Source organism: Escherichia sp. WS568 (assembly GCF_046486085.1).
GTDB lineage: Bacteria > Pseudomonadota > Gammaproteobacteria > Enterobacterales > Enterobacteriaceae > Escherichia > Escherichia coli.
This window is the reverse complement of sequence record NZ_JBJQMC010000015.1, coordinates 1-115343: the sequence shown is the minus strand read 5'-3', so window position 1 is coordinate 115343 and position 115343 is coordinate 1. Positions and strand designations below refer to the sequence as shown.

Genomic DNA, 115343 nt, shown 5'->3' with positions numbered 1-115343 from the left:
CATACATTGTATTATACTTAAACCCATAATTATACATAGAGCAATAAAATGATTACCGGGTGTGGTAATGATAAAGATAAGTTTCAGTGTGAAGCTTATCTTTACCCACACCCCCTGATTATTTTAGATTTAGAAGAACATTTCGCAATTCAAGGATAAAATTATGGACTCAACATTTAACATATACCAGGATATTCTCCCAGCATTCAACATGTATTCGGGACTAAAACCTTGCCATGAAAAAAATAACCAACCATTTGATATTAACACGGAAATTGAAACCATACAAAAACAAATTAATTATGATATAAATCATTTGAATGACGGTTTGATTAAGCGTGTACTGAATCTTTTTATTCACCTTATCTCTAATCCCGATAATCTCGAATTAACCTTAAATCGATATTCATCAACAACAGAGCAAATCATCGGCAGAACCAAAAGAAATAGTTTACATGAGTTTGAAGTTGGCGATCTAAAAATAATATTTAATCGACAAGATGATAATGAAAGCGTATTAACTATTAAACACAAAGATATAAGTCATGGTTGCAATGTTAAAACCGAGCAACTGCAGCAGTTTATTAAAATAATGGAACAAAAAGCGCAACTACCAATCTATATTGACAAGAACAATTTGAAAGAGAGTATTTTCTCTGTTTTGCGAAATGACCCACAGCACGTAGATAAAGAGCAATACCTTCCCTGTGATAAGTTTTTAACACATGCCTGCAAAAATTCAAATTCATTTGAAGTGAAATTAGATGCCACTCATCAATATCAACATCTGAATAACTTCATGATTTCTTTTGACCCAGTAGAAAATCAATTAACAATACGGGATAACAATAACGAGACTGAAACTATCTCGTTGACAAACTTACAATGGGAAAATGTGCTGCAATACTACAGAGAAAACCACCAGCAGCCAAATATAGCAGGATCACGAAATCTCACGGATAATATAGATAAAATTAAAAATACAATATCCACCTCTGAAATTATAGAGTGCGCCTCTCCTGAAATAAGAAGTAGCGTCCTGAACGATCTTTATAGCATTGCTAATTTCCTCCCGGACAAAAATCTGACACCAAATGAGAGCTGGAAAAGATTTTGCCATACATGCGAGCGCTTTTATGTTGCTCAGAAGAGTATCACTGGAGATAACAGTGAACGTCTTACGCGAAAAGTCTCTATCTCTGATGCAGGAATTACAATGACCTTCAAGATAGGTGATGTTGTCATCAATACTATTAGCACTGCTATCCCTGAAGATGAATCGGGTCAACGGTGTATAGAAGGGTTGAATTTAGCAGAGATGGATTTAACCGGCATAGACTTGTCGAAAATGGCGCTAAGGAATGTCAATTTTAATGGCAGCATTCTTAGAAATGCGGATTTCTCCGGTACGATCTGTGAAGGCGTGGATTTTACCGATTGTGATCTCCGTTATGCAACCTTTATTGACGCCTCATTAGAAAAAATCGATTTTCGTAAAGTTCGCCACTTGTTTAATATAAATTTTACAAATGCAAATCTACGGAACAGCAACTTCAGCGGAAAAGTTCTCACTGGCGTTAATTTTACTGGAAGTGACCTTAGTAACGCTTATCTTGAACACATAGATTTCACAAAAGTGATTTTCTTTCCGTCATTAATTATTGGAGCAGTATTTGATAATTCCAATCTATCAGAGAAAAATCTTTCAGACAAAGATCTTACTAATATTAGCTGCATGTATACCAATTTTACTAACGCTAATTTAACAAAATGCAAACTCTTAAATACAAACTTTTCGGCTGCAAAATTTGACAATACTAATTTCACTGGTACAAAAGGTTCTAATATTCTGTTTAACCATGCATGGTTGTTCAATACGATATTTATAGATACGATTTTTAAAAATGCCTGTTTTTTCAATGCCAAAGTGAATAATGTTTCTCTTAAGAAAGCATATATTTACAATGATAATATCGATAAAAAAGCCAATGACAGTACCGATAAACAAGCCAAGAACAGTACCGAGCAACAGGACAGTACCAGTTTTAATCAAGCCCGTTTAAAGAAAGAAGTGAATAGCAGTTTTTCCATTCCGGGTTTAACGTCTTATCAGCCAACGTATATAGTTGACGAGTAGTTCAATAATCACCCAAACAGAGTGAGTATGGCAGAGGATATAAATTGTTAACCGCCTCATCTATCATTCATGGATGAGGCGCATTTATCAGTCGATGTAAGCTGAAAATGTTCTGCCATCCAGAGACAACCGCCGCCCCCTGCGGCGTTTACTATTTCATCGCCCGCGTTAAGAATTCATTAAGCTTCATCCGTATACTCCTTATCTGTCGCACTGAATTTGACGAGAAAAAAGCAATAATAAGGAGCAACAAGTTGAAAAAGCGCATCACCTTTATCGTTTTTCTTTGCGCCATCGTGGCGGTAAGCCTGTTTTTTGTGCAATCCTGCGTCCGTAAAAGCCAGCATGTCGCAGGGTTTCAGAATTATCAGGCCACTATCGATGGTAAAGAGATTACAGGAGTAACTAAAAATATCTCCTCACTGACCTGGTCTGCGCAGAGCAATACCTTATTTAGCACTATCAACAAACCTGCAACCATCGTTGAAATGACGACCGAGGGTGACCTGATCCGCACCATTCCGCTCGATTTTGTTAAGGATCTCGAGACGATTGAATACATTGGTGATAATAAATTTGTCATCAGTGATGAACGTGACTACGCCATTTATGTGATTTCACTTAACGCTGAGTCGGAAGTAAGCATCCTCAAAAAAATTAAAATCCCATTGCAGGAAACACCAACTAACTGTGGCTTTGAAGGGCTGGCTTACTCCTCTCAGGACCATACCTTCTGGTTTTTTAAAGAGAAAAATCCGATAGAGGTCTACAAAGTAACCGGGCTATTGCGTAGCGATGAGTTGCATATCAGCAAAGATAAAGCGTTGCAGCGTCAGTTTACTTTAGACGATGTTTCTGGCGCGGAATTTAACCCACAGAAAAATACGTTGCTGGTGTTGTCACATGAGTCACGCGCCCTGCAGGAAGTGACCGTGACAGGTGACGTGATCGGCGAAATGTCGTTAACCAAAGGCAGGTATGGCCTTTCACACAATATCAAGCAGGCGGAAGGGATAGCGATGGATGCCAGTGGCAACATCTATATCGTTGGCGAACCCAATCTTTTTTATCGCTTTACGTCGACAAAATCACGATAACAGTCTGGCAGGTTCTCCTTTTTTGTTATTAACTTGTTAACTCAAAATAATACAAACAAGGAAGAACATGAATTCGACATCGCATCCCGTAGAACGTTTTTCTTTCAGCACCGCGTTATTCGGGATGCTGGTTCTGACCTTAGGTATGGGTTTAGGCCGCTTTCTCTATACGCCGATGCTGCCAGTCATGCTGGCGGAAGGCGAATTTTCCTTTAGCGAACTCTCATGGATCGCCAGTGGTAACTATGCCGGGTATCTGGCGGGGAGCCTGCTGTTTTCATTCGGCGCGTTTCATTTACCCTCACGCCTGCGCCCGTTCTTGTTAGCTTCCGCCCTCGCAACCGGATTATTAATCCTCGCGATGGCGTGGCTGCCGCCGTTTCTTCTGGTTTTCATCATTCGCTTTCTGGCGGGGGTCGCCAGCGCCGGGATGTTGATTTTCGGCTCAACGCTCATCATGCAGCATACTCGTCATCCCTTTGTCCTTGCGGCGCTATTTTCTGGTGTTGGCGTCGGCATCGCTCTGGGCAATGAATATGTGCTGGCAGGCCTGCATTTTGCCCTCTCTTCACAAACGTTGTGGCAAGGTGCCGGAGCACTTTCTGCCATTATATTGCTTGCTCTGGCGCTGCTCATCCCGTCGAATAAACACGTTATCCCGCCAGCGCCATTGGCAAAAATCGCGCAACAACCCATGAGCTGGTGGTTACTGGCGATTCTGTATGGTCTGGCGGGTTTTGGTTATATCATCGTCGCCACCTACCTGCCGCTCATGGCGAAAGACGCGGGCCAGCCTGTGCTGACGGCTCACCTCTGGACACTGGTCGGCTTGTCGATTGTCCCAGGTTGCTTTGGCTGGCTGTGGGCAGCCAAACGGTGGGGAGCATTACCTTGCCTGACCGCGAATTTGCTGGTGCAGGCGATCTGCGTGCTGTTAACCCTCGCCAGCAGCTCTCCTTTATTACTCATCATCAGCAGTATTGGTTTTGGCGGCACCTTTATGGGAACGACCTCGCTGGTGATGACCATCGCCCGCCAGCTTAGCGTGCCGGGAAATCTTAACCTTTTGGGCTTTGTGACACTCATTTATGGTATCGGGCAAATTCTTGGCCCGGCGCTGACCAGTATGCTCGGCAACGGAACGTCGGCCCTCGCCAGTGCCACGCTCTGCGGCGCGGCGGCGCTATTTATCGCAGCATTAATCTGCGGGATGCAAATATTCAAATTGCATACGAATGATTCTTAAGTAATTTAACGAATTTAACTTTTCAGTACATCACGTAAAATAATTAAAACATCCTTTTTCTTTGGAGGTACTCAGCCACCGCCGTTATTAATCCTGGTTTAGCAATTCCACGGCTAATTCATTATTTCTGGTCATATTATAGTCAGGATCGCATTATATCTCCGTGCTAGAAAAAACAAGTTTAATTCTGTTTTTTCACGGAAGGTCACTATGGCTTCAACAAATGCGCATCAAATAAAAAATAATGATCAAAACTCTTTATGTGGTCTGGGTGACAAAATACGCCGCCTGACCGCCGGAGTTTGTTTATTTACACAAATTTTTTTCCCCGTCATGGCGACGGCACAAAATGTGGTACACGCTAAGCCTCAGACGACAGTTTCATCTCCGTCCCCTCTAATAGAAAATAATACTGTGCCTTACACGCTTGGTGCGCTGGAATCAGCGCAAAGCGTTGCTGATCGATTCGGTATTTCACTGGAGGAGCTTCGTCGTCTTAATCAGTTCCGTACTTTTGCTCGCGGCTTTGATAACGTGCGCCAGGGTGAAGAGCTGGATGTTCCGGCAACAACCTTGCAGAAAAGTCATGAGCAACAAAATGCCGTACCGCCTGCGAATGGCGAAAACACGCTGGAGAATCAAATAGCCAGCACTTCGCAGCGAGTTGGCCCCCTGCTTTCACAAGATATGAATAGTGAGCAGGCCAGCGGCATGGCGCGTGGTTGGGCGTCTTCAGAAGCCTCAGGCGCGATGACTGATTGGTTAAATAACTTTGGCACTGCGAAAATCTCTCTGGGTGTGGATGAAGATTTCAGCCTGAAAAATTCGCAATTCGACTTCCTGCATCCGTGGTATGACACACCCGATTATCTGCTCTTCAGCCAGCATACCCTTCACCGAACAGACGATCGTACCCAGATCAACACCGGTTTGGGCTGGCGTCATTTCACCCCCAGCTGGATGTCAGGCATCAACCTGTTTTTTGACCACGACCTGAGCCGCTATCACTCCCGCGCGGGGCTTGGCGCAGAATACTGGCGTGATTATCTGAAGTTGAGCAGCAACGCTTATATCGGCCTGACCGGCTGGCGTAGCGCACCGGAATTGGATAATGACTACGAAGCCCGCCCGGCCAACGGCTGGGATTTACGCGCGGAAGGCTGGTTACCAGCCTGGCCACAACTGGGTGGAAAACTGGTCTATGAACAATACTATGGTGATGAAGTGGCGCTGTTTGACAAGAATGATCGCCAAAGTAATCCCCATGCTATTACCGCGGGCCTCAACTATACCCCCTTCCCGCTTCTGACTCTCAGTGCGGAACAGCGTCAGGGGAAACAAGGTGAAAATGACACACGTTTTGCCGTTGATCTGACCTGGCAACCCAGCAGTTCAATGCAGAAACAGCTTAACCCGGACGAAGTGGCCGGACGGCGCAGTCTGGCCGGTAGTCGTTATGACCTGATTGATCGCAACAACAACATCGTTCTGGAATATCGCAAGAAAGAGCTGATTCACCTGAGTCTGCAGGATCCGGTGAAAGGAAAGTCTGGAGAAATAAAACCGCTGGTTTCCTCGATACAGACCAAATATGCCCTGAAAGGCTATAACATCGAAGCCGCTGCGCTGGAAGCTGCCGGAGGTAAAGTCAGGACGTCTGGAAAAGATATCACGGTCACGCTGCCAGGTTACCGCTTCACTAACACTCCAGAAACCGATAATACATGGTCGATAGACGTTACCGCCGAGGATGTAAAAGGTAACCTGTCACGTCATGAACAAAGCATGGTCGTCATTCAGGCTCCGACATTAAGCCAGAAAGATTCTCTGTTATCCGTTAATCCGCTAACCGTAGCTGCAGATAAAAAATCGACGACCACATTGACCGTTACTGCACACGATTCCGACGGAACTCCGGTGCCGGGGCTGGCGCTGCAAACCCGCAGTGAAGGCGTTCAGGATATCACCCTGTCTGACTGGACAGATAACGGAGATGGTAGTTACACACAGATGCTGACCGCCGGAACGACATCAGGTTCAGTAACACTGACGCCGCAAATTAACGGTGAGAGTGCGGTAAAAGAATCCATCGTCGTTAATATCGTCCCTGTTGTCTCATCCCGCGACCATTCATCAATAACAATAGATAACGTATCGTATTATGCCGGAGACGACATCAAGGTTAGGGTGGAACTGAAAGACGACAGCAATCAACCGGTTGCTTATCAAAAAGAAGAATTGGTAAAAGCCGTTACTGTCGAAAACAGCAAACCTGGCGCCACGATTGTCTGGCACGAAGAGCAGCCGGGCGTTTATGCCGCGAATTATCCGGCCCATAAGCAAGGGACAGCACTAAGGGCACAACTTAGCCTTCACAACTGGAATGCTCCACTGCAATCGCATATTTATAACATTGAGGCAAACCAGAATAAGGCTCGCGTCGCCACATTATCAGCGACAAATAATGACGTTTACGCCGATAAAAAGACATTTAATACCCTCACGATCAACGTCACTGATGAGAGTGATAATCCCCTGACAAATCATCAGGTCACCTTTAAGAATGAAAAAGGAAGCGCTGAATTTGTCGAACCGCCGCAGCAAAATACGGATGCATATGGTGTTGCCACAATCAACATGGTAAGTCAGGTTGCGGAAGAAAATACGATTAGTGCCACGCTGCCAAATGGTTTCTCACAACGGATAATTGCGAAATTCGTTAGCGATTCGAGTACGCCAAAATTCAAACAACTGGTTGCCGATCCAGATACCATTATTGCTGGCAACAGCCAGGGCAGTACTCTGACCGCCACCGTCACAGACTTTCATAACAACCCGTTAAAAGATATGAAAGTGAATTTTGTGGCACCTGGTGGCTCGCAACTGGACAACACGACCGCCACAACAGACCAGTCCGGTATTGTGCGAGTGCACCTGACCAGTTCAAAAGCTGGTAGCTATTCCGTCGATGCCTCGCTTGAGGCGGATAAAAATATTCACCAGTCGGTCACGATCACCGTGGTCCCAAACAGGGAACAATCGGTAATGACCTTAAATGCCGGGTCGGGCAGTGCGATCGCTAACAATACAAATACCGTTATCCTGACAGCCAGTGTGAAAGATGTTTATGGACACCCGTTGCCGGATGAGGATGTGAAATTTACCTTGCCAGCCTCCATGACCGGGAACTTCACGCTAAGTAGTGAGACCGCCCGCACCGATGCAAACGGTGATGCCGTGGTTACATTGCGAGGCACAAAAGCGGGTGAGTTTACAGTTACGGCGACGCTGACCAGAAATAACACCGTTGCTCATCAGCAAGTCACTTTTATTGGGGATACAAACAGTGCGCAGCTCCAGCCGCTGACTGCCTCATTAAATACCATTGTTGCGGGTGACAGTACGGGGAGTACCCTGACGGCAACGATCCTGGACGCTTACCAAAATCCGCTTAAAGACCAGCTGGTCACTTTCCAGAGTAACGATGTCACTCTAAGTGGAACAGAAGTCACCACCAATACGCTGGGTCAGGCGACGGTAACAATGACCAGCAATATTGCCGGGCAACATAACGTCGTGGTGAGCCGGAAAGCGCAAGTCTCCGATAATAAAACGTTTAGTTTATCAGTGCTGCCGGATGAAAGTTCGGCGAAGGTAATAAGTATAACCGGAGCCGAAAAAACGATAACGGTTGGCGAAAACATCACGCTACGGATACTCGTCCAGGACGCGTTTAACAATGTAATATCAGGTCAACGCGTCAGATTAAGTGCGCAGCCAACAGCTAACATTACGATAGGCGATACGGCTTACACCGATAATAACGGTTATGCATACGTTAACCTTATTAGCACCCAGCCTGGGGTTTATCAGGTGACGGCAACGCTGGACAATAACAGTAGTAGTAAGGTTGACGTGAATGTGGCAAATGGCAAGCTCGAGTTAACATCATCGAAGCCAGAAACCACGGTCCATAACAGTGAAGGTATTACGCTTACCGCAACGGCGAGAAATGCGCGGGATGAATTGATGCCTGGGCAAATTATCACCTTTAGCGTAACGCCTGAAGGTGCAACGCTAAGCAATACAGGGGAAATCCTTACTGACCAGTCTGGTCAGGCCAAAGTGACGCTGACCAGTAACAAAGTGAATGTCTATACCGTTACGGCCACAATGGGCAAAGATGTTCCCGTTCAGAGCCAGGTAACGGTTGCGGTTAAGGCAGATGCTAAAACGGCACATGTTGTGAGCGTCGTGGCTTCTCCTGACACCATAACCGCCGACGGCGTTGATAGCAGCACCATCACGTCACGAGTAGAAGATGATTACGGATTCCCGGTTGAAGGTGTCGATGTTAGTTATGCCTTAGACACCAAAGGCAGCCCGGTAGTTAATATTCCAACTACGCGTACCGATCAGTCCGGGCAAGTCACGGCGACAATAACCAGTACATTGGCAGAAACCTTAATAGTCAATGTGCAAGTTCCTGGTACAGCCAACCAATCCGCAACCATTACATTGGTTGCCGGCACGGCCGATGAAAGTAAGTCAATTTTGAAATCCGACGTTGACACTCTGAAGGCTGACTACCAGCAGAGCGCAAAACTTACGCTAACATTGCAAGACAAGTACGGTAACCCGATAGTGACGTCTGATCATCTGGAATTTGTCCAGTCAGGCCCCTTCGTGAACTTTCTCAAGTTGAGCGATATTGATTACAGCCAAAGAAATTATGGCGAGTACACCGTGACTGTCACTGGCGGAAAAGAGGGAACAGCGACTCTCATTCCCATGCTGAACGGGGTTCATCAGGCAAACTTAAGCGTATCGCTGAATCTCATCCGCTCGATAAAAGAAATGTCCGGTCATGTCACTGCAAACAACCATACCTTCTCCACGGCTAAATTCCCGAGCGAAGGTTTTGCAGGAGCGTATTACACACTCAACAATGATAACTTTGAAGCGGGTAAAACCGTTGATGATTATATGTTTTCAAGTTCACAGAGTTGGGTGTCGGTCGATGCGTCAGGTAAGGTTTCTTTCGCAAATATCGGCGATCAAACGTCAGTCACAATAAGCGCTGTTCCCCGACAAGGAGGTACAACCTACCAGACCTTAATTAAGCTGAAAGGCTGGTGGGTGAATAATGGAAATCATACCAATATCTGGCTAGCTGCCAATGCGCTCTGTCATGCTAAAAATGATGGATATACTCTTCCTGCCATCACACATTTGACGTCTGGAGAAAACCAACGCACACAGGGATCGCTATATGGTGAATGGGGGAACGTTGGAGCGTTTTCCAGTAATTCGCAATTTACACAAGGTGCTTACTGGACAAGTGAATCTGATGATTACAATCGGCACTACTATGTGCAGATGCTAACGGGTATGACCGGAAGCGACGCTGATTCCAGCCCCCAACTGACCGCCTGCCGTAAATCACTTTAATTTCAGCAGGTTATTAAGGATACCCTTGTGCGAGGGTATCCTTTCCGACTGATAACAAACGCTACATTGCCTGATCCGCTGCGCTTATCAGTCCTATATAACCCCTGCAATATCTTGAATTTATTGTTTTTGTAACCCAGCCGGCATGAACGGCCACTCAAGAAACTCAACAGCAACCGTTGATGTCAGCCAGACCCCGTTTTCCGCTTGCCAGAAAGGGAGGCCTCGTTTCGCCATTTCCTGTGCTTTGACGGTTAAAATAACCGGCGATCCGTGTCTTGCTCCCACTTTGCGTGCCGTTGCTTCATCAGCAGAGAGATGTACGTAGTGACGCTCACCTGCAATCAGCCCCTGTTTTTTTATCTCGTCAAGGAAACGGCTTGCCGTACCGTGGTAGAGAAACTGTGGCGGTGTTTTTTCGGCAAAGGAAATAGCGACCTGCGAAGTCGAATGCCCCTGAACCGCGCGGATGCACCTACCATCACTGGAATAACTAAAACGCTTTTTATCGCTGGTGGCGACAACGGTATCCAGCAATGCACGGGTTAACCGCTTGCCCGCTTTTTGGGCACAAAGTATGAGCTTATCGATATCCGCCCATCCTTCACGGTCCAGTACGATACCAATCGACTCCGGTTTGTGTCGGAGGACAAAACTTAAAAACTTGCTCGTATCCGCCAGCTCTTTTTCGTTGTACTTTGCCATCTCGTTTTCGTCCCTGGATTTTCTGTTTTTATTTACTTATGTCATTGTCACTGGGTTTATGAATTTACTGCAATTCAATCCAGCGCAGAACCTTTTCCCTATAGCGTAATTTTTCCGCTATGCAAAAAACGCATAGCCAGAAACATACTTGCATTTTCCCCATACCCACATGGCTGATAAGGTTTTTCAGCTCCAGGAATTTTCCTGGCTCAAGCAACACACAAACACAAAAAAACAATGGGGATTGTTATGACACAACAAGGGGATGCTGTAGCCGGGGAGCTGGCGACAGAAAAAGTGGGTATTAAAGGGTATCTGGCTTTTTTTCTCACCATAATCTTTTTTTCCGGTGTTTTTTCCGGAACAGACAGCTGGTGGCGCGTTTTTGATTTTTCCGTTCTGAACGGATCGTTTGGGCAACTGCCTGGTGCGAACGGAGCCACCACCTCGTTTCGCGGGGCGGGTGGCGCGGGGGCTAAAGATGGCTTTCTCTTTGCGCTGGAGCTGGCACCGTCAGTCATTCTCTCTCTGGGAATTATCTCGATTACCGATGGTCTTGGCGGATTGCGCGCCGCGCAGCAGTTAATGACGCCCGTGCTAAAACCGTTGTTGGGCATTCCAGGGATCTGCTCGCTGGCGCTGATCGCTAACCTGCAAAACACCGATGCCGCCGCCGGTATGACCAAAGAGCTGGCGCAGGAAGGTGAAATTACCGAACGTGATAAAGTGATATTCGCCGCATATCAAACCAGCGGTAGCGCCATTATCACCAACTACTTCTCTTCCGGCGTCGCGGTGTTTGCCTTTCTGGGCACGTCCGTAATCGTACCTTTAGCCGTCATCCTGGTGTTTAAATTTGTCGGAGCCAACATTTTGCGCGTCTGGCTTAACTTCGAAGAACGTCGCAACCCAACGCAAGGAGCGCAAGCATGACAACTCAGGTCCGCAAAAACGTCATGGATATGTTTATCGATGGCGCGCGCCGTGGCTTTACTATCGCCACCACCAACCTGCTGCCAAACGTGGTGATGGCGTTTGTCATCATTCAGGCGCTGAAAATTACCGGCCTGCTCGACTGGGTGGGGCATATCTGTGAACCGGTAATGGCGCTGTGGGGATTGCCAGGTGAAGCGGCAACCGTCCTTTTAGCCGCATTAATGAGTATGGGCGGCGCAGTCGGTGTTGCCGCCAGTCTGGCGACCGCTGGCGCATTAACCGGCCACGATGTCACCGTTTTACTGCCCGCGATGTATTTAATGGGCAACCCGGTGCAAAATGTCGGTCGCTGCCTGGGGACAGCCGAAGTGAATGCCAAATATTACCCGCATATCATTACGGTCTGCGTGATTAACGCATTGCTGTCGATCTGGGTTATGCAGCTTATTGTTTAACAAGGAGTTACCATGATTGATTATACCGCAGCCGGTTTTACCCTGCTGCAGGGAGCGCATTTGTATGCGCCGGAAGATCGGGGAGTTTGCGATGTCCTCGTCGCTAACGGCAAAATTATCGCCGTTGCCAGTAATATCCCTTCTGACATTGTACCGGACTGCACGGTTGTCGATCTCAGCGGGCAGATCCTCTGCCCAGGTTTTATTGATCAACACGTTCATTTGATTGGCGGTGGCGGTGAAGCAGGTCCCACGACGCGCACGCCGGAAGTGGCGTTAAGTCGCCTGACGGAAGCGGGCGTCACGTCAGTGGTTGGTCTGCTGGGCACCGACTCTATCTCTCGCCACCCGGAATCCCTGCTCGCCAAGACCCGTGCGCTCAATGAAGAAGGCATCAGCGCCTGGATGCTGACCGGCGCTTATCATGTCCCTTCCCGCACTATTACGGGTTCCGTGGAAAAAGACGTGGCGATTATCGATCGCGTGATTGGTGTGAAATGCGCCATCTCTGATCACCGTTCTGCCGCACCGGACGTTTATCACCTGGCTAATATGGCGGCGGAATCCCGCGTTGGCGGTTTGCTTGGCGGTAAACCTGGCGTCACCGTGTTCCACATGGGCGACAGTAAAAAGGCGTTACAGCCTGTCTATGACCTGCTGGAAAACTGCGATGTGCCGATCAGCAAGCTGCTGCCGACCCACGTTAACCGCAACGTTCCGTTGTTTGAGCAGGCGCTGGAGTTTGCGCACAAAGGCGGCACTATCGACATCACCAGCAGCATTGACGAACCGGTCGCCCCTGCCGAAGGTATTGCCCGCGCCGTTCAGGCGGGTATTCCGCTGGCACGCGTCACCCTCAGCTCCGACGGCAACGGTAGCCAGCCGTTCTTCGATGACGAAGGGAATTTAACCCATATCGGTGTTGCCGGTTTTGAAACGTTGCTGGAAACCGTGCAGGTGCTGGTCAAAGACTATGATTTCAGTATCAGCGATGCCCTGCGCCCGCTCACCAGTAGCGTAGCCGGTTTCCTTAACCTGACCGGGAAAGGCGAAATTCTGCCAGGCAATGATGCAGACTTACTGGTCATGACGCCAGAATTGCGCATTGAGCAGGTATACGCTCGCGGCAAACTGATGGTCAAAGACGGCAAAGCCTGCGTGAAAGGAACGTTTGAAACGGCTTAAACGGTTGTCAGCCGCCCGAATGGACGTAGAATGCCCGCAAGGGCGGCTGACAGAGTAAAACGTAATGGATGGCTGTGGTGCGGTTTTGCATAATATTGAAACAAAATGGCTTTATGATTTTCTGACCCTGGAAAAATGCCGCAACTTTTCCCAGGCGGCAGTCAGTCGCAACGTCTCGCAACCGGCATTCAGCCGCCGCATCCGTGCACTGGAACAGGCGATTGGCGTTGAATTGTTTAACCGCCAGGTGACGCCGCTGCAACTCTCGGAACAAGGGAAAATCTTTCATTCGCAGATCCGCCATCTGTTGCAACAGTTAGAAAGCAACCTGGCAGAGCTGCGTGGCGGCAGCGATTACGCGCAACGTAAAATCAAGATAGCCGCTGCACACTCTCTTTCCCTCGGTCTGTTACCGTCCATTATCAGCCAGATGCCGCCGCTCTTTACCTGGGCGATTGAAGCCATTGATGTCGATGAAGCGGTCGATAAACTGCGTGAAGGGCAAAGTGACTGTATTTTTTCCTTTCACGACGAAGATTTGCTGGAAGCACCATTTGACCACATTCGCTTATTTGAATCTCAATTGTTCCCCGTCTGCGCCAGTGACGAACACGGAGAAGCACTTTTTAACCTCGCGCAGCCACACTTTCCGTTACTGAATTACAGCCGCAATTCCTACATGGGGCGATTGATTAATCGCACCCTGACGCGCCACAGTGAGTTAAGTTTCAGCACCTTTTTTGTCTCTTCGATGAGCGAGCTTTTAAAGCAGGTTGCCCTCGACGGCTGTGGGATTGCCTGGCTACCGGAGTACGCCATACAACAAGAAATTCGCAGCGGGCAGCTCGTTGTGCTTAATCGGGACGAACTGGTGATCCCGATTCAGGCTTACGCATACAGGATGAACACCCGTATGAATCCCGTTGCCGAACGCTTCTGGCGTGAACTGCGCGAGCTGGAGATTGTGCTTAGCTGACATTATTCTGCAGAACATGGAATTTTGACATTAACGCCGGATGGAGATTAATCCATCCGGCAAACGCATTTATTATCTTGAATAACTCAGGCCTTTGCTTCGTTGAAGCGCAGTAAACGGAAACCTGTAGAAGCATAGATCAACGCAAATATCATCGAGCAGAAACAGAATACACAGTACGGCAAGTAACTAAACGTCGGCACGCCTAGTGTTGTCGCCATATACAATCCGGCAGCTGACCACGGAATAATTGGCGCGCTCATGGTGCCAAAATCTTCCAGCGTTCGGGCTAAGACTAACGGTGATAAATTAAGATCTTCGAATTTCTTCATCATCAATTCAGATATAACAATCTTATTCAAACCATCAGAACCGGTAAGTAAGTTAATGATGATCGCTAAAACACCGCTTGCCAGAATAGCGCCAAAGGCACTTTTTATTTTGTTTGCCGCACTTTGTAATGTGACATCCATCATTCCTGTTCCCGTCAGGATGCCAGCAAACATCATGGCGCAGATAATAAATGACAGGAATCCGCCCTGATTATTCAGGCCGCCTTGTTCAAGCAGTTCTTTCACAGAAGGTAACAGCGTCGTTGAATCAGTGATCATCGTCAGACGGAAACCACTCATTGTGGCCTTAATACCTTCGGCCAGCGGGAAACCTTGATACAGCCATCCAACCAATACGGCCACGAACGCACTGCTTAATAATGCCGGTACTGTAGGCAAACGCAAAAAGGTAAAGCACAGAACAATAAGCATAGGCAGTAGCGGTAACAGACCAAACTTATATAACTCTTTGAGCTGTACCAGCATCTGCATGCTTTCTGGTGAAATAGAGCCCGTAGAAGTATGAATCATTCCCAGCCAGGTAAAAAACAGCAGGCTAATAATCGTTGATGGGATGGTCGTCCAGAGTAGATATTTAATCAGATCATAAAGTTTAGTTTTGGTTACCGCTGAAGTCAGGTTAGTGGTATCACTTAACGGTGAAAGTTTGTCGCCAAAATAAGCCCCGGTAACAATGGCTGCCGCCAGAATTGGAAGATCGGCATGTAAGCCGGAACCGATGCCCATTAATGCAACACCAATAGAAGCGACAGATCCCCATGATGCCCCGGAAACATAGGACAATACTGCGTTCAGAAAAAACGCTATAGCATAAAGCCATGCGGGCGCAACCAGTAACATACCGTAATAAACCAGCATCGGCAGTGTACCTGCATAGCTCCATGTCGCGACCATAAAGCCAACGAAAATAACGATAAGTACCGGTGCCATCACCGCCGAAATCTTATCGATAATAAACCCCTGGATTTCATCCCAGGTATATTTCAGCTTAGCCATTGCAATAATGCAGGAAAACGCCGCTGAAATTAATAAACAGACGCTGGCAGGCCAGCCCATAACACCGATGCCAACAACCAACACGATCATCATAAAAATGATCGGTGTAAGCGCGACATAAAAACTGGGTTTTTCTCTCATAACTTTATTCCCTGTTAAAAGACTTTTACGCCATTTTGCTGTAAGCGTTCCTGTACCGTCTGAATATCTACCTGTGAAACGGTAGTGTTATTTTTAATGGCAATAGCAGCGGCAGTCCCTGCACCTTCTCCAGTGACAATACAACACCCCATATTACGGATTGTCGCATAGGCGAAATTATCTGCATCGATTGCCCGTCCGCAAACCAACAGGTTTTCAACTTGCTGCGGAATCATTACGCCATAAGGGATTTGAAAATAGTTCGCTTCAAGAGGTAATTTAAGATGACCATTTCCATCTATAAACTCAGGGAATACCCCTATTGAATCCGCATGACGTCCCTCATTACAAATATCATTTTCCGTAAGCTGGACTCGCCCAATAATATGTCTTGATTCTCTTGTTCCCACCGTCATACCGAAATTTTTTAATTGTGCCTGTTCAAATCCTGGCTGGAATTGACGCAACGCTTCAATCGCCTGCATGGCTTGCTTGCGGCCTTCTATTTCTGCACGCGTCAGGTCAAAAACATCCGTACAATCGACGGCAGGGATGCTGACAACGTTCAAGTAATTCGCATCACCATACTCGGTGACCGTACTCCAGGAACCGCCTAACGTCACATCTTTTGGAATAATTCCTGCCGACTTTCCTTTCGCAAAGACTTTACCCAGATAAGGGCTAAACATATCGCGACAAGATTCATGAACATCATAAGACCAGTTTTTATTTTCTTCATCCGCCCCCCAGTCTCCATATTTAGGTTCCGTGCTCTTAATATTTTGCATGAACGCGTTTTTATTTATATTTGCGCAACTAAAAACGGTTGTCATACACATTAGCTCTTCGCGTTCACGCTTAATAAATGGTGCTCCGGCAAACCATGCAATATCGGCATCGCCAGTACAGTCAATAATGACATTCGCCAAAATAGCCTGACGACCAGATTTACTCTCTGTTATTACGCCGAGTAAATTATTGCCCTGCTTAATAACATCAACGGCGGTAATGTGTAGTACGCGGCGCACACCTGCCTGTTCAAGCATTGCATCCGCAACCAGTTTGAAACGCTCGGCGTTAATAGCCTGACTATTCGATTGCGGCTCAGGGCTGGACGCCCCCATTGATTTTGCCGTTTCTTCTATTTCGCGTGCCAGTCCACCTGACTCTACCGTATTTTCATGACGCCACCAGGCAATTGACTCGACGCCAGCCGTTGTCATCATTCCGCCAAAACAACCGAAACGTTCAATCAGCATAGTAGCTGCGCCTTCACGAGCGGCACTCATTGCTGCGGCAATACCCGATGGACCACCACCAACAACTAACACTTCCGTGGTTGCCAGTACAGGTATATTACGAGCGGGTTCCAGATAAAATTCCATACTTTATCTCCGTATTCAATAATTGAGTAAAACAATCCCCCGCGCTTATATAAGCGCGTTGATATTTTTAATTATTAACAAGCAACATCATGCTAATACAGACATACAAGGAGATCATCTCTCTTTGCCTGTTTTTTATTATTTCAGGAGTGTAAACACATTTTCCGTCTCCCTGGCTAATAACCACATTGGCATTTATGGAGCACATCACAATATTTCAATACCATTAAAGCACTGCATCAAAATGAAACACTGCGATATTAAAATTCTTTCAATTTGAAAAGCATCAATCTGCATGCTCAACATTTGGATAGAGATTATAGATTTTAAGCTTGCGCCATAATGTTGTACGACCAATTTTTAATACTTCAGCTGCTTTAGTTAGATTCCATTCGCAGACACGACATGTATGCTCAATAGCTTGCATCTCCAATTCTGCCAGTGAAGTAAGATGAGGGATATCATCGTCGCCACTACTGTTATTTTGTCGGATATCCAGAGGAATATTCTCTAATCCGAGGACAAGCCGATTGCAGTTAATAAATACCTTCTCCATTCGATTTTTGAACTCGGAGATGTTTCCAGGCCAACGGTACTCAAGCAGAACTGAATTTGCGTCAGGCGTGATTGTCATTTTTTTTCGAGTGCGCTCCTGATACTTATCAATAATATCGTCAATCATTTGCTTGAGATCTTCACGACGTTTGCGCAATGGCGGAATTTCAATTTCATTCATGGAGATCTCATAATATAGCTGTCGGCTAAAAGCCCCTTGTTGCACGTACTCACGTAAAGAACTACTGGTACATGTAATCAGGCGAAAGCGTACGGGGATCAAACGATGACTGTCTGAGCGAGTAACAAGCCCCGTTTTCAATACTTTCAATAAAACACTCTGAACTTCCCCTGATAGATATTCGACTTTATCCAGATATAAGGTGCCATTATGAGCCAGTTCAAATTTCGATGGCGAAGGACCAACATCAGAGCCAAGAAGTTCGTGTAAGATATTTTCTGGTGATAGCATCTGACAATCTACAGAAATAAATGGCCCATCACGTTGCTCGCTCTCATTATGTATTGCCATCGCCAAACTCAATTTTCCCACACCTTCTTCGCCATTGATCAAAATCGGAGAGATGGATTTAATTGCCCGGCGAGCGATAAGTAATACCTGCTTCATACCACCTGAAGCCGCATGTAAACTGTCAAAGGTAAAATTTGCATTAGTGCTTATTTGCTGTTGGGCTATTTTCCTGATTTTGTCTAATGGATGAAGAAAAAGCAAAAACGAACCATCGCTTAACGGGCGAAGGGTAACCATAAGTTCAATAAATTCGCCACGGCATTCGAGGACAATTTGCTTTTGCGATAGTTTGTTCCGTTGTGTAATTGCCTCATTCAAAATCGGCGGAAATACGAATCCTTTTCGGATGTTCTGACCAATTAAACTTTCTTTATCAATATTCAGTAGTGTTTGTGCTTGAGAATTAACCATCGTAATTAAAGAATGACTATTCCAACAAATAAAACCGTCATCCATGCATTCAATCACAGCATTATGCTGGCAAAGTACTTTGTTTATTAACTTTTGTTCATTCTCAATATAGATATAATTAGCGATTTCTGTTGCACATGAATATGATGTTTTTAATTTAACAAGCTCGGCGGTAGTTTCAATTATACATACAATGTATCCATGGATATTACCATAATAATCAATGACCGGAGCAGCGCTCATCGCATAACAATGTAGCTGTTCACTAAAATGTTCTGCTCCTTCCAGTTGTGTATATAAATTTGTTTCCCGACAAAGACTATATACATTGGTTCCAATGCCATCTTCGGCCCATGACATACCAGATTCAATTCCTAACTCTCGCAATTGACTGGAATAATCGCCTGCTGCATTCAACGATAGAACCCAGCCGTGTGGGTCAATGATCAAAAATGCCAACCGGTCGTCACCAGCCAGGGTGAAATGGTCTTCAACAACTCTTTGTGAAATTCTAATAAACTCTTCGTTACGAGAAAAAATCGTCTGCAATGTTTGCCCGGAAGCTTTGACAGGCGTGTTCCAGTGGCGAGGGTCACAATGCTTGAGACATTTTTGCCATGACCTCAGCATCACATGATTAGTCGAATTTGTCGCGACCCAACCATGCTTAACAAACATTTTCCATTTATTTTTTAGATCATTATGATACGACTCTTTATTCATTATAATAATATCCATTCAAGTCATTTTCAGAACTTGTATCAGAATGCTATGCCAGTAAGCTTGATCAAACGCAATAATATCTAGTCTGGATCATTACAAAAACAGACCTTATCAACAATGTAACCATACATACATTAGAAAGAATAACCGTTAAAGCAATAAAAAACGAATAATACATTAGATAAATTTTAAAAATGCCAACAACATCTGAAATCTTTGCGTTTGATATTTATCATTATTCAAACTGAAACAACACAGGCATACGAGTTGTTTCACTGTGAAACAGTGCAGCGAAATTTGTTCTGCCCTTTTATTTCCTCAAAGATATTTCGTCGTTAAATTCCAAAATTGACTGACTATTCAACTCAGCGTAAATATCAGGAGAAATAATGTATGGCGAGGATGCGTGCAATCGAAGCTGCAGTAGAAATACTGAAAAAAGAAGGCATTAGCGTTGCTTTTGGTGTACCCGGCGCAGCAATCAACCCACTCTATGCCGCGATGAAAAAATCAGGCGGTATTGATCATATTCTGGCCCGTCATGTTGAGGGCGCCTCGCATATGGCTGAAGGTTACACCCGCAGTCAGAATGGCAATATTGGCGTGTGTATTGGCACATCAGGCCCTGCGGGCACTGATATGATTACGGGGCTTTATTCCGCCTCCGCGGATTCCATTCCTATTCTCTGCATTACTGGTCAAGCTCCCGTAGGAAAACTTCATAAAGAAGATTTCCAGGCCGTCGATATTGAGGCTATCGCCACGCCAGTAACCAAAATGGCTCGCACAATTCTCGAAGCGGGTCAGTTGCCGGGGATATTCCAGAAAGCCTTCTGGGAAATGCGTTCAGGCCGCCCTGGCCCGGTTCTTTTAGATCTCCCTTTTGATGTTCAGATGACCGAAATTGAGTTTGATATCGATCTCTATCAGCCACTAACCCCCTGGCAACCTCAGGCAACACGGGCCCAGGCCGTACGCGCATTAGAAATGCTAAATGGCGCCGAAAAGCCCGTCATCATCGCTGGCGGTGGCATTATTAACGCCGAAGCGAGTGAATTGTTGCGTGAGTTTGTCGAGTTAACTGGCGTTCCCGTCATTCAAACCTTACGCGGTTGGGGCGCATTATCAGATGATCATCCCCTAATGATTGGTCGCATGGGATGTCAGGCGGGTCATCGCTATGGTAACGCCAGTTATCTGGCCTCCGATTTTGTTTTTGGTATCGGTAACCGTTGGGCAAACCGTCATACCGGAGCCATTGAGACCTACACCGAAGGCCGCAAATTCATTCATGTTGATATCGAACCTGCACAAATTGGCCGGATATTTGCGCCGGATCTGGGCATTGTTTCTGATGCTGAAAGCGCCTTAACGCTATTTATTCAGGTCGCCCGTGATATGAAGTCACGTGGAGAACTGAAAGACCGCAGTCGCTGGATTGCCGAATGTGCCGAGCGTAAACGCACAATGCTTCGTCGTTCAGACTTTGACTGCAATCCAATTAAACCGCAGCGCGTGTATCACGAAATGAATAAGGTTTTCGGACCGGAGACACGCTATATTTCGACAATTGGTCTGGCGCAAATCGCCGCAAACCAATTTTTACATGTTTACCGCCCACGCCACTGGATTAATGCCTGTCAGGCTGGGCCGCTAGGCTGGACAATGCCCGCAGCACTGGGCGCGGTAAAAGCTGATCCATCTGTTCCCGTTGTGGCAATATCCGGTGATTACGATTTTCAATTCTTGATTGAAGAATTAGCCGTCGGCGCACAATTTAATCTTCCGTATATCCATATTTTACTTAACAACGCTTATCTTGGTTTGATTCGTCAATCACAACGTGCATTTGATATTGATTATTGCGTTCAACTGTCATTTGAAAATATTAATGCTCCAGAAATTAATGGTTATGGCGTTGATCATAAAGCTGTGGTTGAAGGATTAGGATGTAAAGCGATTCGCGTATTCGCATCACAGGATATTGCGCCTGCACTGCAAGAAGCCCAGCGTTTGCGTGACGAATTTCACGTACCTGTTGTTGTGGAAATTATTGCTGAACGCGTGACTAATATCGCTATGGGACCTGACATTAATAAAGTCACAGAATTTGAAGAAATTCTCGATTTATAAGGAAACAGGATTATGGCAAAGTTTGCAGCAAATTTATCTATGCTCTTTACCGAGTATCCATTTATTGAACGTTTTGCACAGGCAAGTCACGCAGGATTCCACGGCGTTGAGTATCTTTTCCCCTATGACTTTTCTGCAGATGAGTTGGTTTCGCAACTGCATCAACATAATCTGACGCAGGTTCTGTTTAATCTTCCTGCGGGTAACTGGCAAGAGGGTGAACGGGGTATTGCATGTCATCCTGGTCGGGCAAAAGAATTTCAGGAGAGCGTTTCCAGGGCAATAGAGTATGCATTGGCCCTTAATTGTTCACAAGTTAATTGCCTTGCAGGAAAACATCCAGGTGGTTATTCGCATGAACAATGTCATGAAACACTGGTCGAAAATTTGCGCTATGCGGTAGATAAATTGGCTTCTCATGGGATAAAGTTAGTTCTGGAAGCCATTAATACAAAAGATATTCCCGGTTTTTTTGTTAACAATACCAGACAAGCTCTCAATATTATTCATGATGTAAAACATCCTGATTTGCGCTACCAATACGATATTTATCATATGCAAATCATGGAAGGGAATATTGCTACAACAATCAAAAACAACCTGAATAACATTGGACATATTCAATTAGCCGATAACCCTGGGCGTCATGAACCAGGGACGGGAGAAATTAATTACCCGTGGTTGTTAAATTATATAGACCAGATTGGTTATCAGGGATGGATTGGTTGCGAATATATTCCATCTACGACAACGACTGAAAGTCTACGCTGGCTAAAAAACGAGACTCAATTTTAATCCCTGAGGTATTTATCATGAATATTGGATTTATCGGCACCGGCATAATGGGTAAGCCGATGGCTTATAATTTACAACAAGCCGGACATACTCTTTATTTTTCAGCGCATTTTGAACCTGCACCGCAAGAGCTTATTGGTGAACGTGGCATTGTTTGCTCTACACCGCGTGAAGTCGCGCAGGAGTGTGAGGTCATCATCACCATGCTCCCTGATACCCCACATGTTGAGGATGTTCTTTTTCATCCCAACTATGGCGTAATACACGGTTTAAGCCACGGGAAAATTGTCATTGATATGAGTTCAATTTCCCCGGTTGCCACCAAAGCATTTGCACAACGTATTATCGCGGGAGGCGCGGAATATATCGATGCGCCCGTCTCTGGCGGTGAAGTTGGCGCGAAAGCCGGGACGCTTTCCATTATGGTTGGCGGATGTGAAGAGGTTTATTTACAGATCAAACCGATTCTGGAATTGATGGGTAAAAATATCACTCTGGTCGGGAACGTCGGTGATGGTCAAACGTGCAAAGTCGCTAACCAAATTATTGTTGCACTGAATATTGAAGCGGTGGCTGAAGCCCTGCTCTTTGCCAGTAAATCAGGTGCCGATCCCGCCCGCGTACGTGAAGCTCTGATGGGGGGTTTTGCTTCCTCTCGTGTATTGGAAGTTCATGGCGAACGGATGATCAAAGGGACATTCGCCCCTGGTTTTCGAATTAGCCTGCATCAAAAAGATCTGAATCTGGCACTGGAGAATGCTCGCCTGTTGAATACCCCGCTTCCTAACACGGCTATGACGCAACAATTATTTAGCGCCTGCGCCGCGCTCGGTGGTAAAGAGTGGGATCATTCTGCGTTAATTCGGGCGCTTGAAACACAAGCCAATTTCACTATCCGTAAATAATGAATTAAGGGAACCACCGGTTCCCTTCGTTCACTCGTTGCCCTGCCCCATTCCCCTATTTTGAGAGACCTGCTATGAAGATAGTTATCTCCCCCGACTCCTTTAAAGAATGCCTTCCCGCATGGAAAGTCGCCGAAGCGCTGGCAACCGGCTGGCGCAAGGTCCTGCCTGGCAGCCAACTGGTGTGTTTGCCCGTGGCTGACGGCGGCGAAGGCACGCTCGAAACACTCATTCATGCGACTGACGGTACGTTTTACACTAAAAAAGTCACCGGACCGCTTGGCGAATCAATACATGCGCAATACGGTATTTTAGGCAACCAAACCACCGCAGTGATAGAACTGGCACAAGCTTCAGGGCTGGAACTGGTTTCTCCTGTCCAGCGTTCTCCCCTTTATACGACGTCGTTTGGCACTGGCGAACTTATTCTCGCCGCCCTGGAACACAATATTGATACCGTTATTCTATGCCTGGGTGGCAGTGCTACAAATGATGGCGGTATTGGGTTGATGTCGGCACTTGGCGCATCGTTTACAGACGCCGAAGGGCTATCAGTCTCTGTTAATGGGATGGGGCTGGCGGCAATTCACCACATTGACTTACAGCACCTCGATCCACGATTGAAAAATGTGAAATTTATTGCAGCCTGTGATGTCACCAACCCACTAACCGGCGATAACGGCGCGACTCGGGTTTTTGCTCAACAAAAAGGGGCCAGTGCTGACAACCTTGAGCAACTGGAACAGGGAATGAAAAACTATGCCCGTTGCATCTACCGTTGTTGTGGTAAAGAAGTCGATACGATACCCGGTTCTGGGGCGGCTGGCGGCGTTGGCGCGGCCTTGATGGCTTTTCTCGATGCTCGCTTACAACCGGGTATTTCGCTCGTGCTGGAAGCGATTCAATATACCCAACATTTAAAATATGCAGCATTGGCGATTGTCGGTGAAGGTAAATTAGACCGTCAAAGCCTGAATGGCAAAGCACCTGTGGGGGCGGCCAAAATCGCCCAGATGATGGGCGTTCCGGTTATCGCAATTGCCGGGTATATCGATGATCAACTTGATTTGAATGAGTTACGCCAGTGTGGAATCGAAGCCTGTTTTTCCGTCGTCAATGGTCCTTGTGATTTACCCACCGCGCTGAGTCAGGGGGAAAATAATTTAATTCGTCTCGGAGAAAATTTGGCAGGGTATTTTCATGCAGTCCTGAGTTAATTCCCGTTCGGTAAAATGCCCGATAATGCAAATTACCGGGCATTCCTGAACATCATTATTCATCTCTCGCGGTTTTCTCTTCAGCCGCAAGCTGTGTCAAAAAACTCTTCAATAAAATAAACACTACGCCGCAAAGCGGTAGTCCGGCCAGGATAGAGACCGTTTGTAGCGGTTGCAGACTTTGCGCATCAAGAAGATAGAGTGTGATTGCGACGATTCCGGTCATAATCAACCAAAATGCCACGTTCCAGAATGCCGGTTCACTCTCACTATCTGCCCGTTTTTGCGTCGCAAAACCGAGGGCATAACCCACAGTACAGTGTCCGGTAATATATGAAATTAATGCTATAGCCCCAAAAGCAACCAAAAACACCTGACTTGCGGGTAGCTGCTCCAGTAAACGAGAAACGACAACGCCTCGCCCTTGTTCGTTAAGTATGGGAACAAAATCGATGACATGAGTTGTCTGCAACGATAAGCCGAAATTAGCCAGTACCATGTAAAAAACCATGCATCCCAATGAACCTGCCAGAGTTCCACATACAATCAATTGCCGGATCGTCCTTCCTTTTGAAATACGGGCGATAAATAAACCGAATGGGATGGCATACACGACCCACCATGAAAAATAAAATACGGTCCACATCTGTGGAAATCCGCTACGACCAATAGCATCGGTACTTAAACTCATCGCTACAAAATTTTGCAGCATCAGGCCGAAACCATCAATTGATTGGTTAAGTATAAAAGCTGTCGGTCCACAAATCAGTATTGCCAGTAGCATAAAAATATCGGCACGAATATTCCAGTTACTGGCCCATGCCACACCTTTTTTAAGTCCAAAAAAGAGAATTAATAATGGCACTAGCGTCCAGATAAAAATAACCATGACATTGATAAACTGCCCGGCAGGATCCAGATGGAACACATGGCAAAATACGGCAGAAATCATCGGCGTTCCCAGCGCCAGAGACGTTACCGCGCCGCCGAGCAAACCAAACATGTAGAAAAAATTCACACAATGCCCGCAAAAACCATCAGCACGTGCCCCCAGACACCCACGGCATAAATCACTGACCTTTAATGAGTTCGTTTTCTTAACATGCATAAACCAACCAATGGGAACGGCACAAATCAGATACCATGCCCATGCGGACGGCCCCCAATGGAACATGCCATAAGCAGAGGCCCAACGAGCAGCCTGAGCGCTTCCTGCTGTCGCGCCAAAAGGCGGTTGCTGAATGATCCAAATCCACTCTACAGAGGCCAGATATAACAAGCTGCCCCCCGTTCCAGAAGTAAAAATAAGTCCAAGCCAGGTTAACAAGCTGAAGTCAGGCTTTTCTCCCGACTGACCTAACAAGATATCGCCATAACGTGAGAAGGCCAGCCACAGACAACAAAGTACAACCAGAAAAGTCATGACCAGAAAAATCCCGCCCATTTCCCAGGTTAAAAAATGATGTATTTTATTTATATACCGGCTGGTATCTTGTGGATATATCGTCAAACACAGAATGATTACCGCAATAAATAATATTGCTGGGATAAACACATTCAGTTCAATCAAAGAAAAGCGTTTTTTTAAATATTGCATTTCAGTCTCCTGAATGTTTTCATTCAATGAGGACGAATATTTCGCCGTTCCTTTTTCATGTGTTGCAATTGTCGGGAAAGGCGTAAAGAAAAAAAGGCGCAAATAAGTGAAAGTACCGCAATACAATACAGAGCTAAACCACACTGATGCTGTTGCAGCATGAACAGGAATATCCCCAAAAAGAGGCCGCAGAGAACTGTGGTTATCCAGTAATTGGCACTTAAGTGCTCCAGGTCATCATCCCTCATGGTCTTTCTCCTGCAAGGCGCAGAGAGGCTTTCAGCTCTCTGCGCCTTGTTGTTATGCCAGACGTACGCCCTGCTGTTGCAGCGTGTTTTGCAAATCAGGAATAGCAACCTGACGCACGGTGCAATGTTGCTGTAGCGAAACCACGGCGGCAGTGCCTGCGGCCTCACCGGTAACGGCACAACACATCATGTTGCGCATAGAAGTATGTGCAACTACGCCTGCGGAAATACAGCGACCGGCGACCAAAAGGTTCTCCACTTTTTGTGGCACCAGACAGCCATAGGGGATCTGAAAGAAACGCCCGGTCGTTGGCAAAATGAGATAACCGGAACCATCAATAAATTCCGGGAAAATCCCTACACTGTCCGAACAACGCCCCTGATTAAGGACGTAATCATCAGCAATACGTATTTCCCCCTCAATAAGCCGTGATTCGCGTGTACCCAGCGTGGCGCCAAAATTGCGTAACCGTACATTTTCAAAGCCCGGAACATAATGGCGTAGAGCGTCAATTGCCCATAATGCTTGCTGCCTTCCGGCGATTTCTGCTTTGGTTAAATCGAAGACATCGGTACAGTCAAAACCAAAGGCGTACACCATATTCATCTGAAACGCTTCGCCGCTTTCAGAAAAGGTTGACCAGGTTCCGGCAATCGCCTGGGCGTCGCCTGGAATCACACCATCCTGCTGCGCCCGGGTAAAAATATCCTCCATATAAGGGCTAAACATCTGGTCTTCTTTGCCCGTGGTTTGAATCGTCCAGTTTTTTCCCCAATCCGCGTAGGTCGGCTTAAGTTCTTCCGCAACAAAACGGTTAAAGCGCGCCACATCGACACCTGCGCAACTGAACATCACGGTGACGCCCATCAGTTGGTCCTTTCCCCGTTTCGTCCAGGGCGCGCCTGCACGAGCAGCAATATCAGCATCCCCCGTGCAATCGACGATTCTTTTCGCCAGAATTGCCCCTCGTCCTGATTTGTTCTCGACAATAACACCGCATAACGTATCCCCTTCCTTGATCACATCCACAACCCAGGAGTGATATAACGGCTCAACGCCAGCTTCCGTTATCATCTGATCGGCAACAACTTTAAATCCTTCAGTATCTATAACTTCGCTAATTGACTGAGGTTCTGGTCGCGTGAAGCCCAATGCTCGCGCGCGGCCTTCATATTCACGACAAATCCCTTCACAATCTTCCGTCCCCGGATGGCGATACCAGGCAAAACTTTCCACACCAACCTGCGTCAATACGCCGCCTAGTGAGCCGTAACGCTCAACAATCATGGTTCTGGCACCTAGCCGCCCCGCCGCTATCGCCGCCGTTAATCCTGCCGGACCGCCCCCGATAACCAGAACGTCCGTTTGTGCAATGACTGGCGTTTGCCGTGCACTTTCATTAATCATGTCCACCATTGGTTCCCCCATCAGATTCAGGATGCGCAATCCGCATTGTTTTCAGTGATTTCATTGACTTGATTTTTACTTTTACGATTCACACGCTGGAGGACCAGTGCGGCGATAAGGCCGATGAATGCGCAAACCAACATGAACAGGAAAACATCCTGATAACCGGCAATACCCGGTTTGCGGTCGACCATATTGCCCACCATCGTGTAGCAGTAGATTTCCGGGAAATAGGTCAGTAAAGAGATCAGACCCGCAGCAGTCCCTGTGACTTTTGCCGGGATCCGAATCTCATCAATAATTGAGAAGAACACGGCATTCGCAGAGTAAATAAACACGCCCAACGCAACCATATTCGCCAGCGCAATAGTGACGTAGCGCGACTCACCGGGCAGGAAGAAATAAACGGTAGTAAAGACAATCATGCCGATAAAGGCGTAAATCATAAAACGCGTGCGTGACGCACAGCGGTCGGCCAGTTGTCCGCCAATTAATCCCCCCATCGCAAATAACACATAGGCGCGAAGAATACTGGCAACTGCCACTTCCGATTCGCCCATATGCAGGATCTGCGTGAGATACGGCGTGACCATGCCAAAGCCGATATAAATTGACCACATACAAAAGGTCACAACACCTGCCAGCCAAACCGTCGGCATTTTCAGCACGAATGCCATATCTGCCAGACGGAAATTCGCTTTATCTTCGCTGTGCGTTTCATCCTGACAAACAAACCAGGCTAAAACACCGGCCAGAATAGTCACTACGGAATAAAAAATAATTGTCGCCCGTAAACCATCAACACCTTCGCCAAATTTGGCAAATACCGGCACGGAAAGAAATCCCAGTACAATGGAGGTTAATCCCTTACCCAGAAACCAGTAACCGTATAAGCGACCTTGTTCTTCGCTGGTTCCCAGGGTACGAATAATTCGCACACACACGGCCCAAAACGTAAATACGGTTGTAACAGCCCAAAGTGCATGTAACAAACAGATCATAGTATACGAGGGGAAGGTCGCATAATAAAAACCACTTATCCCGGTGGAAATTAATGAAAAGGTCATTAATTTACGTGCAGAAAATCTATCGGCAGCCCAACCGCCAGGTAGATATAATAAAAAGTTCACCAGACCATAGGCTGTCATTAGAAAACCAAGTTCAGCATTAGTCGCTCCTGTAGCCTGCTGCATCGCGTCGTAATAGGTTTCCCGTAAATAAGGCAATTTATATATTGCACTTCCGGCAATACCACATAACGCCAGCGTGATCCAACGTTTCCAGTTACTGGTCATATTTATTCCCGAATGAAGTATTTAAAATGACACCAACGGCCTGCTTTGCACAGGCCGTATTATTTTTTTAAAGTCCCAAATGATGTGCAGTTAAAATTGCGCAAAGAACGTCCTGCGCTGTTACTACGAATGGCATATTATGGATAGTTTCCCCTTCAGCAGTCGCTGCTTCAGCCACTGCCCGTAATTTATCTTTATTAATTTCCTTCACGCCTAACATATGAAGATTTGTCGGCAGACCAACGCTATGGCAGAAATTGAGTACGGTTTCAATTTCCTCCTGTGGTGCGTTTTCCAGTACGAGCTGTACCAGGACGCCAAATGCCACTTTTTCACCGTGGTAGCAATGATGGCATTCCTCCAGTTGCGTCATGCCGTTATGAATGGCATGAGCTGCCGCCAGGCCGCTACTTTCAAATCCAATGCCGCTAAGATAGGTATTAGCTTCGATAATATTCTCTACCGCTTTGGTGCTAACACCTTGTTCAACCGCGACTTTTGCCTTATAGCCATCTTCCAGTAGCGTGGTATAACAGAGTCGGGCAATAGCCAGTGCCGCCAGTGTCGACGCCCCACCTGCCATTGTGGCTTTTCCTGACGCCTGATTGGCTCTCGCCTCAAACCAGGTTGACAATGCATCTCCCATACCGGCCACCAGCAGACGCACTGGCGCGGCTGAAATGACGCCAGTATCCATAATCACCATATCCGGGTTTTTCGGGAAAAACAGATATTCGCTAAACTGGCCTTCCGGGGTGTAAATTACTGCCAGAGAACTGGTTGGCGCATCTGTGGAAGCAATTGTCGGCACCACCACTACCGGAATTTTTTGGTAATACGCTACGGCTTTTGCCGTATCCAACGTTTTACCGCCGCCAATACCAATAACGACATTATATTTACGCTGATTAAATTTCTCACGAATTCGAGAAATTTCATTTTGCGAGCATTCACCGCAAAAAACATCAAGATCCGCAATAATGTTTTCTCTTGCAAAGCTCTGGCTTACTCTGTCACCAACCAGACCGGTCACAAATTCATCTGCAATAATTAATGGTTCTGTTCCCAAACTCGCCGCATATGTAGCAATATTATCCAGAGAACCATTTCCCTGGATATATTTAGCCGGACTTATAATAATCTTATCCATATCATTCCTCGCGTAACTTGTTTTGCTTCACTGTTAACCTACTCGTTGCATCCAGTGGCGGCAAACATTTCATTCGCGAAAAATTATGTTTTATGATCGCGCTGTAAAAAACATCATCTGCAGATGATAATAAAAAACACTTTTCATGCCTTAATCACAATATATCAATATCCATACTGGTCCCTTTTCATTTTGAAACAACACCATGAATTAACTGTTTCATTATGAATCTTATTATCGTGCGATTTGTTTTATTGCGGTTGGAGAATTAATCTCGCAAACATATTTAGCGCGATTTACGTAATTTATCAGAACAGGAATGACTATGAAGAAATTAATTAACCAGATTGATTCTGTTGTCACAGAACAAATGGAAGGACTCATCGCCACCTGGCCACACCTGCAGGCAAATTACGCGCCCCGATATGTGTGGTGCAAACAAACCGATAATGCAGTGGCGCTGATTTCAGGCGGCGGCTCAGGCCATGAACCACTGCATGCAGGTTTTGTCGGTATGGGAATGTTAACCGGTGCATGTCCTGGTGAAATCTTCACATCGCCCACGCCAGATCAAATGATCGAATGTGCCAAAGCGGTTGATAATGGTTCTGGCGTTCTGTTTTTCATCAAAAATTACACAGGCGATATTCTGAATTTCGAAACGGCAGTCGAGATGTTACACGAAGAAGGCATCGCCGTTGGGACCGTCATTATTGATGATGATGTAGCGGTAAAAGATAGCCTGTATACAGCCGGACGTCGCGGTGTTGCGGGTACAGTTTTTGTTGAAAAGATTGTCGGTGCGGCTGCACTTCAGGGATATAACCTGGGGCAGTGCGAGCAACTTGGCAAAGATGTTAACAATGCCACCCGTTCTTTTGGCATCGCACTGTCAGCCTGTACGGTTCCCGCCGCGGGAAAACCCTCATTTGAACTGGCTGATAATGAAATCGAATTTGGTGTCGGGATCCACGGTGAACCCGGCATTGAACGCCGCACTTTGCAAGATCTGAACACTTTAATCGACAGCGTGATAGCGCAATTACTGGATAATACCCCCTGGCGACGCACATTACGCCATTGGGATCGCCATGCGGGGGGATGGATTGACGCATCATCAATGAATGAGTCATTCGATCAAAATGCCGAATATATTGTGTTAATTAACGGACTTGGCAGCACGCCTGAATCAGAGTTATATGGTGTGGCCAGGGTATTTATGTGCGCCGCACAGCGCCAGGGAATTAAAATTAGCCGCCAGTTGGTCGGTAATTATTGTACATCATTAGATATGGCCGGATTTTCCATCAGCCTGCTGAAATGTACCCCAGAGTTTTTGCAACTTTGGGATGCCCCGGTCAATACGCCAGCGCTTCGTTGGGGATGTTAATAAGGACATTATATGAAAATTCAAAACAAACATGTTATTGCCTGGCTGGAGAGTTGTGCTGCACATCTCACTGAACAACAAGATTTTCTAACCGCACTTGACAGAGATATTGGTGATGCCGACCACGGCCTCAATATGAATCGTGGTTTCAGTGCAGTGAAAGCGACGTTGCCCGACATTGAACGTCAGCATATTGGCAATATTCTTAAAAATACTGGCATGAAACTACTTTCCAGCGTTGGCGGTGCCAGTGGTCCTCTTTACGGCACATTATTTATTCGCGCTTCTGCGGCAGTGGGAGCCAGAACAGAATTAACTCTGGAAGAGTGGCTGGCGTGTCTGGAAGAAGGGATTGCAGGCGTTATCGCACGAGGAAAAGCAGAACAAGGGGATAAAACACTGTGTGATGTCTGGGTTCCAGTTCTCCACGAAGCCAAAAAGAACCTGCAAGCCGGAATGTCGCCTTCCCTTCTGCTGAATACGATGGTGCAAGATGCGGCAACAGCAGTCGATAACACCATCAATATGCAGGCGAAAAAAGGACGTGCCAGTTATCTCGGCGCTCGCAGTGTGGGCCATCAGGATCCAGGCGCGACCTCCTCCTGGCTGATGATTAAGGCTATGCAGGAAGGATTCGCGGGATAAATTATGGTTGCCATTGTTATTGTTTCTCATAGTCTACGTCTCGCCCAGGGGGTTGAGGAATTAGCACTACAGATGTCTGGAGGGGACGTTCCTCTGGCCATTGCTGCAGGTATTGATGATCCGCAAAATCCGATTGGCACTGATGCTATTGCCATTATGTCTGCGATTGAATCGGTCTGGTCACCGGATGGCGTTCTGGTACTCATGGATATGGGCAGTGCGCTGCTTAGTACCGAGATGGCGCTGGAGCTGCTTTCTGAAGAGCAAAGAAGTGCAATTTATCTGCTCGCCGCCCCTGTAGTGGAAGGTGCCATGTCAGCGGTAACGTCTGCCGCAGCGGGGCTTTCGGTGACGGAGATTATCGCTGAAGTGGATCTTGCGCTGTGTGCTAAACAGCAGCAACTCACGCCATCCTCAACTGCAGGCGAGGTTATTCCAGCAATATCACCAATCAATCATTCCGGTGAATGGCAAACTTTTTGCTGGACGATACGTAATCCCCACGGCATTCATGCTCGTCCGGCAGCCAGCATCCTGAAAGTATCCGCACAATATTCGGCAAACATTATCGTCATCAAAGGCGATAAACGCGCCAGCACCCGCAGTCTCAACGAACTGGCAATGCTGGGCGTCCGCTGTGGCGATGAAATCATCTTCCAGGCCGAAGGCACCGATGCCAGTGACGCTCTCAAGGCAATTGAAACGTTGGCGAAAAATCATTTTGGTGAAGCTCACCTGCTCGCTTCTTCAGAGATTCCGCTAACGGAAACGCCGGTGGTCAGCGCCCCTGTCGATGGCGCAATATCAGGCTTGTCAGTACAAAATGGTATCGCTATTGGTCCTGTTAAATGGTTTACCTGCGAACGACCAGAAATTACGCAGCGCACCGTCGATTCTCCGCAAGAAGAGCTGTCGCGAATCGAGTCTGCTATCGACATTGTTGTTTGTGAACTTGCCGATAAAGCGGCAGGCCCTGAAGGCGATATTTTTGCCGCCCATAAAATGATGCTTGAAGATCCAAAGATTAACCGGCAATTACAGCAACGTCTGGCAAAGGGCAAACAGGCGGAATTCGCATGGTTAGAAGTCATGCAGGCATTAGCAGAGCAATATTGTCAGGCGGAAACACTGTATTTACGTGAACGCGAGGCAGATATCCGTGACCTTACACGTCAGGTACTGAACCAGCTTTGCGGGGGAAGTGAACAACACTTTATTACTACCGCGCCCTGCATTTTGTTAGCCAACGATCTGTTGCCATCACAGATAACCAGCCTGAATAAAGCACACATTCTTGGCATTTGTCTTCATAATGGCGGAACAACTTCACATACAGCGATCCTTGCCAGAGCAATGGGTATTCCTGCCATTGTGAAGGCAGCTATTACCCCGCAAAACGTCCGCGATAACGACACGGTCATTCTTGATGGTGAAACAGGCCGTTTGTGGCTACAGCCGGATGAGGTCACCCGCCTGGATTTACTGCAACGCGCCGAAGCATGGCGGCAACAAAGGGATCGTCAGTTAGCTGATGCCATGCAGCCCGCTGTCACGCAAGGTGGGCGAAAAATCAGCGTGCTGGCGAATATTGGTGACCTGCAAGATATTGAGGCTGCGCTATCTCACGGGGCTGAGGGCGTGGGTTTACTGCGCACAGAGTTTTTATTCCATGAGTCTGCAACATTACCCGATGAAGAAGAGCAGTTTCGCGTGTATTGTTCTGTTGCTCAGGCTTTTGGCGATAAACCAGTCACCATCCGCACTCTGGATATTGGCGGTGACAAGCCATTACCTTCGTACCCTTTACCCGCAGAGGACAACCCGTTCCTGGGACTTCGCGGTATCCGGTTGTGCCTGGCGCATCCGCAAATATTTATTCCGCAATTACGCGCACTTCTCCGGGCCGGGAAAGAATACCCAACGCTGCAAATTATGCTGCCGATGGTTTCAACGCTCGAGGAGGTCAACGCCGTCAAAACGCTGATACAAACGCAGGCAAAACTGCTGGGACTTACTGCAGAAAATCTTCCGGCGCTGGGAATTATGATTGAGGTTCCTGCTGCAGTCATGATTGCAGAAAAATTAGCCAGTGAAGTCGATTTCTTTTCCATCGGCACCAACGATCTGACGCAATATATTATGGCGGCAGACAGAGGAAATAGCACCGTCGCGGAACTGGTCGATTATCGTAATGACGCGGTGATTAACGCTATTGCTATGGTGTGTCAGGCCGGACGTAATAATGAAATTCCGGTCAGTATGTGCGGCGAAATGGCTGGAGATACCCAGCAAACAGCACGACTGCTCACCATGGGGATTGATAAGCTCAGTGCCAGTCCGTCCCGGCTTCCGGCCTTGAAAGCAGCAATCAGAACCTCCCACTAATTGTGACCTAACGCGATACGTCTTGCGCGTATCGCGTTTCCCGTCATTTACTGCGGCATCGTGCGATGCCAACTCCCCTTCTGCCAGACCAGATCAAACGTTAGCGGTTCATCGTCGTGGTACAGCATTATCTCAAGGCTGATCGCCAGCGTGTGGCAGTACGCTTCTTTCAAATTGACCTGCAACGCCGCAATCCGTGGCTCATGAAATAACAGTGCAGAACGCAGCTGACGGCAATACCAGCTCTGAAGATGTTTGTCGCTCTGGTTATGCAGTTGCCACTCGGGCATGCCTGAAACAAGTAATGACGGTAATGCCGAATGAGGAGAATTAAAAAGTGTGAGGAGATCGCTGCATACCGATTTACGCAGCGATGACGTTTTATTGCCTGAAATTTCAGGTAAAACAGCCTGAAGTGATTGGCGCATCATTTTGCGCACTCCTGACGTTTAGCAACATATGCGGCTTGCCCTGAACACCGGGCACCACTGTATTGATGCTCATTTTCCATAGCCATTCCCTTTTGTTCATTACATCCATGTCAGTCTGAGACAGGCCTGAATCCTGTCAGCAAAGTATAAAACCTTACTTGCCTATGAATATCTACTGACTTTTCAGGAAAAAAGTCATGATTTGATAAAAATCATCAAACTCAAAAAAAAACTGCTAGTATATTCTGAATATTTCGAATAGTTATGTAGATGAAAATACTTGTCACCGCTGCTACTTAATTCCGGTGGGAAATTATTTATTTCCGCATAATCAGCCATGTACTATTTGAAACAATTAGTTTGTAAATAATATAAATTGATAACATATCAAATACATCAAAAATACCATTCATAGGCATTATTAATATAGACATAAATATAGCAACATCAAATTCCAATTAGTAATAAGATATGCTTTTTAATTGCATGAAAATAATTTCAAATGAGCGTTTTTTGATACTTTAGAGTGTTTCCTACCCTTTAATATCACCGTGTAGAGTTGATATCACTACAACAGAAACATGCATGTCATTTTTTTACTTCTTTTTTACTACAGAAAAATTTATCTATTTTTCTAAACATCAGTGAAATACTCATAAAAGGTAACTATTATGTCTATGCCATTAAGCAATGCCGCTAATAACCAATTCAATACAAATAATCACTTCCTTCATCACCCAAGAGTCGACAATAAGTTAACACGTGAATATGAATATGCACGCATGGATACGGAAAATATCTATATTATGCCTCTTGTTCGTGGCAATAACCATAATTACGATGGAAAAAGTGTTGTCGAAATTAGAAAACTTAATATTAGCAAACAGTCCTGGCCATTTAATTATGTGACAGAAACATGCAGAGAATTCAATGGTATTACAACAACAGGACGTATGCTCTATCGAAACTTGAAAATCACCTCAGCTTTAGACGAAATATATGGTGGTATATGTAAAAAGGCGCATGCTGCCACAGAGTTAGCGGAAGGATTACAACTAAATTTATTTATGAAGAGCCCCTCCGATCCTGTAGAGGACTATACTGTGCATGAAATAACATTAGGCCCTGGCTGCAATGTTCCTGGTTATGCCGGAACCACGATAGGATATATTTCAACCCTTCCAGCTTCTCAGGCAAAAAGATGGACCAATGAACAGCCAAGGATTGATATCTATATTGATCAGATAATGACGGTAACAGGGGTAGCAAATTCTTCCGGATTCGCCGTTGCCGCATTACTTAATGCTAATATTGAGATGGGAAATGACCCAATAATTGGTATAGAAGCCTATCCCGGTACCGCGGAGATCCATGCAAAAATGGGATATAAAATTATCCCCGGTGATGAAGATGCGCCACTCAAACGCATGACTCTGCAACCGTCATCTCTTCCAGAACTGTTTGAATTAAAAAATGGTGAATGGAATTATATTGGTAAATGACTACTGAGAAGAATGAGTACTAACATTCAGGTTATACAGATATTTAAACAATACCCTGCAATTTACAAAGTAATACTCATTGCGATTTCTTAATTTAAGAAAGCGCAAGGAACGTTTACCCTTGCGCTTATCATAATAAGTCAGGCGTCGACTTTATCCAGCGGCCATGAATCAAACAGATAGCCGTCAAAATAAATATCGTCAACGTTCGAAAATTCCAGCAGACGTTGTTTAACGTTTTCCAGATGCTGCCACATTGCCAGCTTCGCCGCTCGGGCATCTTTTTTGATTAACGCGGCGAGGATCTGTTTGTGATCGCCCAACCACTCTTTGCGATACAGGCTGTCATCCAGATGGCTGTGCAACTGGATCCACATCGGATTGTTTTCCCGCCACTGCCAGGACTGACGGAATAGCTCCACCAGCATGCTGTTATGCGTCGCTTCGGCAATGGCGAGATGGAACTGCATGTCACCACTTTCGCTGCTGCCCGGCGCGCTGGAAGCAAGCTCACGCTCTTCCAGTTGCAATGCCTGACGCATTTTGACGATATCTTCGCGGGTAGCCTGCAAAGCGGCAAATTCCGCGATGTTACTTTCCAGTAACTGACGCGCCTGTAACAGCTCAAAAGGACCCGCATCATTGCAAACGTTGGCATCCGGACCGTCTGTGTTCTGGCTGTCTGAGCTATCAAGAACATAAATACCGGCACCCCGGCGCACTTCCACCAGCCCTTTGATCTCCAGCATGATCAGCGCTTCACGTACCACCGTCCGCGTGACATCAAGCATTTCTGCAATTTCACGCTCCGGCGGCAGCCGTTCGCCAGGATTGTACGGCGTCTTTATGATCAGATCGCGGATCATCGCCCCGACTTCCTGGTAAGGTCTTTGCGCAGAGGTGACAGATTTCATAAGTAATATCCATTTGATGAGACTGATAACAAATCCTGTAAAGGGCACGTTCAGTCCCCTCGCCCCTTTGGGGAGAGGGTTAGGATGAGGGGAAATGACTGTAGCCATTACCCTGCCCTATTGCCTTCCTGGACTGGGGAGAAAAACAGTGACTGAATCGCTCATAAACAGGTTTGTCAGCAATCTGGTTAGATGCGGTTATTTATTTTCAAACTATACCATTAGCACTGGAAGTTGGCACGTACAGGTGGGCAAAAAAACGAAAACTGGTCAACCAAATATCAGTTTGATTGACCAGTAAGTCTGTAGGGTAATCAGTTAGTTACAGCGCAGCCACACACTCGCGCGCACCGCGTTCGCACAGCTGCTGATATGCCGCCGTCACCGCGCCAACAAAGTCGGCATTCTGCGGCAGATCATCGGCAAAAATACCGCTCAGGCCCAGCAGCGCTTTCACGCGGTCTGCGCCCTGATACTGCGCGTTGATCTTCTGGAACTCCACCAGCATCGGGTCGACCACGTCAATGGCATTACCCTGCTCATCCACGCCCTGGGTGTAACGCATCCAGCCAGCCACGCCCAGCGCCAGGTGACGCCAGCTGCCGCCGTTTTGCAGGTGCAGACGCACCGGATCCAGCAGACGCTGCGGTAACTTCTGGCTGCCGTCCATTGCAATCTGCCAGGTACGGTGACGCAGAGACGGGTTGCTGAAACGCTCGATCAGCAGCGTCGCATAGGCGTTCAGGTCCGTACCTTCCGGCATCGACAGCGTTGGCGCTTGTTCCTGCATCATCAGGGCAAAGGCCGCTTTGCGATAATCCGGGTTAGTCATGGTGTCGGCAATGGTTTCATAGCCGCCGAGGTAACCGAGGTACGCCAGGAAAGAGTGGCTGCCGTTCAGCATACGCAGTTTCATCATTTCGAACGGCACAACGTCTGCAACGAACTGTGCGCCCACTTTATCCCAGTCCGGACGACCATTAACGAAGTTATCTTCAATCACCCACTGACGGAACGGTTCGCAGGCAATGGCGCACGGGTCGTAAACACCCAGCTGGTCAGCAATTTCCTGTAAGGTTTCTGGCGTCGCCGCCGGAACGATGCGGTCAACCATGGTGCACGGGAAGGTGACGTTCTCTTCAATCCATGCCGCCAGCTGTGGATCACGCGCCTGAGCCAGCCCCAGAACCGCGACCTTCGCCACATGACCGTTTTCACGCACGTTGTCGCAGGACATCACCGTAAACGCTTTCAGCCCTTTTTCACGACGCAGACGCAGGGCTTCTACGATGTAACCAATCGCGGACTTCGGCGCAGTCGGGTTTTCCAGATCGTGCTTAATCAGCGGATTATTGAGATCCAGCTGACCGCTTGCCGCATCGGCGCAATAACCTTTCTCTGTGACCGTCAGGGAGACAATCGCCGTCTGCGGACGCGCCATCGCGTTGAGAATACCTTCACAACCGTCGATTTCCGGGTGCAGGGCTTCTTTCATCGAACCGATAATTTTCAGCTCGGTGCTTTCTGCGCCTTTTTCCGCCACGGTGTACAGCAGTTGCTGTTTTTTCAGGTTTTCGATCAGCACGCGGTCGTTACCTGGCATCAGGTTAACTTCGCAGATACCCCAGTCGCTGTCGGTGCTTTCCAGCAGATGATGGGTGTACAGCGCCTGGTGCGCGCGGTGAAACGCCCCGCAACCGAGATGCACAATGCGTGATTCCAGACGAGAATGATCCCATGACGGGCGGGCAACCGGCAGATTGCTGTCAACAATAGTAGTCATCGTAAACTCCAGAATCCGTCTTCAGAGAGTGACGGCAAGGAAGAAGGAACCGGCACGGCGCGCAGCCATGCCGGTGGATATTAACGGCTAAAGAAAGCGCGCTGGATCGCCAGTTCGACACCGCGAACTTCGGCCAGGCCTTTCAGACGACCAATTGCGGAGTAACCTGGGTTGGTTTTCTTCTTCAGGTCGTCCAGCATCTGATGACCGTGGTCCGGACGCATCGGGATCAGGTCTTCTTTGCCTTCCGCTTTACGACGGTGTTCTTCTTCAACAATCGCTTTCACCACTTCGTACATATCAACGTCACCGTTCAGGTGCGCCGCTTCGTGGAAGGTTTTCGGGTTATCTTCACGCATGGTGGAGCGCAGATGGGTGAAGTAAATACGCGGACCAAACTGCTTGATCATATCAACCAGATCGTTGTCAGCACGCACGCCGTAGGAACCGGTGCACATGGTGAAACCGTTCGCCATGCTGTTTACGGTATCAACCATCCACTGCATATCTTCAATGGTAGAAACAATGCGCGGCAGGCCGAGGATTGGGCGCGGCGGATCGTCCGGGTGAACCGCCATACGCACGCCAACTTCTTCAGCAACTGGAATAATCGCTTTCAGGAAGACAGCAAAGTTTTCGCGCAGTTTGGCTTTGTCGATATCTTTGTACAGCTCCAGGTGCTTACGGAACTGGTCGAGGGTATACCCTTCTTCCGCACCTGGCAGACCGGCAATGATGTTACGGGTCAGACGCGCTTTGTCTTCGTCGCTCATAGTGGCGAAGCGTTCAGCGGCCTGAGCAATTTCTTCTTCGGTGTAATCCGCTTCCGCGCCTGGACGCTTCAGGATATGCATTTCGAATGCAGCGAATTCGATCTGGTCGAAGCGCAGAGCTTTGGAGCCGTCTGGCAGCACGTATTCGAGGTCAGTACGGGTCCAGTCGAGCACCGGCATGAAGTTGTAGCACACGGTGCGAATGCCGCACTGCGCCAGGTTGCGCAGGGTCTGCTGATAGTTAGCAATCCACTGCTCATAGTTGCCAGTGTGGGTTTTGATATCTTCGTGAATTGGTACGCTTTCAACGACAGACCACACCAGGCCTGCGTCTTCAACGATCGCCTTGCGTTTGAGGATCTCTTCTACGGACCATACTTCGCCGTTCGGGATATGGTGCAGCGCGGTAACCACGCCAGTTGCGCCCGCCTGACGGACATCAGCTAAAGAAACCGGATCGTTTGGGCCGTACCAGCGCCAGGTCTGTTCCATGATTTTTCCTCTTTCACATAGTGGGTTCCACAGCAAAGAGACGTGGAGCCCCGGAGTTGTTTAGGTATCCGGATGAACAACCAGACCGCAGCCGTGGCGTTGCATCGGATGAGATGGCGTATAAGTTCTACCTTTTGGTAAGACATGTCAACCCGAATTCTAAAATTGGTTAACCACATCACAAGAATTTCACTCTCATGGTTGTTGCTGCAAATTGCAGCAAAGAGTAATCGATGGTTATTGATCAGAGGATGTGACATTCATCGCAACAATGGTTGACCAATTTACATAACATGTCGCCCAAAATAACAACGGTTCAACCAGGTAAGGTAAAACGTTATGCATGTGCTTAACATTCTCTGGGTGGTATTCGGCATTGGTCTGATGCTGGTACTGAATTTGAAGTTCAAAATCAATTCAATGGTGGCTTTGTTGGTGGCGGCGCTGTCCGTCGGGATGCTGGCGGGCATGGATTTGATGTCGCTGCTGCACACCATGAAAGCGGGCTTCGGCAACACGCTGGGGGAACTGGCTATCATCGTGGTGTTCGGTGCGGTCATCGGTAAATTGATGGTCGACTCCGGCGCGGCTCACCAGATAGCACATACGCTGCTGGCGCGTCTCGGTCTGCGCTATGTACAGCTGTCGGTGATTATCATCGGCCTGATTTTCGGTCTGGCGATGTTTTATGAAGTGGCCTTTATCATGTTAGCGCCGCTGGTTATTGTTATTGCCGCCGAAGCTAAAATTCCGTTCCTGAAACTGGCGATCCCGGCAGTAGCAGCTGCCACTACAGCACATTCACTGTTCCCACCGCAGCCGGGTCCGGTGGCGCTGGTGAATGCTTATGGCGCGGATATGGGGATGGTTTATATCTATGGCGTACTGGTGACGATCCCAAGTGTAATCTGCGCAGGTCTGATCCTGCCGAAGTTCCTCGGCAATCTTGAGCGCCCAACGCCATCATTCCTGAAAGCAGATCAACCGGTAGATATGAATAATCTGCCCTCTTTCGGCGTTTCGATTCTGGTGCCGCTGATCCCAGCGATCATTATGATCTCCACCACCATCGCCAATATCTGGCTGGTAAAAGATACCCCTGCCTGGGAAGTGGTTAACTTTATCGGTTCCTCGCCGATTGCAATGTTTATTGCGATGGTGGTTGCATTCGTACTCTTTGGCACCGCGCGTGGTCATGACATGCAGTGGGTGATGAACGCTTTTGAAAGCGCGGTGAAGAGTATTGCAATGGTGATTCTGATCATCGGTGCGGGTGGCGTGCTGAAGCAGACCATCATCGACACCGGCATTGGCGACACCATCGGCATGTTGATGTCCCACGGCAATATCTCGCCCTACATCATGGCATGGCTGATCACTGTGCTAATTCGTCTGGCGACGGGTCAGGGTGTCGTTTCGGCGATGACCGCCGCCGGGATTATCAGTGCTGCAATCCTTGATCCAGCAACCGGTCAGCTGGTTGGCGTGAATCCGGCGCTGCTGGTACTGGCGACGGCTGCGGGTTCCAACACCCTCACCCACATTAATGATGCCTCATTCTGGCTGTTCAAAGGTTACTTTGACCTGTCGGTAAAAGACACGTTGAAAACCTGGGGACTGCTGGAGCTGGTCAACTCCGTGGTTGGGCTGATTATTGTGTTGATTATTAGCATGGTAGCGTAAAAGAACACCGGAGCCTGCCAATGGCAGGCTCTGACTGATGACAAAGTCTAAAAATGTGCCCGGCCAGTCCCCTCGCTCCTCCGGGGAGAGGGTTAGGGTGAGGGGAACAGACCAGCAAAGTGCGCTTTGTTTATGCCAGATGCGACGCTGACGCGTCTTATCTGGCCTACAAAGGGCTAACGTGCAGGTTTTTAGCTTCAGGTAATATTGCGTACCAGCATTAGCAATGTCCTGTGATTTCTTTATTGATAAACAAAAGTCACGCCAATAATCGATTGCACATTCCCTGCAGTCACCTGCCCTCCGGTACGTGCGTAATTTGCCGTTAATCCCAGACTTACCGCCGAAGTCCCTACTGCTCCTAACGATACCGTGTTATTCGCTGGAATAATCGTACCGTTGCGCGTCAACTGTACGCCGACGCCCTGCGCGGGTGAAAACGAGGCGGTATTGGTGAAAATCGAGTTGCCCGCATCTGCGGTTGTGCCGGAGAGGTAATACCCCAGGTTTTGGCTTTTCGCACAATAAACGGTAAGAGGAATCGGCACTGAACCAGGGTAGTCCGGCAGAGTAACGGTGACATCACGAGCAGAAACATCGCAGCCGCCAGTGGGCACCACCACATCATTATTGGCGTAAATATTCCACACAAACTGAAAATCATCGCTGTTATAATTGTTGGTCTGTCGCAAAATAAGCACGGCAATTAATGAACCAGCTTTAATCGCCACCCCGCCCGCACTGCTCACAGGCGTCAAATAAAGCGCCACCGGCCACGGCTTATCCGTTCTCGAATTATAAACAACGCGCGGCGTTTCACTGGTGGTCGGAAATGGATAGCTACTGCCACTATATTTTACGGTCCCGGAAAAATTAGATAACACGCCGCCATAAGCCGAACCTCGTTGCAGTGTGACATAGTCTGTAATGGTTTCCGGGTAATCGTTATGGCAAAAGATTTGCGTCGAAAGATCTACGACCAGGTTTTGCCCCACATTCACGGCAGGCGCAAGGTTTACATAAACATTGGCGCTGCCACCGCCAATAGGGATTGCGGTACCATTGGCGGTTTTACAGGCGAATGACCAGGCATTTACCGACCAGCCCATCAGCAGTACAGCAAACAGGGTAATAACTCTTTTCATTACAATCATCTCTTTGGGTTCAGCTGTAGGTATAGGTGATGCTAATCACTGCCTGAATGGTTCCCTGAGTGGCTCCGCCATTTACCGTCAATGCTCTGACCTGTAACGGGAAGTGCGCTGATTGTGAGGAATCATCCACCTGCACTGTTTTGGTTGCGCCAGTATTCAATGTGTTGCCACTGTCATCCTGTAGCTCTAACTGGATGTTTTGCGCGGTCCCCTGGTTTTTATAATATCCGGTACTGTCGGCTGCCCCGCTGAAGCTGGCAGTGACCCTCGACGTTCCCACCGGACAATGAGTCAACTCAAGCGCAACATCATGCCAGGCCGATGCCGCACCGGCAGACACGAGACTGAAAGAATAAAGATCGCCGAGATCAATCGTGGCATTGGTGGTGGAAACTGTGCACGGTTTGGCGACGACCTTACCGTTCACCGTGATGGTGACATCGGCTGCCTGTATCGTCGCACTTGCGAACGCCAACATTGCCGCCAATAAATACCCACGTTTGCGCCATTTCATGAGCATCTCCAGTTACTGATATTCAAGAGTGAAGGTAGCCGTGGCATTAATATGCCCCGCAGTGACAGGCACCTGTGTCGCCATTAGCCGGGCGTAAAAATTCAACGTATTTGGTTTACCCGGCGTCAGGGTCGTCCACGAAATCGCGGACGATGGGGCATTAAGGGGTATCTCATTTTGCTGCTCATTCAGAAGCTGTATTCCCAGTCCCGCAGCCGCTGACACCGTATTTTCAAGTGCAAGCAGGTTGGCATTGTGGCTATCTGCAACGCCGGTAAACCCAACCTTTACGGCAGAAACAGCGTTACCACAGGGTGACAGCAAAATACGAAATGGAACGACAGGAGTCGTCGCGCCAATGTTGTTAAATTGCTTCGCCGCGTTTTCCATCAGATCAACAGTAAAATTGGTTGATTCAGCGGCCACACTACAGCCATTATCTCTGACATAGCCGCGGATAGTAATCGTGCTATCCGCAGCCAAAGCGTGACTTACCGCCAGCCACAAAAAAGCGCAAAGAAGATAAAAAGGTTTGTTTCTCATCACGCCCCCTTAACGACATTCAGCTGATAGCTGGGTTAATAACTGCTGCTGACTCTCTGGTGGCAGTTGATAATTGGCGACACAGTGAGCATTTTCCTCTTCTCCCCATTTCACCTGAACTTTTCCCGCTAAAGGCATTCCGCTGAGGTAAACCTGACCATTATCCGCAACAATGCCGCTACTCTGGCTACTCTCTGATGTCACCATCGCCCCAAACGGCAGCGGCTTATTATTGTGGGTTAGCGTCATGAGCAGTTTTATCCCAACGCGCGCTTTAAACTCTGCTCGCACGATCGCCCCACGAGTGGGAACAACGTTAGCGACCGAGTTATCTAAATCGACGTTATCAGCCAGGGTATTGGTATCCAGCGCCACTCTGTTTTCCCGATATTCAGTGGCATATGGCAGCACGGCATAACCCCGCCAGTCGGTACGCACTCCTGTCTGGTTTTCGACTTTTGCATCTTTTGCGCCAGGCGCTTTAACAAGCACCACCGTATCGTTTAACGGCTGCCCCAGCGTTACGCCATTGGCATGAGCCAGTACCCCACCGCTGACTCCGTAATAGAGCTGCTTAATATCATCGCTATGGCTGTAACCGATATTGGCATTGCCGTAACCACCGCGATAATTCAGCGTGGCGTAGCCTGTACTTCCGCTATTACCATCACCTCCCCCGGCGTAACCGGTTTGCACGCTATAGCTGAGGTTGTTGTCTTCCAGCAACGTACCGTATACACCGGCCAGATTGGTCATCCGACCGTTGAGATCGTGTGACATGCTGTAACTGGCACTGGCATGTCGCCACTGAGATTTACTGTCAGAACGCAGCCAGTGGCTGAAAGGAATATTGACGTTAAGCGCTAACATCTGATCCCGTCCTTTTTGCCAGGCGTTTTTCGTCAGGCTATAGCTGAGCGTCCAGTTGATATCTTCGAATGCAGTATTTAAACCAGCCTGGAATTGCTCATCGACATTATTCGTTCCCCAATAAGTTTGATGGCTACCACTCAAATACAGTGTTGATGAGCGCCCGAGTTGCTGAGTAACGGTGAGCTGTAATTTCCCGCGTTTGTTATAAGCGAGGTTGTAATAGTCGGTGAATTTCGGCTTAACCTGAATAACTCCGTCCTGTGTTTCGATGTTGTAGCCATTCATTCGACTGTATGTTGTATCAGCGAAATTAAAATATCCGCTGGTCGAATAACGGTAACCCACTAACTGAATATTCGTGCCTGACTCATTGAGCGATTTGTTATAGAGAAAACGCACCGATTGTCCGTCATGCTGACTGTCATCGGGAAGTGTGGAATTAGCCTGCGTCATATCCACAGACAGAGCACCCAGTGCCCCCATGTTTTTCCCGATACCGAAATTAAAAGCACGATAACGATCCGCCAGTTGCGTTCCACCATATATTGTCCAGCCAGCCGGAAGGCCGTGGAGTAATGTACTCTGGAAAAAGCGGGGTTTTTCCTGTTGCGCATTTCCACTACGGTATTCTCCTGCCGTAATGGAATAACGAGTATGCCCTTCACGTTGCAAAAGCGGGACTGACGAATAGGGTACGGTAAAAATCTGCGTGCTGCCGTCAGCCTCTTTGATCGTTACCTGCAAGTCACCACTATTACCTGCGGCATAGATATCGTTGATGGTAAAAGGCCCCGGTGGCACCGTACTATTATAAATGTCATACCCATTTTGTTTAATAGTGACCTGTGCAGTACCACGAGCAATACCGTGGATCACCGGGGCAAATCCTCTTTGGCTATCGGGTAACATATTGTCATCTGAGGCCAATTGTGCGCCGCGAAAGTTAATACCATCGAAAATATCGCCCTGAGTATAACCATCACCCAGCGTCAGCCGGGAACGTAACGGTATTATGTCTCGCTCAAGCCAGGTATTGATATGCTGCCATTTATTTTTGCTACCTGATGAACTGTCGCTACTGTTATAACTCCAGGTGGTATTGTCGCGTAAACGCCACGCACCAATATTTAACCCACTCTGTAGGTTTAAATATGCATAATGGCTGTTACCCCCAATTCGATTCTGTACACTATTTCCGCTGAAATTATAATTGAGCAATCCGGCATTAATACCGGGATCCCATAACTCAGGAGGAATATAACCACGCGCGCGATTACTCATAAATGCCTGAGGGATCGTCAGGTTGAGTCGCTGCTGACCCACATCCAGTTGCGCAGTAGCGTCATGTATCATTGAGGTTAATGGCACGCAGGCATCATCCGCCAGCAGATTCATACCGGAGACAGAAGCCGTATTCAGCCCCATACTGGCAAGTTGCGCGCGTGTCAGGCAGGGAACAATCCCTTGTTCACTGTCGCCCGTATTAAATGTGACATCACGCGTTGCCATATAACCATTATTCAAATAGATATCGACACGATACGTCCCTGGCGGTAATTCTTGCCCATTCTCAAAACGCGATAAATCAGCCACAGCCTGGGGATCATCCGCTAAAAAACGCGGGTTAAAATAGAGTTCGGCAGATGACAAAGGTGCCTGTGCGGCAAAAGCACAGGCAACAAAGAGCCGGACAAAAAAACCAGCCAAACGATGCTTACGAATATGCAAGCATTGTGTGTTTCGCTGGTAAAGTCTTAAATTCAGATATGACATTATTCCTCCGGTTTAAAATCACCCGGCAGTCAATTCTTTTTATTCAGGCGAAAAATTCCCCCTGCGTTATTCCATTACGCCCGTCATTTTGGGGGTAAGTGCGCCATAATCATTTATTGTTCGGTAAGTAATATTGCTTCCTGCATCAGAAGGCAATTTAACCGTGCTTTCGCCCATTGGAGGCACCAATGCATTTTCAAGAACCCGGGTTCCGGCATTCAACTCTGTTACCGTCAGGTAATAGGGTGTCGGGTTAATCAGCGTCAGAGAATTCGCGCTACGACGAAATCTTAATTTTTCTGCGGCCTGATCGGGTGGCAACGCTAATTTAGCCGGGCGATAGTACAGTTTAATGCGGCTGATAATTGCGAGCTGTAGCGTATTCTCAGTCAATTTTGATTTATCCATTGACGGAATCGCTTTAACGTTCATCCAGAATAAACTTTCCCGATCCTGTGGCAATTGGTTATTTGTTGCATCAAGAATACGTAAGGTATTCTCTTTTTTTCCCTTCATCGCAAACAGAGGTGGCGTCACGATAAAACGACCATCCTTAACACCATCGGCATTTTCCACCCATGATTGAATTAAATAGGTACTATTTTCATCATTATTTGTCACGGCAAGTTGCACTTGTTTTTGCCCTGCCGGATAAATTACGCGAGTCGCACCTAAGGCCACTCCCGCTTCAGCGCGTCCGGCAACCACCATTGCCATGAACATCAGGATACCTGCCAGCAAGCAGAATGTTATTTCCTGCGATTTCCTTACATTGACGTTTTTATTACTCACTGTCCTGTTCCTGTTATCACATTATCTGCTGAACAATTACTGATAGGTTAAAGAGAACCAGGCCTGGGCATTGGCGATGCCGCCAGTAACCCGACGCCCGGTAGCACGATATTTGGCGATGAAATGTAGCGAAGTAGAGCCTGAGTAAAGCCGTTTCCAGTTTGCTGGAGGACGATTAATCGGTACGAGGTTTCCTTCATCATCAAATAACGCTACGCCAATATTGGTGGCTATCCCTGGCCCCTCTCCCACGGAAAGCACATCCGGATTTTTACCATCCGCGACACCGTGAAACGCCACACCCACACGTTCACTCACCACCGTGCTACATTCCCGTAAATGAATAACAAAAGGCACCGGTGCGCTATCTTCCCCAACCGCATGAAACCGGTTACTGCTGATTTGCCCCATATTGACCGTCATTTGTTTATCCCCAGCTTCAATCCGGCAAGCTTCTGCAATAATGACGCCCTGAAATTGCATATTTCCGCCGGGCAACGTGGTGTTCCATTTATTTCCGGCCAGAGCAAACATTGGCAGTAACGACGCTAATAGAAATAATCTCTTCCTTTTCATTGTTATTTTTATCGCACAAGGGTGGGCATCCCTGCCCGTAATGACGTCCCTGAACCTGGGTAGGTTATTGATACTGAACCTTGAAGGTCGCATCCGCATTAGCAGCACCTGGGGTTGCGGCACCGGTTGCAAAATAACGCGCCTGGAACGGAATGGTGTTGGTTCCGTTATTCAGGGTTGTTTGTGCACTAAATGTCGCACCGTCCAGCGCCAGCGCAGCACCCGTTCTGTCCAGGATCTGCACACCAACTTTTGTTGCGCTACCCGCAGCTGAACTCTGCAAAGCTAATACGTTAGGATGAGTTCCATCAATTGCGGTACCAAGGAAGGCAATAGCAGCTTTGTCTGCAACAGTAGTGTCACAATCGTTCAGTTGAATGTTAAAACCGACAGCAGAACTGGTTGCTCCTTCTTGTGCCAGCGATGCGGTACGAACCTGCCCTAACTGAACGGTTTGATCAACAGAGCCTGCATCAACTGCGCAAGCGGCGTTAACAACTTCCCCTTTAAAGTGAACGGTCCCACCATTTACCGTCGTAGTATCAGCCAGAGCCGCTGCGGAACTGAGGGACAGAGCCGACAGAACAACGATTGCCAGAGTTTTAATTTTCATGCTGCTTTCCTTTAAAAAAACTATTTCTAAATCGACATGGGCAGTCGTTCTGTACGCTTTGTTTTGTCAACGAGTTTGACTGCCAACACTGCACAGTTTCCCCCCAAAAGATGAAACATTTGGGGCCATTTTGACTCATAGAGGAAAGCATCGCGCACAAACTTTTTCAGTTTATTTGTTGGCTTAATATTCTATTGTTATCTTTATTTATAGATTTTTATATTGCATGAGGTGGTTTTTGGAGAGAAGAATGAGGAAGATGCATCGAGCCACAGAAACGTTAGCTTTACATATAGCGGAGGTGATGTGAAATTAATTTACAAGAGAAATAATTTACATATCAAACAGTTAGATGCTTTTTGTCGTTTTTTGATATTTTTATGCTTGAGAAAAAATACGTAACTTATTTATGATATGGACAGTTTGGCCCCAATTGTCTTGTATTTATTTGTTTTTTAACTTTATTATCAATAAGTTAAATCAAACCTCTTCTCTTTTTAATTTTTCGTTTATGAGATTATTTCTTTCCCATAATCCGGCAAAACGAGCAGCATTACTGGCGGTATAACGCACAGTATGGCGAATATTTCGATGCCCGAGATAATCCTGAATTAAACGGGTATCTGCACCACGCTCTGCCAGTTCATAACCGCAAGCATGCCTTAACATATGAGGATGAGTCTGCGTTACGGTTCCAGCTTCAATACCGGCATCGCGAATAATGCGATAGGCCTGCTGGCGAGAAAGCCGACTCCCGCGGCGAGAAATAAATATAGCGTCGGTCCGGTCAGCGCCTTTCCAGTTAGCACGTTCCTGGGTCCAGCGTTCCACGGCTTCACGCTCATCAAAACGTAACGGGTGAACGGTAGAAAATCCGTTCTTCAGTCGGCGAATATTTATTCGACCTTCATTAAGGTCAAGGTCCTGATAATGCAGATCAAGCAGTTCACTAATACGCATCCCATGCCGATATGCCAACAGAATAAGACAATAATCTCTGGCTCCCGTTGCCCCGTAACAAACCGCCTGCATCATGGCCTGAACTTCTTTACCGGTAAGATAACGACGTTTACTCACAATAGTAGTACTCCTGACTGAGATATATTTGAATGAATACCTATAGGAAACCTCAATCGGTCAAAATTAGCCCAATAGATAAAAAGATAACCATACACGAAGTGATGTGGCTATCAGTCAATTACATTAAATATCATACAAAAATAAAATATCACCGATGTGACAACATCTATTTTCATTGATTTGATTCAATATAACAATAGATTGCAGAAGATTAACTTCCAGTTGCTTAAAAAATAAAGAAAAAAGTGTGGAAACAGGAGAATTTAAGTGATGTGTAAATTTATGAATGATTTTGTTTATTTATTTTGAAGAACATAAACCATTGTATTTTGTATGGATATGGTTAACTTAATGTTTATTATGATAATTAAGAATTACACTTACAATAACATCAATTAATAAATGGTTAATCATTTTTGATATATCGTAAGAATAATGTAGTTTTTAACACCATCCATGGTATCTCAACTATCTCTATAAAACAGCGTGACGCTGTCGTCCTCTGGCTCTATCCCAGATGCCGTAAAAACGCCCTGCATTGCTGGCGGTATACCAGACAGTATGACGAATATTGCGATGCCCAAGATAATCCTGGATAAGTCGCGTATCTATTCCCATATTCGCCAAAGCAAAACCACACGAATGGCGTAACATGTGCGGATGAATCTCCAGTGACAACCCGGCATTACCACCGGAAGTCGAGATAATATGGTAAAACTGTTGCCGAGAAAGTGGATTCCCCTTACGTGATAAAAATACCCACTCGCTCTCAGCATGCGGATAAGAAGTACGGATACTCAACCAGTTTTTTAAAGCCTGAATTTCTTTGTTCAATAGCGGGTGCGTTGTTGAAAAGCCTTTTTTTAATCGATGGATATATATACACTTTGCCTTAAGATCAATATCCGAAATCCTCAATCGGCAAATTTCACTCGCCCGGAAACCATGAATAAAACAAAGCAAAGTCAGACAATAATTACGTGCAGCATGAGGCCCGGTATTTGCTGCTTTAAGGAGTGATTCGATTTCACTATGGGTAAGGAAGTTCCTTTTTTTGTTATCAGCCTTATTCTTCATCGTTTTCCCTTATAATTACAGACGCGCACTAGCTGTGCTGAGTTAGCAATAATCCAACATTTTAATCCTGATTATGTTTATAAAAGCGAACGTTTGCTTAATAACTAACGTAAGTGGACCAGTTCTTCTGAGCGAACTTAAATGGAGTAGCGATAGTTACTTATAATAACTTTGCCATACAAACGCCATGCTCTTGCATGCTATGTACCTTTATATATTTATCAATCTGATACGAATCTAATAATAACCCTCATCATTAATGCAACTAATCTTATCTATATATCATGTGATATGTTCTGTAACAAGTAAAATCAACATAAAAAATTCAGCAAAATTTAATATTCGTTCAACTAGCCGTCTCACATATGACATTATTAGTCAACTGCATTTGCCACAAAATGGCTATTTCATGGAACGCAGTTATTTCTTAGTGGCTATTATCATGCTAATTCTTAGGTCCCTAGCGATTATTCCTGCCTGGTTCATCAGCTTACGCCATGAGATTGTTACATTCCTTTTTATCCTGGAGATATGGGGGAACGCAGGAGATGATTTTTTCATCTACATCCGTTGGTAAATATGGCTTTGGTCACTACGACTTAAACCTTCCTCAATCACAGCTATTCGCCGGGCGATACGGCAAACAAACTAAGTGAAACATCATCCTGAAAACACCAACATCAACAAGCCTCTCCAGATCGACATCAGGAGTGACCAGTTACAAACCACAAACCAAGAAACATATTTCATGATGAGAATTATGCTCAGCCTGATGGCGGGTAAACCCTTATTATCACCAAGCTCACTGCGTTAGCTTGCAAAGCTTTCCTTGTTTAGATTCTAAATAAAATTTTTATAAAACAGATAGTTAAAAGAAAATCTTTAGTTTTTTGAAGACCACCGCAAGTGTTCGTCTGGCTTCACATGGCATCTTCTTCTTAGAAAAAGATCGACATATTTTGTGACACGAATTGCAAATCTGGTTTTGTTGTATGGATTGCGTGATTTTTGATCTGGTATAACAGGTATAAAGGTGCACCACGATAGTCAATGAGACTGGGCATCTCGTAATCTATGGCAAACATCACTTCAGTTCTTTCTCATCGGGTGATGAAAACGCACTTCAGTCAGAAAGGAATATGAAAATGAGATCAACAGACACTCTATTTTATGACTCTGGGTAAAATGAATTGAGTAAGTGATATAGCTTACGAACATTCAAATCAATTAAACATCAGAATAGATTTTATACTCAGGTATTTAATCTGGCTCTCTGTTTATTTAAATAATGTGGAAAGAGAATTTTCACAGGAGACCTTATACAAAAAATATAAAATACAGCTACTCGTTGCCAAAGACACTATAAGCCTGGCAAAAAATATTACACAACATAAATGCTAATTGTTTATGCGGGCTTTGTATTGCTTTCTGTATCCTACAAATGAGTGAAATTTATGAAAAAGGCTAAAATACTTTCTGGCGTATTATTACTGTGCTTTTCGTCACCATTAATTTCTCAGGCTGCGACACTGGACGTACGTGGTGGATATCGTAGCGGAAGCCATGCCTATGAGACTCGACTCAAAGTCAGTGAGGGATGGCAAAATGGATGGTGGGCAAGCATGGAAAGTAATACCTGGAATACCATTCATGATAATAAAAAGGAAAATGCCGCACTCAATGATGTTCAGGTTGAAGTTAATTACGCGATTAAACTTGATGATCAATGGACGGTGCGCCCGGGAATGTTAACGCATTTTAGCAGCAACGGCACACGCTACGGACCCTACGTAAAACTGTCCTGGGACGCGACAAAAGATCTTAATTTTGGCATTCGCTATCGTTACGACTGGAAAGCTTACCGACAACAAGACTTATCCGGTGATATGTCTCGTGATAACGTTCATCGTTGGGATGGATATGTCACTTACCATATTAATAGTGATTTCACCTTCGCATGGCAAACGACGCTATACAGCAAACAGAACGATTATCGCTATGCAAACCACAAGAAATGGGCGACGGAAAATGCATTTGTTCTACAATACCATATGACGCCCGATATTACGCCATACATAGAATATGACTACCTTGACCGCCAGGGTGTTTACAACGGCAGAGATAATTTATCGGAAAACAGTTATCGCATTGGTGTGTCATTTAAACTGTAGTAGACAGGAGACAGTCACAATGAATAAAACAATAATGGCGCTTGCTATCATGATGGCTTCATTTGCCGCAAACGCGTCTGTATTACCGGAAACTCCTGTGCCATTTAAAAGTGGTACCGGAGCAATTGATAACGACACTGTCTACATTGGTTTAGGTAGCGCAGGTACAGCATGGTACAAGCTGGATACACAGGCCAAAGATAAAAAATGGACAGCGTTAGCTGCATTCCCTGGTGGACCGAGAGATCAAGCAACCTCTGCATTTATTGATGGCAATCTGTATGTGTTTGGCGGCATTGGCAAAAACAGCGAGGGCTTGACTCAGGTATTTAATGACGTACACAAATACAACCCCAAAACTAATAGCTGGGTTAAATTGATGTCGCACGCGCCGATGGGCATGGCGGGCCATGTGACTTTTGTACACAACGGCAAGGCTTATGTTACTGGCGGTGTTAACCAGAATATCTTCAATGGCTATTTTGAAGATCTCAACGAGGCTGGAAAAGATTCAACCGCTATAGATAAAATCAACGCCCACTATTTTGACAAAAAAGCAGAAGATTATTTCTTCAATAAGTTTCTGTTGTCTTTTGATCCCTCAACACAGCAATGGAGTTACGCTGGCGAATCTCCCTGGTACGGAACGGCTGGTGCGGCGGTTGTGAATAAAGGTGATAAAACCTGGCTTATTAATGGCGAAGCCAAACCAGGATTGCGAACGGATGCCGTATTTGAACTTGATTTCACCGGTAATAATTTAAAATGGAATAAGCTTGATCCCGTCTCATCACCAGATGGCGTCGCTGGCGGTTTTGCGGGGATAAGCAATGATTCTCTTATATTTGCCGGAGGGGCCGGATTCAAAGGTTCACGAGAAAATTACCAGAACGGTAAGAACTATGCGCATGAAGGCCTGAAAAAATCATATAGCACTGATATTCATCTTTGGCATAACGGGAAATGGGATAAATCGGGTGAATTATCGCAAGGTCGGGCCTACGGAGTATCATTGCCCTGGAATAATAGTTTATTAATTATTGGCGGTGAAACTGCAGGCGGCAAAGCGGTGACGGATTCAGTTTTAATTTCTGTGAAGGATAATAAAGTCACAGTACAAAACTAACGCTTCAGGGCCCCGGTAAAGGGGCCCTGCTATCAATTTGTCATTTGTATTACGCGAAAATTATATGAACGCAATAATATCGCCCGATTATTACTATGTTCTTACCGTTGCTGGTCAGTCTAATGCCATGGCGTATGGCGAAGGACTGCCATTACCGGACAGGGAAGATGCGCCTCATTCCAGAATTAAACAATTAGCGAGATTTGCGCATACGCATCCCGGAGGCCCGTCATGTCACTTTAACGACATTATTCCTCTGACTCACTGCCCACACGATGTTCAGGATATGCAGGGTTATCACCATCCTCTGGCAACGAATCATCAAACACAGTACGGCACCGTTGGCCAGGCACTGCATATTGCACGAAAATTACTGCCCTTTATTCCTGATAACGCAGGGGTTCTCATCGTTCCGTGTTGCCGTGGCGGATCGGCTTTTACCGCGGGCAGCGAAGGGACATATTCAGAACGGCACGGAGCCAGCCATGATGCTTGTCGTTGGGGATCGGATACTCCGCTATACCGGGATTTAGTCAGCAGAACGCGAGCCGCACTGGCAAAAAATCCGCAGAACAAATTCCTCGGCGTATGCTGGATGCAAGGCGAATTTGACTTAACGACCAGTGACTACGCGTCACACCCTCAACACTTTAATCATATGGTTGAAGCCTTTCGTAGGGATCTAAAACAATACCATTCTCAGCTTAATAATATTACTGACGCGCCGTGGTTTTGCGGCGATACCACCTGGTACTGGAAAGAAAAATTCCCTCATGCGTATGAAGCTATTTATGGCAATTATCAAAATAATGTTTTAGCCAATATTATTTTCGTCGACTTCCAGCAACAAGGTGAAAGAGGACTGACGAACGCGCCTGTTGAAGACCCGGACGATTTAAGCACGGGATATTACGGTTCAGCGTACCGGTCACCGGAGAGCTGGACGACGGCACTGCGAAGCAGTCATTTCAGCGCGGCAGCCCGTCGGGGGATTATTTCTGACAAGTTTGTAGAAGCAATTTTGCAGTTTTGGCGCGAAAGGTGAGCGTTCATTAATTTGATTTATTTGCATCCATCAACGCTTTTAACTGCTCCGGCGTGCGGCACTATAATGGTTTTCACAACAAGGAGCCATTTTCTTATACCACTTTCAGAGACCATCCGCTTATGCCACCGCCCTCTACGCAACTGTTTGCAGAGCACCTTCCCACCGAGTGGATACAGCACCTCCTGACGCTTTCTGCTCATGCGACCATTTGTCGTCTTAACCTGAGCGCGGATGGCGAAGCGGGGATTAGCCTGCTGGCCCGCAGCGCTGTCACCCAGGAGCGCCAGCGCGTGGGGGCCCCCTGGTGGAATGGCTCTTCCGCCAGACCGCACAGACATGGGGCGCGGAACGTTACCTGAAGGATGACTGGCACGGCCTGCAACTTTTTGCCATTGATGGCGCACAGTTCAGGACACCTATGAACCTGAGTTGCGCGAATATTATGGCTCTGCCAACACATCCACTGAGCGGCAGAGCGCCTACCCGGTCATGCGTCTGGTGGCGTTAATGAATCTGGGAATCACATTCTGCTGAATGCCATGACCTCGGCCTACCGGCGGAGCGATACAGCGTGAGGCAACTAAAGCGGCGTCAGAAATCAGCTTTAAGTTCGCATTCCAGTTTATCGTGACAGAAATGATAGTGCAGGGAAATACGGCGTCACCAGGAACCATCCCGAAACGGCTGGAGCATCTGCGGGGTGCTCTGGAAGCGGTGTTCCCACGACTATCAAGGCCGAGGGCTGTTAAGGTATCAAAAACCCGTTATCCGGTGAAACACAGTGCCGCCCCGCTTAAGTGACGGCATTGTGTTTCTGACTGGCCTTAACTTTCCCTGAATCTCTGACGATCCTCACCATTGATATTTTCTTCATTCCTCACCAGAGAAATAAAAAATCACTATACTCATCAAAATATGAGATTACATTTATTCAGGCGATCACCTTACTATTTTATACGGAAAATAAATCATGAATATCCGTCAATCATTACATGACCGAATCTATGCAGAATACCCTCAACAGGCTAAAGATATATTACTGTATTTCCCCACTTATGAAATTATGCCATCGACCATAAAAATGGTTATGATTAATGAGGTGGTAGCTATAACACCGCAAGAAGATTTTTATACACCAGAGTCTGGTTATTTTACGACTGTCGCCCGACAGTTAGCGCTGGCTGGATTATCGGCAAGTAGTGGCGAAGTCTTACTCAACCATGGTATCTACCTGACCTCCGCACTGAAACTACCTAAAACACAGATCACAGCCACACCCGCGGAGATCATTCTCTGGTCACCTATTGTAGAATGGGAGCTCGAACTCTTTGCCAATATAAAAGTTATTTTCGTTGGCGGCGATATCGCGCGAAAATGCCTTAACATCATCGCGAAAAAGCAAACACGTAAACATGCCATCCCTTCAACTCCGACGTACAAACTGATGAATAGCGAATTAGTCTGGAAAGGAATAAGCATACTTCCTGGATATATTCTTACCGGAAAAAACCTGCTCATTGAAAAGTCAAAAATCGAAATGAATGTCGAACAATTAAGAAAAGGAATTGCGATTTATCGCAATAGTAACAGTAACCATACGAATAATTCAGTTCATGAATAAGAGATGAATCATTAATAACAAGAAATCACTGACAAACCACCTGTAAAAGGTCAATCATTTTAGTTCAATTTCCTTTGTCATGATTATATTTTTATCGTCCTGACGATACTATTAACAATTACAATATTTATACCCTCCCCAGAACAAACAGAAAAGAACTCATACATTCGTTTATAATTCTGGTAATCCTGGCATCATACGTTTAAAATTTAAGGTGTTTGTTTTATAATCATGATTCCAAAGACTATTGGTCACCAGAAAATGCCAGCCTTTTCGTGCCAGCTATATTTGTCCAGTGTGTTACCCCATCCAAAAATCATCCACATCCTGATGTTACGTTAGATATAGAGAAAACAGGTTGTACTGTGCAATATGCTAACCGCATAAGCGAATATAATTTCTAAGCTGATATTGTCTGGCTGTTGGGAGCTAAACAATATAAATATCGCCAGTTGCCAGAACGGTTATATAGACCAGGAGCGTTTCGGCTCCTGGTCTGTTTCGGACATATTATCAATCAGCCACTAATAGCGGACTAGGGATACCAGATGATGAAACAAACAGCCCTTTTACGGCACGGGTTGCAGCCACATGCAGTAACGCGCGCTCATTAAATAATGCATCACGCTGTTCAACGGGATCATCGGATGCTAATGCTTTTATTTCCGGCACAACGCCTTCGTTAATCCCCACCAGGAACACATACTGGAACTCAAGCCCTTTAATACGGTGCATCGTTGCAACTCGCACGCCTGGGCGTGCATCGCTGTCACCGCTATCATTGCCTAAATTAAATGTCTCAATTCCGGCGTCATTGAGTGCTGATGCGTAGCGGTCGCAAGCATGTTTAGTACGCGCAGTAATGCAGATATCCTGAGAACGAACCTGATTCGCCAGCAATGCCTGAATTTGCTTGACGAGTGTTGCAGCCTCTTCTTTGAAATCTGCCGCATGCGTAATCATGGGCTTTTCCCCGTGCAGTAATGACAAATAATCATTACTGGTATCCGCTTCGCCATCGAGGTTATCAACCTTCACACCAGTTAACAGCCCAACAGCAAATTGACGCGTCTCTTCTGTGGTCCGATAGTTAATCTTCAATTTTTTACTGCGACGACCACGGACGTTAATACCACACTGACCAAGAACGACCTTATTGCGATAAATACGCTGATGCCCATCCCCGACAATAAACAGATCGTTGGGCGACTCGGGAACCAGGCTGCGAATAAGAGTAAATGCCGGGGCACCGATATCTTGAGCTTCATCGACGACAATACTGCTATAAGGTAGTTGGACCTGCTTTTCTTTAAACAGAACAATAGCCTCATGCATGGCATCGCCCATTTCGCGCAGTTTGGCACGCGCCATTTGTGCTCTGAATTCTTCGAAAACTGGCCAGATTTTCGCCCGTTGAATACGGGATAACGCTGTACCACGTCCAACCCGGCTGACTTTGAGGTATTCCTCCCGGGTGTAAACCGCATTTGGCTGGACAACGCGTTGCCACTCTTCAGCATAGAAATTGTCAGGTAGCCCCAGTTCGGCAGGTGCCTGCTGCAAGGCATAGTTCCAGCATTTACGTCGCCCTTCATCGCTGTCGTATACCACGCGGAAATCATAACCGTGGCGTTTTAGTTGGTCGCTCATCCAGGCATCAATGTTAACGACGTCAATACGCGCCATCTCTTCTCGCGTACACAACCGCTGGAGATTAGCGCGAATATCTGCCGCCAGGTTACGCGTAAAGGTCGTGAAAAGTACCTTCTTACCGGGTTTATCTACCAGACGCTGAGATAACCACCGCGCACGGTGCATTGCAACAACCGTTTTCCCTGTACCTGCACCGCCCAGTACTCGTACCGGACCATTAGCGGGCGACTCCACCAGTTTTCGCTGGCTCGGATGCAGAAATACACGCCATTTTTCTAAAGGCGCATTAAGCATCTGCAACAGCTCCTGTTCATTTTCAACGACATAGAAGCGACGTTTACTTCGTTCAATCGCCTCCATAAAGTCGTTGGTATCAACAGGCTCATCACGATGATCGTTAAACTCTTCCAGCACTTCCTGGTAATCCAGCCCTTCTGCCAGCCAATGCAGGGGTTCCCAGGCTTCTGCTGGCATTATGCTTTCAAGTTGATTAAGCCCGGCTTCATCGGTAAGCGCCATCACCTGATCAATAAAGACAGGCGGCACACCCAGGGCCAGAATCTGTTCCGCGCTGTAAGCTGCGAAGAGTTTCGGTTTATCAACCACTGTTTCCGCTGCCGGTTTGATATAGCTAATATCAATAACCTGAATTGCGCCGGTAACCGGGTGAATTGAACAATCATGCCGCCGCGCCCAGTCGTATGCTTCGTCGTGTTTATCCACCCACATCAGCATATACAGGGCACCCTGTTCAGGTTTCAGAACAATGCCGCGATAAGTTTGATCGATTCGCACCGAATGGACATTTTTACTGCGCGCATCGTGGATCTTTTCATAGTTAAGTCCATTACTGGTCGGGTCCTGACGGAATTTGGAGATGAATTCCTGCACCTTTTTTTGCTGTGCTTTTGGGATCCGCGCGAATGCGCCCAGAAAACCATCAGAAAGTGCCACCTTGGGCGTTTGCACCGTCATTTGTCACCTCCGGACAGATGTTGCAATGTATTTTCGTCAATTGGCCCGAATGCAACGTGCCAACCCCTGGTTGTGAATAATGGAATAAATTCTTGATTATCAATAATCAATGCCCATTTTTGTGATGGCCAGGCGAGATCGGCTTCCGCAATAATTTCACCTTCATCATTTTGCAATTCGTAGCCGAGAGTCGGCGCAGAGAGAGAATGAGACTGAAGCAACGCGATCTCTTCAGCGCTTAATAAGCCAAACTCAATAATCTCAGCCCAACTTTCATCAGTCTCTGGTACTGCCTCTGGCGTTGCCGTAACTTTAACGTCAACGCTTTCCTGCGGTAAATGCACGGCTTTACGGCTGGTAAAGGTCATATCCGGCAGGAACTGTAACAGGTTTACCAGTCGCCAGAAGCCATTGAGTCCCGCTTCATAACCGTCATCCTGCGTATAGCGATCGTCAAAACAGATATGCAAACGCAGCCAGCTGCGCATTTGTGCGACACTGGTCGTCGGTTTAATGGCTTGTTGTGGCAACACCGAAGCCAGCTCAATAAATTGCTGCGATGAGTTACAGCTATCGAGTAAACCACCAAAGACAAACGGTTCGTCTGGCAAAAGCTCTGCTAGCCGCCAGGCTGGCGCGTTTTCCTGCATTTCATAGGCATACTTTTGTTTCGTTCCCGCGTCCTGTGACTTCTTCACATCCAACCACACCCAGGCATGTGCAGCAGCCATTTTCTGCCATAACTGCGTTCTTCCTCCCGGATCGGCGAGATAATCCAGCAGCAGTGCAAAACTGTTGCGTTCCCGGAACGACGCTTCAAGGGCCGCAAAGTTGGTATCGTGAAACAGGTTATAAAACTTAGGCTGTTTCATATCCGGGTTATGCCCAAGCCCCAGGACATCCTGAACATGTTTAAGCCCAGGCTCTTTGAGATCGGCCCACGTGACTGTCCACACCCAGAAATTATCGCTATCCCGAATCGCCTGGCGTTTTTGCACATCCTCTGCGACGCTATTTTTGTGAAACGCAAAGCCATCAAGGAAAATAGCTACCGGTTTAATGGCATCAGACTGCATAAGCGGATATAGCACGTAATCCGGGCGACAAGGGATCCCCACCGCCTCTTTAGCGCCTAAATCCACCTGAGCTTTAAGATGCCAGCTCATCATCGGTTCGCTGCGGGTGTTAATAATCCACCCAGCGCCCTGATGCGCGTAACTGCGACTGACAATCAGGTTTTTATTTTCTTGCAGGCAGCTAATAAACCGTTTTTCCAGCTCACTGCCCATCATGGCTTCGAGGGAAATGTTTTTGATGGAATCAATTACCCGTATCGAATCTCTTGCCTGCAAAATTTTCGCCAGCAAGAGACGCGCCTGATCGCGGGAGACATACTTCATGCGCCCACGGTCACGGTAAGCGTAAACGCAACGATAACAACCATCTTTATGCGTATCATGGTTGCAACTGCATTCCACTATCGCCTGATAGGCCAGTTCAAGTAATTTCAGCAAATTGTCGGGAGTGCGCATCAGCTCTTTAAGAGAACCAGTTCCCCCCGGGACGGTATCGTAAATCACCAGATACTGCCGCCAGGATTCGCCTTCATTTTCCGGCTCGCGGTACACAACGCCTTTCAGGTGATCGACATTCCCCTTGAAGTAATGTTTAAGACCTAGCTGGATCGCCGCCCCAAGAGAAGCCTCCACGACACGGTCATTACTGTAACTGCTTACCGGGAGCAGAATACGCAACGCTTCTGACTCCAGCTGGCGATAGAGATAGAGATAATCTTCGAACTTCGCCTTTTCGGGTTCCGTGCGATATTTGCAGCTCAAATCATGACGTGGTTCATGATCGCGAGGACGCTGCACCATGCCGCACCCGAGGCAAACTTTAAACCCGGTTCGCTTCTTCGCTTCTCCGGCAATCATCAACTCATTGGCATCATCCGCCATTTTGCCGAAGTTGATATCCCGCAGGGTGACTTTGCTTAAAAATTCAAAACCAAACGGAACTTCGCCTTCCTCAATCGCGTATGCCGCCGATACATCTTCTTTTTCGAAACTAACCAATAGCTGACGCTGGAAGAAAGCAGGTTCACGGCTGTCGCTCTCGTCGCTGATCTGGCTATCACGTGCGCTGGCGCGGGCATACACCTGGCGAAGTTTCAGCAGCGTGGTTTTTTGTCCGGCGTCGGCCCACCCCGGTGTGCCACATTTCGGGCAATATTTATGCTGGTCGCCCGTCTGGTCGATATTTTCGCTGTAGTTACAGTGGCTACAGATACGCCAGTTCTCCGGCTCAGAGACCTTCAGGTCTATCTGCTCAATTTCAACTTTATGCCCACCGGCATAGAAATTATTCAGCGGAGCCAGCTCAGCCAGCGCCGTTGATGCCGGGCGTTCATATTCGAAAGTGGTGTTTTGATATTCACGCGCTTCCCCGCCTTCTTTACGCCGCCAGAGCACAGAACGTAACGTAATACCGGCTTCCGGGAAGGCGTAGTTAGGCAGCAGACCTTCATCCGTGAGGAAATTCAGCGTCTGCTTATTGTTGATTTGATTTACCAGCGCCATCAGCGCCTGCCGTTCTGAAGTTAACTCGCGCATATCGCTGTCAAAGTTTTGATCGCGCGGCGCGTTCTCCAGCTTATCGATACTGCGCTTGAGTTTATCGATGCGTGAACGCAGAGATTTGCGATCTTCCACCAGCAGTTTTAACGCTTCTTCGATACGCTGCACCAGCGAACGCTGTCCAGGCGCACCCTGAAGATAAGACAACAACTGTTGGCGAGTTTCTGCGGCAAGATCGGGGAAGATCGCCGTAAATTGTGCAGCAATCTCCGCATGATGCTGTTCGATATATCTCAGTAAGTTATACGGAAAACCCGATTTACGCCCGAACTCCAGCTCATCCAGCATCTGTTTGACGTTTTTACAGATAGCGGATTCTGGTACACCGGTTTTCACCCAGTTATCCATACAAAAAGCTGCCAGCTGGCGTTCGAGAATAGCCGTTGCATTGAGGAAGACGCCAGGAGCCTGCACCTGGCCCTGCATCATCTCCAGTGGTTCTTCAAAGAAAAACTGATCGTGCGGGTTCCCTTCTGCCACGGTAATGTTTAACGCGTTACCATCTTTACGACCGGCGCGACCAATACGCTGCAAGTAGTTGGCCTGAGCAGGTGGGACAGAACAGAGTAAAACGGTGGAAAGATCCCCAACGTCGATACCCATCTCCAGCGTCGGTGTTGCCGACAACAGGTTGATATTCCACGGTTGGTTGCCGCGGTAGAACGATTTTTCGGTGGCTTCGCGATCTTCACGGCTAAGCAGCCCCGTGTGTTCTGCGCCCTGCACGCGCGCGATGTCCATGTTCTCCCAACGCCAGGTCGCCGTATTGTCGACTTCCTGGTAACGACCTTCACAACGTAAAGAGAGACAAGGCGCATTACGCCACTGCCAGCCTTGATCGGCCGGAGCCCGGACAACCTCACGGCAACATGAGCAATTAAGCTGAACGACGTCACGGCTCACCACCAGCGCCGAAGGCACCAGTCCCCAGGCTTCACGCCCTTTGGTGTCAAAATCTTTTACTACTCCGGCTATTTTCAACGCCGTAAACAGGCGTCGTAACACCGTTTCCGCAACGCTACTGATAAACAGATTATTGCCGTTACTCAGCGTGCGATTGATCCAATGCTGATACCAACTGGGGTTAGACTTCGCGCCAATCAGGCGATGGAAACCATTAATTTTTTCAAACGACGCATAAGCCGGTTTACGCGTTTTCGGACCGATAGAAGGCATATAGCGCGAGGTACGCTCTTTTTGCGTCATCATAAAGGTCGTGCCATCACGGCGATAACTTTCGAACGCCGGATGCATAACGGCCCCGGCCTGGCGTTGATACCAAATAACCCCCAGCGCCAGGTGCGCGACCTGCTCGACGCTCACACCGGACATCTCATCACCCAGCTCTTCACAAAGCTGTTGATGCAGGGCGGTAATTGCCGGATTAAAGCGTTCTTTATCCACTCCGGCAACGGCATAACCGGTGGCTTCCAGCGTACGTCCGATACGCGCGCGCAGGGTAAATTCGCTGTACACCTCCCAGTCGAGGCGCAGGGAAACCAGCTCCGGCAGATCGGAGTTCTCCGCCAGTTTGCCTTCATTTTTCAGCGTCTGATAATCATTCAGCCACTGCATATTTGGTGCGATGAAGTTCGCTGCAAAATGAGCATCGTCCGGTGAACGTTCACGCGTTTGTTGGCAAACACGCGCCGCGAACGCATCCAGCGGTAATGTCTCTTTTTCGCCAAGAACACTGGCGATTTGCCCACGAATCATCAGCGGCCAGGTTCGGGCAGTAAAAAAGCTGGCACGATGCGCGGCGTCTTGTACCGAGTCAGAAAACGTAATCAGCTTTTTATGTTCGTTGAACTGGCTGCCATAAAGCTGGTGAATCATCACCGCCGACAGACTGGCAGCCCGTGACCCCAAAATCGAAATCCCCTGTTTGCTGTTGCAGTACGGGCATTCATTAGCAAACTCCAGCTCGTCCTTACGCTCTTTGAGCATATCCGGGATCAGTACCTGCAACAGCTCTGTATGACCACAATGTCCACACTGGACGCTGGACTGTCGGTTCAGTTTCAGGCAGGTAGGGCACAGTTTCTGGTGTGCGCCACTGACCGCTTTTTCGTTGTTATCCGGGAAAGCGAGGACGATGGAGCGCCCTTTTTCAAAGAACTGGCGATAAATGCCGTCGAGGTCTGTTTCCAGCTGAACGCTTTGCCCATGACGCAGGCTGGCCCAGCCGGTTGCGTGGCAGTCACGGCAGTGGATAACCGGCAAATAGTGTTCGCGGTCTTCCACCGCCACATCATCGGCAAACACCAGTCGCGGCGTTTTCGCCACGCTGGCGACCAGACGACGCATCTCACGAAGCCACAACTGGGAGCGCAGTTGCACAAATGGCAGCACCGGACGCACTTTCTTCGCCTGGAGACGTTTTTGCCGATCGTGTTCCGTTTCCGGTACTTCGAGACGTGCCTGCGCGATCAGTGCCAGAATGCTTTGCAGCACGCGTCGGGCATGGTCGGCGCTTTCTGCCAGCATAACCTGGAGATTTTCCAGACACTCTCGTTCAGAGAGGATCCCGCCTTGCAGATCATGGAGTAAGACATGCATCACGCTGTGGCGGCGTAACAGTGACCCCAGCGCAATACGCTTTTCACGCCCGTCGTCGCTCTCCAGATCGTCCGGGAGTTGCAAGTCGCTGTCGGGGAACCACAAAGGGATTTGCCCGTTAAGATACGCTACCGGGGTAGCGTAACTCTGCGGGTCCAGGGCCGAAGCGACCTCCGGCCCCGGATACTGACTGTACGCAATGGCATAATCCTGCAAGTACTCCGCTGCCGTGTAGCGATCTTCGCGAATAACGGCGTCATCGGTAAACGGCTGGTCAAAGATTGTTTTTGCGTAATCGAGCAGTTGCCCCAGTTCGTCGCCGACGGTAGCTGATGTCCCGACGCAGGCGAATCGTTGGTTATCCACACCTATGTGATGCTTCAGACGTCGCACCAGACAGGCCAGATCCGACCCTTGCGCGCCATCAAACGTATGCAATTCATCCACGACCAGGTAACGCAATGAGCCGGGCTGGTTGTAACGCCAGAGCGGCTGATCGCCAGGGCGCATCAGCAGGTAGTCGAGCATTTTGTAGTTGGTCAACAGGATGTCCGGCGGGCTTTCGCGCAGCGTGTGCTTACAGGTAATGACCTTTTCTGCCGACATTTTCTTGCTGGGTTCGATTTCGCTGTCGCCGACAAACAAGCCGACGGTCACCTTGCCATGCAGTTGTGGATCGCTGGCGATGGTTTTGGCGAAACGGCTGGCCTGATCGGTTGCCAGGGCGTTCATCGGGTAGATGATAATTGCTTTAACCCCGGCTTGTGACGCGCCCGCGCAGTGGTTGAGCAGCGGGAACATAAAACATTCTGTTTTACCGGAGCCGGTACCGGTTGCGACCAGCGTCGGCTGTGGCGCGTCGCTTCCCAGACGCTGAAATGCCCGGGCCTGATGCGCGTGCGGCGGGAACGGCAGCGTCAGATTAGGGAAAAAATTCAGCGGTAAGTCACTTTTACGAAACGGCAACTGGGCGGAAAGGTATGGTCCTTTCAGCAGCGTTTCGGGCTGGGCCAGAAATTGCTCCAGCATTGAGACATTATCGTTATTCTCACCGTTAAACAGCGGGCTGTTTAGCGGGAACGCCGCCCGTAAAAAGGCGGCAACGCTGTCGGCGACCTGCCGACTGACAACGGACGGCAACATCAGGCGCTCTCCTTATCTTGTGCAAAGAACGCCCAGGCCACTTTGTAGTCGTCTTCGCGATCCGGCTTGATAAACGGTGCCTGCCAGGTGACGGTACGGCGCTCGCCTTCGTCGCTGCGGGTATAGTCATCAAAGGTAACGCTGACGGTACCGGTTTGCAGATGTTTGACATCATCCCAGCCGATGGCTTGATCGGTGCAGTCACCGCCGGTCCAGTCCGGGCTGTCGACGTTAAAGACAAAGCCGTTTTTCAGGTCAGCTTTACGCGCGGTACGAGGCAAGCCAACGCCCACCAGCCCTTTGCTTGGGGTAAAGATAATGCGACCGTTTTGATCGTACCAGGTGTCCGCTTCGTACTGGCGCATCACCGGGAACTGAATACGGTAGATGGCGAGTAGTTCTTCGAGGGTTAGCCCCAGCGCCTGCGCCACCAGCACGTCGATTTCCACCAGCGCCTGACGGCGGCTGTAGTCGGAGCGTAAGGCGCAGTTACGCTGCCATTCTGGGGTCAGATTGGTGAAGAAATCCTGGGGGAGCTGTGGGAGATCGCGGCTCCAATATTGTATTTTAAATTCTGAGGAATAAATGGAACACCACAATTTTTTATAATGCTCTGTTATACTAACCAAAGCCATCGACCTTGCATGTAAAGAGGCTCTAAACTTCTCATTACTTAATAATGGAAGTTGATTAACTAATGACTGATTCGCATGCCCCATGCCAGTACACTTGACTCTATAATCTACGACAATGGACAAAGACATCGAAAAGAAATCAAGTAAATCATAGTCATGTTTAAAAATAGTGCTTAGACACGTATTAATATGAGAAATACCGGGAGGTATTATAGTTGCGATGAAAGTTCGTTCAGAAGTTGAACCTATCATTTCCCGATTAACAAATCTATAGCCATTAGTCACAGGAAAGACATTACCATCCCAAGAAACTGTCGGAATTCGATTTAGAAAATCGGAATACTCGCAATTAGGAATATAATTAACCCTAGGCATATAATTATCAGGAATAGTCATCAAATCAATGGAGTCATAGTCACTATTTAATTTACATAAAGTCCGTGGCGTTTTGTAATAAGCATTCCCCACAAAGAAATGTGGTCCAGATAATATCCATTGTGAAATTCCAGAGGGGAATTCCGTTTTCCTTTTAGTTGTACCATCTCTTTGAGCAAATGTTTCATCAAACATCACTGTAGAATAATAATTATTTTTTATTGAAGATAGTTTTTTTGATTTAACATCAAATTTACGTAAAACTTCCAATAATTGTACTGTATGTAAAGCTGGAAGCCTTGCGTGCAGTGCAGGTGTTGAATTATCATCAAATATCCCCGCAAACAAACGTAACTCATCAATAGTAATTGTTAATACTCTTGATTTATGGGGTGATATATTCCAATTTATTTTCAGTTTATCCCCATTGTAAGATTCTTCCTTGATACCAGGAATTTCCCCTTGATTATCATGCAAAATACTTGAATCTATTGTATACACAGAGAACAAATTTGACATGTGTGTAAATGAAGGCGATTCTTGCAATGGACCATAAATATTAATACTAAATGTTGTTGCATGATGAACATCGGGAAAAAGCCCTAATTCATTTTGAAATTGATAATGGTCACGCAAACGGCAGTAAATTTTGGCACGAAGTTCCCCCGCCTTGCTATCATCATAAACTCCATCAGGGTGCAATAACCCTGAAACACCATGTTCAGAAATAAGTCGCCATGAGACTGGTAAAAAACATTTATATAGATTTGTTTTTTGCCCTAACAAGCATGAAAAATTTTGCTGACTATTTAGATAGTTCTGTAATCCAACGGCAGATTCAAACTCACTTCGCCATGCATCTTCTAATCCATAGACTCGTGCAAAAGATTCTTCTCGGAGAGAAGATATATTGGCAGCGCTAAGATTGTGCAGTACAAGCTCAGGTTTATAATCTCCCAATATTCCGCGTTCTTCCCATACAACTTTTAGCCACGGCGGGTTTCCGAGCATCAGGTCAAAACCGCCGCGCTCGGCAAACAGGTCGCAGAACTCCAGATCCCAGTGGAAGAAACGGTACTGCTTTCTCAGGGCATCGACAATCGCCAGACGCGGCAAATGACGGAACAACACCTCGGTTTTCAGACGACCTGCGCCGGAAAACAGTGAAGACTCTTCTCGCAGCAGACCTTCTTCGGCAAACAGATCGCCGGTGGTGTGCTCCGCAACTTCAGTGACTTTTTCCGTGATTACAATCCCGTCGAGCAGGGTTTCAATCTCAAACAACCAGGTGCCGCGATCCGGTAGCTCATCGGCTTTGTCGATCGGCCAGAACCACAGCGCGCACCAGTAGTCCATCACCCAACGCAGCTTCTGGTAGGCACTGTTATCTTCAAGACGACCACTGAAGGTTTCATCTTTACTGCTCAGCGAAGAACGCGTCTGCTCGCTGTTTTCTGCCGGCCACACCGGGTAGCTGTCGGCGGTTTTCAGACGTTCTGCTTTAAGTTGCTGGCGATAGGTGTTCCACAGAGCTTCCACCTTTTCGCTGATACGCTGCACATCAGCAATCTCATGCCCGGCAAAGCTTTTAATAAACTCTTTGCGCCAGCTGTCCAGGGCTTTGAAGTCATCCGGATAACGCTGCTTAACGGTTTTATCGCTGTAGTTAGCCATACCGCCGTCGGGCAGCAGGAAGTGAAAAATCTGCGTCTCTTCACGCGGCGTGTTCATCGCCAGTTCGACCGGCTCGCTGTTAAGCCAGCTCGGATCTTTGGCTTTTTTGTAGGTCAGTTCACTCTTGTTGAACACCTGACGGCGCGCGCCCACCAGCGAGTTACCGCAGTGCAGCTGGTAACCAAACCACGGTACAAAGGCATCGCCACTGATGGCGTTCAGCCACAGCGACACTTCCGCCAGTTCCACCGCCACCGGGTTTAAGTCCACGCCGAAAACGTTGTTGTCGGCAATGTACATTTTCACCCGCTGTAACTCCTGGGTGTAACGATCCTGCGGAATACGGCGACCTTCCGCCTGCTGCTTGTGGAACAGATACGCTTCCGCCAGCTGGTTGATGGCTTCGTTAAGGAACGCCGCGCTGCCCATCGCCGGTTCGCACACGGTGAGGTTTAAGATGGCATCAGCTTTAGCGTGCAGATCGGTAATCGGATCAATTTGCTCTTTAAACAGTTCTTTCAGGGCATATTTAACCAGTGAGCGGGTCAGCACTTCCGGGGTGTAATAAGAGGCAGATTTCTCACGGTCGCGCCCGGCCATACGGTAGATAAAACTGCCTTTGCGGTGAATGCGCAGACTGCCGTCTTTCTCGTAGACCTTCTCGTCTTCGTGGTATTTGCCAATCTCATCCTTACTGACGAAGTAACCCGTCTCCAGCTCGTTAAACTCTTCCCCGGCTTTCTTCACCTCGTAGAGATCTTCGCTGGCGAAGAATCCGCGATAGGAGAGCAGCGCCTCATACACCGCACCCAACTGGTTGATACCCAACTGGCGATAAGAAATACGTCCGCGGCGGTTAAAGCGCCCTTTGCCCGGGCGGCTTAACGACATCGCCTGGATAATCTGTTGCAGGGTTTCGTTACGGAATACCACGCGGTTAAGAATGCGCGTGTTGTTGGCATCAAACAGATGACTTTCCAGACGCGGGACGCTGAACTGATGACTATGGATGGTGATCCGGTCGCCGCTCTCCAGGTCACTCTGCATTTTCACGCCGCCGTTGTAGCCTTCGCGCACCAGTTTAAACAGCATATTCAGGCTGTCGTGGAAGTAGCGCCCGTTGCGATCTTCTTCGCTGGTCAGCGGGATCATCTCCAGATCGCGCAACGTTTCCAGGCTGTAACCTTGCAGATAGGTTTTGGCTGTCATTGGCGCATAACCCAGCTCCGGGCGCGCTTCAATGTAGAACAGGAACAGCAGGCGGTACATGTAACGCAGACATTCGCGGCTCAGTTCATCCGGGTCCACCGCACGGTTACCGGTATAGTTTGCCAGGCCACGGTCGATCAGATAATGCATCGCTTCGTTGCCCAACAACTCTATGCTTTCGCGCAGGGCATATTTCAGATCTTCCGAAACACCAAACGCATGTTTGTGCGAATTGTCATCCAGCGAGTCAAGATATGGTGCCCCACTGCCCGGCAGCAGCGAATCTTTATGTAGCAACACTGCCGTCGCTTTCAGCGTATCCGTTTCACGACGACTTAAAATCTCTTCAAAATCAAAACGTAGCAGACGGTTTTGCGCCCACTTAGTACGGTCCAACAACAATAGCTGACGGTTACCGAGCAGCAGCACAAAACGCGGCGGTTCATTTTGGGTGAAGACCGCCGTAGAGAGCAGATCCTGCCAGCTGCGATATTCACCGTTGGCTTTTTTGCGCAGGCTGTCGCGCTTATGTTTGTCGGTATCCGCCGGGAATTGCGCGGTCAGTAAGGAGAGCGCCAGCGGATCCAGCGTTCCTTCTTCCTGATCGTGTGCTTCAACAATCCACAGCCACGGGCTACCGTCAGTGCTGTTGTAACGCGCCAGTACTGGCAGTGGTGTATCGTCATCCAGCATTTGGATCTGCGGCGTAATTTCGTAGCCCAGCGCCTTTAACAATGGCTGCCAGCGATTACGTTGATCGGCCAGACGCTGCGGGATCTGACGCTGTTTTTCGTGCTCGGCAAGTTTGCGGAAAAACTCAGTCGCCAGACTGTTAAACTGGTTCCACGGAGCGCGGTATCCCGGCTCTACGTCTTTGCCCTGTTCACGAGCGGCACGCTCCGCTTCACGCGCTGCATTTTCCTGGGCTATCCAGGGTTCCAGCACATCGCGGATATCACTGGTGAATACCTCACCCAAATAGTGGTTAGAGTAAAATTCGTTTTCGTTATTAATACCGACCAGCGCCATGATTAACCCTCCGCTCCGGTGATAACAGCAATTACCTGAATGTAGGGTTCTTTTTCAGTCGTCATGGTGTCCTCAATCCATTCGATATAGCTGTCAAAATTGTGTTCGATTTCGCGTTGTCTCTGCTCTTTACGGCTCTGCTTAACTGACAATTGCTGTTTGTTATCGGCAAAATCCAGCTCAAGTTGGCTCAACTGCCGCCCACGCAAAACGTCCAGCTTTTGCAGATGCTCATTCAGTTGCTGGTTAATGTGCGTTTCAAACGCATTCCGATCATGGATGAATACCTCCCGGGCATGAGCAATAGCCGCTTCCAGTAAATCCTGCTGGCGCTGGTGATTACGATCTTTACCGCCGCTGTTAGTCAGCTTGTTACTCAACTGCGGATGACGTTGTAAAAACTCAGCAAATGGCTGACTGCCGATTAGCGATTCACGGTTAAAGCTCACCACTATCCACGGGTTCACCATCGGATGTGATTTACGGTTCGGGAATAACCCGGAAAGAATGAAGTGATCTTCATCGGGTTCAAGCAGGTATGGCAGACGGATAACCGGTGCCTGATGACGACCAAAAGCCGAAGAGATTTTATCGTCCAGCCACTGCACTACCGGGTTGATTTGCCAGAGATACTGCACATCGGGCCAGGCATGTTGCTCACCGCGAGCGCGTGCAATCGCGTCGGTGATGACGGTTTTATCCTGACTTAAATAGAGCTGCCAGTTCTCCGGCGCGATTTCAGGCGGTAGCTGATTGAAGCGGCGGCGTAACTCCTCCGGCGCCACCAGCGACAAGGTATTATCAGGCAAGGTTTCATACTGGATAGTTTGACCACTGGCTTTCAGGTAACCCAATGCTCTTTCGCAGTACGCCTGTTCGCTGGCAAACAAGCTGGTGTCTGTTTCGGTGACCATTGAGGCATCGCTGGAAACCGCACTGCATATTTCGCCAAACAGATCATGTTCGGCGCTTTCCGAGACGTTGCTGTTCAGCAGTTGATCAAACAGGCTGGCACCATCATCCTGCATCATGAACTCTGCAACCTGCTCTTCTTCCTCTTCCTGGGTAAATTTGCCGGTAAACTCCGAACTGTCCCCAATGTTCTTCTGCGCCTGTTCGTCTTTGTTGATCAACACTTCCAGTACGCGCATATCGCCATTGATCTGCGGTTCGCTGGCCTCGGTAAGCAGATAGCGGATTTGAGGCTGATGTTTTTGCCCATAGCGGTCAATACGCCCGTTACGTTGCTGGAATACCATCAACGACCACGGAATATCAAAGTGAATCATTTTGTGGCTAAGGTGATGCAGGTTGATCCCTTCAGATGCCACATCCGAACAAACCAGAAGACGCAACGGCGACTGCGTTTTACCAAAGGCTTCTACGGTTTCCATCAACACCGTATCGCCCTGATCGCCGCGCAGCGTGGCGATCTGATCATCTTTCAATTTCAGATCCGCTCGCAGTTGCTGTTCGAGGAACTCCAGCGTTTTAATGCTTTCAGTGAAGATCACCAGGCGATCTTCCGTGTTATTGGCTTTCCAGGCGAGGTCTTTTCGGATGGTGTCGAGCAGCAACTGGTATTTGCTAAACTGGCTGGCATCAATGTTATTCAGCGCCAACAGCAATGACTCCAGTTCGTTGATCTGGCTCTGGCTATTATGATCTTTACGGCTCTCAAGACGCTTCAGACGATTAGCCACTACGCTGGCACACGCCATCGGGCTGGAAAATAGCGCTTTTTCGAGGGTTATCTTGAACAGACGACCTTTGTTAGACTGGGCCTGTTCATCGTCATCATCACGGAACTGACTCTCAACCAGGCGACGGTATGCTTCTTCTTCGGCACCGGATGCCAGGCGAGTCAGTTTGACAATATTGCGCTCGGGGAACTCGCCGGACATCTGATCTTTCACGTCTTTTTTGAAGCGACGGACAACCAGATTTTTATCGGCAAAGTCGGCGTATTCATACTCTTTCGGGTTGGCGATCGCCGTCGGGTCAAGCATGTTCATCAGGCTGGCAAAACTTTCAGCCTTACCATCATGCGGCGTCGCTGAAAGCATAATCAGCGTATCGCTACGCCCGGCGAGCAGTTTTGCCAGTTTACTGCGTAACGAACTGGTTCCACGTTCTGCGACGTTATGGGCCTCATCAATGACAATAATATCCCACCAGGCATTTTCCAGATGGTGACGATATTCAATGTCTTGTTTCAGCGTATCGATGGAGATAATGGTCTTGTCAAAATAGTGAAACGGGTTGTGGTTGGTAGGGATGCGGTTACGCACCTTTTGTAAACCAGCAGAATCCAGGCGGGTCAATGGGATCGCAAAACGGCTCCAGAACTCCTTCTGGAATTGTGTCAGCATCGATTTAACCGCCAGAACCAGAATACGTTTTCCGCGCCCACGACGGATCAGCTCCGAAACCAGAATACCGGCTTCCAGCGTTTTACCCAGACCGACAGCGTCGGCAATGAGTATCCGCTGGCGCGGCTGTGCCAGAGCCATCCGCGTAGGGTCGAGCTGAAACGGCATGGAATCCATCGCCGCCAGATGACCAAAATGGACTTTACTGTCTGTCGGTACGCGTTGGCGTAACTGACTTTCGATATACAACTGCGCCGCCTGATAATTGGCGGATTCATCTTCCACCAAATGCGTTTTTGCGGGATCCAGGATCTCTACTTTTTGTTCCAGTTTGGTCAGAAATAACCCTTCTTTACCGCGCACAAGCTCTGAAATACCATCGCAGGTCAGCAAATACCCACCATCACCACTGTCATCCGCCCGGCGAATACGCCATTCGGCATCACGAATAACCACCCGCATACCAGGTGCATAATTTTGCTTATTCATCGGTTTTTCTGTCTATTTGGGGCAGTGGCGGTAACGTCATCCTGAAAAATGTGGCGCGGCACACTGCGATAAAAAAGAGGGCCTTAAAGATATCATGAAGGCCCCCGGCAAAGTGACAAAATGGGAGGGAATGCGCATAATTTGCGCATGATTTTCAAACAAAAATTATTAAAAAGTGAGCTGGGTCAACTCCCCTGGAAGATATCCTCAGGGGAGCAATTATTTATCCAGCGATAATATAACTCCTAAGGTCATTACCCGGGGCAACAGCTCGCGCTCGCGTGTTTGCCAGCCGTTCAACTTGCTGCGGTACTCGTAGAGCAAAATCAAAGAAGGTGTCTTCAATACAGCGCCAGTAGCTAAGCCCCATGTCGAGCAGGACATAATGCTGACTGCCATCGCTGAAGGTGACTGTCAGTTCTCGTCCATGCTCCGTACTCTGGTTATCCCCCGTTAACCAGCTAATTGCTCCCAGCCACGCTGGCCCCAGATATCCTTCTTCAAGTAAAGTGGTCACAACCTGCTGACGATCTTCCTCATTAAGCCACGCGTTATAGAGAGCGTCGTGTTGGCGAGAGTTGTAATCCAATTTTTTGACGCAAACAGTGAGGCTGGCGCGTTCCGCCATTCCCTGTTCAACCAGCTCAGTTAAGATTTCACCTAACAAACGCGCCGTGAATGGGCTATTAAGATAACGATCGCTGTACTCAACATGCGTTATCTCTTTGTGGCGGGTAAATGCCTGCTTCCAGCCAGCGTGCTGTTGCGTGACTAACGACCAGAAACGCGAACCAAAACCTTCCAGCGGCCCGTCCAGTTGTTCGCAGAGATTGATGCGCACCGCCCCGGTGGGTAAGGCGGGCAGTAAATCTTCTGCACTTAAGATCTGACCCAAGAAGGTTTTTCCGGACGTTCCTTTAAGTGTCACTACTGGTGAAGACGCACTTTGTCCCCATAATTCACCAGGTGCAACGGTAGCGCTGTCGTCTGCGGCCCACTGTTGGCTTTGCCCTTCGCGAGTCACCTGCGCAAGCCAGCGTCCCTTTCCTTGCATGAGTTGCGCAGTGGCAATGGATTTCACTTGTAAGCGTCCTCCCGGCATCGCCGCCAACGCGGAAAGCTGATGTCTGGAGCTATCAGTTAAGTTTGCCAACGGCGTGGCCACCAGCAACTCAACATGCCCACCGGAGGAGGCAAACTGGAGCAACTCTTTAAATAATGGCCATTGGGCAAAATCCCACTGTTCCTGCGGCCCCGCAAGAACCAGCGAGCAGGAGTCATAAATCTCGCTGTTCAGGCATTGCGCAATACGTAAACTCAGCGGGTTAGTTTCAACCCGGCTACCATCGCCGAAGTACTGATATTCTGGCGCGAGGTTAAGTCGCTGCAACCGTACATTGGTAAGCAGGGTTAATGCATGGTGACGATCTAATCTGTTGACATAATGCTGACTGTCGTAGCTGAGCAAGCAGTGGTGACAGAATTTATCGCAACTGCAATCGAGCAATTTTCTGGCGTAATTAAAGACATCAGCCCAATGGTCGATCAATTGCACTGCATAACCTGCACCACCCGCATTATTGTCGTAAATGAAGATGGAATATCCGGTATAGCCATTGATATCGCGCGCTTGCTGCGTCGTCACGCCCAGCTCAGTATTTTCGATACCCAATTTATGCGCTAACCCTTCACGCAAAGCGACCGCAAGGGATCGCGCGGCAACCTCATCACGGATCAACAGGCCATTATCATCATTGAGTTGCAGCTCAACCATATCTGTACGACTGCTATACCCCAACCACAGATCTTTATGCACATGACCGTGGCACAATTTATTGCTCCCCTGACGATCGTTACTGCCCCCTCGCAACAGGTAATGCGTATTTTCCCTCTCTGGGTTCTTAAGATTTTCAGGGGTACGCTGGGGTTGATTTTGAGATTCTGCCCGACCACATGAGAGGCAAATTGCGTAGCCGTGCCCAAATTCCCCTTCACTGAAGTGGAACAATTCCCCACTATGGCTAAAACGGTAACGTCCTAGCCCAGCATCGGGTAAAGAAACCCACACCGAAGACGGTACAAGAACACGTGGATCTTTCCAGGGAAGTTGTGCAGGCATGGATACATCATTATGCGCCTGATAACGGATATCTGTCGCAAAACCAACAGGCTGTAAATAACGCTTCACATCAAGTTGCTGTATATCCGCTTTGCAGTGACTACATTCGACAGGACGGGTAGTACTGGTTGCCCCCGCACCACATTTACGACAATGCCAGAACCACGGAATATGATGATCGCCTGACAGCTCCTGCCCGCTGGCAAGTACCTTGCCAAGCATAATGCCCGAGGAACGATATACTTTTCCGCCCAATACCACATCTGCACCTGGAGCATACTCGCGTAATGCTGTAGGCAAATCACGGCTGGGCAATTTTTCAATACGACGAGAAAAGCTTTCTCCCCCTTCATTAGGGTCAGCCTGAGTGGCTTTTATTGCGCGACGTTTTTCCAGCTCATCTGCCGTCAGATAATTGAAATTGACGACGCCAACCGGGAAACCATGCCCCGGCAGGAACGCTTCACTAATGAGTTTAGAAAACAGATATGCACCGCGATAATCACGAAGCTGATAAGCGATGGCTTTACCTGCTGGCGTTTCTTCCCACGCGCTGTTATCCGCCTTCAACGCTTCGATATTTTCCAACAGTATCGCAAGTTGGCTTCTCCAGCGGATATCAACCTGCTGCATCATTGCTTGTGTGCGGGTCAAGAGCTGGGTTGCCGTCAATGACATCAGGACGGTTCCCTGAGTAAGGCGTTTAAGTTTATCCGCCAGCTGATCGGCCTGGTTATTTAACCAATGGAGAAAACGAAGACACTGGCTCTCATCACCTTCAAAGAACCATTTGCAACTCAGTTTTGTCGCATCAGGAACTTCAGCTCGTAAAAACAGACCTAAAACCAGGGCATTAACATGTCGTTGAACAATACTGCTGCTCCCAAAACGAACCCGTGGCGCACTGGCAGTAGTGTTGAACGCCCAGAGGGGGTCTTTGAATACCTCCATTCCATGCGCCGTGTTTTTACATAACGTAATGGCAGCAGATGCACTCTCTCCACGTCGACCCGCGCGGCCTGCACGCTGCAAATAATTTGCCGGAGCTGGAGGAACGTTGTTCATTGCCACCAAACTCATACCACCAATGTCCACCCCCATCTCCATGGTCGTGGAGCAGTTCAGCACATTAACTTTGCCTGACTTAAATTGTTTTTCATTAAACTGGTTCTGCTCAGGCGTTCTCTGCGCAGAGTGTTCCTCCAGACGATACCAGCTATCTTTCAGGGCCAGTCGGTCGCTGCGAGTAGACCATAATCCTTCCTCGCGGGCATGTTGAATCAGCGCATTACTTTCCAGCCACTCCAGACGTTCTTCTCGGGCGATTTCTCCACCACCAGACAAACGCCAGTGACGTACAGGAAGCTCAGGCATTTCAATCAACACTGCTTTTTCAGGTGCAATTTCTTTGCTACCCGGCAAATACGGAGAGTATCCCAGTAACGTGACGTCTAACGCACGTCGAGTATAGGGGCAACGCCACACTTGCTTTGGACTGTAAAATTCAGCTTGTTGTTTAATATCCAGCTGATAACCCGACTCAAACTGACGTAAGCAGGGTCGAATTGCATCCCAGACCTCAATCATTAAGTGGTTAACTAACGATTTCCAGTGAGCCTGCTCAGGTTGTATTGCCGGAAAGACTGCAATTAATAGCTTAATGACCCGGTTATAATGGCGATCGCGTATTTGTGGCCAAAGTTGATCACGTTTCTGCCCTTTGTTTTTTTTATCTGGACCCTGGAGCATTTTTACCGGGAAACGAGCCCCCATCCAGCGAGGGTATTGCTCGTTTTCGTAAAAAACGGCACTGTTTTCACGTATAAAGAAATCAAGAGTAATCTTCAATAAATTACGCCATTCCGCTAATTGCTTATCGGGATCGGGTAATAATGTCTTCCAGTCCTGCGGGCAGGTTGTAACTTTATCAATAAATGGATAGTGAATGGCTACCAGACCCAGACTTTCGAGGGTCCAGGCATTTTTAGGGCGGCGACCAAACTCACTGTATAAACAAAAATCTGCAAACTGTTGTTTAGTAAGATCAAGCCCAGACAATTCTTTAAAACTGCCTCTCATTCTATCGGCAAGGTCCACACTGCCAACCAGCTGTTCAGACAGTGTTTGCCATGACATGGTTTTCTTCTGCTGATTGCCAGAGTTAGCCTGGAGTATTTGCATCGCTTCAGCATGATCCGGGCTTAAGGAACTCACCATCGGCTCGATAATTTTAAGTGCCTGAATGTCCGCCGGGCTAAGCTCTTCATTAGCAACCATCGCTTTTTTCAGCGCGTCAATAGAGTTTTTTAAAGGAAGGATAGAAAACTGGGTAATAAAACTCTCTAACAATGCGCAGTGTGCCGGGCTGAGCTTTGCTGATGGCTCATTAATATTGGCCAACTCCTGGTAACAAAGAGCTCGCAACGTCGCTTTATCGGCATCCTGCTGTAAGCGGGCAGAAATGCGGGCAGTGCCCTGACGTGAATCCGTAAAGGTGAGCAGACGTCGACCATTAAACGGTCCTAACTGCTCTTCTCTTGTCTGCGGTAATGGTGAAAACTCCAGCAGAGTAGGAATAATTTCATTTAAAAAAAAGGGCGCGCCAAGTCGAAGCGGACGGAATAAAGGATTATTTTTTCGTTGGGTGTCACCACAGCAAACACAAGCAAAGGAATTATTACGTCCCTCACCTCGAGATTCCGGTCTTAACAGGTTTATTTCATAGTGCTTTTGCGCTTCACTATCAATTTTCCCCGCCGTCGTTTCTTCCAGAGAAATGATATATTTTTCACCATCGATCGCAATCAGACGATCAAATTGAGAGTTATTGTCTAATTCGTCGTTGTCTTCATCTTCAGAATAAACATCTACATCAAGAGCAAATTCATCCACTTCGGCAGCGGCGGGTTGCGCTACCAACCAGTTCGTTCCATCACCGCGCACCTCCTCTTTGGCAGACAAATAAGCTGAACCACACCCGGAGCAACGTAAAACTTCAAATACCGGCGCACCACAGTCACAATATTGGCGCTGCTCAAACCATACCTGACCAAATGGCCAGTCACTCTGATTTAATTCATGCGCTTTATGTGAGCATTGTTTGTTTGAACATGCCCATAGACCCGCCAGTGTTCTGATAAACCCATGCATACGTAATGGCGTAAAAGCCAGTTCACCTTCTCGCGATCTCGCCATTAGGTCGAGGAGTTGCAGTAACTCACGGTGATTAATATCTGGCCAGGTTCTTCTGGCAACATTGAGCAACTCACTCAAACGTACTGCCTGCCGTCCGGGATGAGTTAACGCCTGACGCAATTGCTGGGCCACACGGTAATGACAAAGCTGTTGGTAAAGATCCTGAGGGCTCAAAGATTTAAGAGAAGTTAAAGATGTGGGATATTCATGACGAATCAGCGACTCCGATACCCGCGGTATTTGTCGATAGCCGCGAACCACTTTGACATCACGTTCTGTAACGCCCGCGAGATCAGCGACAAATTTAGCAAGCTCCTTATTACCTTCAGGAGAGTCTTCACCAATAGTGGCAGAGGTCGCGATAATCTGCACAGGTTTATCTGTGCCCGGTCCAACATTGAAAGCCTGCATAACACGACGTAAAAGCAGCGCTAACTCAGCAGCCTGAGAACCAATATAACTATGGGCTTCATCCAGGACGATATACTTTAACATCCCCTGAGACTTTTCGATGATTGGGGCATCTTTACGACGAATCAGCATATATTCCAGCATGGTGGTATTCGTCACCATGATGGAAGGTGGTGCTTCGTAAATGGCTTCCCGACTCAAAGCTTGTTCAGGTACTTTCAACTGATCTTCCTGAACTTCGTATTTGGTATGCCGGGTTTCGCCATTATATAGCGCGAAGCGTATTTTCCCCTTAAATCCGCGCGTCCATTCGCGAAGCCGCTCCTGTTGGCTGTTAATTAATGCATTTAACGGATACAAGAAAATAGCTTGTGTCCCTGTTAGTGACTGACGGGTCGATTTTTGCTGACGAATAAGATCTTCCAGAACCGGTACCATAAAGCATTCTGTTTTCCCGGATCCCGTACCGCTGCTCACTAACAAGGATTTTTTGTCTTCCAGAATCGTTCGCCACGCCGTAAGTTGATGACGAAATGGCACCGGCGCTTTGCTCAATGCATCAACCAGCGGGCTGGAAATTAGCTTGTCCCGCAAATCCTCCATTGTTTCATCCGCAGGCATCCAGCCGAACGTGCTTTCGAATACCGGGTCTGCAAGCAGTGACCCCTCCTGACCGGGAGGCTGGAAATATTGTGATTCCAGATAATGAGTCAACGACTTGCTCCGCAATGCCAACTGACTTACCACCGACCTCACCGCGCGCTGATGAAGCTGATTTAGAAGTGGCGCATAATGCAGTTGCTGAACGTCCATCAATGACATACTCCTGCTTGTTCAAAATAATATTGATAGATTACCCCTAATTGCTGCGGGGCTTGCTGATAGTGGAATTCAAAAAGCGCAGACAGTTGATGTATCAAGTTATTATCTTTTTGGGTTAACAGCGCTGCGACTAACATCAAATTAAAACGTTTTTCAAGCCGTGAGTGATATTTATTTTTAATCCAAAGCTTATTAAAAACAGATTTTAACTCTGGAGTAATCGCACTAGACCAAAGTTCTTTAGGGAAGATACTGATACGCCCAAAGCTGTCGGGGTTCCTTAATAGCATCTGTTTAGCTTCATTAAACTGCTCACGACTAACAGTTGGCAAGACATTACAACCGGCTGGTAGGAGTTTGCTATATGTAAGTAACATATTCGCAATGGGAGCCAGACGACGATCGATATGTGCACGATGGTTCATAAAAGCAATAAAGGGTTGCAATATATGTAATGCTAATGTTTTATCGTTAATCTGTTTTTCCAGATAAGCCCAACACTTTTGAAAAACATCTTTCCAGATTGAAACGGGAATCCATCCCCATGAAAAGGGTAATTCTTCCTGTATATCATAAATCGTATCGCTATCACCAGAAAGACATGATGATATTAACAACTGAACAACTACGCGGTAATTACTCGAAATACCTCTGAACAAATCCAGATCCAGCAAGGATAAGCCATTATTCATTTTGTATTTCTTAATATACTCCGTTAATAAACAGCAATAATTTTGCAAAGGATTGTTATCTATTTCAAAAATTAGCTCATTAAAATATTTTTTTCGCTGTTCGGAATCCGCTTCGCATAGAGCATTAAGTAATAAATCATTTGTCTGTAATACAGGTAGCCCCCATTTAATTACTGGTGCAATGCGAGCTGTACCATCAAGTTTCCCCACAATTAACCATGGGCTATCCTGAACATTCAGAGCTGAAAGATCATAAGCAAATTCATCTTTTTTTAGCAACGATATGTGTAAGCCAGGATCCTTAAGAGAAATAGCATCAACAACCAGCTCGTCTATTCTATTTGCAGGAAAAACAACAGAATTTTTTATATCAACCAGTAACCCTTGATCGTGTTCAATAAAACTACCATCGTAGCGTTTAATACTGAGTGTTGCTTTATCCTTTCCAAATCTGTCAGAGTAAAAATCAACACATAATGTACTATTGCTGCTCCATGCACATGCCAGCATAGCATTTAGCAAATTATAGTTCTCATAAAGTGAAATTTGTTTTAATTTGTCATTGCATCCTGATAAAAGAGGAAGGTCGGCATGTAAATAACGGAATTTTTCAGCTACTGGATTTTCATCCAACAACTCGATATTAAGATATCCTCTTCCAGCACAAGATATGGTTAACAACTCAGCATCTATTCCATGCAAATGCGCTATAGATGCCACACCATCAAAATGAACAGAACCATCATGAGTTACAAATCGGCCACCGCTAACCGGCTTAGGTAATAATAGTTTAAGATTAGAACCATCTTTCCAGGAGACCCGTAAATCAACGGTATTTTCCAGCATCTCCGATGAATTATAATAAATAGCACACTCGTTTTGTGAATAATCGGACTTAAGTGTTACTTTTTCATTGTTTGAATATTTGTCAATTCTAGTATCCGTTATACCAGAAAGCATTATGATGCCTTGCTGAGCACTCTCAGGTATAATATTAATATCGAAGTCAGCTGGTAAAACTACAACTTTACCGCTAAATAAAACCTCATCATTAACTATTCGTCTGACTTCTATCTGTCCTTTTGGCATTTTTGATGCGACAGAATACCAGGCATTGTTACCTGAACGAATGGAACGCCAAAAAAGTTCTTTCTCCGGTACAATGCCATATTGCAGATCCTTTTTCCAACCGATCTTCGGCCAGGCTCGATGGACAGGATAATCCGATTTAACCAGTTCAACTTCTGTCGATTTAATATAATATTCAATCGCAGAATCATAAAGTTGCTGGGTGCGAATTGTACAAACTGCACCATCATGTAAAACAACGCTAAATACTCCACTTATTTTAGTTAAGCTGCGTTCACTGTTTTTCAGCAACCTTGGGATATCAAACTCACCTTCTCCACTAATATCTAAATGGCTATTTTTCGGTAGCGAAATAAACAGAGCATTTAGCCTGGAACTCACAGACCCCATACCGACAAGTTTTAGCTGCGATTCACTCTCATTCATCGCTTCAAAAACCCAGGGGAGTTCTTCAGTAAGTTCATAACCGCCTTTTGGAATTGTGTGGCCTAACAGAATTGGACCTTCATGAAGCGACAACGAGATTTCGGCCATTGCATCTGCACCAGAGAGCTTTTGCATCGCAATAGGTAATAACTCGACCCGCCAATCTTGCTGCTCATAACGGCTTAGCATTGCCAACCTTGCCCCGCCATTTCTCCATTTTCCTGAAATGATGAGTCGGGTCTGCTCCGGCTGAATATTGCATTCAAACAAAGAGGTTAACTGTTCTGTACGCATTGTGGCCGGGAATCGGAACCGGGCATCACAATACCAACTGTCATCAACATCGACCCAGATTCTTTCAACCTGAAGACTACTTGCACTGCGTATTTCAGAAGATTGAGAAAGTAATCGCCTTACAATCTCTGCAGCATTCGCTTCGGGGAGAACGAGTGGAAGTTGAAGGTGCCAGTCTGGAGAGAGCTTACGTAATGCAGAAACGGGATCACTGCTTTGAGGTGGATGCTCACTAAGTAATCGGCAGAGAGTCTCGCAGAATTCACCGGCTATTTCATAGACCAGTTCGTTTTGCATTGTGACAGGAATCGTATCGCCTAATTCTTGTGCAATTTTAGCGGCAGGATATTGAGATGCTTGCCCACGAAGCGCCTGATATATCCTTCTGAAATAGGTAATCAAATAACCGCTCTCATTTTCAATCATGCGGATAGGTAAACCACCTTCACAAGCCAGTGTATGCAGATAACCCGAAGCTTGCCCCAGGTTTCTTATCTTTCTTTTCCAGTAGCGAATGCCATCATTAACCAGCTTCTGTCGATGAACATACGGAACTTTCCAGTCAATAGAATCTAAAATTGTGTCCCATTTAGGGTGTCCGACCGTATGAGTCCGGCGGATAAACTCTGCGGCATATATGCTAAATAGAACATCGCTATAGGAAATGAATATCGTTCTTGGATAACTACGGGGGGCATATGTACGCAGTAGTTCTGCCAAACTTTCGTACTCTGTATCAGTACAACGGTAAGCATATAACGCCCGTCCATCAGCTCCGGATAATGAACGGCGACTAAAAAACATGTTAAGCCATTGCAAAAGTGGGTTAACTGGAGTTTTCACAAGCAACCTGCCTTCCTTTGATACAATTCGTAACAGGTTACTATCATCATAAAAAAGCTCAACCCGATGAACTCGCTAAAAATGAGACAAATCATTTATATCTCGAAAAAACTTGTTACAATCATGAGCGCTACACCGAACTTAACCATATAAATTATGTGTGTTTTGTTTATTTTTTAAACAATTACAACTATCCATTATTTACACAGGTATCAAAATGTTAGCGCAGCTTTTTGAGCAGTTGTTTCAATCGATAGACTCTACACTGATCACCAATATTTTCATCTGGGCTGTTATATTCGTATTTTTATCAGCGTGGTGGTGTGACAAAAAAAATATACATAGTAAGTTTAGAGAATATGCTCCAACCTTAATGGGGGCATTAGGTATTCTGGGTACTTTCATTGGTATTATTATTGGGTTACTCAATTTTAATACTGAAAGTATTGATACCAGCATCCCCGTATTATTAGGCGGCCTAAAAACAGCATTCATTACAAGCATTGTAGGTATGTTTTTTGCCATTTTATTTAATGGAATGGATGCTTTCTTTTTTGCCAATAAACGAAGTGCGTTAGCAGAAAATAACCCTGAATCTGTTACACCTGAACATATCTATCATGAATTAAAAGAGCAGAACCAGACTCTGACTAAATTAGTCTCGGGTATTAACGGTGATAGTGAAGGTTCTCTTATTGCTCAAATAAAATTACTACGTACTGAGATTAGCGATTCCTCGCAGGCACAATTAGCTAATCACACTCATTTCAGTAATAAGCTTTGGGAACAACTTGAACAATTTGCAGATCTAATGGCAAAAGGTGCTACAGAACAAATTATTGATGCTTTACGACAAGTCATTATTGATTTTAATGAAAATTTAACTGAACAGTTTGGTGAAAACTTTAAAGCACTTGATGCCTCTGTAAAAAAACTTGTTGAGTGGCAGGAAAATTATAAAACGCAAGTTGAGCTGATGTCAGAACAATATCAACAAAGTGTCGAGTCTCTGGTTGAAACAAAAACTGCGGTTGCCGGGATTTGGGAAGAATGTAAAGAAATTCCTCTGGCTATGTCTGAACTGCGTGAAGTGCTTCAGGTGAACCAACATCAAATCAGCGAACTCTCCCGCCATTTAGAAACCTTTGTCGCCATCCGCGATAAAGCTACAACCGTATTACCTGAAATACAGAACAAAATGGCTGAAGTGGGTGAACTGCTGAAATCCGGAGCTGCAAATGTTAGTGCATCTCTTGAGCAAACCAGCCAGCAAATACTTCTTAATGCAGATTCAATGCGCGTGGCCCTGGATGAAGGTACCGAAGGATTCAGACAATCGGTTACCCAAACACAACAAGCATTTGCCTCGATGGCACATGATGTCAGCAATTCCTCCGAAACTCTAACCAGCACGTTAGGTGAAACAATTACTGAAATGAAACAAAGTGGTGAAGAATTCCTGAAGTCACTAGAGTCGCACTCGAAAGAATTGCATAGAAATATGGAACAAAATACGACTAATGTAATTGATATGTTCAGTAAGACTGGTGAAAAGATTAACCATCAACTATCCAGTAATGCCGATAATATGTTTGATTCAATCCAGACATCATTTGATAAGGCAAGTGCAGGGCTGACTTCTCAAGTCAGAGAATCAATTGAAAAATTTGCTCTATCCATCAACGAGCAGTTACATGCTTTTGAGCAAGCAACTGAACGTGAGATGAACCGTGAAATGCAATCATTAGGTAATGCTCTGCTTTCAATCAGCAAAGGTTTTGTCGGTAACTATGAAAAACTTATTAAAGATTACCAAATAATTATGGGGCAGTTACAAGCATTAATTTCTGCTAATAAACATCGAGGGTAATCGATCATGGATAAGATTATAGGGAAACAATTACCTAAAAAAGATCAAGATAATGAACACTGGGTATCCATGTCAGACCTAATGGCAGGGCTGATGATGGTTTTTATGTTCATATCTATTGCTTATATGCACTACGTACGTATTGAAAAAGAAAAAATTAAAGAAGTTGCCGTAGCCTACGAGAATGCTCAGTTACAGCTTTATAATGCTCTGGATATTGAGTTTGCAAAGGATTTGCAAGACTGGGATGCAGAGATCGATAAGCAGACTCTGGAGGTTCGATTTAAATCACCGGATGTTTTATTTGGCTTAGGAAGCACAGAGCTTAAACCAAAGTTTAAACTCATTCTTGACGACTTCTTTCCTCGCTACCTAAAAGTTCTTGATAATTATCAAGAACATATTACTGAAGTCCGCATTGAAGGTCACACAAGTACTGACTGGACTGGAACAACGAATCCTGATATTGCTTATTTTAATAATATGGCACTATCACAAGGTCGTACACGTGCAGTATTACAATACGTTTATGATATAAAAAATATCGCGACACACCAACAATGGGTTAAAAGTAAATTTGCCGCAGTAGGTTATTCATCTGCACATCCCATTCTTGATAAAACCGGCAAGGAGGATCCTAATCGCTCTCGTCGTGTCACCTTCAAAGTTGTAACAAATGCCGAGTTGCAGATTAGAAAGATTATTCAGGAGTAAGAGATGAAATTATCTATCGACATTTCAGAACTTATTCAATTAGGGAAGAAAATGTTACCAGAAGGAGTCGATTTTTTTCTGGATGAATCCCCTATTGACTTTGATCCTATAGATATTGAGTTATCCACGGGTAAAGAAGTTAGTATCGAAGATCTTGACCCTGGTAGCGGGCTAATCTCTTATCATGGCCGCCAGGTTCTTTTATATATTAGGGACCATTCAGGGCGTTATGATGCGGCTATCATCGATGGCGAAAAAGGAAAACGTTTTCATATTGCCTGGTGCAGAACTCTTGATGAAATGCGCCATAAAAATCGATTTGAAAGGTATCATGCAACTAACCGCATAGATGGTTTATTCGAAATTGATGATGGTTCAGGCCGGAGCCAGGATGTTGATTTACGGGTATGTATGAATTGTCTGGAACGACTTAATTACAAAGGAAGTATTGATAAACAAAGGAAAAGAGAGATTTTTAAATCATTCTCATTAAATGAGTTTTTTTCAGATTATAGTACCTGTTTTCGTCATATGCCTAAGGGTATCTATGACAAAACAAATAGTGGGTATGTCGAAAACTGGAAAGATATATCAAAATCAATACGAGAAAAGGCCAAGTATACTTGTAATGATTGTGGTGTGAATTTATCAACCGCCAAAAACTTGTGCCATGTCCATCATAAAAATGGCATCAAATATGATAATCACCATGAAAACCTTCTTGTTCTGTGTAAGGATTGCCATCGTAAACAGCCCCTCCATGAAGGTATATTCGTTACCCAAGCTGAGATGGCTATCATTCAACGTTTACGTTCCCAACAAGGGTTATTAAAAGCCGAATCCTGGAATGAAATATATGACCTGACTGATCCATCAGTACATGGTGATATTAATATGATGCAACATAAAGGCTTTCAACCTCCTGTTCCTGGGTTAGATCTTCAAAACTCAGAACATGAAATTATTGCAACCGTAGAAGCAGCATGGCCAGGCCTTAAAATTGCAGTTAACCTTACTCCCGCCGAAGTCGAAGGATGGAGAATATATACCGTGGGTGAGCTGGTTAAAGAAATACAAACAGGAGCCTTTACGTCAGCAACGTTGTAAATTCCGAAACTCCGTGAAAGTTAAGACTTTCACGGAAGATAAATAAAATTTTCCTGATTTGTGACTCAAATTACAAAAGTCGTTTATGGCATAACTTGTCTGTTTTTTTGGTGTAATAGGTATAAAGGCATATGCTATGGTTAGCCTTATATTTAAAACTTTCCTCATACGGGTGAAGGTTAAAGCTTGGTAGATAGGTTACAGTCACAATGAATAAAGCAATAACGGTGCTTGCTATAATGATGGCTTCATTTTCCGTAAATGCGTATGTATTACCGGAAACGCCTGTGCCATTTAAAAGTGGTACCGGAGAAATTGATAACAACACTGTCTACATTGGTTTAGGTAGCGCAGGTACGGCATGGTACAAGCTGGAGAAACAGACCAAAGATAAAAAAATGGACAGCGTTAGCTGCATTTCCTGGTGGACCGAGAGATCAAGCAACCTCTGCATTTATTGATGGCAATCTGTATGTGTTTGGCGGCATTGGCAAAAACAGCGAGGGCTTGACTCAGGTATTTAATGACGTACACAAATACAACCCCAAAACCAATAGCTGGGTTAAATTGATGTCGCACGCGCCGATGGGCATGGCGGGTCATGTGACATTTGTACACAACGGCAAGGCTTATGTTACTGGCGGTGTTAACCAGAATATCTTCAACGGCTATTTTGAAGATCTTAACGAAGCTGGAAAAGATTCAACATACCGAACGCCGGAGAACTGGACGACGACACCACGAAGCAGTCATTTCAGTCGGGGGATGATTGTAGACAAATTTGTTGACGCTATTTTGCGGTTTTGGCGTGAAGGGTGAGCATTCATTAATTTGCATCCATCAACGCTTTTAACTGCTCCGGCGAAAACGGTGGTTTGCGTCGGTGCAACATCGCATGGCAATTAGGGCACACAGGAAGCAAATCATTAACTGGATCCAGCTGGTAATCCTCTTTAATGGCTGAAAGCGGCACCAGGTGATGCATATGGATAAAACCCTCAGCGATATCGCCATAGATCTTCACCAGATCAACGCCGCATACGTTGCACTGGCATCCATGATGTTCGACCGCTTTATCTCGGGCCTTTTTATCGCGTTCATAGCGGTTTACTGTCACCTTTATCGCCGCACCTTCAACGTATGTCTCCTGCGACGGCAACTCATCCGGGAACAGAACGTCGGCTATGGGAGCCGCAGCGGCTTTATCCTGATGAATATGAAATCCCTGCTCTATGAGTAGTTTGACGCATTTAGATTTTATTCCGCCGGTGAAATCCGCAGGGGTAAATTGCGTCCCCGTCATCAATGTCGCTGCGATGCCAGCAATCGCCTTCGAGGGGTAACGTCGGCCATGATATTCAATCTTATACAACCGCGCAGGCTGGAACTGATGAGTTTCTCCCGCATCCCATAAATGGATAGCTTCGATGATATACCGCCGCGGAAGATGATCGGGGAGTTTATTCATGGAGAATGTCCTTATACGTTCTCAGAACAGGCAGCAAAAAAACAAATGAGATCAAGGTAATATATCTTCACTTGCAGGCTTGAACAGCAGAAAATTTGCGAGCATGATCGCAACTATTTCACTGCCAGGGATATCAATGGCTTCCAGTAAATCGCTACAGCAGGCAATCGCCAATATAAAAATCTGGCACAAGGGTGAACAGCGCGCGCCGCATAAACCATTGTTACTGCTATACGTATTAGCGGGATACCTGAATGGGCATCCGCGCCTTTTCGATTATGGATTGGAAATCTACGAACCTCTGCACAATTTACTGGAACGTTTTGGGCCACAGCGTTCACAGTACCGACCTGATATGCCGTTCTGGCGATTACAAGGCGACGGATTCTGGCAATTACACAATGCCGAGCTTTGCTCAACAGCAGGGAGCAGCCGACAACCGCCAGTGAAGGAACTGAACGAATACCACGTTGCAGGCGGTTTCGATGAACAGCACTACGCCCTGGTAACCGGCAATAAAAAACTCATCAATACTCTGGCGCAACAGATACTCGAAGCGCACTTCACCGAGAGTATTCAGGAGGAAATTGCTGACGAGCTGGGTTTTGATCTCCAGCAAATCCGTAAACAGCGTGACCCGTTATTTCGCAAAAATGTATTACGCGCTTATAACTACCAGTGCGCGATATGTGGCTTTAATATGCGCCACGACGACACCACCGTCGCGCTGGAAGCGGCGCATATAAAATGGAAACAGCACGGCGGTCCTTGTGAAATTCCTAATGGCCTGGCGCTTTGCGCAATTCACCATAAAGCCTTTGATAAAGGATCGATTGGCCTGGATGAAAATATGCGGGTACTGGTCTCGGATGCGGTAAACGGCGGAGGGATCGTTGAGAGATTATTCTGGGATTTTGATGGGAAAACTATTGCGTTGCCACAGGTGCGTAAAAATTACCCTTTTGAGGGGTTTGTGGAGTGGCATCGAAAAGAGGTTTTTAGGGGGTGAGGTTGATAACTATCGCGTCCCTATAATCTTGCCATCTCGTGCATTGAGATGTTAAAAGCTACAAATGTTCTCCCTATTTTTCAATGTAGACATTTATAGCAATATCAAAATTTATTGTTCAGCTTTTTCAACAACAAAACCATTTTGCCGTACAAACTCAATCAAGAGTTCAATATTAACAATGCCCCATTGATTAGAAATAGCAACAATTTCACCAGAGGGAAGTGTAATCAACGCATCTTCATTAATATGATAGCAACTTTTTTGCTTCTCTGGTATCTGATCGATAAGCATAACCGTACGTTTTTTAAAGTCATCACTTAATCCATTTATTAAATCATTATAACTTGCAGGATTAAATTGTCTTATCCAATCACGTAATAATTCAAGCGCTAATTTACGTTTATTAAGTTCTTTATCTTTATATATATACCACGTATAGTCCTTCTCTTTTTTCTGACTGCTAATTAGCTGTTCATCACGTTTTTCACGAAATTTAACTTGATATTCTTCCAATTCAGGAACCGGTATGATTTGCTCTGCATTGATTAGAACATCATCATTAAATCTATAAGGCGTCAGACGAACACATCGAATGTCTACCCCCTTATCTCTTAACCAAATCGCAGTGGTAGTCAGTTCCTTGCTAAAATCCGATGATGCCAAAACAATTCTGATATCTTTTCCGAAATCAACAAGCTCAGTTTCATCCAATTCAACAAATTCAAGTATTTTTTCTTTCGCATCGGCATCGCAGTTTTGTTTTTTCAAATACGTCTGGAAATATTCACATGCTTTCGCAAAACTCATTGTGGAAATCATCGCCGCATATCGTAGTGCCTGTAACTCCATATGCGCCCCCGTTTCATCACGTTTTAATTCGATAACCACTAAATTTGCCTGTTTATCGATTGCCAATAAATCAATTCGCCGACGGCTATCTTCCCAGTCAGAAAACTCTTCGGAAATCACCAGACAATCAGGAGCAATAATATCTATATTTTTTTTGATTGCTTCCTGTAAATCATAACGTTCCTGTAATCCTTCCAGAGTAAAGGTCGTTTTTTCTAAAGCATGTAGTTCTTTATTTACGATATTGTACAGCGCCACGTTTATCTTCCTTTTTTAACTGATTTTACAGGAACTTTAACACAGTAAAAATTTTATTTCCTGAGCTGTAATCGATTAAGCTGATGCATTCAATGGGAATGATATCACCTAAAAAGCACATTATGACTATATAAATAAACCTAAAGAAGCCACACCTTCTTGGGGTAGACGCTGGTGGATCGCCAGAAGAGTCTTCATTTCTCGTAAAACAAACTTTGGCATCCAGCCACACTGTAACTCGAAATCAAACCGTTCGTTGTTGGCGTTCCCTTCCGCTGTCATCAGGCCATTTAAGATCAGTTTATTATAAAGCCATTCATCTAAATGCAAGCTGATACCGTAATCATTAAGCAACTTACAACGCAACTGATGAGCGATTTTTAAGCCCGCAACATCCAGATCGCCAAAATAAAGTAGTTGTTCTACCTGTTCGACCTCAAGGAGTTGTGACACGCATTCCGCCTGACCGGAAACTTTGTTACCTGCGCCATAAATGACCAGTGACCAGCGAGTCTGTGCTCGATTAAGTTGGCATAGCCGATAATACACATCGGAGTTTTCAACAATGATAGCCGGAAGATCATGGCAACGAGATGACTCATACGGTAAAGGCGGCGCACGTCGAAACGCGCCCATATCAGCCAAAGTCAGAGTGACATGCTTCCAGCCATCAGGTGGCAAGGAGTCCAGAGCTTTTTCGTCACCAAATATAAGCAGAGACCGCTCACGATGTCCAAGCAAGCCCGGGAATAGCGACTTGTCGCCCCCGGTTTGGCGAAAAAGATATGTATTCAACTGTTGTAAGCGTGCCTTGATTGGCTGGGTAAGTTGTCCTGTAATACGTCGGGCCAACCAGGGATGCCAGGCTATTTCTGATGTTGTCTTCGTAGGAACGATGGCACCTTCGTAAACAAAAGTACTTGGCAGGCTCATACCCCGCCAGTAGCGCTGCCAACTCGCTTTGTGCTTAGGCTGAGCCCGCCAGTCCCTCTCAAGCAGTTGTGTAACAGCCTGACTCAGCAAATCAGGCACCTCCTGGCTCAAGGCCTCCTGGTTGTGTGCGCGTAATACCTCATCCAGCACCGCATTAGCTTTCACTGTACGCGCGGCCTTACCAGCGGCAAGACGATGTTTATTGGCTGTCGACTCCAGTCGGGATAGCCAGATCATTACGCTACTCATCTCATATCAACCTTAAATGACTGGATCGAACTGTGGCTTAGCAGCCAGAGAAGCCGCCCACAGGGCATGGCGTTCTTTATCAACGGTTACCAAATCGCGCCGCCTCAGTTTTTGAACTTTATTCAGGAAGAGATGGTTATCAAACATTGATTGGGCGTTTTCATCCGAAATACCAGTCAGGTAGATGAGCTGGATTTTATAGGCTTTGGCCATTTGGGTTTGAATGCGCATTAGATCATTGGCATTCGATTTACCCAGCGGGTTATCGGCTAACAAGAATCCTGCACTTGAAATACCCGTATCGTACTCTCGTACTTTACCAACCGTCACAAACAGTAAAAAGGCAGATGTAAGGCGCTGTCCACCCGAACCTTCAAGTCGGGTGACAGGAGTCCATTGTGGACGGCTGGCATTCGTCTTCAGCAAACGCACCTCCAGTTCCCCTTCGCCAAATACCGACTGAACCAAATCAGCTGTCAAGGCGTCCCGATTGGGCGCTCGGGGTATCTGTCCCCTGGCTATCCACTGCTGCAAGCGGCTGCTGGCAAAACCCCTGAGATCAGCGGCAACATCATTCAACCGGTCGGTCATTTTAATAATGGGCCGACCAGGCAGTACGGGGCAATCCTCAGGAATTTTGACCGACATCGCGCGCCTGAGAAGCTTAATCGCCCCTTCCAGATGAGCAGTCAGATGGGTGACAGTCAGATCAATCGAACGTTGGAATTGCTCGAGGCTGTCCTGCACAGCTTCGAATACCTGCGAGATCCCTGTACCGACCCTCTCCAAATCGCCCAGCACTTCATGATAAGTTGCGATTGAGTCCAACTGCCGTAAGTATTCCTGACTGGCTCGGGCGTCTGGATCCTTGGCCAACTCTTCTTCGATGCGTTTGCGGAATTTTCCCCAGACCGTAGAGACGCGCATATTTTGCTGTTTTAGCGTTTCATTTAAACCGGCATACACTTGGCATTGTGCAGCCAGATCGTCAGCATATTCTGTGATGCTCAGGATCCTACCAGGTAGACCTGCGGCAGAGCTCGGCGTAATGGGCTGGATCATCGCTTGAGCTGTTTTGGCGTTCTGTAGCCGCTCTTTCACATTTTCAATCTTTCTCAACAGCAGTGTCTTTTGTTCCAGTAGGAACTTGATCTGGTGTTCAATCGCATAAAGGTTATTGACGATTTCAGCCAGAGACGTTTGGATTGCCTCTATCTCAATGGGCTTCTCTTCCCAGACAAAATCCTCGTCAAGTGCTTTACTAGCCTCCTCACAGCTTTGGGAAAATTTTTGCAGAGTTACCTGAGAGCTAATTAGATTTTGCGTGAATTGCTTTTGCTGTTCTTTGAGGCGTACGATGCTGTTATTAATTACCGTTAGCTCATTGATGGCCGCAGCTTTTACCTCATCCGGATATGTATTGTAGGTGGGTTGAGCGGTCAAACGATCAGAGGCGTAACGTTGTACCTGTTCAGCATCTTTCAGTTGTTGCTTGAGAACGGTCACTTGATCACCGTTGGCTGCTTCGAGCAATTTTTTGTGCGCCTGAGCAGCCATCTCATGGGCATATTCAGGGCTTCGTCCTTCCATACCTTCAGTCGCCGTAATCTCTGAATAGAACGGTTCGTTACACAGATTACTCCAGCTACCTATCTGGATAATTAAAAGGGTTTTCTCGGAGCGTTTGTTCTTCTCGAGCTCGCTCAGCCGTTCCAGCCTCTCTCTCTGGGTGTAAAGAGTGTTCTTGCTTCGCTGAATCTGTGCAGCTAACTGCTCCAGTTTCATTATCGCCGTTTCACGCTTCGCCCATTCTTTTTCTACAAAAAGACTCACTTTATCATGTGCTTTTTCTGCCTGAATTTTCTGCTGTTGGGCGTTGTTTAAACGCACCTGGACATCTCTCTTCTCGTCACGCAGTGTTTGCTCATCATGCTCAGCTTGCTTAAGTGCTGCATCAGCATTTTCCAGTATTAATAGAGCCAGCTCCCGTTGGTCAAGCAGTCCCGCCCAATGCTTACCATACTGTTCGTAATGCCGACTCCAGTCATTCCTGAAAGATTCCAGTACTTTAAGGGCGCTCTCCGTAGCCTTCACACTGACTTCCTGCGACGCTACAGTATTCTCCAGGTCTTGCAGCCGGGTTTCGTAAGCGGCCTGGCTATATCCGTGCTTATCGGGGTTTGAGAGGACAACCTGTACTAATTCAGACGTTTCTCGGCGGAGATCTTGTGCTTCATCCAGCAAGTAAATAGCAATAGGTGCCTTCTTCCAGGGTAGGATCTCACTAATTTTATGGACCTGTTCAAACGTTACATTGTCGAGTGCGACCAGACTCAGGTAGCGGCCAGGGTTCTGATCGATCACCGCTGCAATCTTTTGTGCATCATCGTTGTAAGCAGAGGCCAAATAGTGTGGAAATGTCCATAGCTTATCCCGTGCAATGCCCGCAGCATAAAACGCTTCAAGTGCCTCATTGACCTGCTTAGCAACCAGTTCATGTCCCGTCACCCTCAACTCGTCCAGTTCGTGCCGGGCTTGCAGTAAACGCTCTTTCATTCCATTCAGCGTTTGAGCGTTCGCATTCAATACTTTGTCGAGCTGCAATCCACACAGCTCGCTGTGCCAACTCGTGTCTTCAATATCCAGATCATGTCGCGTTGACGTTGGCAGTTTTTGATAGTTTTTTGCTAAAACTAAAGCACTATCCACAGCCGACTGGTGTTTTTGTTCAGCCAGAATGAGTTTTTGCTGGGCCTCACTTTTCTCAATTGATGCCTCCCGCACAACATTCAGCTGTGCTTCCAGCGCCTGCTCTTTCTGATGAAGAATTGTATTAGCCAGTTCTTCACTCTGCTTTGCATCGCGTAAGGTTAATTCCAGTCGGTATTGGGCTGCTACTGGTGTTTCATCCTTCTGGATCAACCCAGCTTCACATAATTCATTCCGTTGCGATTCGCCCTGAAATTTGTCTCTTTTATATCCGTCACGCTCCGTTTCCAGACCACCCAACGTCTTTTGTATTTTATCGTATGACTGTCTGAGGACATGGCTTTCCCTGTCCATCTGCCCTAATTCTTCCTCAAGCGTAGCCTCCTGCTGGCGATGTCTGTCGATTGCCCACTCTAATGTGCCCAAGGCTTCGCCAGCAGTACGCTCGAAAATCACCTGTAGCGGCCTTTCCGTTTCACTTTGGAATACCTTCAGATCTTCATCTGCCTGGCGGTACTCATTCAGGGCCTTAGCATAGGCTTTGTAGTCTATAGCAGCGTGAGTAATCTCAATCTGGCGCTGATTGGTATCGGCCTCGTCTTGAAGCGCATCGACTATCGCTTTTTGTTTGTTGAACCGATGCTGCACGAGATCATATTCAAGCAGTGCTCTGCGCTTACCTAACTGCTCACGCAGAGACATCGCCTGGCCAATATGCGTTTGCAAACTATCCATGTTATCTTCAAGCTGTGTCTGTTCAACCTGAGCATCCCCGACAAAGGCTGCGAGATCGCGCATTGCTTCTCGGAAGCCATCATCCAGCAGTTGCTGCTGTGCCTGGATGCTTTCCAGCTGTTTAGCCGGATCAAGAAACGCCAGCCAGTTAGCCAGCACATCCTTCAGGAAGGACTCGTTACGACGAATCCCCTCTAACTCTCCCTGACGTTCAACTTCATGCGCTACCAGTTCCCGCAGCCGCTCAGCCGCATCTTTAGACATGGTGCAGGCGAAGAACGCGCCAAGGAAATCATGTTCAGTTTTGTATTCGATAAAACGGGTCAGGCCACCTTCTTCGGAGTTGAAGGTCACCATTGTTTTGATAAGATCAACGTTAATTTGTTGTTCCAGTAAAAATGCGCGCCACTCGTTCTGTCTGGTGGTTTTACGCCAATGCATACCGCCTTCACTACCGGCCTTGAGATTAAGCCAGCTATCAAAACTGCGCAGGCTATTGGCATAGGGGCGCAGCTCAGAATTGCGTTCCGCGCGGGAATAAGAAGGGACTTCATCAAACGGCGCGCCCATCAGGGAGTCGGGCGCATCACAAATAAACAGTGTGCGGTCAACATCATCTCCATTACGCTGATGAGCATGTCCTAGTAATAACGTTTGTCCTGATTCATTGACCATCTCAACCAAAACAACAGAGAGTTCTTTATAGAAGTAATTGCGGTAGTGGTATTCACTCTGGCGATGATTTGCCAGATATTGGGTGAAGTCACTAACGGACGGCTCAAAAATCGATAACAGCAGCGCGATGTAGGTCGACTTACCACCCCCATTCACAAGCTGCTGATAAGTACTGGTCACCACCTTCGCATTCCTGACGGGCGAGCGCAGGCCTTCAACAACAGGGCTACTGACCGCTTGAGACAGGCCAATATAGTCCAGTGTGAGGTCCTTGTAGAAAGCTTCTTCATGGCCTGCACCATCCATATAAACCCGTTTAATCAGCCACATACTTAAATCTCCGTCAAGCGTTGCGTTTCTGTGGTTCCAGTTGTAACTGGACGTTCATTGAGCGAAGGAAACTCCAGGGTATCTGCTAATGCTGCAAGATCGCTTTCAGCTAAATCGGGCGACCGTTCTTCTACGGCTGGACTGATGCTCATGACAAAGCGCACCGTCTCTTCGATGCCAGTATGGCGCAGATAATGTTTGAGTTTTTGGGTCGGATACCAGTCGGACTCTCCCGACAGACTGCTGTCTTCGGCCAGAAAGCCTTCCTCCTGCAGCAGTTGTATCCAGCGCGTTGCCATTTCTGTTTGCGAGCGAATACTTGAGACACGCCCTACCTTTTCGTCGTGTATACGGGGAATACGTTCTTCCTGCACAAACCTGGCCGCCATAAGTAGGCCATCTACGGTATCGTCACCCTCGGCCTTGCGCTGGGCAATCACCTGGTCGGCAACATTATTGAGCCTGGCTACCACCGAGGCGGCATTAATGGCGTTACTCTGACCGAACTCGACACGAACGGTGTCTGGAGTTGGAAACAAATCAGCCAGCAACGCAATCAGAGTTAAGCCTGCAAACAGGCGCTGTTCTTTCCGTTCCTTACCCTGTTGCTCAGCCATTGTTTCAGGTAGCAAGCGTTTGTTCAGCCAACCCAAAGATGGGGAAAACGGACCTCGGCCATCTGCAGCCAGTAATACCCCGTAGGTCTCATGAATCCCAAGATACCGCAATTTCATACCTGTCGCGACGCCACGGATAATCTCTGTGAACAGGGCATCACCTTGCAGATCAAGAGCACGTTGAATCAGCTCATCCCCCATTTTATATCCCAGTGAATTCATAATTGCCTGCGTGGCAATCTCGGCGTAGCGTTTAGTTTGTTGATGCGCGTTGTCGTACATAACTACTCCTCAAAGGGGTATAAGGGAGCAACCGTTAACAGTTTGATATTGTTAGCCCGCCAGAGCGTTGTTTCGATAGCGCCGTCTATCTCCACTTCTATTGCGGGATCGCTGTTAGCTGCCAGGCTGCCAATATGGAGTAAACAAACCTGTTGCTCTTGTTCGGATAATTCTTCGCCCTCATAGGCGTCAAAAACATCTCTAAAGCTCACATGCCCCCAATTCTTCAATCGGTCACTAACCCAATCGCTGCATTTTTTAATGACAGATTCAGGGATACCTCGCAGGTTGGTTTCAATAGCTACAGGCTGATCGGTGAGGTCCTGTATCTCATGTGGAAGCGCCTGTTCAAATCTATCGAGATAAAGGTTCAGCAGCGCCTCAAGGTCAAACAGAATGTGCCGATCATCATCCTGTCTTCGGGGAGCCAACAGGCGTGCGGTGAGATCATCGATTTCCTTTTCGACAGTGTCGGGGGAATGAGACAGCAAGGGCTTGAGTGCACCTTTTTCCAGTGTTTCCCGAAAGAGGGTATTATCTCTGGGAATAATGAGTTTCAGACGAGCTCGCTCAAAATCTTTGTTAACATCAAGTAAGCAGTCTTGATAGCGCTGCGTAAAAGCGCAGACCTCAGCAAAAATCTCCTGTGCCCTACGTAGCTTATTTAATTTGTCGGGATTTATTTTCGAACTTCCTTCAACCAGCATTTCGGTAATGGCCGACATTGAGTTCTGGATATGTTCCAAAACCTCTCGGGTTTTATCAAAGGAATCATTGAGTACGGGACGGATATCGTGTGCATAAGATGCACTCAAATCACCAGACTGGGCGGCACGCACTTTCATCCGCATTCCAATCAGATATTGCTCCAGTTGCCGCTGTGTTGATTGGATCTGGTGTACTGCCTTGTCGATCTCTCCGCGACGGATGGTTTTAAGCGTGCGCCAGGCCAGAATCGCAGCGCGTTCTATCGGCGTTTCATCCAAGCGCAGGGTATAGAACAACATTCCTTCATCAGTCAGCGACCAGAGAATATCATCTGAGCCGGATAGCTGGTCATAGCGTACCAGACGGACTATCTGCTCTTCGGAATGCGTTCGTTGCGAGAAATCATAATAACGGAGGCGGAAAGGATCTTTGATCGCCGCAAAAATCTTGCTGGCCACTTGTGCGTAGTCGGGTTCTTCTTGTCCCGGATAGGCTTCATTGAGGTGCCCAACCAGACATAACTCCGCTTCCTTACGCGTCATTCCAGGCTGGCGCTCGCGGTCAGCATAATAAAGCATGGCGTCAAAGAGATACATGATTGCCGCCAGCGCATCAAGCTCAACACCATCGAACGGATTTCGCTGAAGGGCGCTATATATTGAATCCAGCGTCCGCACGACCAGTAAGGCGTGAGACTGAATAGACAGCTCACGACGTGCCATTGATTCATTACGAGCCTGCTCCAAAAACCCTAGCGACATAACATTCTCCCTCTGAGACGGAAGCCACTATAGTACTCGCCCGCCAATTAAGCAAAGAAACTTTGCTTAATTTTTATTTATAGCAATGTTATTTGTTTTGATGTCATTCGCCTTCTATACTCAGTCGGTATATCAAACCGCAATTGATTAACCTGCAAATAAGAATAAAACTGATATGTACTACTCAAAGTTTCTTGAGAAACACAAATCCCCCCTCAGCCACGCACAATGGTTGCGCTTGCGCTATATTGAGCGCCAGCTACTGTGGGAACGAAAGGTCACTTCGCGCATGATTGCTGAAGAGTTTGGCGTCTCGGCGCAACAAGCTCGTACTGATGTAAGAACCTATATGGAGGTCGCTCCAGGCAATGCTATTGAGAAGGGGGCCGGCCGAAAAGGGTATTTCCCCAGTACGACGTTTACGCCTGTTTTGCTGGGAGACAACGATCTGGTCTGGCGTACGACGGTAGAATTTCAACCGCCGCAAGCGGCCCACGCGCAGGAAATCCCGCTCATCCATCGCGCAGTGCATAGCCGCACGCTGGCAATTTTTTTGTCAGCAATCGAACAGAAAGGACAAGTAAAAGTGACTTATGCGTCAATGGAAAACCCGGAAGGCATATCTCGTACACTAAGCCCTACGGTAATTATCACCGTTAACGGGCGTCAGCATGTGCGAGCCTATGACTGGGGAAGTTCGGCGTTTAAGGACTTTGTTTTGGCGCGATTTCTGGACTTGCCGGAACTGATTGTTCCTGCACCCGCCCCGCCACGCAAAGATACCGCGTGGGAGGTCATAATCCCCGTGCGTTTTATAGCCAATCCAACACTAAACAAAGCGCAACAAGAGGTAATTAAGCGGGACTATTTACTTGAACCCTCTGAATTCAACATTCGTGCACCAATGATTTTTTATTTATGCCCTGAAAACAATCTGCCTAAAACAGATGATGAATATGCACAAGCTACTGACGCCAGCAGCCACGGCCCCTTTATCTACCCTGTTCTAGCTGTGCACGCCCAAACAGGGGAGCCTATTCATAAGTACCGCCATGCAGGTGAGAGATAGACATTCTGTTTACTAATAATTTATAGCCATTCACTGTTCCTGCATCATAGATATGGTGCAGCAACATTAAACACCAGCCATCTAAAAATTATGATTTATTAATTTCTGATTCAGTTAAATTCCTCTGAAAATAGATCCGTTATAGTTCCATGCATCTTTTGAAATCCCGACCAAATAATGGGGTCGGCAAACATCTATTTGAGACGTTGGTTCTCATCCTCAAGATCTTTGATTATTTTAATATCAGAAGATTCCATACCACCGTATCTGGACTTCCAGTTGTAGTAAGTGGCTCAGAGAAGCCTGCCTCCCGGCAGACATCTTTAACAGTTCGCCCGTATTCAAGCGATTTAATCACGGCGATAATCTGATGCTCAGTAAAAGGGGCTTTACGCATAGCGATCTCCTTCATTGGCAGATTGATTATGCCGGAGGATCTCTAAATGTTAATGGCACGATTATGCGGGATATTTACAATACCAGTCCAACCCTCAGCTTACTGCAATGCCCATCAAGAGGGATGGTCCACATTGACGTATCAAAATCGCTCTCTGACCAGCGAGCAAAACGCAGCTCACTGGATCGAATAAAGATAAGCAGAGTGAGTTCTGTCGCCCAGCGGGTTAGCGGCCTGCCGGTATAGCTGTCTATTTTCTCAAGTAACTCAGGGATGCGCTTTAACTCCAGCGCCGGACGATGCTGTCGATTACTGGAAGCAACCGCCCCCGCCATCTCCTGCGCCGGATTGTAATGAATTAACCCGCTTTGCACTGCATAACGCATGATGGCCGTGGTGCGCTGTTGAAGGCGGGAAGCCACTTCAAAACGTCCAGATTTCTCCACGGCTTTAATGGGAATTAACAGATCGCGGGTGCCCAGTTCAGCAATATTGCGAGCACCAATTGTTGGGAAGATATTGTCCTCCAGGCTCTTTTTTCCACGATTAGCATGATCTTCCGACCATTTTTGGTTTGTCACGAGCCACTCTCTGGCAACCTTCTCGAAAGTAATAATCTCTTTCGCCTGCTCTTCTTTCACAGCACGTTTATGCTCACGAGGATCGATACCAGCAGCGACCAGCTTTCTGGCCTCTTCCCTTTTCTTCCGCGCATCCGCCAGCGAAACATCCGGGTAAACGCCGAACGCCATCAAATGTTGTTTACCACCAAAACGGAAACGAAATCACCAATACTTTGAACCGCCAGGTTTTACAAGTAAAGACATGCCGTCGCCGTCAACAAGTGAATACTCTTTCTCCTCTGACTTCACAGAACGAACTTTAGTATCCGTTAGGGCAATAATGGTCTTCCTTCCATTGGTATCTCGTGAGTATACAAGCAATATCGAATCGGCAAATATACTCATAAGTATACTCACAAGCCTGTTGATGTGGGTTGAGTCAGGTTGACTTCAGTTGAGAAGAAAAGCTGGAAAAGCCTTGCGTGGCGCGGATTTCAGGCATAAAAAAAGACCTCAGTTGAGGTCTATTTACATACTTTTGGTGCGAAGGCCGGACTCGAACATGTGACTTAACCTCATGATTTAAAATTGTTAATAATAAACAATATCATCTTATACCAACACAGATACCAACACGAAAAATCACTGGTTTTCGGCATCGAACCAGGACAATCAGCTCCTGATTGAGATACCGAGCTCTGTTACTCGTCATCTTCCTCGACAGGCTTCATTGCATCAAGTAGTACTCGCACCATCGCGATAGAACCAATCCGGATAAAAGCATCTTCTCCATCTATATCTGTTAACTGATATCGCTCACTTGATGCCGGATAAGTGTGTCGATTTGCAGCTGTGTACTCTTTTGTACAGCCAGAATGTGGCTGACTGAGGTGGAGCAGATAATGTCCCCGTTGACCACTTCCGGACGGGAGGCTGTGATTTCAGACATAATTGATATTCCTTTTTGCAGATAAATGAAAACGCCAGCCCTGTTCAGGCTGGCGTCAGTGGAATGAAGTATGGTGAGTAATATTTATCGGTTCTGGTGCAGAAGCTGCAGTTGGCGCAGGGTACGGATACCCTCCCTGGCCTGTTCGATACAGGGCAACAGTGCTGCCGAATCCGTTTTATCCTCATCGTTGTCAAAGATAATTCCCGATTCGCAGTCGATATTGTCCTGCAGCCACACAATCAGAATATCCAGCGCCGTTTCTGTGGTTAATGATTTCATCCTGTGTCTTTTGTCCTGGTTACCAGTTGAAAGTGGGTAAATCCTGCAGACATTCAGCACCGGCATCCAGATGAATGAGACTGACGCCATAACGCCGGATGAGTGTGACAACCAGACGGCGGAACGTTCTGGACAGCCCCAGGCGTTTAAGCCGCAGAACCGGGTATGACCACGCATCGGTACGTAACAGATATCCGCTACCTGTGAAATGAATCCATTCTGATTCGCCGGTGTCATTCGTCTGATTTGACAGCGAGTACAACCAGGCATTGTCCGTTTCCGTGATATGTGCGGTACTGCAGCGTATGCCGGTAAGGGCCGCAGATGGTGGCGTGCGCTCTGCTGATGTCCGGTCAGATTCATCAACAACACGAAGGGAGTAACCGTTATCGCAGACCACGTTAATCAGTTCAGCGAGAGTAACACCATCGACGTCAACGACAATGCGCCCCATGTTCAGTGCCTGCACGTTAATGCTGTCGGCTTCCAGCGTCAGGGCCAGTTTCATTGTTTCGCCCCCGGATGTTTACCCAGGGTAATGTTATTTACCGTTCTGTAATTGTCGCGGGCCATCAGGCCGGTTGCCCGGCGGGCCCGGAGGATATCAATACTGTTTATTAACTGAGAACGAGTACAGACGCTGAATCCCGGCTGGTCGGTACGCACCAGTGCGTATTTTTCAACGAGAAAGTTCACCGCATCACACAGTGAAATGCCTGCCTCAATATGCTGCTCAATCACACGTTCATCAGCGAACGGTGTGTCATTCAGTGTGAGGCCGTAATGCTGGTCCAGCAGTCGGGTGAGCAGTGTCTGCCAGATGGTGACGGGAGACTGGCAATGCGATGCCTCCCGTACGTGTGTATCGGGTAATGTGTTCATACTGAAGATTTTCCTGATATGCAGAGATGAAAAATGGAAAAGTGGCGTGGTGAAAGCACCAGGCCGGAGAAGAAGGTTATTCTGGAGAGTTACTTTTTCGTTTCGGGCGTCGGATAAACAGCCATATAAACGTAGCCACAACTGCCGAGGGTGTCGGCTTCGCAGGTCAGCCTTTTTGCATACAGCGTGACGGTATGCTGATGGCGGGGATTCAGTTCACCGCTGGTGAGCATGAGTTCCAGTTGTTTCATCAGCAGCGGAAAGGCCTGGTCCAGATGGTACGCATCCGCGTCGCTGAACCGGCCTCTGATACCGGCGCGGTCTGCAAGGTAATGCAACCGGTTACCCTCCTGCACCAGACGTGCCCCAAAACAGGGCGTCACGGTGCAGGGCAGTCCCCACCAGGTGCGGTCGTTATTGTCGTCGGGAAGCGTTGTCCCGGGGAGTGTGTCTGACACGATAAAATCCTCACAGAAAATTGGTTAAGAATGGTCCGGTGGTGGCGATAATTCTGCTCTTCTGAATGCCCTTCCAGACTCAGTTCAGGGTGACGCTCATCAGCCGGACATACGGACCAAAACTGTCCTTACGGCGTTCTGCAAACACAGCCAGCACACCGGGAATATCCTGTACTTCACGGCCGGTATATGTATCCGTGCTACCGTGCCAGCGGTATTTACCGGTACAGAACGGAAAAAGACGGGATGCAGGATGCTGACGGTGAATACGCATGGCTTCACCACGGGTGATGATTTTCATGAGAATAGTCCTCCTGAATGTGAAAGTAAGAAACAGCTGAGAAAGAGAAACTGAAGTGATATGAAGGTGATTGTGACGGTGACGGGTTAAAGCAGACCGTGTTCGGCAAAGGAGAATACCTGGCTGCCACCGACTATCAGATGGTCCGGCACCCGGATATCCACCAGGGCCAGCGCCTGTACCAGACGTTCAGTGATAAGCCGGTCTGCCTTACTGGGGGTGACTTCACCGGACGGGTGATTGTGCGCCAGCACCACGGCAGCGGCATTGTGGTACAGGGCACGTTTAATCACCTCCCGGGGATGGACTTCTGTGCGGTTGATGGTGCCTGTGAAGAGGGTTTCACCCGCAATCAGCTGATTCTGGTTGTTCAGATACAGCACCCGGAACTCTTCCCGCTCCAGTCCTGCCATGTTCAGAATCAGCCATTCCCGTGCCGCATGCGTGGAGGTGAAGGCCACGCCGGGTTCATGAAGATGGCGGTCCAGGGTTTTCAGGGCCCGCTGAATGAGGCTGCGCTCGCCGGGCGTCATCTCTCCGGGCAGAAAGGAAAGCTGTTGCATTGTTCCGGCCCCTTTCAGTCAATGATGCGCATAATGGCGTTGCATTCCGGATGTTGCAGGGCGTAATCCCGCAACCGATAATAATGGACCGTCATGGCATAACACTCCGTACGACAGGCATGATGACTGTACGTCATCAGACAGGCAGCAATGCCGGCGGCTTCCGGGCTCATTTCAGCGCGGTTACCGTTCATGGCATTGAACAGTACCCAGGTTTCTCCATCATCTTCATCCGGTTCGGGCGCCATAAATGCGCCGCCGTTATTCAGGGTGTACAGATTCCAGATACCACCGCAGTAGTCTTCACACAGACGGTCCATCCAGCCGAAGACACGGGGCTCCAGGGTCACCCACTGTGGAATGAGGCCAAAGTGCTGCGGCCAGAAGCTGATGCGCTGTTCATCAGGGACGGGAGTGGCAACCAGTTGAGACTGGTTATTCCCTGATGCAGTAGTTACGGAAACAGAAGGTGTGGTGGAATTATGCGAAGAGGTTGTCATGAGATTATTCCTTATAAAAAGCAAATGAATGGAAGAATGCCTGGGGACTGGTACAGACGTGAGTCAGGGCTGCACTTTCAGGGAAACAGCATCAGCGCATGCTCTCCAGCAGCGTTTCTGCCATCACCCACAATGCGCGGTTGAGCTTAATATCGGTGTCGATGCTGTGAATGGCACGGGTGTGGATACGTTTTCCTCTGGCACTGCGACCGGAAATTCCGCCTTTCAGCATATTCTCCTGGATGGTCTGATAAGCACTCCACAGGTCCTTACCGTAATCCTCCCGGCGTCGTGGTGTCAGAATGTCGGCAGTGGTGACTGGCTGATGTTTGTCACCATAACGGTAAGTCAGTGCCGCCTGTGCCAGCGCCTGGCGTGCCGGTGGCGGCAGGACCAGCGACTGCATGGCATCACGCTTCTCCTCTATCCGGTCAAAAACCCCCACCACCTCGTAAGCCCCTTCAATAACTTTCTCCACCACATTTCCCCGGTGCGGAACACGCACTTCCCCCAGAGACTGACCACAGACGCATCCGTTCTGGCAGACGAACCTGAAGTAACCCGGCAGCATCTGGTAGCTGGAGGTACCGTCATGAGAGTTGAGCAGAATAATTTCAGGGACATGTTCTCCGTTTATCTCTCCGGCCCGCCGCAGACGCAGCATATGTTTGGTGTATCCCCGGCGGCCCGGGTCGCGCACACGGGTCTGGCAGGCGAAGAACGGCTGAAAGCCTTCCCGCTGCAGACTTTCCAGCACGGTGATGGTGGGGATATACGTATAGCGTTCACTGCGGGAGGTATGCCGGTCTTCCCCAAAAATACCGGGTACATAGTGCATCAGTTCTTCGTGTGTCAGCGGACGGTCACGGCGTATCTGATTCGCATAACCAAAACGACTGGCTAATTGCATACTTTGCTCCTTATGAATGAATTAGCGGTATAAACGAAAAGGCCGCGTCTCCCGGAGAAGACGCGGCCTGATGGATGAAATGAAGACGTTTATTGCCTGAGAATTCCCTCACTGGCGAGATACGAATTTAGCTGTTTTCCGGCATCAGGTTCAAAATTCCAGCACCGCCAGCGTAGCTGCCCTTCGGCATTGCGGATAACCAGCCGGAAATGCGTTCCCTGGTCATCTTCAATAAGCACATTGCGGTAAGCTGTTGTGACGGCAACCGCCTGTTCGCGTGAGAAAGGGCCTTCGGGCAATAAAACAGGGTGGCAGTCCTACATACCGGCTATTTTCCGATAAATTCAACGCTGGCGCCGGTGGCATTACCGTCAGCACCAACCGTGACGGTCACTTTGTCGTACGCACGGTCTTCAGGATTGAATACTTCAAACTCAACCTTATTGCCTTTTACTTCGTAAGAGCCAAAATCAGCGGTTTCTGTTGTTTCCTCGTCATATTCCCGGGCGTATGCCTGCCGGGCAGCCTGCAGGACGGAATCTTTATTAATAGTGGTCGTCTGTTTCGGGGAAAAACCGGCAAGTGATGTGACAAATTTCGGACAGACCTTCAGCATATCACCGCGGGTGAATTCCATTCGTACACCAAATGCCTGTAAAACGGACACATCACGCTCTGCTATGGAGTGAACGGCTTTTTTGACCATTTCCGGCGCCTGTCCGATTTCCACCTCAACAGCCCTGAATCCCGTCTGCTGATTACACATTTGTGATGTGGGGATCAGGTTACCGTTAATACTGATACGGCTGCCCAGGAGCGTCTGTACACCATTCGGGCATCCCTGCATCAGGCCGGTAATACCAATCGTGCCATTTTTCAGCATTACCAGCGCCTGACCATCTTCCGTCATGGTCTGACACCAGCCGTTTTTGACAGCCCAGTTGCCGGCGGAGGCGGAGAATGATGCCACAGTGAACAGCAGGGGAAAAAGAGCTCTGGTATTCATGACTGACCTCTGAAATGAACGTACGGTGTTATTGATAATGATGGAAGGTATGCAGTGACTGTTCAGGGAATGACGTAGCCGTATATTTAGTTTTCTGTTCAACATATTGTCTCCATACCTGTCGGGACGGCTTTGGCAGGCCGGCAATCACAGGTTAAAGGTGTTGATAAGTTTATGGATGAAAGAGAAATGTGGCAGGGCGGAGATAAAACGCTCTTCAGCGACCAGACTGTGGATGTGGCCTCTCCGTTCAAACCGTTCTGATGTCAGGCTGACTGATTTGATATCTGCCAGAGGAAAGACCTGCAGTTTTCCCTTCTGTAACGCGATCAGATACCAGCTACCGCTGTAATAAATGAGCCGGCAGGGCTCCAGTGACGGATACCATCGCTCAGTCATCAGAGAGATGTGGATACACTGTCTTATTGCCAGGATGAGTTGCGAGAAACACTCGGGGAACGTTGCAGTGATATCCGGCGCCGGTAGCCAGATAAGGCAGGGAGAGGGCTCCTGGTTGTCGGTAAGACAGGTTATCAGTCGTCCGTTCCGGAGCGGAAGTATCCGTGCGATCCCGGTATTCTGTATAAAAGAAAGCATTTCAGGGATCGCACCTGGGCTGCTCTGTCGTCTGAGGCTGTACCTGCCATTTCTGTACTCTAAATCCAGGTGAACCAGACGCTGATGAAAATCGCGCTGTAAAGTACGTTCTGTAACGCCAAATTCATCTGACAGTGTTTTTAGTGACAGAGATTCTCCGGCCATCAGTCGGCTGATAATGAGTGATAAGCGAACCGCCAGGCGATCATGCCGGGAACGATTATCAGACATAGATGTGCACTCCGTAAGAAAACATCTTTTATTTCATGATGTTATTATGCATCATGATGTTGAAAGGATGTGTCGCATCCGGATAATCAGGAATAAAATGCAGCAGAAAAAATATTCTTTTAATTATCTGATTTTTAAGCATGATTTCATAAAAAGAAGAATGCTCGTTAATCCAGCGACACATCCTGTCGGCGTGAGTGTGTCAGAACAGACGCTCCCACAGTGTGATCAGCAGGTGGATAATGCGGTCCCGGGCTTTACGCAGAAGCTGTAACATCCAGGCCGGAAAACTGAAACGGGCAACGGCGACGTCAAAACTTTTCCCGATGGTTTCACCAAAAGTCTGTTGTGCGTGTTTCTGGGCCTGTTCAGAGCGGTTTTCTCCCCGGATATGTGAATACACCGCGCTGGTTGCCTGTGGTGGCAGTGCGTGGATCATCAGCGACACAAACGCCGGAAGGTTCCAGCCGACAGGTGCAGCAACGGAGAGTACCGGAAATGATGAAGGGAACAGGGTTGCCACCCGGGCTGTCACCGTCGCCAGTGAGAGCGCCTGCTGACGGGACGGGCATTTTTCTGTGGCATTCCATTCTTCAGCAGGAAACACGCGATCGGCATGGCTGAGAACAAACAGAAAACGCGAGGGATCTGCGCCTTCATTCAGTAAAAACTGATGCATGGTAATGTCGGCGGCATACGCGCGTTCATCTGCCCGCAGGATCCAGATAATCAAATCCACTTCCGGCAGTAACTGACGGTAAAGCGCCCGGTATTCCTGATCATGTTGCGGCGTCTCTCCAATGCCGGGCAGATCGACCAGCGTCATTCTGCGTTCACCGATCTGCAGGGTAAGACGATGAGCCTGGCGGGTGCAGCCGTTCAGGGGATGTGTGGCACAGATATGGGACTGAAAAATAGCATTACACAGGCTACTTTTGCCGGTGCCGGATTTACCCATAATGCCAATCACGGGTTCGTAATGAATAACGCTGTGGAGATGTTCAAGAATTTTCTGACGAATTTCTTCAGGAAGAAACGTCAGATATGATTTCACTTGTGCGGAGAGGGAAGAATGGCTGAATGACATACCGGTATCCTGTTGATTTCACTGAACCGGATCACACTAATCCGGTTTATCATTCAGGTAATATGGACGTGAAAAATGATGGAATGTCTGAATTACGGATATTATTGTTAAAGTGTAATGGAGTATGAAGTGAGTTTTTCAGAACGGGAACTAATGACATACTGCGGTTTCAGGAGATGAGAGGATGACCGGACGTAAAAACAAATGCGTCAGAAAAAATTGTAACAATCAGGTTTTCTCAGTAAAAATGGCAGTGGAGAAAAGACTGTGCAGAAAACATTATGAGAGGTTTTGTGAGCTCAAAAAAAGAAGAGAGCAAAATCCTGTTCACAGATTAAATGAAGCATTGCCAAGAAAGATAAAAGGACCCAAAAGTAAGAAAAAATTAGTAAAAGAAAGAGAAATCATTAACAGCAGGAAGAAACATAAACAGGAGCAGGGACCATCGCTGGTTGAACTTAATAAAAAAGTTCGTGAGATACTGAAAACTCCGGCATGGAGAACGCTGGAAACGAGAATTCGAAGAAACGGTATCACATTTAAATCAAAAGCAGAGTTAGATGTACTTTCTGAACTTTATGCAATTTATTCATGGGTTTCATATTGCAAACGGAGCGATAATTATTCTGTGTGGTTTTTGAATTGTCCGGATGTAAATATAAATCTTCATGTGTGCGAATGCAGGTCTTCTGAAAGCGATTGTTATCTACCATCCCGTTTTATTATTCTTCCAGCTCCATTAAGGCAAAAAGTAAAAAGAAAATACCCTGCTAATTCGTCTGGAGTGTCAGGATATAGTGATTCAAAAAGTCTTTATAAGACTGTTTTGTCTGTTTGTGGTGGGAAAAGAGAAACCGAATTGTTCTTTTATTCACTGCCAGTAAAGACTAATCATCATCCTTACTGGATTAAAAGTGGTGTGGTTAAAAGATTTCCGCCTATTTTGGGCTTGTTGTTTTATGAACAGGAAAGGTTAACAGGAGGTGTTTTTCGTTATGTGTTGATAAAGTTTTATAATGCTTTTAAGGAGAATTTGTTTTTTGTTGAGATTATCTCGTGCTGTTTTCTTGTTGAGTTTTTTCATGATATTGATTCATTTTTTATAAATCAACGATTAAGTAAGTTGGAAATTTTTATAGATAAGTGGAGGGAGGGTAAAGAAATCTGGATAAAAGCATATCTACAACTGATACATAATGCATTGGGAATAACTGAAACAGAAAAACTCGTCAATCTATATAATTCATTTTTTACTGATAAAGTGGTTCTCTGGGATGAATCAGTAAAAAAAGTTAAGTGGATTTATGAGAAATAGCACCATTTAACTGAAAGCTACCATAACGTCTTTTTGATCACACGCATGATAATGCGTCTCATTTAAATTTCGTTTTTTGGGTCATGGAAATTTTCCGAACATCAGTGATAATGAGGGTTTTGTTGTTTTTGTTTCTGCAATGTTTGAGGGCTGTTCCTGGAGACGATTCGTTGCTTGTGAGCAAGTGGTGGTCCGCTTTACTGGACGAGTTTTGCATTTGTTGAGTGGTGAAATGGAAGTAAAAAGAGCCCCTTTCTGGCAATGACTGAAAAAGTCAGTAGCGTGTAACAGTAAAAACTAACATAAAGTGATTATCGTATGATTATGACAATAACTTATAACTTTTATGAAAAGAACAACAGAAACTACGAAGCCATAACAGATTCCTGAGACCATGTTTTCTGAGGTAGAGAAAATAATTCAAGAGTAAACCAGTTTGTTTTTTGGTCAGTAAAGAACCATGCCTGATGTGAAAACGGGTAATCAACATTCAGTCTGCATGGATGTTTGGAAGAGTTGAGAATGTCGGTATGATACTATATACACGTATTTTTACTAAGCATTTCAGTAAGTGTTATACACGTATTTTCATAAACACTTCTACAAGTGTTTTCGTTAAGCATTGCTATACACATCCAGTTTAGTAAATCTTTACGTTAACTAAATCAGTTTAATGCTGCTGTAAAACCTTTCTGCTTCAGCAATCAATCTGCTATTCGATTTTACTGATGTTACGTTTAACCTTTCCTGATATTTCGAGTTTCGACGTTAGCATGAGAAAAGTATCTTTACGCTAAATCAACCCGAACTTTCCTGAAGTAATCTGACGTTCTTTTCGATGTGCTTACGACGATTCTGTTAAACGACTTTCTGGATGTTTTGATAACAATCAGATTTAGGCATTAACGATTCCTGACGTTTTTCTTTTCCGTGTAAGGTCATTGTTTTCGTCATGAGGTTTCTTCTTGCATTGCGAAAGTGTGATGAACGGTTTTGGTGTTTTGATTCAGATGAAGTTTACGTTATCGATGGTTAATCGTTTTTATGGTGCGTAGTGAAACGTAACGCTTTCAGGAAGGGAAAATCGATTCTGATGGGGATGATCGTGTAACGGCGTTATCTGTAAACAGGTTTTAAACATGTCATTCGCATCCGTGATTAAGTTGTGTGATTAAGCTGTAGGTTTTGGCGTTGTTGTTGATTTGCATTACCAGGAAGCGTTCTGGTTGCGTTTCTGGTGTTTTGTTTGAATGTTCTGTGGATCCTTTTCCCTTCTGACTTTTCTCGTTGTCCATGTCGTTTTTAAATCCATTCGCTGTTCTTGAGTGTTTTTACCCTGTGTGTAGGATTATCTTTTTGTTCCGTTTCAATCACTCTTAATCAGAAAGTTGTAGCATTGCTCAATGCCGGATGCCGTAAAGTTTTACCGCGGTGATTAATGATGTGAAGTCAATCCAAATCAACGGAGATCTCTCATCATGAATCAACCAATACACAATGCTTACTGGTTATCCCGTTTTGAAAGTATTCTCAACGGTGCCCTGGCGCAACACCGTGCCGTCTCGTTAATCCGGGTGGATTTACGTTTCCCTGAGTATATGCCTGCCACCATCATGGATACCGATTTAGATTCAGCGGTGATTTCTCGTTTTTTTGCATCCCTGAAAGCAAAAATTCAGGCTTACCAGCGGAAAAAACGACGTGCCAACAAGCGTGTGCGTGCAACCACTCTGCGTTATTTCTGGTGTCGGGAGTTTGGCAAGGAAAAAGGCAGGAAACATTATCACGTGATATTACTGCTCAACAAAGATACCTGGTGCTCGCCAGGGGATTTCACCGTTCCTTCTTCGCTGGCGACGCTGATCCAACTGGCATGGTGCAGTGCTCTGCATCTTGAGCCCTGGCAGGGTAATGGACTGGTTCATTTTTCCAGGCGGACGCCTTTCCGTAAACCGACATCATCTGATGCTCGCCCTTCTTCCGATGATACGCCTGTGCCTGGTGGATGTTCTGATACCCGGAAGGATTCTGACAAAAAATCTGGTGGATCCGCTGTTCTCTGGGTCAAGCGTGGTGATGTGGAAGCGATGCAGAAAGCCATGGAGAGAGCCCGTTATCTCGTGAAGTATGAGACGAAGCAGCATGACGGTTCTGGTCAACGTAATTATGGTTGCAGTCGTGGGCTGGGGCGTCTACTGGATGGCAGGTGAACCCTGTAAAACAGCATCCGATGCCTGAGTTTATGCCAACGCCCTTAGCTCGCTTTCTGAAAAGTCGTCCTGAAGTAATGCAATGGATTGCCATCTACTTCCGTTCGTGACACATAAGTCGAAAAACCTTTGGTTGTTCTGGTTATTTGCATTTACTGCCATTCATAGAAATGAACAGATCGATTGGTAGGACTCAAATGTTATAGCGTCTCTCTTCTCATAGTCTGCTTTGTACCAGACGCGGAATCCCCTAATGCTGGTGTACAGGTTCTGACTCATTTCCTCCCCCACTTTCATCCCGTTATACTGTGAAAAAAGGAGGTAGGCGTGAAACTGAAAATGCAGGATTTGAGGCTGTTTAATATTGTGTTCGAGAGCGATCCTGGCTGGATACTGGATTTCTCTAACCGCACCTTGTCTGCTTTTTTCGATGAAGAATTGAACATTGATATTGATGATGAACGTTATCAGAAAGAGGGGACGTCAAAAGCCAAACGAGTTAGATGCTTGCTGAAACAGGTTGATCGTGAGACCGCTCTGCGGGTTCTTGGTGCGCTCTGGCAGTATAAAACGGAATCCATGCCTGAACAGGCTGAACAAAGCCGTAATGACTATCTTGCACTGATTTCCCGCTTAGAAAACGCTGACACCGATGAAGCCAAAGGCGTTAAGCCTGTCCAGGCATGGCATGGTGTTGACTGGCATTCACTTATCGCTGAAATGAACGAGATGAAATCTCTGCCGCCACATCCACGTGGTTTTCGGTTTGAAGCCTGGCTTGCTGAACTGTTCAGTATCTTTAAGCTTGCTCCCCGTTCGTCTTTCCGAAATACAGGCGAACAGATTGACGGAAGTTTCCGACTGAATGATGAATTTTACCTGATGGAGGCAAAGTGGCATCAGAAAAGAACGTCGGCTGCCGACCTCCATGTATTTGAAGGAAAGCTCAGTACCAAGGCAACCTGGACACGCGGTGTTTTTATCAGTTGGATGGGCTTTACGCCTGAAGGCCTGACGGCTTTTGGTAAAGGGAAGCGGGTTATCTGTGTCAGTGGTTATGATCTTTACCACTCACTGAATCATAGGATCCCTTTACCCGACCTTCTGGATGCTAAAACCCGGCACGCGGCTGAAACGGGAGAGCCCTATGCTGAGTTCGACCGACTATATGCACTGAAAGACAAACAGTTCGGCACGCTGAAATAACGGGTTGGGAAGCGATGACCTGCTCCCCGTTGTTTCACACAGAATCGTGTACAGGGTCGAAGTTCTGGCTCAATGTGCTGACTGAACTGAAAAACCGCGGTCTGAACGATATCCTCATCACCTGTGTAGATAGCCTGAAAGGCTTTCCAGATGCCATCAACACAGTATATCCGGAGGCCAGCATCCAGTTATGCATCGTGCATATGGTGCGCAACAGCCTGCGCTTCGTGTCATGGAAGGACTACAAAGCCGTCACTCGCGACCTGAAAGAGATTTAATCAGGCACCCACGGAAGAGACAGGCTAGCAAGCACTAGATAAGTCGGAGCTGGCAGGCTAACTGACCGAATCTTACCACGTTCTTCGCTTATCTGACGGACATTCGCAAAGTGCGCTATACGACGAATGCCATCGAGTCACTAAACAGTGTGATCCGCCATGCGATCAAAAAGCGTAAAGTGTTCCCGACAGACGACTCGGTGAAAAAAGTGGTGTGGCTGGCAATCCAGTCTGCGTCCCAGAAATGGACGGTGTCGTTGAAGGACAGGTGTATGGCAATGAGCCGCTTTATTATCGAGTTCGGTGACTGCCTGTCACTTCTGAAAAAAGGCATTTACACAGAATCCTAAACAGGTTCCGACATTCCCCACTCATACTAAACACCTTGTCACTTGACGCAGGGCTGAACATTTTACAACAACGGTATACCAATATGATATTGGTTTACTAAATTTTTTGGGAATCCCTCAGGGAATTTCTCCCTATACTTCCAGACATCTGTTATCATTTAACCCATTACTGATCCGCTGCCGCATATATACCTGCGGCGAGCGATAACTTAGAACTATGCTGCATTGTAATGTTCGATTGCTACTGCATGGTTATGCAATGCCGTCATTAACATCTGGCTTGGGCATGAACACGATGTAGTCACGCTTTATCGTTTTCACGAAGCTCTCTGCTATTCTGTTACTCTCCGGACTCCGCACCGCCGTGTTCTTCGATTCAAGTCCCAACATCCGAGCGAACTGGCGTGTTTCATTAGCCCGGTAGCATGAACCATTATCTGTCAGCCACTCCACTGGAGACGCCGGAAGCTCGTTGCCGAAGCGGCGTTCCACCGCTCCTGGCATGACGTCCTGTACTGTTTCACTGTTGAAGCCGCCGGTAGTGACCGCCCAGTGCATCACCCCGGCAATAAGGGAGCGTGCGCTATCCACTTTTTGCACGTCCATATTCAACGGCTTCTTTAATGAGTTTGTAGTGGCACAGTAAATTTGGCCACCTGATTAAAGGTGATATTCTCACCTCAACACAAAACAGGTGACTTAATGAACAAGAAAACCAAACGTACTTTCACCCCTGAGTTCAGGCTGGAATGTGCACAGCTGATTGTTGATAAGGGCTATTCGTATCGACAAGCCAGTGAGGCGATGAATGTCGGTTCTACCACGCTTGAGAGCTGGGTACGTCAGCTCAGGCGAGAGCGCCAAGGTATTGCGCCCTCTGCAACACCCATTACCCCTGAACAGCAACGTATTCGCGAGCTGGAAAAGCAGGTTCGCCGACTGGAGGAACAAAATACGATATTAAAAAAGGCTACCGCGCTCTTGATGTCCGACTCACTGAACGGTTTACGATAGTTTCCAGACTGAGTGACAGCCACTCAGTTGTCAGCCTCTGTTCCGCACTGGGAATACACCGCAGCAGTTACCGGTACTGGCGAAAACGACGCGATACGGTTAATTCGGCTCGCGTCAGGTTGTGCAGCGAAATACGCCGGGCATGGAACCAGAGCCGGGGCTCTGCAGGCGCGCGCACGCTGGCTGAAATGCTGACCCAAAACGGCGTCCCGATGAGCCGTTATCGTGCCGGACGGCTGATGAAATACCTGAACCTGAGCAGTTGTC

General features: G+C 47.0%; 78 protein-coding genes and 10 pseudogenes. 36 read left to right on the top strand and 52 right to left on the bottom strand.

The window, feature by feature from the left end; all coding sequences use genetic code 11:
* Window positions 1-163: 163 nt before the first annotated feature.
* The 4 genes from ACJHWR_RS16900 to iatD all read left to right on the top strand — a co-directional run bounded on the left by ACJHWR_RS16900 (window position 164) and on the right by iatD (window position 9931).
* Window positions 164-2137: a pentapeptide repeat-containing protein gene (locus ACJHWR_RS16900; protein ID WP_000378531.1), complete on the top strand. Its 1974-nt coding sequence runs from the start codon at window positions 164-166 to the stop codon at window positions 2135-2137.
* 254 nt (window positions 2138-2391) lie between these two features.
* Window positions 2392-3234, top strand: a complete 843-nt coding sequence (locus tag ACJHWR_RS16895) for an SdiA-regulated domain-containing protein (protein ID WP_000746215.1) — start codon at window positions 2392-2394, stop codon at window positions 3232-3234.
* 67 nt (window positions 3235-3301) lie between these two features.
* A complete protein-coding gene (locus tag ACJHWR_RS16890; protein ID WP_001089434.1) occupies window positions 3302-4480 on the top strand; it encodes an MFS transporter in 1179 nt (392 codons plus the stop codon).
* Between the two features lie 210 nt (window positions 4481-4690).
* Window positions 4691-9931 carry an inverse autotransporter IatD gene (gene iatD, locus ACJHWR_RS16885; RefSeq protein WP_000168882.1) on the top strand — a complete coding sequence of 1747 codons (5241 nt, stop codon included), beginning with the start codon at window positions 4691-4693 and terminating at the stop codon, window positions 9929-9931.
* 120 nt (window positions 9932-10051) lie between these two features.
* On the opposite strand, the gene kptA is transcribed toward iatD, so the two are convergent.
* Complete coding sequence (kptA, locus tag ACJHWR_RS16880; RefSeq protein ID WP_001151868.1) at window positions 10052-10636, bottom strand: RNA 2'-phosphotransferase; 585 nt, start codon at window positions 10634-10636, stop codon at window positions 10052-10054.
* A gap of 249 nt (window positions 10637-10885) precedes the next feature.
* Between kptA and ACJHWR_RS16875 the strand changes: the two genes are divergently transcribed.
* The 4 genes from ACJHWR_RS16875 (at window position 10886) to hypT (ending at window position 14188) form a co-directional block, all read left to right on the top strand.
* On the top strand, window positions 10886-11569 hold the full coding sequence (locus ACJHWR_RS16875) for a nucleoside recognition domain-containing protein (RefSeq protein WP_001295597.1): 684 nt from the start codon (window positions 10886-10888) through the stop codon (window positions 11567-11569).
* Window positions 11566-12027 carry a YjiG family protein gene (locus ACJHWR_RS16870; RefSeq protein WP_000211971.1) on the top strand — a complete coding sequence of 154 codons (462 nt, stop codon included), beginning with the start codon at window positions 11566-11568 and terminating at the stop codon, window positions 12025-12027. The genes ACJHWR_RS16875 and ACJHWR_RS16870 overlap by 4 nt, the downstream gene beginning before the upstream one ends.
* Window positions 12028-12039: 12 nt before the next feature.
* Complete coding sequence (gene iadA, locus ACJHWR_RS16865; protein ID WP_000568441.1) at window positions 12040-13212, top strand: beta-aspartyl-peptidase; 1173 nt, start codon at window positions 12040-12042, stop codon at window positions 13210-13212.
* Between the two features lie 64 nt (window positions 13213-13276).
* Entirely contained in the window at window positions 13277-14188 is a 912-nt protein-coding gene (gene hypT, locus ACJHWR_RS16860; protein ID WP_000348507.1) for a hypochlorite stress DNA-binding transcriptional regulator HypT, read from the top strand.
* An 86-nt stretch (window positions 14189-14274) separates the two neighbouring features.
* Here hypT and nhaC read toward each other — a convergent pair whose 3' ends face one another.
* The 3 genes from nhaC to dhaR all read right to left on the bottom strand — a co-directional run bounded on the left by nhaC (window position 14275) and on the right by dhaR (window position 19284).
* Window positions 14275-15678, bottom strand: a complete 1404-nt coding sequence (gene nhaC / locus ACJHWR_RS16855) for a Na+/H+ antiporter NhaC (protein WP_001208425.1) — start codon at window positions 15676-15678, stop codon at window positions 14275-14277.
* A 14-nt stretch (window positions 15679-15692) separates the two neighbouring features.
* On the bottom strand, window positions 15693-17063 hold the full coding sequence (ibeA, locus tag ACJHWR_RS16850; RefSeq protein ID WP_000397938.1) for a putative intracellular survival FAD-dependent oxidoreductase IbeA: 1371 nt from the start codon (window positions 17061-17063) through the stop codon (window positions 15693-15695).
* 286 nt (window positions 17064-17349) lie between these two features.
* Window positions 17350-19284, bottom strand: a complete 1935-nt coding sequence (gene dhaR, locus ACJHWR_RS16845) for a dihydroxyacetone kinase operon transcriptional regulator DhaR (RefSeq protein WP_001312419.1) — start codon at window positions 19282-19284, stop codon at window positions 17350-17352.
* A 393-nt stretch (window positions 19285-19677) separates the two neighbouring features.
* On the opposite strand from dhaR, the gene gcl reads away from it, so the two are divergent.
* From gcl to ACJHWR_RS16825, 4 genes are all read left to right on the top strand, one after another.
* Window positions 19678-21417, top strand: coding sequence for a glyoxylate carboligase (gene gcl / locus ACJHWR_RS16840; RefSeq protein WP_012311859.1), 1740 nt, complete (start codon window positions 19678-19680; stop codon window positions 21415-21417).
* A gap of 12 nt (window positions 21418-21429) precedes the next feature.
* Window positions 21430-22212: a hydroxypyruvate isomerase gene (gene hyi, locus ACJHWR_RS16835; RefSeq protein WP_001051319.1), complete on the top strand. Its 783-nt coding sequence runs from the start codon at window positions 21430-21432 to the stop codon at window positions 22210-22212.
* 17 nt (window positions 22213-22229) lie between these two features.
* Complete coding sequence (locus ACJHWR_RS16830) at window positions 22230-23117, top strand: 2-hydroxy-3-oxopropionate reductase (protein ID WP_001020472.1); 888 nt, start codon at window positions 22230-22232, stop codon at window positions 23115-23117.
* Between the two features lie 74 nt (window positions 23118-23191).
* On the top strand, window positions 23192-24334 hold the full coding sequence (locus ACJHWR_RS16825) for a glycerate kinase (protein ID WP_000706586.1): 1143 nt from the start codon (window positions 23192-23194) through the stop codon (window positions 24332-24334).
* 55 nt (window positions 24335-24389) lie between these two features.
* On the opposite strand, the gene ACJHWR_RS16820 is transcribed toward ACJHWR_RS16825, so the two are convergent.
* From ACJHWR_RS16820 to ACJHWR_RS16805, 4 genes are all read right to left on the bottom strand, one after another.
* Window positions 24390-25931 carry a BCCT family transporter gene (locus ACJHWR_RS16820; protein WP_001199692.1) on the bottom strand — a complete coding sequence of 514 codons (1542 nt, stop codon included), beginning with the start codon at window positions 25929-25931 and terminating at the stop codon, window positions 24390-24392.
* Window positions 25932-26231: 300 nt separating this feature from the next.
* Window positions 26232-27596 carry an FAD-dependent oxidoreductase gene (locus tag ACJHWR_RS16815; RefSeq protein ID WP_000228119.1) on the bottom strand — a complete coding sequence of 455 codons (1365 nt, stop codon included), beginning with the start codon at window positions 27594-27596 and terminating at the stop codon, window positions 26232-26234.
* Window positions 27597-27613: 17 nt separating this feature from the next.
* Entirely contained in the window at window positions 27614-28882 is a 1269-nt protein-coding gene (locus ACJHWR_RS16810; RefSeq protein ID WP_000203401.1) for an MFS transporter, read from the bottom strand.
* Between the two features lie 67 nt (window positions 28883-28949).
* Window positions 28950-30032 carry a glycerol dehydrogenase gene (locus tag ACJHWR_RS16805; protein WP_000357817.1) on the bottom strand — a complete coding sequence of 361 codons (1083 nt, stop codon included), beginning with the start codon at window positions 30030-30032 and terminating at the stop codon, window positions 28950-28952.
* A gap of 325 nt (window positions 30033-30357) precedes the next feature.
* Between ACJHWR_RS16805 and dhaK the strand changes: the two genes are divergently transcribed.
* The 3 genes from dhaK to ptsP are packed head-to-tail and all read left to right on the top strand — an operon-like array spanning window position 30358 to window position 34452.
* Complete coding sequence (gene dhaK, locus ACJHWR_RS16800; protein ID WP_000733759.1) at window positions 30358-31422, top strand: dihydroxyacetone kinase subunit DhaK; 1065 nt, start codon at window positions 30358-30360, stop codon at window positions 31420-31422.
* A 12-nt stretch (window positions 31423-31434) separates the two neighbouring features.
* Window positions 31435-32067 carry a dihydroxyacetone kinase subunit DhaL gene (dhaL, locus tag ACJHWR_RS16795; RefSeq protein ID WP_000701653.1) on the top strand — a complete coding sequence of 211 codons (633 nt, stop codon included), beginning with the start codon at window positions 31435-31437 and terminating at the stop codon, window positions 32065-32067.
* Between the two features lie 3 nt (window positions 32068-32070).
* Complete coding sequence (ptsP, locus tag ACJHWR_RS16790) at window positions 32071-34452, top strand: phosphoenolpyruvate--protein phosphotransferase (protein WP_000225796.1); 2382 nt, start codon at window positions 32071-32073, stop codon at window positions 34450-34452.
* A gap of 47 nt (window positions 34453-34499) precedes the next feature.
* On the opposite strand, the gene iraD is transcribed toward ptsP, so the two are convergent.
* From iraD to ACJHWR_RS16775, 3 genes are all read right to left on the bottom strand, one after another.
* Complete coding sequence (gene iraD / locus ACJHWR_RS16785; RefSeq protein WP_000986218.1) at window positions 34500-34883, bottom strand: anti-adapter protein IraD; 384 nt, start codon at window positions 34881-34883, stop codon at window positions 34500-34502.
* Window positions 34880-34963, bottom strand: a complete 84-nt coding sequence (gene idlP, locus ACJHWR_RS16780) for an iraD leader peptide IdlP (protein ID WP_120795393.1) — start codon at window positions 34961-34963, stop codon at window positions 34880-34882. The genes iraD and idlP overlap by 4 nt, the downstream gene beginning before the upstream one ends.
* Before the next feature lie 115 nt (window positions 34964-35078).
* Window positions 35079-35222, bottom strand: coding sequence for a hypothetical protein (locus tag ACJHWR_RS16775; RefSeq protein WP_012311725.1), 144 nt, complete (start codon window positions 35220-35222; stop codon window positions 35079-35081).
* Window positions 35223-35554: 332 nt separating this feature from the next.
* On the opposite strand from ACJHWR_RS16775, the gene ACJHWR_RS16770 reads away from it, so the two are divergent.
* Window positions 35555-36385, top strand: a complete 831-nt coding sequence (locus tag ACJHWR_RS16770; RefSeq protein WP_000062540.1) for a DUF2686 family protein — start codon at window positions 35555-35557, stop codon at window positions 36383-36385.
* Window positions 36386-36525: 140 nt separating this feature from the next.
* Here ACJHWR_RS16770 and uxuR read toward each other — a convergent pair whose 3' ends face one another.
* From uxuR to uxuA, 3 genes are all read right to left on the bottom strand, one after another.
* Window positions 36526-37299, bottom strand: a complete 774-nt coding sequence (gene uxuR / locus ACJHWR_RS16765) for a Uxu operon transcriptional regulator (RefSeq protein WP_000844158.1) — start codon at window positions 37297-37299, stop codon at window positions 36526-36528.
* A 322-nt stretch (window positions 37300-37621) separates the two neighbouring features.
* Complete coding sequence (locus tag ACJHWR_RS16760) at window positions 37622-39082, bottom strand: fructuronate reductase (protein ID WP_000208197.1); 1461 nt, start codon at window positions 39080-39082, stop codon at window positions 37622-37624.
* Between the two features lie 80 nt (window positions 39083-39162).
* A complete protein-coding gene (gene uxuA / locus ACJHWR_RS16755) occupies window positions 39163-40347 on the bottom strand; it encodes a mannonate dehydratase (RefSeq protein WP_000438582.1) in 1185 nt (394 codons plus the stop codon).
* A 339-nt stretch (window positions 40348-40686) separates the two neighbouring features.
* Here uxuA and gntP point away from each other — a divergent pair, with 339 nt between their 5' ends.
* The gene (gene gntP / locus ACJHWR_RS16750; RefSeq protein WP_000558251.1) at window positions 40687-42030 is read left to right on the top strand and encodes a gluconate permease GntP; all 1344 of its coding nucleotides are present in this window, start codon (window positions 40687-40689) and stop codon (window positions 42028-42030) included.
* A 242-nt stretch (window positions 42031-42272) separates the two neighbouring features.
* Here the strand turns inward: gntP and fimH are convergent, their stop codons facing one another.
* From fimH to fimB, 9 genes are all read right to left on the bottom strand, one after another.
* Complete coding sequence (fimH, locus tag ACJHWR_RS16745; protein WP_000832227.1) at window positions 42273-43175, bottom strand: type 1 fimbria D-mannose specific adhesin FimH; 903 nt, start codon at window positions 43173-43175, stop codon at window positions 42273-42275.
* A 19-nt stretch (window positions 43176-43194) separates the two neighbouring features.
* Window positions 43195-43638 (bottom strand): fimbrial protein, encoded by a 444-nt coding sequence (locus ACJHWR_RS16740; protein WP_306307464.1) that lies wholly within the window; start codon window positions 43636-43638, stop codon window positions 43195-43197.
* Window positions 43639-43710: 72 nt separating this feature from the next.
* Window positions 43711-44241, bottom strand: a complete 531-nt coding sequence (gene fimF, locus ACJHWR_RS16735) for a type 1 fimbria minor subunit FimF (protein WP_001244821.1) — start codon at window positions 44239-44241, stop codon at window positions 43711-43713.
* A gap of 9 nt (window positions 44242-44250) precedes the next feature.
* Window positions 44251-46887 (bottom strand): fimbrial usher FimD, encoded by a 2637-nt coding sequence (fimD, locus tag ACJHWR_RS16730; protein ID WP_000120953.1) that lies wholly within the window; start codon window positions 46885-46887, stop codon window positions 44251-44253.
* A 66-nt stretch (window positions 46888-46953) separates the two neighbouring features.
* Window positions 46954-47679, bottom strand: a complete 726-nt coding sequence (fimC, locus tag ACJHWR_RS16725; RefSeq protein ID WP_000066580.1) for a type 1 fimbria chaperone FimC — start codon at window positions 47677-47679, stop codon at window positions 46954-46956.
* Between the two features lie 36 nt (window positions 47680-47715).
* Window positions 47716-48255, bottom strand: a complete 540-nt coding sequence (locus ACJHWR_RS16720; RefSeq protein WP_000824095.1) for a fimbrial protein — start codon at window positions 48253-48255, stop codon at window positions 47716-47718.
* A 64-nt stretch (window positions 48256-48319) separates the two neighbouring features.
* Complete coding sequence (fimA, locus tag ACJHWR_RS16715) at window positions 48320-48868, bottom strand: type 1 fimbrial major subunit FimA (RefSeq protein WP_000695535.1); 549 nt, start codon at window positions 48866-48868, stop codon at window positions 48320-48322.
* A gap of 480 nt (window positions 48869-49348) precedes the next feature.
* Window positions 49349-49945 (bottom strand): type 1 fimbria switch DNA invertase FimE, encoded by a 597-nt coding sequence (fimE, locus tag ACJHWR_RS16710; RefSeq protein ID WP_000044711.1) that lies wholly within the window; start codon window positions 49943-49945, stop codon window positions 49349-49351.
* Between the two features lie 477 nt (window positions 49946-50422).
* Window positions 50423-51025 (bottom strand): type 1 fimbria switch DNA invertase FimB, encoded by a 603-nt coding sequence (fimB, locus tag ACJHWR_RS16705; protein WP_000790574.1) that lies wholly within the window; start codon window positions 51023-51025, stop codon window positions 50423-50425.
* 1454 nt (window positions 51026-52479) lie between these two features.
* On the opposite strand from fimB, the gene nanC reads away from it, so the two are divergent.
* The 5 genes and pseudogenes from nanC (at window position 52480) to ACJHWR_RS16680 (ending at window position 56991) form a co-directional block, all read left to right on the top strand.
* Complete coding sequence (nanC, locus tag ACJHWR_RS16700) at window positions 52480-53196, top strand: N-acetylneuraminic acid outer membrane channel NanC (protein ID WP_001295734.1); 717 nt, start codon at window positions 52480-52482, stop codon at window positions 53194-53196.
* A gap of 19 nt (window positions 53197-53215) precedes the next feature.
* The gene (nanM, locus tag ACJHWR_RS16695; RefSeq protein WP_012311657.1) at window positions 53216-54322 is read left to right on the top strand and encodes an N-acetylneuraminate epimerase; all 1107 of its coding nucleotides are present in this window, start codon (window positions 53216-53218) and stop codon (window positions 54320-54322) included.
* A 64-nt stretch (window positions 54323-54386) separates the two neighbouring features.
* Complete coding sequence (locus ACJHWR_RS16690; protein ID WP_000991457.1) at window positions 54387-55367, top strand: sialate O-acetylesterase; 981 nt, start codon at window positions 54387-54389, stop codon at window positions 55365-55367.
* 122 nt (window positions 55368-55489) lie between these two features.
* Window positions 55490-56171 (top strand): annotated as a pseudogene (locus ACJHWR_RS16685) (hypothetical protein).
* A gap of 169 nt (window positions 56172-56340) precedes the next feature.
* Window positions 56341-56991, top strand: a complete 651-nt coding sequence (locus tag ACJHWR_RS16680; protein WP_001026378.1) for a hypothetical protein — start codon at window positions 56341-56343, stop codon at window positions 56989-56991.
* Between the two features lie 513 nt (window positions 56992-57504).
* Here the strand turns inward: ACJHWR_RS16680 and ACJHWR_RS16675 are convergent.
* The 6 genes from ACJHWR_RS16675 to ACJHWR_RS16650 form a co-directional block, all read right to left on the bottom strand.
* A complete protein-coding gene (locus ACJHWR_RS16675; RefSeq protein WP_000218180.1) occupies window positions 57505-59619 on the bottom strand; it encodes an ATP-dependent helicase in 2115 nt (704 codons plus the stop codon).
* The gene (locus ACJHWR_RS16670) at window positions 59616-65957 is read right to left on the bottom strand and encodes a DEAD/DEAH box helicase (RefSeq protein WP_000937966.1); all 6342 of its coding nucleotides are present in this window, start codon (window positions 65955-65957) and stop codon (window positions 59616-59618) included. Before ACJHWR_RS16670 ends, ACJHWR_RS16675 begins: the two co-directional genes overlap by 4 nt.
* On the bottom strand, window positions 65957-70879 hold the full coding sequence (locus tag ACJHWR_RS16665) for a class I SAM-dependent DNA methyltransferase (RefSeq protein WP_001229647.1): 4923 nt from the start codon (window positions 70877-70879) through the stop codon (window positions 65957-65959). The genes ACJHWR_RS16670 and ACJHWR_RS16665 overlap by 1 nt, the downstream gene beginning before the upstream one ends.
* A gap of 2 nt (window positions 70880-70881) precedes the next feature.
* A complete protein-coding gene (locus tag ACJHWR_RS16660) occupies window positions 70882-73740 on the bottom strand; it encodes a DEAD/DEAH box helicase (protein WP_001041505.1) in 2859 nt (952 codons plus the stop codon).
* Between the two features lie 223 nt (window positions 73741-73963).
* Complete coding sequence (locus tag ACJHWR_RS16655; protein WP_000383119.1) at window positions 73964-80278, bottom strand: DEAD/DEAH box helicase; 6315 nt, start codon at window positions 80276-80278, stop codon at window positions 73964-73966.
* Entirely contained in the window at window positions 80278-83637 is a 3360-nt protein-coding gene (locus ACJHWR_RS16650; protein ID WP_000960569.1) for an STY4851/ECs_5259 family protein, read from the bottom strand. The genes ACJHWR_RS16655 and ACJHWR_RS16650 overlap by 1 nt, the downstream gene beginning before the upstream one ends.
* 211 nt (window positions 83638-83848) lie before the next feature.
* On the opposite strand from ACJHWR_RS16650, the gene zorA2 reads away from it, so the two are divergent.
* The 5 genes and pseudogenes from zorA2 to ACJHWR_RS16625 form a co-directional block, all read left to right on the top strand.
* The gene (zorA2, locus tag ACJHWR_RS16645) at window positions 83849-85501 is read left to right on the top strand and encodes a type II Zorya anti-phage system protein ZorA2 (protein WP_000880882.1); all 1653 of its coding nucleotides are present in this window, start codon (window positions 83849-83851) and stop codon (window positions 85499-85501) included.
* Between the two features lie 6 nt (window positions 85502-85507).
* The gene (gene zorB2, locus ACJHWR_RS16640) at window positions 85508-86215 is read left to right on the top strand and encodes a type II Zorya anti-phage system protein ZorB2 (protein ID WP_000357807.1); all 708 of its coding nucleotides are present in this window, start codon (window positions 85508-85510) and stop codon (window positions 86213-86215) included.
* A 3-nt stretch (window positions 86216-86218) separates the two neighbouring features.
* Window positions 86219-87322: a type II Zorya anti-phage system protein ZorE gene (gene zorE, locus ACJHWR_RS16635; RefSeq protein ID WP_000777273.1), complete on the top strand. Its 1104-nt coding sequence runs from the start codon at window positions 86219-86221 to the stop codon at window positions 87320-87322.
* Between the two features lie 209 nt (window positions 87323-87531).
* Window positions 87532-88030 (top strand): annotated as a pseudogene (locus ACJHWR_RS16630) (kelch repeat-containing protein); the annotation flags it as partial.
* Window positions 88025-88141 (top strand): annotated as a pseudogene (locus ACJHWR_RS16625) (sialate O-acetylesterase); the annotation flags it as partial. The pseudogenes ACJHWR_RS16630 and ACJHWR_RS16625, both read left to right, overlap by 6 nt.
* 7 nt (window positions 88142-88148) lie before the next feature.
* Here ACJHWR_RS16625 and ACJHWR_RS16620 read toward each other — a convergent pair.
* The gene (locus ACJHWR_RS16620; protein WP_001037975.1) at window positions 88149-88790 is read right to left on the bottom strand and encodes an HNH endonuclease; all 642 of its coding nucleotides are present in this window, start codon (window positions 88788-88790) and stop codon (window positions 88149-88151) included.
* A gap of 136 nt (window positions 88791-88926) precedes the next feature.
* Between ACJHWR_RS16620 and ACJHWR_RS16615 the strand changes: the two genes are divergently transcribed.
* Window positions 88927-89799 carry a phosphorothioated DNA-binding restriction endonuclease gene (locus tag ACJHWR_RS16615; RefSeq protein ID WP_000168557.1) on the top strand — a complete coding sequence of 291 codons (873 nt, stop codon included), beginning with the start codon at window positions 88927-88929 and terminating at the stop codon, window positions 89797-89799.
* A gap of 111 nt (window positions 89800-89910) precedes the next feature.
* Here ACJHWR_RS16615 and ACJHWR_RS16610 read toward each other — a convergent pair whose 3' ends face one another.
* The 5 genes from ACJHWR_RS16610 to ACJHWR_RS16590 all read right to left on the bottom strand — a co-directional run bounded on the left by ACJHWR_RS16610 (window position 89911) and on the right by ACJHWR_RS16590 (window position 98908).
* Window positions 89911-90909, bottom strand: a complete 999-nt coding sequence (locus ACJHWR_RS16610; RefSeq protein WP_001240364.1) for a hypothetical protein — start codon at window positions 90907-90909, stop codon at window positions 89911-89913.
* Between the two features lie 126 nt (window positions 90910-91035).
* A complete protein-coding gene (locus ACJHWR_RS16605; protein WP_001558458.1) occupies window positions 91036-92079 on the bottom strand; it encodes a Wadjet anti-phage system protein JetD domain-containing protein in 1044 nt (347 codons plus the stop codon).
* Window positions 92080-92103: 24 nt separating this feature from the next.
* Complete coding sequence (locus ACJHWR_RS16600) at window positions 92104-96540, bottom strand: hypothetical protein (protein ID WP_000266251.1); 4437 nt, start codon at window positions 96538-96540, stop codon at window positions 92104-92106.
* A 2-nt stretch (window positions 96541-96542) separates the two neighbouring features.
* Window positions 96543-97439, bottom strand: a complete 897-nt coding sequence (locus tag ACJHWR_RS16595; RefSeq protein ID WP_000272179.1) for a hypothetical protein — start codon at window positions 97437-97439, stop codon at window positions 96543-96545.
* 2 nt (window positions 97440-97441) lie between these two features.
* A complete protein-coding gene (locus ACJHWR_RS16590; RefSeq protein ID WP_000051976.1) occupies window positions 97442-98908 on the bottom strand; it encodes a hypothetical protein in 1467 nt (488 codons plus the stop codon).
* A gap of 175 nt (window positions 98909-99083) precedes the next feature.
* Here ACJHWR_RS16590 and ACJHWR_RS16585 point away from each other — a divergent pair, with 175 nt between their 5' ends.
* Complete coding sequence (locus ACJHWR_RS16585) at window positions 99084-99977, top strand: WYL domain-containing protein (RefSeq protein ID WP_000291809.1); 894 nt, start codon at window positions 99084-99086, stop codon at window positions 99975-99977.
* Between the two features lie 197 nt (window positions 99978-100174).
* Here ACJHWR_RS16585 and ACJHWR_RS16580 read toward each other — a convergent pair.
* From ACJHWR_RS16580 to ACJHWR_RS16505, 16 genes and pseudogenes are all read right to left on the bottom strand, one after another.
* Window positions 100175-100374: pseudogene (locus ACJHWR_RS16580) on the bottom strand (transposase); the annotation flags it as partial.
* 119 nt (window positions 100375-100493) lie between these two features.
* Window positions 100494-101276 (bottom strand): annotated as a pseudogene (locus ACJHWR_RS16575) (tyrosine-type recombinase/integrase); the annotation flags it as partial.
* Window positions 101277-101638: 362 nt separating this feature from the next.
* A pseudogene (locus ACJHWR_RS16570) lies at window positions 101639-101767 on the bottom strand (transcriptional regulator); the annotation flags it as partial.
* Window positions 101743-101886: pseudogene (locus ACJHWR_RS16565) on the bottom strand (hypothetical protein); the annotation flags it as partial. The pseudogenes ACJHWR_RS16565 and ACJHWR_RS16570, both read right to left, overlap by 25 nt.
* 84 nt (window positions 101887-101970) lie before the next feature.
* Window positions 101971-102168, bottom strand: coding sequence for a DUF957 domain-containing protein (locus tag ACJHWR_RS16560; protein ID WP_001327226.1), 198 nt, complete (start codon window positions 102166-102168; stop codon window positions 101971-101973).
* A gap of 19 nt (window positions 102169-102187) precedes the next feature.
* A complete protein-coding gene (locus ACJHWR_RS16555; protein ID WP_000761685.1) occupies window positions 102188-102676 on the bottom strand; it encodes a DUF5983 family protein in 489 nt (162 codons plus the stop codon).
* Entirely contained in the window at window positions 102673-103050 is a 378-nt protein-coding gene (locus ACJHWR_RS16550) for a TA system toxin CbtA family protein (RefSeq protein ID WP_001094444.1), read from the bottom strand. Before ACJHWR_RS16550 ends, ACJHWR_RS16555 begins: the two co-directional genes overlap by 4 nt.
* 89 nt (window positions 103051-103139) lie before the next feature.
* On the bottom strand, window positions 103140-103508 hold the full coding sequence (locus ACJHWR_RS16545) for a type IV toxin-antitoxin system YeeU family antitoxin (RefSeq protein WP_001285607.1): 369 nt from the start codon (window positions 103506-103508) through the stop codon (window positions 103140-103142).
* A 79-nt stretch (window positions 103509-103587) separates the two neighbouring features.
* Window positions 103588-103809 carry a DUF987 domain-containing protein gene (locus ACJHWR_RS16540; protein ID WP_000692350.1) on the bottom strand — a complete coding sequence of 74 codons (222 nt, stop codon included), beginning with the start codon at window positions 103807-103809 and terminating at the stop codon, window positions 103588-103590.
* An 86-nt stretch (window positions 103810-103895) separates the two neighbouring features.
* A complete protein-coding gene (locus ACJHWR_RS16535; protein ID WP_001384029.1) occupies window positions 103896-104372 on the bottom strand; it encodes a RadC family protein in 477 nt (158 codons plus the stop codon).
* 14 nt (window positions 104373-104386) lie between these two features.
* Window positions 104387-104872, bottom strand: a complete 486-nt coding sequence (locus ACJHWR_RS16530; protein WP_000213722.1) for an antirestriction protein — start codon at window positions 104870-104872, stop codon at window positions 104387-104389.
* A 91-nt stretch (window positions 104873-104963) separates the two neighbouring features.
* Window positions 104964-105782, bottom strand: a complete 819-nt coding sequence (locus ACJHWR_RS16525) for a DUF932 domain-containing protein (RefSeq protein WP_001175175.1) — start codon at window positions 105780-105782, stop codon at window positions 104964-104966.
* Between the two features lie 89 nt (window positions 105783-105871).
* A complete protein-coding gene (locus ACJHWR_RS16520; RefSeq protein WP_032150870.1) occupies window positions 105872-106081 on the bottom strand; it encodes a DUF905 family protein in 210 nt (69 codons plus the stop codon).
* 29 nt (window positions 106082-106110) lie between these two features.
* Complete coding sequence (locus ACJHWR_RS16515; RefSeq protein ID WP_001097301.1) at window positions 106111-106788, bottom strand: hypothetical protein; 678 nt, start codon at window positions 106786-106788, stop codon at window positions 106111-106113.
* Window positions 106789-106935: 147 nt separating this feature from the next.
* Entirely contained in the window at window positions 106936-107616 is a 681-nt protein-coding gene (locus tag ACJHWR_RS16510; RefSeq protein WP_001282919.1) for a helix-turn-helix transcriptional regulator, read from the bottom strand.
* Between the two features lie 202 nt (window positions 107617-107818).
* Complete coding sequence (locus ACJHWR_RS16505) at window positions 107819-108703, bottom strand: GTPase (RefSeq protein ID WP_000010408.1); 885 nt, start codon at window positions 108701-108703, stop codon at window positions 107819-107821.
* A 184-nt stretch (window positions 108704-108887) separates the two neighbouring features.
* Between ACJHWR_RS16505 and ACJHWR_RS16500 the strand changes: the two genes are divergently transcribed.
* The 6 genes and pseudogenes from ACJHWR_RS16500 (at window position 108888) to ACJHWR_RS16475 (ending at window position 114062) form a co-directional block, all read left to right on the top strand.
* Window positions 108888-110018, top strand: a complete 1131-nt coding sequence (locus tag ACJHWR_RS16500; protein WP_000147750.1) for a hypothetical protein — start codon at window positions 108888-108890, stop codon at window positions 110016-110018.
* Between the two features lie 1478 nt (window positions 110019-111496).
* Window positions 111497-112228 (top strand): inovirus Gp2 family protein, encoded by a 732-nt coding sequence (locus ACJHWR_RS16495; protein WP_001075464.1) that lies wholly within the window; start codon window positions 111497-111499, stop codon window positions 112226-112228.
* A 327-nt stretch (window positions 112229-112555) separates the two neighbouring features.
* The gene (locus tag ACJHWR_RS16490) at window positions 112556-113434 is read left to right on the top strand and encodes a restriction endonuclease (protein WP_000769116.1); all 879 of its coding nucleotides are present in this window, start codon (window positions 112556-112558) and stop codon (window positions 113432-113434) included.
* A 14-nt stretch (window positions 113435-113448) separates the two neighbouring features.
* Window positions 113449-113649 (top strand): annotated as a pseudogene (locus tag ACJHWR_RS16485) (transposase); the annotation flags it as partial.
* Window positions 113603-113701, top strand: coding sequence for a heat-stable enterotoxin EAST1 (gene astA / locus ACJHWR_RS16480; RefSeq protein WP_072292379.1), 99 nt, complete (start codon window positions 113603-113605; stop codon window positions 113699-113701). The pseudogene ACJHWR_RS16485 and the gene astA, both read left to right, overlap by 47 nt.
* Before the next feature lie 121 nt (window positions 113702-113822).
* Window positions 113823-114062, top strand: a complete 240-nt coding sequence (locus tag ACJHWR_RS16475) for a transposase (RefSeq protein ID WP_001270905.1) — start codon at window positions 113823-113825, stop codon at window positions 114060-114062.
* Window positions 114063-114194: 132 nt separating this feature from the next.
* On the opposite strand, the pseudogene ACJHWR_RS16470 reads toward ACJHWR_RS16475, so the two are convergent.
* Window positions 114195-114620 (bottom strand): annotated as a pseudogene (locus ACJHWR_RS16470) (integrase core domain-containing protein); the annotation flags it as partial.
* 108 nt (window positions 114621-114728) lie between these two features.
* Between ACJHWR_RS16470 and ACJHWR_RS16465 the strand changes: the two are divergent.
* A pseudogene (locus ACJHWR_RS16465) lies at window positions 114729-115343 on the top strand (transposase); the annotation flags it as partial.

Coding starts and splice junctions, on each gene's coding strand:
- ACJHWR_RS16770 (WP_000062540.1), top strand. CDS start 35,555: ATGTCTATGCCATTAAGCAATGCCGCTAATAACCAATTCAATACAAAT.
- ACJHWR_RS16775 (WP_012311725.1), bottom strand. CDS start 35,222: ATGGCTGATTATGCGGAAATAAATAATTTCCCACCGGAATTAAGTAGC.
- ACJHWR_RS16525 (WP_001175175.1), bottom strand. CDS start 105,782: ATGCAATTAGCCAGTCGTTTTGGTTATGCGAATCAGATACGCCGTGAC.
- ACJHWR_RS16510 (WP_001282919.1), bottom strand. CDS start 107,616: ATGTCTGATAATCGTTCCCGGCATGATCGCCTGGCGGTTCGCTTATCA.
- ACJHWR_RS16615 (WP_000168557.1), top strand. CDS start 88,927: ATGGCTTCCAGTAAATCGCTACAGCAGGCAATCGCCAATATAAAAATC.
- ACJHWR_RS16590 (WP_000051976.1), bottom strand. CDS start 98,908: ATGTCGCTAGGGTTTTTGGAGCAGGCTCGTAATGAATCAATGGCACGT.
- nhaC (WP_001208425.1), bottom strand. CDS start 15,678: ATGAGAGAAAAACCCAGTTTTTATGTCGCGCTTACACCGATCATTTTT.
- dhaL (WP_000701653.1), top strand. CDS start 31,435: ATGAAAATTCAAAACAAACATGTTATTGCCTGGCTGGAGAGTTGTGCT.
- zorB2 (WP_000357807.1), top strand. CDS start 85,508: ATGGATAAGATTATAGGGAAACAATTACCTAAAAAAGATCAAGATAAT.
- ACJHWR_RS16825 (WP_000706586.1), top strand. CDS start 23,192: ATGAAGATAGTTATCTCCCCCGACTCCTTTAAAGAATGCCTTCCCGCA.
- zorA2 (WP_000880882.1), top strand. CDS start 83,849: ATGTTAGCGCAGCTTTTTGAGCAGTTGTTTCAATCGATAGACTCTACA.
- ACJHWR_RS16515 (WP_001097301.1), bottom strand. CDS start 106,788: ATGAATACCAGAGCTCTTTTTCCCCTGCTGTTCACTGTGGCATCATTC.
- ACJHWR_RS16680 (WP_001026378.1), top strand. CDS start 56,341: ATGAATATCCGTCAATCATTACATGACCGAATCTATGCAGAATACCCT.
- fimA (WP_000695535.1), bottom strand. CDS start 48,868: ATGAAAATTAAAACTCTGGCAATCGTTGTTCTGTCGGCTCTGTCCCTC.
- fimF (WP_001244821.1), bottom strand. CDS start 44,241: ATGAGAAACAAACCTTTTTATCTTCTTTGCGCTTTTTTGTGGCTGGCG.
- ACJHWR_RS16555 (WP_000761685.1), bottom strand. CDS start 102,676: ATGAAACTGGCCCTGACGCTGGAAGCCGACAGCATTAACGTGCAGGCA.
- gntP (WP_000558251.1), top strand. CDS start 40,687: ATGCATGTGCTTAACATTCTCTGGGTGGTATTCGGCATTGGTCTGATG.
- ACJHWR_RS16805 (WP_000357817.1), bottom strand. CDS start 30,032: ATGGATAAGATTATTATAAGTCCGGCTAAATATATCCAGGGAAATGGT.
- ACJHWR_RS16720 (WP_000824095.1), bottom strand. CDS start 48,255: ATGAAAAGGAAGAGATTATTTCTATTAGCGTCGTTACTGCCAATGTTT.
- ptsP (WP_000225796.1), top strand. CDS start 32,071: ATGGTTGCCATTGTTATTGTTTCTCATAGTCTACGTCTCGCCCAGGGG.
- ACJHWR_RS16595 (WP_000272179.1), bottom strand. CDS start 97,439: ATGTACGACAACGCGCATCAACAAACTAAACGCTACGCCGAGATTGCC.
- uxuR (WP_000844158.1), bottom strand. CDS start 37,299: ATGAAATCTGTCACCTCTGCGCAAAGACCTTACCAGGAAGTCGGGGCG.
- ACJHWR_RS16900 (WP_000378531.1), top strand. CDS start 164: ATGGACTCAACATTTAACATATACCAGGATATTCTCCCAGCATTCAAC.
- hypT (WP_000348507.1), top strand. CDS start 13,277: ATGGATGGCTGTGGTGCGGTTTTGCATAATATTGAAACAAAATGGCTT.
- hyi (WP_001051319.1), top strand. CDS start 21,430: ATGGCAAAGTTTGCAGCAAATTTATCTATGCTCTTTACCGAGTATCCA.
- ACJHWR_RS16675 (WP_000218180.1), bottom strand. CDS start 59,619: ATGACGGTGCAAACGCCCAAGGTGGCACTTTCTGATGGTTTTCTGGGC.
- ACJHWR_RS16760 (WP_000208197.1), bottom strand. CDS start 39,082: ATGACTACTATTGTTGACAGCAATCTGCCGGTTGCCCGCCCGTCATGG.
- ACJHWR_RS16605 (WP_001558458.1), bottom strand. CDS start 92,079: ATGATCTGGCTATCCCGACTGGAGTCGACAGCCAATAAACATCGTCTT.
- iatD (WP_000168882.1), top strand. CDS start 4,691: ATGGCTTCAACAAATGCGCATCAAATAAAAAATAATGATCAAAACTCT.
- ACJHWR_RS16820 (WP_001199692.1), bottom strand. CDS start 25,931: ATGCAATATTTAAAAAAACGCTTTTCTTTGATTGAACTGAATGTGTTT.
- idlP (WP_120795393.1), bottom strand. CDS start 34,963: ATGGAAAATGAGCATCAATACAGTGGTGCCCGGTGTTCAGGGCAAGCC.
- dhaK (WP_000733759.1), top strand. CDS start 30,358: ATGAAGAAATTAATTAACCAGATTGATTCTGTTGTCACAGAACAAATG.
- ACJHWR_RS16535 (WP_001384029.1), bottom strand. CDS start 104,372: ATGCAACAGCTTTCCTTTCTGCCCGGAGAGATGACGCCCGGCGAGCGC.
- kptA (WP_001151868.1), bottom strand. CDS start 10,636: ATGGCAAAGTACAACGAAAAAGAGCTGGCGGATACGAGCAAGTTTTTA.
- nanC (WP_001295734.1), top strand. CDS start 52,480: ATGAAAAAGGCTAAAATACTTTCTGGCGTATTATTACTGTGCTTTTCG.
- ACJHWR_RS16495 (WP_001075464.1), top strand. CDS start 111,497: ATGAATCAACCAATACACAATGCTTACTGGTTATCCCGTTTTGAAAGT.
- iraD (WP_000986218.1), bottom strand. CDS start 34,883: ATGATGCGCCAATCACTTCAGGCTGTTTTACCTGAAATTTCAGGCAAT.
- ACJHWR_RS16560 (WP_001327226.1), bottom strand. CDS start 102,168: ATGAAATCATTAACCACAGAAACGGCGCTGGATATTCTGATTGTGTGG.
- ACJHWR_RS16830 (WP_001020472.1), top strand. CDS start 22,230: ATGAATATTGGATTTATCGGCACCGGCATAATGGGTAAGCCGATGGCT.
- ACJHWR_RS16530 (WP_000213722.1), bottom strand. CDS start 104,872: ATGACAACCTCTTCGCATAATTCCACCACACCTTCTGTTTCCGTAACT.
- ACJHWR_RS16500 (WP_000147750.1), top strand. CDS start 108,888: ATGACCGGACGTAAAAACAAATGCGTCAGAAAAAATTGTAACAATCAG.
- ACJHWR_RS16670 (WP_000937966.1), bottom strand. CDS start 65,957: ATGTTGCCGTCCGTTGTCAGTCGGCAGGTCGCCGACAGCGTTGCCGCC.
- fimD (WP_000120953.1), bottom strand. CDS start 46,887: ATGTCATATCTGAATTTAAGACTTTACCAGCGAAACACACAATGCTTG.
- iadA (WP_000568441.1), top strand. CDS start 12,040: ATGATTGATTATACCGCAGCCGGTTTTACCCTGCTGCAGGGAGCGCAT.
- ACJHWR_RS16655 (WP_000383119.1), bottom strand. CDS start 80,278: ATGGACGTTCAGCAACTGCATTATGCGCCACTTCTAAATCAGCTTCAT.
- ACJHWR_RS16540 (WP_000692350.1), bottom strand. CDS start 103,809: ATGAAAATCATCACCCGTGGTGAAGCCATGCGTATTCACCGTCAGCAT.
- ACJHWR_RS16890 (WP_001089434.1), top strand. CDS start 3,302: ATGAATTCGACATCGCATCCCGTAGAACGTTTTTCTTTCAGCACCGCG.
- zorE (WP_000777273.1), top strand. CDS start 86,219: ATGAAATTATCTATCGACATTTCAGAACTTATTCAATTAGGGAAGAAA.
- ACJHWR_RS16875 (WP_001295597.1), top strand. CDS start 10,886: ATGACACAACAAGGGGATGCTGTAGCCGGGGAGCTGGCGACAGAAAAA.
- ACJHWR_RS16550 (WP_001094444.1), bottom strand. CDS start 103,050: ATGAACACATTACCCGATACACACGTACGGGAGGCATCGCATTGCCAG.
- ACJHWR_RS16870 (WP_000211971.1), top strand. CDS start 11,566: ATGACAACTCAGGTCCGCAAAAACGTCATGGATATGTTTATCGATGGC.
- ACJHWR_RS16660 (WP_001041505.1), bottom strand. CDS start 73,740: ATGAATAAGCAAAATTATGCACCTGGTATGCGGGTGGTTATTCGTGAT.
- ACJHWR_RS16505 (WP_000010408.1), bottom strand. CDS start 108,703: ATGTCATTCAGCCATTCTTCCCTCTCCGCACAAGTGAAATCATATCTG.
- ACJHWR_RS16585 (WP_000291809.1), top strand. CDS start 99,084: ATGTACTACTCAAAGTTTCTTGAGAAACACAAATCCCCCCTCAGCCAC.
- ACJHWR_RS16690 (WP_000991457.1), top strand. CDS start 54,387: ATGAACGCAATAATATCGCCCGATTATTACTATGTTCTTACCGTTGCT.
- ACJHWR_RS16810 (WP_000203401.1), bottom strand. CDS start 28,882: ATGACCAGTAACTGGAAACGTTGGATCACGCTGGCGTTATGTGGTATT.
- ACJHWR_RS16665 (WP_001229647.1), bottom strand. CDS start 70,879: ATGGCGCTGGTCGGTATTAATAACGAAAACGAATTTTACTCTAACCAC.
- uxuA (WP_000438582.1), bottom strand. CDS start 40,347: ATGGAACAGACCTGGCGCTGGTACGGCCCAAACGATCCGGTTTCTTTA.
- nanM (WP_012311657.1), top strand. CDS start 53,216: ATGAATAAAACAATAATGGCGCTTGCTATCATGATGGCTTCATTTGCC.
- dhaR (WP_001312419.1), bottom strand. CDS start 19,284: ATGAATAAAGAGTCGTATCATAATGATCTAAAAAATAAATGGAAAATG.
- ACJHWR_RS16600 (WP_000266251.1), bottom strand. CDS start 96,540: ATGTGGCTGATTAAACGGGTTTATATGGATGGTGCAGGCCATGAAGAA.
- fimB (WP_000790574.1), bottom strand. CDS start 51,025: ATGAAGAATAAGGCTGATAACAAAAAAAGGAACTTCCTTACCCATAGT.
- fimH (WP_000832227.1), bottom strand. CDS start 43,175: ATGAAAAGAGTTATTACCCTGTTTGCTGTACTGCTGATGGGCTGGTCG.
- ACJHWR_RS16620 (WP_001037975.1), bottom strand. CDS start 88,790: ATGAATAAACTCCCCGATCATCTTCCGCGGCGGTATATCATCGAAGCT.
- gcl (WP_012311859.1), top strand. CDS start 19,678: ATGGCGAGGATGCGTGCAATCGAAGCTGCAGTAGAAATACTGAAAAAA.
- ACJHWR_RS16815 (WP_000228119.1), bottom strand. CDS start 27,596: ATGGTGGACATGATTAATGAAAGTGCACGGCAAACGCCAGTCATTGCA.
- ibeA (WP_000397938.1), bottom strand. CDS start 17,063: ATGGAATTTTATCTGGAACCCGCTCGTAATATACCTGTACTGGCAACC.